General features: G+C 45.1%; 151 protein-coding genes and 10 pseudogenes (2 of these 161 running past the window's edge). 77 read left to right on the top strand and 84 right to left on the bottom strand.

All coding sequences use genetic code 11. The features are described from left to right. The 11 genes from RS881_RS54050 to RS881_RS54000 form a co-directional block, all read left to right on the top strand. Positions 1–368, top strand: the 3' portion of a protein-coding gene (locus tag RS881_RS54050; RefSeq protein ID WP_315818376.1) for a sensor histidine kinase. It extends 100 nt beyond the left edge of the window; only the last 368 of its 468 coding nucleotides appear in the window; its start codon lies off the left edge, out of view; the stop codon is at positions 366–368. Positions 369–486: 118 nt separating this feature from the next. Beyond that, positions 487–1,134: a response regulator transcription factor gene (locus RS881_RS54045; protein ID WP_315818375.1), complete on the top strand. Its 648-nt coding sequence runs from the start codon at positions 487–489 to the stop codon at positions 1,132–1,134. 66 nt (positions 1,135–1,200) lie between these two features. Next, a complete protein-coding gene (locus RS881_RS54040; RefSeq protein WP_315818374.1) occupies positions 1,201–1,653 on the top strand; it encodes a hypothetical protein in 453 nt (150 codons plus the stop codon). Positions 1,654–1,794: 141 nt separating this feature from the next. After that, positions 1,795–2,208, top strand: a complete 414-nt coding sequence (locus RS881_RS54035) for a tetratricopeptide repeat protein (protein WP_315818373.1) — start codon at positions 1,795–1,797, stop codon at positions 2,206–2,208. A 63-nt stretch (positions 2,209–2,271) separates the two neighbouring features. Continuing rightward, the gene (locus tag RS881_RS54030; RefSeq protein ID WP_315818372.1) at positions 2,272–2,466 is read left to right on the top strand and encodes a hypothetical protein; all 195 of its coding nucleotides are present in this window, start codon (positions 2,272–2,274) and stop codon (positions 2,464–2,466) included. A 32-nt stretch (positions 2,467–2,498) separates the two neighbouring features. Beyond that, positions 2,499–2,729, top strand: a complete 231-nt coding sequence (locus tag RS881_RS54025; RefSeq protein ID WP_315818371.1) for a hypothetical protein — start codon at positions 2,499–2,501, stop codon at positions 2,727–2,729. A 448-nt stretch (positions 2,730–3,177) separates the two neighbouring features. Then, a complete protein-coding gene (locus RS881_RS54020; protein WP_315818370.1) occupies positions 3,178–3,405 on the top strand; it encodes a hypothetical protein in 228 nt (75 codons plus the stop codon). A gap of 96 nt (positions 3,406–3,501) precedes the next feature. Then, positions 3,502–3,894 (top strand): OB-fold protein, encoded by a 393-nt coding sequence (locus tag RS881_RS54015; protein ID WP_315818369.1) that lies wholly within the window; start codon positions 3,502–3,504, stop codon positions 3,892–3,894. A 122-nt stretch (positions 3,895–4,016) separates the two neighbouring features. Then, positions 4,017–4,424 carry a hypothetical protein gene (locus tag RS881_RS54010; RefSeq protein WP_315818368.1) on the top strand — a complete coding sequence of 136 codons (408 nt, stop codon included), beginning with the start codon at positions 4,017–4,019 and terminating at the stop codon, positions 4,422–4,424. A gap of 14 nt (positions 4,425–4,438) precedes the next feature. Further along, a complete protein-coding gene (locus tag RS881_RS54005) occupies positions 4,439–4,603 on the top strand; it encodes a hypothetical protein (protein ID WP_315818367.1) in 165 nt (54 codons plus the stop codon). A gap of 25 nt (positions 4,604–4,628) precedes the next feature. Then, positions 4,629–5,414 (top strand): DUF5777 family beta-barrel protein, encoded by a 786-nt coding sequence (locus tag RS881_RS54000; RefSeq protein ID WP_315818366.1) that lies wholly within the window; start codon positions 4,629–4,631, stop codon positions 5,412–5,414. A gap of 537 nt (positions 5,415–5,951) precedes the next feature. Here RS881_RS54000 and RS881_RS53995 read toward each other — a convergent pair. From RS881_RS53995 to RS881_RS53985, 3 genes are all read right to left on the bottom strand, one after another. Continuing rightward, positions 5,952–6,152, bottom strand: coding sequence for a hypothetical protein (locus tag RS881_RS53995; protein ID WP_315818365.1), 201 nt, complete (start codon positions 6,150–6,152; stop codon positions 5,952–5,954). A 150-nt stretch (positions 6,153–6,302) separates the two neighbouring features. Beyond that, complete coding sequence (locus tag RS881_RS53990) at positions 6,303–6,605, bottom strand: hypothetical protein (protein WP_315818364.1); 303 nt, start codon at positions 6,603–6,605, stop codon at positions 6,303–6,305. Positions 6,606–6,699: 94 nt separating this feature from the next. Beyond that, entirely contained in the window at positions 6,700–7,134 is a 435-nt protein-coding gene (locus RS881_RS53985) for a biotin--[acetyl-CoA-carboxylase] ligase (RefSeq protein WP_315818363.1), read from the bottom strand. Between the two features lie 293 nt (positions 7,135–7,427). Here RS881_RS53985 and rsfS point away from each other — a divergent pair, with 293 nt between their 5' ends. From rsfS to RS881_RS53925, 12 genes are all read left to right on the top strand, one after another. Beyond that, positions 7,428–7,712 carry a ribosome silencing factor gene (rsfS, locus tag RS881_RS53980; protein WP_315824926.1) on the top strand — a complete coding sequence of 95 codons (285 nt, stop codon included), beginning with the start codon at positions 7,428–7,430 and terminating at the stop codon, positions 7,710–7,712. A 225-nt stretch (positions 7,713–7,937) separates the two neighbouring features. Further along, positions 7,938–8,231: an ATP-dependent metallopeptidase FtsH/Yme1/Tma family protein gene (locus RS881_RS53975; protein ID WP_315824925.1), complete on the top strand. Its 294-nt coding sequence runs from the start codon at positions 7,938–7,940 to the stop codon at positions 8,229–8,231. Between the two features lie 98 nt (positions 8,232–8,329). Further along, positions 8,330–8,536, top strand: a complete 207-nt coding sequence (locus tag RS881_RS53970; RefSeq protein WP_315818362.1) for a hypothetical protein — start codon at positions 8,330–8,332, stop codon at positions 8,534–8,536. 49 nt (positions 8,537–8,585) lie between these two features. Beyond that, on the top strand, positions 8,586–9,908 hold the full coding sequence (gene ftsH, locus RS881_RS53965) for an ATP-dependent zinc metalloprotease FtsH (RefSeq protein ID WP_315818361.1): 1,323 nt from the start codon (positions 8,586–8,588) through the stop codon (positions 9,906–9,908). Positions 9,909–10,124: 216 nt separating this feature from the next. Next, a complete protein-coding gene (locus tag RS881_RS53960) occupies positions 10,125–10,499 on the top strand; it encodes a LutC/YkgG family protein (RefSeq protein ID WP_315818360.1) in 375 nt (124 codons plus the stop codon). Positions 10,500–10,654: 155 nt separating this feature from the next. Next, on the top strand, positions 10,655–10,816 hold the full coding sequence (locus RS881_RS53955; protein ID WP_315818359.1) for a hypothetical protein: 162 nt from the start codon (positions 10,655–10,657) through the stop codon (positions 10,814–10,816). Next, entirely contained in the window at positions 10,813–11,097 is a 285-nt protein-coding gene (locus RS881_RS53950) for a gamma-glutamylcyclotransferase family protein (protein WP_315818358.1), read from the top strand. Before RS881_RS53955 ends, RS881_RS53950 begins: the two co-directional genes overlap by 4 nt. 8 nt (positions 11,098–11,105) lie before the next feature. Further along, a complete protein-coding gene (locus RS881_RS53945) occupies positions 11,106–11,810 on the top strand; it encodes a UDP-2,3-diacylglucosamine diphosphatase (RefSeq protein WP_315824924.1) in 705 nt (234 codons plus the stop codon). Next, the gene (locus tag RS881_RS53940; RefSeq protein ID WP_315818357.1) at positions 11,807–11,950 is read left to right on the top strand and encodes a hypothetical protein; all 144 of its coding nucleotides are present in this window, start codon (positions 11,807–11,809) and stop codon (positions 11,948–11,950) included. Before RS881_RS53945 ends, RS881_RS53940 begins: the two co-directional genes overlap by 4 nt. A 5-nt stretch (positions 11,951–11,955) precedes the next feature. Then, positions 11,956–12,171: a hypothetical protein gene (locus tag RS881_RS53935; protein ID WP_315818356.1), complete on the top strand. Its 216-nt coding sequence runs from the start codon at positions 11,956–11,958 to the stop codon at positions 12,169–12,171. Beyond that, positions 12,155–12,793, top strand: a complete 639-nt coding sequence (locus RS881_RS53930; protein ID WP_315818355.1) for a hypothetical protein — start codon at positions 12,155–12,157, stop codon at positions 12,791–12,793. The genes RS881_RS53935 and RS881_RS53930 overlap by 17 nt, the downstream gene beginning before the upstream one ends. Before the next feature lie 113 nt (positions 12,794–12,906). Beyond that, positions 12,907–14,001, top strand: coding sequence for a mechanosensitive ion channel family protein (locus RS881_RS53925; RefSeq protein ID WP_315818354.1), 1,095 nt, complete (start codon positions 12,907–12,909; stop codon positions 13,999–14,001). 129 nt (positions 14,002–14,130) lie between these two features. Here the strand turns inward: RS881_RS53925 and RS881_RS53920 are convergent, their stop codons facing one another. After that, positions 14,131–14,664, bottom strand: coding sequence for a MerR family transcriptional regulator (locus RS881_RS53920; RefSeq protein ID WP_315818353.1), 534 nt, complete (start codon positions 14,662–14,664; stop codon positions 14,131–14,133). Positions 14,665–14,911: 247 nt separating this feature from the next. Here RS881_RS53920 and RS881_RS53915 point away from each other — a divergent pair, with 247 nt between their 5' ends. The 3 genes from RS881_RS53915 to RS881_RS53905 are packed head-to-tail and all read left to right on the top strand — an operon-like array spanning position 14,912 to position 16,891. After that, positions 14,912–15,670 (top strand): ATP-binding protein, encoded by a 759-nt coding sequence (locus RS881_RS53915; RefSeq protein WP_315818352.1) that lies wholly within the window; start codon positions 14,912–14,914, stop codon positions 15,668–15,670. 29 nt (positions 15,671–15,699) lie between these two features. After that, positions 15,700–15,879, top strand: coding sequence for a hypothetical protein (locus RS881_RS53910; RefSeq protein WP_315818351.1), 180 nt, complete (start codon positions 15,700–15,702; stop codon positions 15,877–15,879). Beyond that, the gene (locus RS881_RS53905) at positions 15,854–16,891 is read left to right on the top strand and encodes a toprim domain-containing protein (RefSeq protein WP_315818350.1); all 1,038 of its coding nucleotides are present in this window, start codon (positions 15,854–15,856) and stop codon (positions 16,889–16,891) included. The genes RS881_RS53910 and RS881_RS53905 overlap by 26 nt, the downstream gene beginning before the upstream one ends. Before the next feature lie 219 nt (positions 16,892–17,110). Here RS881_RS53905 and RS881_RS53900 read toward each other — a convergent pair whose 3' ends face one another. The 20 genes and pseudogenes from RS881_RS53900 to RS881_RS53805 form a co-directional block, all read right to left on the bottom strand. Then, positions 17,111–17,389: a hypothetical protein gene (locus RS881_RS53900; protein ID WP_315818349.1), complete on the bottom strand. Its 279-nt coding sequence runs from the start codon at positions 17,387–17,389 to the stop codon at positions 17,111–17,113. A gap of 50 nt (positions 17,390–17,439) precedes the next feature. Continuing rightward, positions 17,440–18,411, bottom strand: a complete 972-nt coding sequence (locus tag RS881_RS53895) for an argininosuccinate lyase (protein WP_315818348.1) — start codon at positions 18,409–18,411, stop codon at positions 17,440–17,442. Further along, the gene (locus RS881_RS53890) at positions 18,408–19,508 is read right to left on the bottom strand and encodes a M20 family metallo-hydrolase (protein WP_315818347.1); all 1,101 of its coding nucleotides are present in this window, start codon (positions 19,506–19,508) and stop codon (positions 18,408–18,410) included. The genes RS881_RS53895 and RS881_RS53890 overlap by 4 nt, the downstream gene beginning before the upstream one ends. After that, entirely contained in the window at positions 19,498–19,719 is a 222-nt protein-coding gene (locus RS881_RS53885; RefSeq protein ID WP_315818346.1) for an amino acid kinase family protein, read from the bottom strand. The genes RS881_RS53890 and RS881_RS53885 overlap by 11 nt, the downstream gene beginning before the upstream one ends. Continuing rightward, a complete protein-coding gene (locus tag RS881_RS53880) occupies positions 19,692–19,868 on the bottom strand; it encodes a hypothetical protein (RefSeq protein ID WP_315818345.1) in 177 nt (58 codons plus the stop codon). Before RS881_RS53880 ends, RS881_RS53885 begins: the two co-directional genes overlap by 28 nt. A 20-nt stretch (positions 19,869–19,888) precedes the next feature. Next, the gene (locus RS881_RS53875; protein WP_315818344.1) at positions 19,889–20,284 is read right to left on the bottom strand and encodes an amino acid kinase family protein; all 396 of its coding nucleotides are present in this window, start codon (positions 20,282–20,284) and stop codon (positions 19,889–19,891) included. Between the two features lie 9 nt (positions 20,285–20,293). Further along, positions 20,294–21,160: a Rossmann-fold NAD(P)-binding domain-containing protein gene (locus RS881_RS53870; protein WP_315824923.1), complete on the bottom strand. Its 867-nt coding sequence runs from the start codon at positions 21,158–21,160 to the stop codon at positions 20,294–20,296. A gap of 293 nt (positions 21,161–21,453) precedes the next feature. Further along, positions 21,454–22,566 (bottom strand): annotated as a pseudogene (locus RS881_RS53865) (aspartate aminotransferase family protein). Between the two features lie 20 nt (positions 22,567–22,586). Further along, a complete protein-coding gene (locus RS881_RS53855; protein WP_425476410.1) occupies positions 22,587–23,081 on the bottom strand; it encodes a hypothetical protein in 495 nt (164 codons plus the stop codon). A 20-nt stretch (positions 23,082–23,101) separates the two neighbouring features. Beyond that, complete coding sequence (locus RS881_RS53850) at positions 23,102–23,569, bottom strand: hypothetical protein (protein ID WP_315818341.1); 468 nt, start codon at positions 23,567–23,569, stop codon at positions 23,102–23,104. 86 nt (positions 23,570–23,655) lie between these two features. Beyond that, positions 23,656–24,357, bottom strand: a complete 702-nt coding sequence (locus RS881_RS61200; protein ID WP_350340047.1) for a hypothetical protein — start codon at positions 24,355–24,357, stop codon at positions 23,656–23,658. A gap of 50 nt (positions 24,358–24,407) precedes the next feature. Then, a complete protein-coding gene (locus RS881_RS61195; RefSeq protein WP_350340354.1) occupies positions 24,408–24,791 on the bottom strand; it encodes an argininosuccinate synthase domain-containing protein in 384 nt (127 codons plus the stop codon). Between the two features lie 47 nt (positions 24,792–24,838). Next, positions 24,839–25,300: a hypothetical protein gene (locus tag RS881_RS53840; RefSeq protein ID WP_315818340.1), complete on the bottom strand. Its 462-nt coding sequence runs from the start codon at positions 25,298–25,300 to the stop codon at positions 24,839–24,841. Between the two features lie 8 nt (positions 25,301–25,308). After that, positions 25,309–25,638 (bottom strand): hypothetical protein, encoded by a 330-nt coding sequence (locus RS881_RS53835; protein ID WP_315818339.1) that lies wholly within the window; start codon positions 25,636–25,638, stop codon positions 25,309–25,311. A gap of 448 nt (positions 25,639–26,086) precedes the next feature. After that, positions 26,087–26,764, bottom strand: coding sequence for an alpha/beta fold hydrolase (locus RS881_RS53830; RefSeq protein ID WP_315818338.1), 678 nt, complete (start codon positions 26,762–26,764; stop codon positions 26,087–26,089). Positions 26,765–27,043: 279 nt separating this feature from the next. After that, entirely contained in the window at positions 27,044–27,178 is a 135-nt protein-coding gene (locus RS881_RS53825; protein WP_315818337.1) for a hypothetical protein, read from the bottom strand. Between the two features lie 17 nt (positions 27,179–27,195). Continuing rightward, positions 27,196–27,489 carry a hypothetical protein gene (locus RS881_RS53820; RefSeq protein ID WP_315818336.1) on the bottom strand — a complete coding sequence of 98 codons (294 nt, stop codon included), beginning with the start codon at positions 27,487–27,489 and terminating at the stop codon, positions 27,196–27,198. Positions 27,490–27,512: 23 nt separating this feature from the next. Next, positions 27,513–28,355, bottom strand: a complete 843-nt coding sequence (locus RS881_RS53815) for an SDR family NAD(P)-dependent oxidoreductase (protein ID WP_315818335.1) — start codon at positions 28,353–28,355, stop codon at positions 27,513–27,515. Between the two features lie 243 nt (positions 28,356–28,598). After that, entirely contained in the window at positions 28,599–29,141 is a 543-nt protein-coding gene (locus RS881_RS53810) for a helix-turn-helix domain-containing protein (protein WP_315818334.1), read from the bottom strand. Beyond that, positions 29,060–29,506, bottom strand: a complete 447-nt coding sequence (locus RS881_RS53805) for a hypothetical protein (RefSeq protein ID WP_315818333.1) — start codon at positions 29,504–29,506, stop codon at positions 29,060–29,062. Before RS881_RS53805 ends, RS881_RS53810 begins: the two co-directional genes overlap by 82 nt. 676 nt (positions 29,507–30,182) lie before the next feature. On the opposite strand from RS881_RS53805, the gene RS881_RS53800 reads away from it, so the two are divergent. Next, positions 30,183–30,887, top strand: coding sequence for a sensor histidine kinase (locus tag RS881_RS53800; protein ID WP_315818332.1), 705 nt, complete (start codon positions 30,183–30,185; stop codon positions 30,885–30,887). 315 nt (positions 30,888–31,202) lie between these two features. Here RS881_RS53800 and RS881_RS53795 read toward each other — a convergent pair whose 3' ends face one another. From RS881_RS53795 to RS881_RS53780, 4 genes are all read right to left on the bottom strand, one after another. Continuing rightward, positions 31,203–31,736 (bottom strand): geranylgeranylglyceryl/heptaprenylglyceryl phosphate synthase, encoded by a 534-nt coding sequence (locus RS881_RS53795; protein WP_315818331.1) that lies wholly within the window; start codon positions 31,734–31,736, stop codon positions 31,203–31,205. A 41-nt stretch (positions 31,737–31,777) separates the two neighbouring features. Then, complete coding sequence (locus RS881_RS53790; protein WP_315818330.1) at positions 31,778–31,960, bottom strand: hypothetical protein; 183 nt, start codon at positions 31,958–31,960, stop codon at positions 31,778–31,780. Positions 31,961–32,039: 79 nt separating this feature from the next. Further along, on the bottom strand, positions 32,040–32,309 hold the full coding sequence (locus RS881_RS53785) for a DUF2490 domain-containing protein (RefSeq protein ID WP_315824922.1): 270 nt from the start codon (positions 32,307–32,309) through the stop codon (positions 32,040–32,042). Further along, positions 32,297–32,743, bottom strand: a complete 447-nt coding sequence (locus tag RS881_RS53780) for a DUF2490 domain-containing protein (RefSeq protein ID WP_315824921.1) — start codon at positions 32,741–32,743, stop codon at positions 32,297–32,299. The genes RS881_RS53785 and RS881_RS53780 overlap by 13 nt, the downstream gene beginning before the upstream one ends. Before the next feature lie 599 nt (positions 32,744–33,342). Between RS881_RS53780 and RS881_RS62125 the strand changes: the two are divergent. Next, positions 33,343–36,723, top strand: a pseudogene (locus RS881_RS62125) (vitamin B12-dependent ribonucleotide reductase). Between the two features lie 216 nt (positions 36,724–36,939). Here RS881_RS62125 and RS881_RS53760 read toward each other — a convergent pair. From RS881_RS53760 to RS881_RS53735, 6 genes are all read right to left on the bottom strand, one after another. Next, positions 36,940–37,641, bottom strand: a complete 702-nt coding sequence (locus RS881_RS53760) for an ATP-binding protein (RefSeq protein ID WP_527250449.1) — start codon at positions 37,639–37,641, stop codon at positions 36,940–36,942. Beyond that, positions 37,560–38,354: an ATP-binding protein gene (locus RS881_RS53755; protein ID WP_315818327.1), complete on the bottom strand. Its 795-nt coding sequence runs from the start codon at positions 38,352–38,354 to the stop codon at positions 37,560–37,562. The genes RS881_RS53760 and RS881_RS53755 overlap by 82 nt, the downstream gene beginning before the upstream one ends. 960 nt (positions 38,355–39,314) lie before the next feature. Then, a complete protein-coding gene (locus tag RS881_RS53750) occupies positions 39,315–40,412 on the bottom strand; it encodes a hypothetical protein (protein WP_315818326.1) in 1,098 nt (365 codons plus the stop codon). A 31-nt stretch (positions 40,413–40,443) separates the two neighbouring features. Continuing rightward, the gene (locus tag RS881_RS53745) at positions 40,444–40,584 is read right to left on the bottom strand and encodes a hypothetical protein (protein ID WP_315818325.1); all 141 of its coding nucleotides are present in this window, start codon (positions 40,582–40,584) and stop codon (positions 40,444–40,446) included. A 130-nt stretch (positions 40,585–40,714) separates the two neighbouring features. Beyond that, positions 40,715–41,368: a hypothetical protein gene (locus RS881_RS53740; RefSeq protein ID WP_315818324.1), complete on the bottom strand. Its 654-nt coding sequence runs from the start codon at positions 41,366–41,368 to the stop codon at positions 40,715–40,717. Between the two features lie 465 nt (positions 41,369–41,833). Beyond that, complete coding sequence (locus RS881_RS53735) at positions 41,834–42,742, bottom strand: hypothetical protein (RefSeq protein ID WP_315818323.1); 909 nt, start codon at positions 42,740–42,742, stop codon at positions 41,834–41,836. Between the two features lie 68 nt (positions 42,743–42,810). Here RS881_RS53735 and RS881_RS53730 point away from each other — a divergent pair, with 68 nt between their 5' ends. Further along, positions 42,811–43,158, top strand: a complete 348-nt coding sequence (locus tag RS881_RS53730; protein ID WP_315818322.1) for a YcxB family protein — start codon at positions 42,811–42,813, stop codon at positions 43,156–43,158. Positions 43,159–43,383: 225 nt separating this feature from the next. Here RS881_RS53730 and gldB read toward each other — a convergent pair whose 3' ends face one another. Continuing rightward, positions 43,384–44,277, bottom strand: a complete 894-nt coding sequence (gene gldB, locus RS881_RS53725) for a gliding motility lipoprotein GldB (protein ID WP_315818321.1) — start codon at positions 44,275–44,277, stop codon at positions 43,384–43,386. Further along, positions 44,277–44,423, bottom strand: coding sequence for a hypothetical protein (locus RS881_RS53720; protein WP_315818320.1), 147 nt, complete (start codon positions 44,421–44,423; stop codon positions 44,277–44,279). The genes gldB and RS881_RS53720 overlap by 1 nt, the downstream gene beginning before the upstream one ends. A gap of 143 nt (positions 44,424–44,566) precedes the next feature. Here RS881_RS53720 and RS881_RS53715 point away from each other — a divergent pair. Further along, positions 44,567–46,320, top strand: a pseudogene (locus RS881_RS53715) (NAD+ synthase). A 348-nt stretch (positions 46,321–46,668) separates the two neighbouring features. Here RS881_RS53715 and RS881_RS53705 read toward each other — a convergent pair. Continuing rightward, on the bottom strand, positions 46,669–46,950 hold the full coding sequence (locus RS881_RS53705; RefSeq protein WP_315818317.1) for a lipocalin-like domain-containing protein: 282 nt from the start codon (positions 46,948–46,950) through the stop codon (positions 46,669–46,671). A 321-nt stretch (positions 46,951–47,271) separates the two neighbouring features. Between RS881_RS53705 and RS881_RS53700 the strand changes: the two genes are divergently transcribed. Both RS881_RS53700 and RS881_RS62465 read left to right on the top strand, forming a co-directional pair. After that, positions 47,272–48,273: an AAA family ATPase gene (locus RS881_RS53700; protein ID WP_315818316.1), complete on the top strand. Its 1,002-nt coding sequence runs from the start codon at positions 47,272–47,274 to the stop codon at positions 48,271–48,273. 112 nt (positions 48,274–48,385) lie between these two features. Beyond that, positions 48,386–48,756 (top strand): annotated as a pseudogene (locus RS881_RS62465) (DUF58 domain-containing protein). On the opposite strand, the gene RS881_RS53690 reads toward RS881_RS62465, so the two are convergent. Next, positions 48,692–48,871: a hypothetical protein gene (locus RS881_RS53690; RefSeq protein WP_315818314.1), complete on the bottom strand. Its 180-nt coding sequence runs from the start codon at positions 48,869–48,871 to the stop codon at positions 48,692–48,694. The pseudogene RS881_RS62465 and the gene RS881_RS53690 sit on opposite strands and share 65 nt — an antisense overlap. On the opposite strand from RS881_RS53690, the gene RS881_RS53685 reads away from it, so the two are divergent. The 6 genes from RS881_RS53685 to rsgA all read left to right on the top strand — a co-directional run bounded on the left by RS881_RS53685 (position 48,800) and on the right by rsgA (position 52,050). Next, positions 48,800–49,141 (top strand): DUF58 domain-containing protein, encoded by a 342-nt coding sequence (locus tag RS881_RS53685; protein WP_484557649.1) that lies wholly within the window; start codon positions 48,800–48,802, stop codon positions 49,139–49,141. The genes RS881_RS53690 and RS881_RS53685 overlap by 72 nt on opposite strands. A gap of 91 nt (positions 49,142–49,232) precedes the next feature. Further along, positions 49,233–49,754, top strand: a complete 522-nt coding sequence (locus RS881_RS53680; RefSeq protein WP_315818312.1) for an LPXTG cell wall anchor domain-containing protein — start codon at positions 49,233–49,235, stop codon at positions 49,752–49,754. Further along, the gene (locus RS881_RS53675; RefSeq protein WP_315818311.1) at positions 49,733–50,053 is read left to right on the top strand and encodes a hypothetical protein; all 321 of its coding nucleotides are present in this window, start codon (positions 49,733–49,735) and stop codon (positions 50,051–50,053) included. The genes RS881_RS53680 and RS881_RS53675 overlap by 22 nt, the downstream gene beginning before the upstream one ends. A gap of 186 nt (positions 50,054–50,239) precedes the next feature. Then, complete coding sequence (locus RS881_RS53665; RefSeq protein WP_315818310.1) at positions 50,240–50,470, top strand: hypothetical protein; 231 nt, start codon at positions 50,240–50,242, stop codon at positions 50,468–50,470. Next, on the top strand, positions 50,440–50,898 hold the full coding sequence (locus RS881_RS53660; protein WP_315818309.1) for a VWA domain-containing protein: 459 nt from the start codon (positions 50,440–50,442) through the stop codon (positions 50,896–50,898). The genes RS881_RS53665 and RS881_RS53660 overlap by 31 nt, the downstream gene beginning before the upstream one ends. Positions 50,899–51,120: 222 nt before the next feature. Continuing rightward, positions 51,121–52,050, top strand: coding sequence for a ribosome small subunit-dependent GTPase A (rsgA, locus tag RS881_RS53655; RefSeq protein WP_315818308.1), 930 nt, complete (start codon positions 51,121–51,123; stop codon positions 52,048–52,050). A gap of 345 nt (positions 52,051–52,395) precedes the next feature. Here rsgA and RS881_RS53650 read toward each other — a convergent pair whose 3' ends face one another. From RS881_RS53650 to RS881_RS53640, 3 genes are all read right to left on the bottom strand, one after another. Continuing rightward, the gene (locus tag RS881_RS53650) at positions 52,396–52,728 is read right to left on the bottom strand and encodes a DUF3630 family protein (protein ID WP_315818307.1); all 333 of its coding nucleotides are present in this window, start codon (positions 52,726–52,728) and stop codon (positions 52,396–52,398) included. 403 nt (positions 52,729–53,131) lie between these two features. Beyond that, complete coding sequence (locus RS881_RS53645) at positions 53,132–53,299, bottom strand: hypothetical protein (RefSeq protein ID WP_315824917.1); 168 nt, start codon at positions 53,297–53,299, stop codon at positions 53,132–53,134. Continuing rightward, positions 53,263–53,559, bottom strand: a complete 297-nt coding sequence (locus RS881_RS53640) for a gamma carbonic anhydrase family protein (RefSeq protein ID WP_315818306.1) — start codon at positions 53,557–53,559, stop codon at positions 53,263–53,265. Before RS881_RS53640 ends, RS881_RS53645 begins: the two co-directional genes overlap by 37 nt. A gap of 172 nt (positions 53,560–53,731) precedes the next feature. On the opposite strand from RS881_RS53640, the pseudogene RS881_RS53635 reads away from it, so the two are divergent. After that, positions 53,732–54,906 (top strand): annotated as a pseudogene (locus tag RS881_RS53635) (aspartate aminotransferase family protein). A gap of 61 nt (positions 54,907–54,967) precedes the next feature. On the opposite strand, the gene RS881_RS53625 reads toward RS881_RS53635, so the two are convergent. The 5 genes and pseudogenes from RS881_RS53625 to glpK all read right to left on the bottom strand — a co-directional run bounded on the left by RS881_RS53625 (position 54,968) and on the right by glpK (position 59,502). Continuing rightward, a complete protein-coding gene (locus RS881_RS53625; protein ID WP_315818303.1) occupies positions 54,968–55,486 on the bottom strand; it encodes a RidA family protein in 519 nt (172 codons plus the stop codon). A 169-nt stretch (positions 55,487–55,655) separates the two neighbouring features. Beyond that, positions 55,656–56,279 (bottom strand): MIP/aquaporin family protein, encoded by a 624-nt coding sequence (locus RS881_RS53620; protein ID WP_315818302.1) that lies wholly within the window; start codon positions 56,277–56,279, stop codon positions 55,656–55,658. Positions 56,280–56,397: 118 nt separating this feature from the next. Then, positions 56,398–56,868 (bottom strand): glycerol-3-phosphate dehydrogenase C-terminal domain-containing protein, encoded by a 471-nt coding sequence (locus tag RS881_RS53615; RefSeq protein WP_315818301.1) that lies wholly within the window; start codon positions 56,866–56,868, stop codon positions 56,398–56,400. Positions 56,869–56,873: 5 nt separating this feature from the next. Continuing rightward, a complete protein-coding gene (locus RS881_RS53610; protein ID WP_315818300.1) occupies positions 56,874–57,959 on the bottom strand; it encodes a glycerol-3-phosphate dehydrogenase/oxidase in 1,086 nt (361 codons plus the stop codon). 45 nt (positions 57,960–58,004) lie between these two features. Then, positions 58,005–59,502, bottom strand: a pseudogene (glpK, locus tag RS881_RS53605) (glycerol kinase GlpK). A gap of 176 nt (positions 59,503–59,678) precedes the next feature. Here glpK and RS881_RS53600 point away from each other — a divergent pair. Genes RS881_RS53600 through RS881_RS53580 form a run of 5 tightly spaced genes read left to right on the top strand, consistent with a single transcriptional unit; the run spans position 59,679 to position 63,198 of the window. Then, complete coding sequence (locus tag RS881_RS53600) at positions 59,679–60,152, top strand: hypothetical protein (RefSeq protein ID WP_315818299.1); 474 nt, start codon at positions 59,679–59,681, stop codon at positions 60,150–60,152. Continuing rightward, entirely contained in the window at positions 60,100–60,858 is a 759-nt protein-coding gene (locus tag RS881_RS53595; RefSeq protein ID WP_315818298.1) for a TolB family protein, read from the top strand. Before RS881_RS53600 ends, RS881_RS53595 begins: the two co-directional genes overlap by 53 nt. A gap of 11 nt (positions 60,859–60,869) precedes the next feature. Next, positions 60,870–62,210, top strand: a complete 1,341-nt coding sequence (locus RS881_RS53590) for a hypothetical protein (protein WP_315818297.1) — start codon at positions 60,870–60,872, stop codon at positions 62,208–62,210. Further along, positions 62,153–62,500 (top strand): hypothetical protein, encoded by a 348-nt coding sequence (locus RS881_RS53585; RefSeq protein WP_315818296.1) that lies wholly within the window; start codon positions 62,153–62,155, stop codon positions 62,498–62,500. Before RS881_RS53590 ends, RS881_RS53585 begins: the two co-directional genes overlap by 58 nt. Then, complete coding sequence (locus RS881_RS53580; RefSeq protein ID WP_315818295.1) at positions 62,497–63,198, top strand: amidohydrolase family protein; 702 nt, start codon at positions 62,497–62,499, stop codon at positions 63,196–63,198. Before RS881_RS53585 ends, RS881_RS53580 begins: the two co-directional genes overlap by 4 nt. 186 nt (positions 63,199–63,384) lie before the next feature. Here RS881_RS53580 and RS881_RS53575 read toward each other — a convergent pair whose 3' ends face one another. From RS881_RS53575 to RS881_RS53560, 4 genes are read right to left on the bottom strand one after another with little or no spacing between them, the layout of a single operon-like run. Next, positions 63,385–63,984, bottom strand: a complete 600-nt coding sequence (locus RS881_RS53575) for a DUF5686 family C-terminal domain-containing protein (RefSeq protein WP_315824916.1) — start codon at positions 63,982–63,984, stop codon at positions 63,385–63,387. Further along, positions 63,897–64,553, bottom strand: coding sequence for a hypothetical protein (locus RS881_RS53570; protein ID WP_315818294.1), 657 nt, complete (start codon positions 64,551–64,553; stop codon positions 63,897–63,899). The genes RS881_RS53575 and RS881_RS53570 overlap by 88 nt, the downstream gene beginning before the upstream one ends. Beyond that, complete coding sequence (locus RS881_RS53565; RefSeq protein ID WP_315818293.1) at positions 64,496–65,470, bottom strand: DUF5686 family protein; 975 nt, start codon at positions 65,468–65,470, stop codon at positions 64,496–64,498. The genes RS881_RS53570 and RS881_RS53565 overlap by 58 nt, the downstream gene beginning before the upstream one ends. A gap of 13 nt (positions 65,471–65,483) precedes the next feature. Beyond that, the gene (locus RS881_RS53560) at positions 65,484–65,855 is read right to left on the bottom strand and encodes a carboxypeptidase-like regulatory domain-containing protein (protein ID WP_315818292.1); all 372 of its coding nucleotides are present in this window, start codon (positions 65,853–65,855) and stop codon (positions 65,484–65,486) included. A 140-nt stretch (positions 65,856–65,995) separates the two neighbouring features. On the opposite strand from RS881_RS53560, the gene RS881_RS53555 reads away from it, so the two are divergent. The 12 genes from RS881_RS53555 to RS881_RS53500 all read left to right on the top strand — a co-directional run bounded on the left by RS881_RS53555 (position 65,996) and on the right by RS881_RS53500 (position 72,166). Continuing rightward, complete coding sequence (locus RS881_RS53555) at positions 65,996–66,157, top strand: hypothetical protein (protein ID WP_315818291.1); 162 nt, start codon at positions 65,996–65,998, stop codon at positions 66,155–66,157. A 146-nt stretch (positions 66,158–66,303) separates the two neighbouring features. Next, positions 66,304–66,621: a hypothetical protein gene (locus RS881_RS53550; RefSeq protein ID WP_315818290.1), complete on the top strand. Its 318-nt coding sequence runs from the start codon at positions 66,304–66,306 to the stop codon at positions 66,619–66,621. A gap of 104 nt (positions 66,622–66,725) precedes the next feature. Next, positions 66,726–67,025, top strand: a complete 300-nt coding sequence (locus RS881_RS53545; protein WP_315818289.1) for a winged helix-turn-helix domain-containing protein — start codon at positions 66,726–66,728, stop codon at positions 67,023–67,025. 105 nt (positions 67,026–67,130) lie between these two features. Beyond that, positions 67,131–67,577, top strand: a complete 447-nt coding sequence (locus tag RS881_RS53540) for a hypothetical protein (RefSeq protein WP_315818288.1) — start codon at positions 67,131–67,133, stop codon at positions 67,575–67,577. Beyond that, positions 67,567–68,115 (top strand): B12-binding domain-containing radical SAM protein, encoded by a 549-nt coding sequence (locus tag RS881_RS53535; protein ID WP_315818287.1) that lies wholly within the window; start codon positions 67,567–67,569, stop codon positions 68,113–68,115. The genes RS881_RS53540 and RS881_RS53535 overlap by 11 nt, the downstream gene beginning before the upstream one ends. Positions 68,116–68,173: 58 nt before the next feature. Next, entirely contained in the window at positions 68,174–68,317 is a 144-nt protein-coding gene (locus RS881_RS53530; RefSeq protein WP_315818286.1) for a hypothetical protein, read from the top strand. Between the two features lie 192 nt (positions 68,318–68,509). Beyond that, positions 68,510–68,854, top strand: coding sequence for a hypothetical protein (locus RS881_RS53525; RefSeq protein WP_315818285.1), 345 nt, complete (start codon positions 68,510–68,512; stop codon positions 68,852–68,854). Next, positions 68,841–68,987, top strand: coding sequence for a hypothetical protein (locus tag RS881_RS53520; protein ID WP_315818284.1), 147 nt, complete (start codon positions 68,841–68,843; stop codon positions 68,985–68,987). Before RS881_RS53525 ends, RS881_RS53520 begins: the two co-directional genes overlap by 14 nt. Positions 68,988–69,097: 110 nt before the next feature. Beyond that, the gene (locus RS881_RS53515; RefSeq protein WP_315818283.1) at positions 69,098–70,519 is read left to right on the top strand and encodes a DUF4153 domain-containing protein; all 1,422 of its coding nucleotides are present in this window, start codon (positions 69,098–69,100) and stop codon (positions 70,517–70,519) included. A 340-nt stretch (positions 70,520–70,859) separates the two neighbouring features. Next, on the top strand, positions 70,860–71,099 hold the full coding sequence (locus RS881_RS53510) for a hypothetical protein (protein WP_315818282.1): 240 nt from the start codon (positions 70,860–70,862) through the stop codon (positions 71,097–71,099). Between the two features lie 9 nt (positions 71,100–71,108). Next, positions 71,109–71,477 carry a diacylglycerol kinase family protein gene (locus tag RS881_RS53505; protein ID WP_315818281.1) on the top strand — a complete coding sequence of 123 codons (369 nt, stop codon included), beginning with the start codon at positions 71,109–71,111 and terminating at the stop codon, positions 71,475–71,477. 2 nt (positions 71,478–71,479) lie between these two features. Next, positions 71,480–72,166 carry a DUF1361 domain-containing protein gene (locus RS881_RS53500; protein ID WP_315818280.1) on the top strand — a complete coding sequence of 229 codons (687 nt, stop codon included), beginning with the start codon at positions 71,480–71,482 and terminating at the stop codon, positions 72,164–72,166. 298 nt (positions 72,167–72,464) lie between these two features. On the opposite strand, the gene RS881_RS53495 is transcribed toward RS881_RS53500, so the two are convergent. The 5 genes from RS881_RS53495 to RS881_RS53475 all read right to left on the bottom strand — a co-directional run bounded on the left by RS881_RS53495 (position 72,465) and on the right by RS881_RS53475 (position 75,977). After that, the gene (locus RS881_RS53495; protein WP_315818279.1) at positions 72,465–73,463 is read right to left on the bottom strand and encodes a BamA/TamA family outer membrane protein; all 999 of its coding nucleotides are present in this window, start codon (positions 73,461–73,463) and stop codon (positions 72,465–72,467) included. Further along, complete coding sequence (locus RS881_RS53490; protein ID WP_315818278.1) at positions 73,409–73,807, bottom strand: hypothetical protein; 399 nt, start codon at positions 73,805–73,807, stop codon at positions 73,409–73,411. Before RS881_RS53490 ends, RS881_RS53495 begins: the two co-directional genes overlap by 55 nt. Positions 73,808–73,867: 60 nt before the next feature. After that, positions 73,868–75,016: a hypothetical protein gene (locus tag RS881_RS53485; protein ID WP_315818277.1), complete on the bottom strand. Its 1,149-nt coding sequence runs from the start codon at positions 75,014–75,016 to the stop codon at positions 73,868–73,870. Next, entirely contained in the window at positions 75,001–75,180 is a 180-nt protein-coding gene (locus tag RS881_RS53480; RefSeq protein ID WP_315818276.1) for a hypothetical protein, read from the bottom strand. The genes RS881_RS53485 and RS881_RS53480 overlap by 16 nt, the downstream gene beginning before the upstream one ends. Positions 75,181–75,287: 107 nt before the next feature. Beyond that, positions 75,288–75,977, bottom strand: a complete 690-nt coding sequence (locus RS881_RS53475) for a hypothetical protein (protein ID WP_315818275.1) — start codon at positions 75,975–75,977, stop codon at positions 75,288–75,290. A gap of 83 nt (positions 75,978–76,060) precedes the next feature. On the opposite strand from RS881_RS53475, the gene RS881_RS53470 reads away from it, so the two are divergent. Together RS881_RS53470 and RS881_RS53465 are read left to right on the top strand one after the other, a co-directional pair. Then, complete coding sequence (locus RS881_RS53470; RefSeq protein ID WP_315818274.1) at positions 76,061–76,294, top strand: MBL fold metallo-hydrolase; 234 nt, start codon at positions 76,061–76,063, stop codon at positions 76,292–76,294. Between the two features lie 26 nt (positions 76,295–76,320). Further along, complete coding sequence (locus tag RS881_RS53465) at positions 76,321–76,701, top strand: MBL fold metallo-hydrolase (protein WP_315818273.1); 381 nt, start codon at positions 76,321–76,323, stop codon at positions 76,699–76,701. Between the two features lie 633 nt (positions 76,702–77,334). Here the strand turns inward: RS881_RS53465 and RS881_RS53460 are convergent. From RS881_RS53460 to relB, 3 genes are all read right to left on the bottom strand, one after another. Next, on the bottom strand, positions 77,335–77,541 hold the full coding sequence (locus tag RS881_RS53460) for a hypothetical protein (RefSeq protein WP_315818272.1): 207 nt from the start codon (positions 77,539–77,541) through the stop codon (positions 77,335–77,337). Continuing rightward, entirely contained in the window at positions 77,538–78,869 is a 1,332-nt protein-coding gene (locus tag RS881_RS53455; protein ID WP_315818271.1) for a lipopolysaccharide biosynthesis protein, read from the bottom strand. Before RS881_RS53455 ends, RS881_RS53460 begins: the two co-directional genes overlap by 4 nt. Positions 78,870–80,103: 1,234 nt before the next feature. Then, positions 80,104–80,307, bottom strand: a complete 204-nt coding sequence (relB, locus tag RS881_RS53450) for a type II toxin-antitoxin system RelB family anti-toxin (protein ID WP_315818270.1) — start codon at positions 80,305–80,307, stop codon at positions 80,104–80,106. Between the two features lie 307 nt (positions 80,308–80,614). Between relB and RS881_RS53445 the strand changes: the two genes are divergently transcribed. Then, positions 80,615–81,466, top strand: a complete 852-nt coding sequence (locus RS881_RS53445; RefSeq protein WP_315818269.1) for a PKD domain-containing protein — start codon at positions 80,615–80,617, stop codon at positions 81,464–81,466. Between the two features lie 466 nt (positions 81,467–81,932). Here RS881_RS53445 and RS881_RS53440 read toward each other — a convergent pair whose 3' ends face one another. Further along, on the bottom strand, positions 81,933–82,889 hold the full coding sequence (locus RS881_RS53440) for an IS1595 family transposase (protein ID WP_315818268.1): 957 nt from the start codon (positions 82,887–82,889) through the stop codon (positions 81,933–81,935). A 116-nt stretch (positions 82,890–83,005) separates the two neighbouring features. Here RS881_RS53440 and RS881_RS53435 point away from each other — a divergent pair, with 116 nt between their 5' ends. After that, on the top strand, positions 83,006–83,641 hold the full coding sequence (locus RS881_RS53435; RefSeq protein ID WP_315818267.1) for a hypothetical protein: 636 nt from the start codon (positions 83,006–83,008) through the stop codon (positions 83,639–83,641). Positions 83,642–83,755: 114 nt separating this feature from the next. Here RS881_RS53435 and RS881_RS53430 read toward each other — a convergent pair whose 3' ends face one another. The 3 genes from RS881_RS53430 to RS881_RS53425 are packed head-to-tail and all read right to left on the bottom strand — an operon-like array spanning position 83,756 to position 84,991. Then, on the bottom strand, positions 83,756–84,364 hold the full coding sequence (locus tag RS881_RS53430) for a MarR family winged helix-turn-helix transcriptional regulator (protein ID WP_315818266.1): 609 nt from the start codon (positions 84,362–84,364) through the stop codon (positions 83,756–83,758). Positions 84,365–84,401: 37 nt separating this feature from the next. Further along, the gene (locus RS881_RS61190) at positions 84,402–84,521 is read right to left on the bottom strand and encodes a hypothetical protein (RefSeq protein ID WP_350340046.1); all 120 of its coding nucleotides are present in this window, start codon (positions 84,519–84,521) and stop codon (positions 84,402–84,404) included. Further along, positions 84,488–84,991 (bottom strand): protoglobin domain-containing protein, encoded by a 504-nt coding sequence (locus RS881_RS53425; RefSeq protein ID WP_315818265.1) that lies wholly within the window; start codon positions 84,989–84,991, stop codon positions 84,488–84,490. The genes RS881_RS61190 and RS881_RS53425 overlap by 34 nt, the downstream gene beginning before the upstream one ends. A gap of 581 nt (positions 84,992–85,572) precedes the next feature. Here RS881_RS53425 and RS881_RS53420 point away from each other — a divergent pair. Then, positions 85,573–86,571: a PQQ-dependent sugar dehydrogenase gene (locus RS881_RS53420; protein WP_315818264.1), complete on the top strand. Its 999-nt coding sequence runs from the start codon at positions 85,573–85,575 to the stop codon at positions 86,569–86,571. A gap of 121 nt (positions 86,572–86,692) precedes the next feature. Here RS881_RS53420 and RS881_RS53415 read toward each other — a convergent pair whose 3' ends face one another. The 4 genes and pseudogenes from RS881_RS53415 to RS881_RS53400 all read right to left on the bottom strand — a co-directional run bounded on the left by RS881_RS53415 (position 86,693) and on the right by RS881_RS53400 (position 89,127). Beyond that, complete coding sequence (locus RS881_RS53415; RefSeq protein WP_315818263.1) at positions 86,693–86,953, bottom strand: double-stranded RNA binding motif domain-containing protein; 261 nt, start codon at positions 86,951–86,953, stop codon at positions 86,693–86,695. Between the two features lie 98 nt (positions 86,954–87,051). Further along, positions 87,052–87,357 (bottom strand): annotated as a pseudogene (locus RS881_RS53410) (ribonuclease III domain-containing protein); the annotation flags it as partial. Positions 87,358–87,542: 185 nt separating this feature from the next. Continuing rightward, positions 87,543–88,787: pseudogene (gene fabF, locus RS881_RS53405) on the bottom strand (beta-ketoacyl-ACP synthase II). A gap of 103 nt (positions 88,788–88,890) precedes the next feature. Then, positions 88,891–89,127, bottom strand: a complete 237-nt coding sequence (locus RS881_RS53400) for an acyl carrier protein (protein ID WP_038103191.1) — start codon at positions 89,125–89,127, stop codon at positions 88,891–88,893. Positions 89,128–89,466: 339 nt separating this feature from the next. On the opposite strand from RS881_RS53400, the gene RS881_RS53395 reads away from it, so the two are divergent. After that, complete coding sequence (locus tag RS881_RS53395) at positions 89,467–89,895, top strand: GNAT family N-acetyltransferase (RefSeq protein ID WP_315818262.1); 429 nt, start codon at positions 89,467–89,469, stop codon at positions 89,893–89,895. A 242-nt stretch (positions 89,896–90,137) separates the two neighbouring features. Here RS881_RS53395 and rsmA read toward each other — a convergent pair. Then, positions 90,138–90,910 (bottom strand): annotated as a pseudogene (gene rsmA, locus RS881_RS53390) (16S rRNA (adenine(1518)-N(6)/adenine(1519)-N(6))-dimethyltransferase RsmA). 537 nt (positions 90,911–91,447) lie between these two features. On the opposite strand from rsmA, the gene pdxA reads away from it, so the two are divergent. Then, the gene (gene pdxA, locus RS881_RS53385) at positions 91,448–92,548 is read left to right on the top strand and encodes a 4-hydroxythreonine-4-phosphate dehydrogenase PdxA (protein WP_315818261.1); all 1,101 of its coding nucleotides are present in this window, start codon (positions 91,448–91,450) and stop codon (positions 92,546–92,548) included. Between the two features lie 123 nt (positions 92,549–92,671). Here pdxA and RS881_RS53380 read toward each other — a convergent pair whose 3' ends face one another. The 3 genes from RS881_RS53380 to RS881_RS53370 form a co-directional block, all read right to left on the bottom strand. Beyond that, positions 92,672–93,043, bottom strand: coding sequence for a hypothetical protein (locus RS881_RS53380; RefSeq protein ID WP_315818260.1), 372 nt, complete (start codon positions 93,041–93,043; stop codon positions 92,672–92,674). Positions 93,044–93,101: 58 nt separating this feature from the next. Then, the gene (locus RS881_RS53375) at positions 93,102–93,329 is read right to left on the bottom strand and encodes a LolA family protein (RefSeq protein WP_315818259.1); all 228 of its coding nucleotides are present in this window, start codon (positions 93,327–93,329) and stop codon (positions 93,102–93,104) included. 225 nt (positions 93,330–93,554) lie between these two features. Then, positions 93,555–94,400: a hydroxypyruvate isomerase family protein gene (locus RS881_RS53370; RefSeq protein WP_315818258.1), complete on the bottom strand. Its 846-nt coding sequence runs from the start codon at positions 94,398–94,400 to the stop codon at positions 93,555–93,557. Positions 94,401–94,627: 227 nt separating this feature from the next. Here RS881_RS53370 and RS881_RS53365 point away from each other — a divergent pair, with 227 nt between their 5' ends. The 6 genes from RS881_RS53365 to RS881_RS53340 all read left to right on the top strand — a co-directional run bounded on the left by RS881_RS53365 (position 94,628) and on the right by RS881_RS53340 (position 96,940). After that, entirely contained in the window at positions 94,628–95,254 is a 627-nt protein-coding gene (locus RS881_RS53365; protein WP_315818257.1) for an SUMF1/EgtB/PvdO family nonheme iron enzyme, read from the top strand. Positions 95,255–95,339: 85 nt separating this feature from the next. Then, entirely contained in the window at positions 95,340–95,603 is a 264-nt protein-coding gene (locus RS881_RS53360; protein WP_315818256.1) for a hypothetical protein, read from the top strand. A 5-nt stretch (positions 95,604–95,608) separates the two neighbouring features. Next, complete coding sequence (locus tag RS881_RS53355; RefSeq protein ID WP_315818255.1) at positions 95,609–95,746, top strand: twin-arginine translocation signal domain-containing protein; 138 nt, start codon at positions 95,609–95,611, stop codon at positions 95,744–95,746. Positions 95,747–95,751: 5 nt separating this feature from the next. Further along, positions 95,752–96,213, top strand: a complete 462-nt coding sequence (locus tag RS881_RS53350) for a Gfo/Idh/MocA family protein (protein ID WP_315818254.1) — start codon at positions 95,752–95,754, stop codon at positions 96,211–96,213. 80 nt (positions 96,214–96,293) lie between these two features. After that, positions 96,294–96,614: a Gfo/Idh/MocA family oxidoreductase gene (locus tag RS881_RS53345; RefSeq protein ID WP_315818253.1), complete on the top strand. Its 321-nt coding sequence runs from the start codon at positions 96,294–96,296 to the stop codon at positions 96,612–96,614. Between the two features lie 17 nt (positions 96,615–96,631). Then, a complete protein-coding gene (locus tag RS881_RS53340) occupies positions 96,632–96,940 on the top strand; it encodes a hypothetical protein (RefSeq protein ID WP_315818252.1) in 309 nt (102 codons plus the stop codon). Between the two features lie 240 nt (positions 96,941–97,180). On the opposite strand, the gene RS881_RS53335 is transcribed toward RS881_RS53340, so the two are convergent. Beyond that, positions 97,181–97,339 carry a hypothetical protein gene (locus RS881_RS53335; RefSeq protein ID WP_315818251.1) on the bottom strand — a complete coding sequence of 53 codons (159 nt, stop codon included), beginning with the start codon at positions 97,337–97,339 and terminating at the stop codon, positions 97,181–97,183. Here RS881_RS53335 and RS881_RS53330 point away from each other — a divergent pair. The 4 genes from RS881_RS53330 to RS881_RS53315 are packed head-to-tail and all read left to right on the top strand — an operon-like array spanning position 97,293 to position 98,903. Continuing rightward, positions 97,293–97,850 (top strand): lysophospholipid acyltransferase family protein, encoded by a 558-nt coding sequence (locus RS881_RS53330; protein WP_315824915.1) that lies wholly within the window; start codon positions 97,293–97,295, stop codon positions 97,848–97,850. The genes RS881_RS53335 and RS881_RS53330 overlap by 47 nt on opposite strands. A gap of 32 nt (positions 97,851–97,882) precedes the next feature. Next, a complete protein-coding gene (locus RS881_RS53325; RefSeq protein ID WP_315818250.1) occupies positions 97,883–98,029 on the top strand; it encodes an LpxL/LpxP family acyltransferase in 147 nt (48 codons plus the stop codon). Positions 98,030–98,058: 29 nt separating this feature from the next. Next, a complete protein-coding gene (locus RS881_RS53320) occupies positions 98,059–98,430 on the top strand; it encodes a hypothetical protein (RefSeq protein WP_315818249.1) in 372 nt (123 codons plus the stop codon). Next, positions 98,334–98,903, top strand: a complete 570-nt coding sequence (locus RS881_RS53315) for a fatty acid desaturase family protein (protein WP_315818248.1) — start codon at positions 98,334–98,336, stop codon at positions 98,901–98,903. Before RS881_RS53320 ends, RS881_RS53315 begins: the two co-directional genes overlap by 97 nt. 167 nt (positions 98,904–99,070) lie before the next feature. Here RS881_RS53315 and RS881_RS53310 read toward each other — a convergent pair whose 3' ends face one another. The 4 genes and pseudogenes from RS881_RS53310 to RS881_RS53295 form a co-directional block, all read right to left on the bottom strand. Continuing rightward, positions 99,071–99,535, bottom strand: coding sequence for a hypothetical protein (locus tag RS881_RS53310; RefSeq protein WP_315818247.1), 465 nt, complete (start codon positions 99,533–99,535; stop codon positions 99,071–99,073). 17 nt (positions 99,536–99,552) lie between these two features. Beyond that, on the bottom strand, positions 99,553–99,891 hold the full coding sequence (locus RS881_RS53305; RefSeq protein ID WP_315818246.1) for an ABC transporter permease subunit: 339 nt from the start codon (positions 99,889–99,891) through the stop codon (positions 99,553–99,555). After that, positions 99,878–100,411, bottom strand: coding sequence for an AAA family ATPase (locus RS881_RS53300; protein ID WP_315824914.1), 534 nt, complete (start codon positions 100,409–100,411; stop codon positions 99,878–99,880). Before RS881_RS53300 ends, RS881_RS53305 begins: the two co-directional genes overlap by 14 nt. Then, positions 100,397–100,821, bottom strand: a pseudogene (locus RS881_RS53295) (ATP-binding cassette domain-containing protein); the annotation flags it as partial. The gene RS881_RS53300 and the pseudogene RS881_RS53295, both read right to left, overlap by 15 nt. Positions 100,822–101,235: 414 nt before the next feature. Between RS881_RS53295 and RS881_RS53290 the strand changes: the two are divergent. Next, the gene (locus RS881_RS53290; protein WP_315818245.1) at positions 101,236–102,684 is read left to right on the top strand and encodes an Ig-like domain-containing protein; all 1,449 of its coding nucleotides are present in this window, start codon (positions 101,236–101,238) and stop codon (positions 102,682–102,684) included. Between the two features lie 405 nt (positions 102,685–103,089). On the opposite strand, the gene RS881_RS53285 is transcribed toward RS881_RS53290, so the two are convergent. The 9 genes from RS881_RS53285 to RS881_RS53245 all read right to left on the bottom strand — a co-directional run bounded on the left by RS881_RS53285 (position 103,090) and on the right by RS881_RS53245 (position 107,978). Further along, the gene (locus tag RS881_RS53285; protein WP_315818244.1) at positions 103,090–103,386 is read right to left on the bottom strand and encodes a winged helix-turn-helix domain-containing protein; all 297 of its coding nucleotides are present in this window, start codon (positions 103,384–103,386) and stop codon (positions 103,090–103,092) included. After that, entirely contained in the window at positions 103,386–103,673 is a 288-nt protein-coding gene (locus tag RS881_RS53280) for a hypothetical protein (RefSeq protein ID WP_315818243.1), read from the bottom strand. The genes RS881_RS53285 and RS881_RS53280 overlap by 1 nt, the downstream gene beginning before the upstream one ends. Next, positions 103,667–103,945 carry a hypothetical protein gene (locus RS881_RS53275; RefSeq protein ID WP_315818242.1) on the bottom strand — a complete coding sequence of 93 codons (279 nt, stop codon included), beginning with the start codon at positions 103,943–103,945 and terminating at the stop codon, positions 103,667–103,669. The genes RS881_RS53280 and RS881_RS53275 overlap by 7 nt, the downstream gene beginning before the upstream one ends. 303 nt (positions 103,946–104,248) lie before the next feature. After that, positions 104,249–104,596: a hypothetical protein gene (locus RS881_RS53270; RefSeq protein WP_315818241.1), complete on the bottom strand. Its 348-nt coding sequence runs from the start codon at positions 104,594–104,596 to the stop codon at positions 104,249–104,251. A gap of 173 nt (positions 104,597–104,769) precedes the next feature. Next, positions 104,770–104,985, bottom strand: a complete 216-nt coding sequence (locus RS881_RS53265; RefSeq protein ID WP_315818240.1) for a hypothetical protein — start codon at positions 104,983–104,985, stop codon at positions 104,770–104,772. Next, entirely contained in the window at positions 104,982–105,179 is a 198-nt protein-coding gene (locus tag RS881_RS53260) for a hypothetical protein (RefSeq protein WP_315818239.1), read from the bottom strand. The genes RS881_RS53265 and RS881_RS53260 overlap by 4 nt, the downstream gene beginning before the upstream one ends. Before the next feature lie 196 nt (positions 105,180–105,375). Beyond that, entirely contained in the window at positions 105,376–105,669 is a 294-nt protein-coding gene (locus RS881_RS53255; protein ID WP_315818238.1) for a 2TM domain-containing protein, read from the bottom strand. Between the two features lie 39 nt (positions 105,670–105,708). Further along, positions 105,709–107,373, bottom strand: a complete 1,665-nt coding sequence (locus tag RS881_RS53250) for a TonB-dependent receptor plug domain-containing protein (RefSeq protein ID WP_315818237.1) — start codon at positions 107,371–107,373, stop codon at positions 105,709–105,711. Next, positions 107,256–107,978, bottom strand: a complete 723-nt coding sequence (locus RS881_RS53245) for a carboxypeptidase-like regulatory domain-containing protein (protein WP_315818236.1) — start codon at positions 107,976–107,978, stop codon at positions 107,256–107,258. Before RS881_RS53245 ends, RS881_RS53250 begins: the two co-directional genes overlap by 118 nt. A gap of 655 nt (positions 107,979–108,633) precedes the next feature. Here RS881_RS53245 and RS881_RS53240 point away from each other — a divergent pair. The 3 genes in view from RS881_RS53240 to RS881_RS53230 are tightly spaced (at most 2 nt apart) and all read left to right on the top strand, a layout consistent with a single transcriptional unit that may run on beyond the window. Beyond that, positions 108,634–108,831, top strand: a complete 198-nt coding sequence (locus RS881_RS53240; protein WP_315818235.1) for a hypothetical protein — start codon at positions 108,634–108,636, stop codon at positions 108,829–108,831. A 2-nt stretch (positions 108,832–108,833) separates the two neighbouring features. Beyond that, positions 108,834–109,490 (top strand): M14 family zinc carboxypeptidase, encoded by a 657-nt coding sequence (locus tag RS881_RS53235; protein WP_315818234.1) that lies wholly within the window; start codon positions 108,834–108,836, stop codon positions 109,488–109,490. Beyond that, positions 109,481–110,343, top strand: partial view of a M14 family zinc carboxypeptidase gene (locus RS881_RS53230; protein WP_315818233.1) — the 5' portion only. Its footprint extends 157 nt past the window's final position; 863 of the gene's 1,020 nt are visible here — the first part of the coding sequence; it begins with the start codon at positions 109,481–109,483; its stop codon lies off the right edge, out of view. The genes RS881_RS53235 and RS881_RS53230 overlap by 10 nt, the downstream gene beginning before the upstream one ends.

The following is a 110,343-nucleotide window of genomic DNA, read 5'->3' as shown; positions in this document are numbered from 1 at the left end:
TGGCATCGAAGGATATTGTTTTCCATTTTGAGGTAGAGCCGGGCATCAGGCAGGTGAACCTGGAAATGACGAGGCGAAAGAATTTTTACCTGATCTTTAAAGAGGCGGTCAATAATGCGCTGAAATACGCTGGCTGCAGAAACCTAAGGGTAAGGATTGGACTACGGCATCATCAACTTGAGTTGGAAGTGAAGGACGATGGAAGGGGCTTCGACCTGAAAACAGCCCCTATTTATGCCTCTCAATCGTTGTCGGGCAATGGGTTACGCAATATGGAGATGAGGGCTGGGGAAATGAAAGGAGTATGGAAAATAGATAGTCAACCTGGGGGTGGTACGGCTGTTCGATTGCGGTTTCCGATAGGATAGGAATCGTGAATCGGCAATCCTTTGCCTGGAGGAGGGAGGTTAATTGGATCGGGGACTAACCCATTATGGGGATTGCGGGTCAGAGGGGAGAAGGTGATATTTGGCGAATAGCATTTATATGAGTCTACGCATTGCCATATTTGATGATAATAAAAATATCCGGGAGAGTATTACGCTGTTGCTGGATACCGTACCCAGCTTTGAGGTAGTGGGTTCCTTTTCGCATGTACTGGATTGTATAGAAGACATGCGGGATAGCAAGCCGGATATTGTGTTGATGGATATTGAAATGCCCGGCATGACGGGTATTGAGGCAGCGGGGGCTATCAAGAAGGCGTTTCCGCATATCCAGGTTTTAATGCAAACGGTATTTGAAGACGATGACCGGGTATTTGATTCTATATGTGCCGGCGCTTCGGGCTATATCCTCAAAAATCACCTGAATACGAAACTTGTAGAGGCCATTACGGAACTGCAGTATGGGGGCTCTCCCATGTCGCCTTCTATTGCCCGTAAAGTATTGGGCAAGCTGCAGCAGATACCACAACATGTAAAGCCGGAAAAAGCGCCGGATTATCATCTTACCTCCCGTGAAAAAGAAGTATTGGCCTGTATTGTAGAAGGGCTGAGTTATAAAATGGTTGCGGACCGGTTAACGATCAGTTATGAAACGGTGCGTAGTCATGTAAAAAAGATCTACGAAAAACTGCATGTAGCCTCTCTCACGGAAGTGGTGGCCAAGGCGATCAATCAGCGGATCGTTTGACGGGGGAGACGGCAATCGGCAATCTTTGCTTCGACCTATCCCTAATACTAACCTGAAATAGTTTTTATGAAAAGTAAACTTGTAATGGGCTTTATTCTTAGTGCTTTGTGCATTATGGTGTTGTTGGCGGCATTTGATAAAGCCCCCGCACCAGCAATAGGTCTAGACAATCGGATACCCATTATTTGTACGCCTGCTTTTAATGCATATAAACTGAAGGGAGCTAAAGCGCCCTTGTTAAAAGGATTGGGTAACCTGCATTATAGCATTACTACACGTTCCAGGCTGGCACAGCAATATTTTAACCAGGGTCTTACGCTTGTGTATGCATTTAATCATGGAGAGGCGGCGCGTTCTTTTCAGGAGGTGATCAAGCTGGATTCTACGGCGGCCATGGGCTGGTGGGGTATAGCGCTGGTACTGGGGCCTAATTACAATGCAGCGCTCAACCCGACAAGTTTGGATGATATTAATAAGGCATTGGCGAATGCCCGGCGGTATTCGGTAAAGGGGGAGTAAAAAGGAGCAAGTCCTGATCGATGCTTTATCAAAACGGTTTCCTGCTGCAGGGGTGAGTGATATGACGCCTTTTAATGAAGGGTATGCGGCGGCTATGAAAAAGCGTATGAACAATATCCGGGTGATGCAGAGATTGCGGTATTGTATGCGGATGCGCTTATGAATGAGCATCCCTGGAACTTGTGGCTGAAGGATGGCCATGCACAACCATGGACGGCAGGTATTGAGGGATTGCTGGAAAAGGTAATGGCTCAATTTCCCAAGCACCCTGGTGCATTGCACCTATACCTGCATGCGGTAGAAGCATCGCGTACGGCGCATCGGGGTATACCTGCCGCTGACCGGTTATTGGATATGCTGCCTGCTGCGGGGCACCTGGTGCATATGCCGGCGCATATTTACATCCGTACGGGGCATTATCAGAAAGGGGTGGCAGCTACAGAAAAGGCCCGGGTAGCTGATAGTACTTATATTATACAATGTCAGTCGGAAGGCACGTATCCCTTGTTGTATTATCCTCACAATACTCATTTTTGGCTGCCTGTGCCTTTTTAGCAGGTAATGGGGGAAAGCAGCGGAAGCTGCCTGGGGGTATCACGCCAGGCAGATAGGAAATACTTGGCGGTATCGGGCACGGTACAACATTATTATATCATTCCATATTATGTGTTGGTGCACTTGGGTAAATGGGATGATATCCTGGCTATTCCTGTTCCCGGGGAGTCATTGAAATATCCGCGGGCTATCTGGCATTATGCGCGGGGCATGGCATTGGCGGGGAAGGGAAGCTACGGGAAGCGCAACAGGAATTAAAAACGCTGCAGGCATATCTTACAGATGAGACGTTGCGCACTTTATTGATATGGGAAACCAATAGTTCGCTTGATCTGGTGTCTATTGCAGCACTCACGCTGGAAGGGGAACTTTTGAGTTATGAAGGGCGCTATGATGAGGCAGTAACCTTGCTAAGTGCAGCTGCCAGGGAGGATAAGCTTAATTACCAGGAGCCGCCGGATTGGTTTTTCGGTACGGCATTCATTGGGTCATGTATTGGTGTTAGCAAAGCGTTTTGCTGAGGCGGAGCAAGTGTACCAGGAGGACCTGGTAGCCTTTCCGGAAAATGGCTGGGCTTTGATGGGCTTACACAATAGCTTGGTAGGGCAACATAAATTATCAGCAGCAGCGGTTGTTAAAAAACGGTTTGATAAAGCCTGGCAGGGGGCTGATATCACCATAACTTCTTCCCGGAAATTTTAATAATTGGTGCGTTGTTGGTTTTCCTCTTTCGGGTGTGGAAGGAAACCCCAATGTATAATTCACGTATGGAAAACATAAACCTGAAAGAAGCAAAGGTCTTTGCAGAAAGGCGCTTCTTACACGGGTTATCTTAAGTTCTAAGGGTTTGGTTCCCTGTCCTTTCCAGGACAGGGATTTTTTTGAGGCAACCTTTCTTGCTAAATGGCCGTAAGGATAGTCACAGGAAATGAATCTAAATATGATGAAAAAGTTCTTATCACCTTATCTGTGTGCCTGGCCATATTTATAAGTTGTACGAATGATAAAGACGAATTGTTAAACCCGTTTGGTAGTGATTGTACTGGTGTGAATGCCAGTTTTGTGAATGATGTATTGCCCATTATACAGGCCAATTGCCAGGGCTGTCATGGCGCTGGTTCTACTAATGGTCCCGGACAACTGACGAACTATACGGAGATTAAAAATGCCGCCGCCCGGATAAAAATGCCGTGGTAACAGGCTTTATGCCCAGGAATGCAGCTCCACTCCCTGCTGCACAGATCAGGCTTATCAGGTGCTGGGTAGATTCCGGAACTCCCAATAATTAATAGTATGCGAAAAAAACAGCTCATCATTATCGGTGTGATAGTGGTACTTGTTGGTGTAGCGATCTATGCCTATCGGGAATACCACCGTACCAATGAAAGTCTGGCCACTGTAGCGGCCGACTATACGGTGCAGGCCAACACGCTGGTCAACGAATTTTTGGCGAATGATAGCACGGCTTACAATAAATACCGCAATAAAATACTAGCTGTACAGGGATTGGTAAAAGGAGTAGATAAGGTAGATGGGGACTGTACGATCGTGTTGGGTGATACGGTTGATATGGCTTCGTCGGTGAGGTGTTTGTTGGACAGTGCTCAGGTACAGGAAGGCATGAAGCTTAGGCGAGGTGATCATGTTACGGTTAAAGGAGCGATTACAGGGTTTAAAAAAAGATGATACGGGTTTGTTGGGATCGGACGTGGAGCTTACGCGGTGTGTGGTGGGGAGCGGTGAATCGGCAGTCGGTAGTCGTTTGCTTTGGAAAGGAGGCAAATAGTGAAGGGGCAATAGTGAATTATTTGAGACGTGTATTCAATAAAATAGAAATACAAATGCAGGTTCTCGGATTAATCAAGGTACTGTTATTGGTATCGGTACTGTCCAGCGGGCAGGATAAGTTTTTTACTAAAAACGGTAAGATATCCTTTGTGTCGAAAGGCAATATTGAAACGATTGCGGCCAAGCATAAGGGGATTACCTGTGTGCTGGATGCTAAAAGCGGGGGTATGCAGTTTGCGGTGCTTATGAAAGGATTTGAATTTGCCAAAGCGCTGATGCAGGAGCATTTTAATGAGAATTATGTAGAGAGTGATAAATATCCCAAGGCGGATTTCAAAGGGTTGGTGGTGAATAATGGTGAAGTGAACTATACTAAGGATGGCAGTTATGGTACGAAAGTAAAGGCAAGCTCACGCTGCATGGAGTAACCAAAGAAATAGAGGTGCCTGGAAAAATCACGGTACAGCAAGGTAAGCCGCAACTGAGTGCGGATTTCACGATCCTGTTGTCGGACTATGGTATCAAAATACCATCGGTAGTAAAAGAAAATATCTCTAATACGGTTACTATCACGGTGGATTGTGCTCTGGAACCTCTCAATAAATAATTACACTGATTAATAATACTGGCTTATGAAACGTATAATCAGCGTTTGTTTAATAGTACTTACAGGATTGCTGTTTGTAAAAACAACGCATGCACAGGATCAGGACTTGTTGAAAGAGTTGGGAACTGATACTGTGAAGAAGGAGTATATCAGGAATGCATTCAAGTCATCGCGTTTGGTGCATTCGCATTCAATGGAGTTTATTGGGAAAGGGGTATTGGATGTGCGCATCCTGCACCGATTTGGATCTGTCAAGAATGGCGTGAAGGATTTGTTTGGTCTTGATGAAGCCAATATGCGTTTTGGCTTTGATTATGGATTGGGCAAGCGTTTAACGGTTGGCATTGGCAGGAGTAATGTAAATAAGGAATTGGATGGATTTATCAAATACCGACCTGTATGGCAGTCGACGGGTCCGGGTGGGGTGCCGTTTTCGGTGGTGTTGGTAACGGGGATGTCGGTAAGAACGCAGGATTTTCCGGAGCCGCAAGATGTGTACAAATTCAAGCACCGGCTGGCATTTTACCAGGAGGTGATTGTTGGTCGTAAGTTCAGTGAGGCTTTTAGTTTGCAATTAAATCCGATCTTCTTACACCGGAACCTGGTGCCAGGTACCAATGATGACAACAATACCTGGGCATTGGGTGTAGGTGGCCGGGTGAAGCTTACTAAACGAACCTCTTTTGTAATAGATTATACGCCTGTTCTGGCGGGCCGTCAACCAGGTACCAAAGATCCGCTGGCCCTGGGGTTTGATATAGAAACAGGGGGCATGTATTCCAGTTGCATTTCACGAATGCTACTGGTATGAATGAGAGGGCTTTTGACGACCACGGCTGATGATTTCTGGAAAGGGGAGATCAGGTTTGGATTTAACCTGTCGAGGGTATTTACGATAAAAAAAAAAAGATTAATGAGGTAATAAGGGTTGAAAGGAGGCTGTTATCTTAGTTTAAGCAAGAGTCTAATACCGGCGGGTAAAGCGAAGTAGTGTGTTGTTTTTCATCGAAACGGTTCCCGAACCATCCCCGTTGAACGGTAAAGGATGCATTATCGGGCAGGTCAAGGTCTTGCCATTTTCGTCTTACTCCAATGCCAATATATGGTTCTATCCAGAGCCAGTTTTTCCTGAACACCGATTTTAAAGTGGATACCTGCCGCATGTTTGATAAGGTTGAAACTCCTGTATTCTTCCCAGGTTGCAACATTGTTTACCACGCCATAGCCTACCCAGCCCTGGAGGTTATAGGAAGTATATTTATAATGTAGTTCGGCTTTGAGGAGGTATTGAGGCCTTTGCCCAGGTATCTTCTTACGCTGGGCCTGATGATGTATCCATTTGCACGCTTCATATTGGGCATGCTGGAATAAAAAATTTTTCCTGCTTTTTGGTGGGGCGTTCAGCCTCTACTGCAATATCATTGATTTCAGTGGGTTTAGCGTATACGGGTACATAAGCTTGCTGCTCGTCGGTTGGTGAGGAAAAGATATTTCTATCGCAAGCGGCCAGGAAAAGGGTCAGAAGTAGTAAGGCAGCATTTATTTTCATACGGATTTAATACGGTAGGGCAAATAAACGTTGCAGGAACATCAATTAATTGTCGATTGTCAAAAGAGGCGGGTTGGTTACGGCATCAAGGTTTAAAGACCCATTCTACTTCACCTACCTCAAAATGTCTTTCCAGGGTATCGTGGGTAATCAATTGTCCGGAAGGGGTAACTCCCTGAATGGTGGTTTCAAAAACGCTATTGCCTTTTTGAGTTTTACGGGCTGTCCTAATTTATAAAGGGCTTGTTGGTAATCGGCCAATAGCTGTTGGGGGTTATGGATGGCCTGGTAACGGTTTTCGAGGGAGGTGCAGAGTTCTTTGGCCAAGGTATGGATATTGTAGGTTTTGCCGGTGATCTGCTTCAGGGAAACGGGGCGGAGGGCTTCGGAAGCAAACTGGGTTTGGTTGATATTGATGCCCATGCCTGCGATGGCGAAGAGCCAGGAGGGCAATTCGTGCCGGGGAGGAAGAAGCTGTGAATGGTGAATGGTGACTGGGTTATTTGCGGGTAGTTTCGGCTCAATTGGGGGTTGTTTTTCCCTTGATTCAGGGGCTGGGGGATTGTGGATTGTTTGGGCCCAATAGCGGGATCGATTGTCGATTTCCCACCCTTGATTCGATCAGGATTCCCGCTGCCTTTCTGTCACGCCAGTAGATATCATTGGGCCATTTAATACTGGTTTCTTCGCCCGCATAAGTTTTAAAGAAATCATAACAACCGAGTGCAATGGCTGCAGAAAGGAGGAATTGCTGATTGGTTATCAATGCCTGGGGCTGGATAACCACGCTCATCATGATATTTTCGCCGGGTGTGGTATGCCATGTTTTTCCTCTTTGTCCCTTGCCGGCGGTCTGTTGCAGGGCAAAATATACGGTTCCGTGAGAAGCCAGGCCGGCAGTGGCCTGGGCCATGGCATAGTTGTTGGTGCTGTCTATTACCGGCAATATAATAAGCCGTTGGCCGATAGTGGGATGTGGCAAAAGATTACTATTTTTGAATTGTACGAAAATAGATATTACTGTTGAACGTTTAAGCTATTATGCTGTTATAATGAAGGAAAGGCGTAGTGGGCTGGTAAAACGGGAAGCAGGATCCTAACAAAGCACTTTCTGCTATTCAGGATATCAATTTGACCATTTAAAACGTTTAGATTATTGGAACAATTGTCAATGTTAGCTACCCGTCGTAAGCGTAATAGTGTAGCCAGGTTAACTAAAAACTCTAAGATCTTCAAAGCTATTATCCACGCTATCCAGGAGAAAAAGGTAGCCATATCATATCGCTCGATCTCCGGAAAATTCCCGAAGCTATTGCTGATTTTTTTATCATTTGTGAAGCAGGCAGTACTACTCAGGTAAAAGCCATTGCTGATTTTGTGGAAGACCATGTGCGGTCGGCAGCTAAAGAAGCGCCCTATCACCATGAAGGTCATCAGGGAGCGCAATGGGTGCTTGTAGACTACGTTAATATCGTGGTGCATGTGATGTTGCCCGAAACGCGTAAATTCTACAAATTGGAAGAAATGTGGAGTGACGCAGACATGGAGGAACATAAATAATTTGATTCTTAAGGCCGGATGTTTGATATTGTGTACCGGGAGATGTTCCAAATCTGCCATTTCAACAGGTTTTTTGAACAATTTCATCGCTATATTCCTTAATTAGAAAACAAGCTGAAGTAAGTATAATATGTCACAGGACGAGTCAAGACAGAATGAACGCGGTTTCCCCGCCTACGCCCACGCGGAGAGGATAATGGCCAACGTAAAGGCCCGAAATTCAATATCTACTGGGTTTGGGCAATCATATTTGCTGTACTGGTAGCCTTTCAGTTATTTGGTTCTTTTGCCCCTGATGCCAAAGAAATTGATGAACTGGAGTTTTACCAGATGCTAGAAAAAGGAGATATTGATAAGTTAACCACGGTTACGAATAAAAACCTGATCCGGATCACCCTCACTCAGGCAGGTTACCAGAAATACAAGGACCAGTTATCCAAGAAATGGCCTGGTGTATCTGAAAAAGGCCCTCATTTTGAATTCCGGGTTATTAAAGCCGAGGAGTTCAAAAGGAGCTGAATACCTGGTATAAGGATCATCCGAGCATTAAAGAAGTACCTAATAAACCTGCCCAGGAAGGAGAATGGTTTACGTCTATTATCCAATTCCTGCTTCCGTTGGTGGTTATTATCCTCATATGGGTAATGCTGATGCGTAAAATGGGTGGAAGTGCAGGTGGTGGCAGTGGCCCCGGCGGCATCTTCAATATTGGTAAATCGAGGGCTACTTTATTCGATAAAGGCACTAAAGTAAACATTAACTTCTCTGATGTAGCCGGATTGGATGAGGCGAAAGTGGAAGTAATGGAGATCGTTGACTTTTGAAGAACCCTAAAAATATACGGCCCTGGGTGGTAAAATACCCAAGGGAGCTTTGCTGGTAGGTCCTCCCGGTACGGGTAAAACCTTGCTGGCTAAAGCGATGGCCGGTGAAGCACAGGTACCGTTCTTCTCGATGAGTGGTTCGGACTTCGTGGAGCTGTTTGTTGGGGTGGGCGCGAGCCGTGTAAGGGATTTGTTTAAACAGGCCCGCGAAAAAGCGCCTTGTATCATATTCATTGATGAAATTGACGCTATTGGTCGCGCCCGTGGTAAGAATGCGATGATGAGTAATGATGAGCGTGAAAGTACCTTGAACCAATTACTGGTTGAAATGGATGGCTTTAGTGGTGAGAGCGGTATTATTGTACTGGCTGCGACGAACCGTCCGGATGTATTGGATACGGCCTTGCTGCGTCCAGGGCGTTTTGACCGTCAGATATCTATTGATAAGCCCGATTTGAAAGGCCGTGAGCATATCTTTAAGGTGCATTTGAAACCTATCAAGATCTCTGAAAAAGTAGATATCTATAAGCTGGCTGAACAGACACCGGGATTTGCGGGTGCAGATATTGCGAATATTTGTAATGAAGCAGCCCTGATTGCTGCCCGTAAAGGCAAGCAGTCGGTAGAAATGGAAGATTTCCAAGATGCGGTAGACCGTGTAATTGGTGGTTTGGAAAAGAAGAATAAGATCATTTCTCCTGACGAAAAGAAGATCATCGCTTACCACGAAGCGGGTCACGCTATTTGCGGATGGTTCCTGGAGCATGCTTACCCGCTGCTGAAAGTGACGATCGTACCGAGAGGGGTGGCAGCATTGGGTTATGCGCAGTATACTCCTAAAGAACAATACCTGTACAATACGGATCAGCTGACTGATCAGATTTGCATGACATTGGGAGGTCGCGCCAGTGAGGAGATCTTCTTTGGCAAGATATCTACGGGTGCGCAGAATGACCTGCAGCAGATCACGCGTATTGCCTATTCGATGATCACTGTTTATGGCATGAATGAAAAAGTGGGTAATGTAAGCTTTTACGATCCTGCTGCAGAGAACTCTTTCACCAAGCCTTATTCGGAAGAAACTTCGCGCCTGATCGATGATGAGGTGAGAAAGCTGATAGAAGATGCTTATACCAAAACAAAGGAATTATTGGTTCAAAAGAAAGCACAGGTAGAAAAACTGGCAGAGGCTTTGTTAAGTAAAGAAGTATTGTTCCAAAGTGATGTGGAAGCACTGATCGGCAAACGTCCTTATGGTGAAAAGAAAATACTGGATGTGGATGGTAATCCTTCACATGGTGCAGAAGAAAGTAGTATCAGTGAAGGCGTTCCACCATATGACAGCAATGTGACGAATCATCCTTCTACTTAATTGAAATTATGAACATTTCTCCTGCAAGGGAAAGTATTCTCAAGAAGATACGGAAGGCGTTGACACAGTCAACGCCTCTTCCTTTCCGCAAAGTGAAGGTAACAGTTCGGTATTCCAACCTTCGCAAAAAGAGCTGGAAGTGCAGTTTGCCGAACAGTTTTCCAGGCTCCAGGGTAAGTTTGTTTTTGTCTCAACCAGCAGGAACTGGCCGAGCAATTGAAATATGTTACGACGCATAACAAATGGGAAAAGATCTACTGCCGGGAAGGGGTATTGAAGCGCGACCTGGCATTGAATGGTTTTGATCATTACACGCATCCGGATGTGGCCAGTTGCGATGCAGCCATTACCAGCTGTGAGTGGCTGGTGGCCAGAACAGGATCTATTGTACTGAGTGCTGGCCAGGAAAGCGGCAGGACGGTAAGTGTTTATGCTCCGATACATATCTGCATTGCCTATACCAGTCAACTGGTATATGACATTAAGGATGGCTTGCAGCAGGCGAAGGAAAAATATGGCGCCCAACTCCCTTCATTAATCACTTTTGCCACAGGACCCAGCCGCACAGCAGATATCGAAAAACGCTGGTAGTAGGTGTACATGGTCCTAAGGAAGTGTATGTATTCCTGGTAGATCAATAAGGCGATGCCTTAATTATATAATTGCTGTTTATCTTTAGGTGAGAAGGGAACGTGAAAACGGTCTTAGCTTTTACGTCTCACATTTCATCGCTTACATTTCACATTATGGCTTCTGAAATATATCAACTCTTTGTGTATGGCTCGTTGTTGAGTGGGTTCCACCATCCGGCATATGCTTATATAAGTCGCTATTTTACGCTGGTGGGTCCCGCTAAAGTAAAGGGTAAATTGTTTGATATGGGGAATATCCGGCGGCAGTTCCGGTGAATGAAGGGGCCTGGATCACCGGGGAATTGTATCAATTGAACAATAAGGATGAGTTTGCCTGGGCCATCTGCCAACTAGATGATTATGAAGGTATTTTCCCTGAAGCTGGAGAACTACCGTTGTATCGTAGAGAGCCGGTCAATGTTGTGATCAATGATCAAGAGGTGCTGGCCTGGATCTATTGGTATAACCAGGAGATCACGGATAAGCCGGTAATCAGTTCGGGCAGTGTATTGCAATACCGGGATCAGCAGGAGAAGAGAAACCAAGGGTTCTTTTAGTGTATGGAATGCTGACAACGAAAAGCCTGATAAGGCATTCACTTTTGATTATTCGCTATGAACATACCCGCTGGAAAAAAATATATTTCCTTTCTGACTTTCATCTTGGTGCGCCGGATGCGGCCGCGAGTTTAATACGGGAAAAACGGATTGTTGAGTTTTTGGATGAAGTAAAGGAGGATGCTGCTGTAATTTTCATAGTAGGGGATATGTTCGACTTCTGGTACGAGTACCGGATAGTAGTGCCCAAAGGGTATGTGCGTTTATTGGGCAAGCTGGCGGAGATCACAGATGGGGGTATACCTGTGCATTTCTTTGTGGGCAACCATGATATGTGGATGACGGATTATTTCCAAAAGGAATTGAATATCCCGGTCTATTTTGAGCCGCAGGAATTTGAATTTAATGGGCAATCTTTCCTGATAGGCCATGGGGATGGATTAGGACCGGGAGACCATGGTTATAAGTTCATCAAAAAGGTATTCAGGAACCCAGTTTGTCGCTGGTTATTTGGCATCCTACCACCTTATATTGGCATGGGGCTGGCCAATTATATGAGCCGCCGCAGCAGGGCTATGACAGGACAAACGGACGAAAAATTCTTTGGGGAAGTAGGGGAATGGCTGATCATATATTGCAAGGGGGTACTGAAAAAAAGCATTTTAATTATCTTATTTTCGGACACCGTCACTTACCCATTGACTATATTATGAAGGATGATAGCCGGTATATCAATCTAGGTGATTGGATACGTTATTATACGTATGCGGTATTTGATGGAAATGCACTCACGCTGCAATCAAGGTACCCGGAACTAGAGCAAAAGATCATCAGGGGACAAACGACCCGCTAATGCTGATGAGGGTAACGATATTATTTCTTCTTATTCATGTTTGTCTTACTGGCAAGGCACGGCAAACTTCTACTTCTGTTTCTATTGCCTCAGCCGATTCGTTTTTCATTTTGCAACAAAAGATCGCCGGAACGTTCACGGACTTTACAGTAGACAACCTGGGCAATATTTATGTGCTTAGTCAATCGGGGCAATTAAAAAAAGATGGGTCCGGGTGGTGATTCTATTGCTGTATTCAATAATGTAAGGCAGTATGGAAAGATCCATTTTATAGATGTGACGAATCCGCTTAAGGTATTGTTGTATTTTAAGGATTTTGGGACGGTAGTAACGCTGGACCGGTTTCTGAATACGCGGTCTACGCTGGATTTGCGCCGGCGGCAGTTGTTCCAGGTAAGATCTATTGGTCAGGCGTATGACAATAATATTTGGGTATTTGATGAGCTGGAAAGTAAGCTGAAACGGATTGGAGAAGATGGGCGGCTGATTGACCAATCGACGGATTTCCGGCTGATCTTTGACTCGACGCCTTCTCCTTCGTTTATAGTAGATCAGAATAAACAGTTGTACCTGTATGACGCTGATAAAGGGGTCTATGTGTTTGATTATTACGGTGCGTTTAAGAATCGCATTCGTTTAACGGGTTGGACGGATTTTTCGGTTATCAATAATATACTTTTTGGCAGGGATGCCGGTATTTTATACCGGTATGAGCCCGGTACTTTAAACCTGCAACAATACCCCATACCGGCTGCGATGCGCGATGCCCGGAAAATAAAGATCATGCCTGGTAATTTGTACCTGCTACGTGATCACCAGCTGGAGATCTATACTTACCGTTGAAATTCGTGAACCAGCAAGGCTTTTGCTTCGATGGCTTTTTATTGACCTTTGCCTGAATTGGAGATTTCGCTATTTGGCTGAGATGGCAAAGTTGATTTGTTTAAATTTGCAGCATGGACAAATTCCTGGATGGCGTTTTTCTTGATAATATGATCCGAAACTATTTATTGGTAGGCGGGTCGATATTGTTGGCACTATTATTCAAGCGATATCTTTCACGTTATATTGCGGGACTTCTTTACCGTATCATTCAAAGGTTGGCCAGTGGGGTGGATAAGAAATCGTTTGTGAACCTGGTGGTTTCTCCCCTGGAAACGTTCCTGTTGTTGCTGGTTTGTGTGGTATCGCTGGACAAGCTCAATTTTCCGAAAATATTTGATATTAAACTGTATAAAATACAGTTACATGGGCTGGTTGATGGGGTTGCGATCATTGTGATGATCGTTACGTTTAACTGGCTGTTGCTTCGTATTATTGATTTTGTAGCGATGATACTGCAGCATAAGGCTGATCTGACGCCAGACCAGACAGACAATCAGTTGGTGGTTTTCTTTAAGGATTTCTTTAAGGCGATTGTGGTGATCATGGGTGTGTTGATGGTGTTGAAGCTGGCTTTTCATTACCCGATCACGAATCTCATTACGGCATTAAGTATTGGTGGTGCTGCTCTTGCGCTGGCTACGCGGGAGAGTCTGGAAAACCTGATAGCTTCGTTCATCATCTTTTTTGATAAACCATTCATGGTGGGTGACCTGGTGAAGGTGCAGTCGATTACGGGTACGGTGGAAAAGATAGGTTTGCGTAGTACGCGTATCCGTACGGACCAGAAGACGTACGTGACCATGCCCAATAAGCAAATGGTGGACAGTATTATGGATAATCTTTCGTTGCGTACGCAGCGTCGGGCATTTGTTCAATTGGAGTTGAATAACGATACTTCTCATGAGGTGGTGAATCAGTTGATCCTGCGCATTCAACAGTTGTTTCAGCAGCGTAATGGGGTGGTAGAAAACTATACGGTATTTCTGTCGGATATTGTGAAGGATACTTATCTGGTGAATGTGGAGTTTTTCACGGCAACGATCCCTGTAGCTGATTTCAATAGTCTTAGGCAGGAGGTAAATCTAGTGATCATTGGTATGATGAAGGAAATGGGTATTAGGCTGGCTGGTAGAGAGCCGAATATAGTAATCATGAAGGAGGGATAAAGTAGGTGTGAGCTGCTGGCTTCGAGGCTTATTTGGTGGAAATAAATCATGCTACTTTGAGCTTGCAGCTCAAAGCTCATGGATTGTAGCTTACTTACAGTGAAGCTTTTATTTCGAGGAGAAATTCTTTTATTTTTGGAGGGATTGGATGAGTTCAAAGCTCTCGCGCCCTTGTTTGTTCTTCTTCAGGAAGTCTTTTGCGCCTTCGATGGTCAATTTGCGTCTACGGAGGAGGTCATAGATCAGTTCCAGATTTTTAATATCTACAGGCCTGAAATGGCGGTCGCCCTTGCGGTTCTTGCGGGGTTGGATGATATCAAACTCATTTTCCCAAAAACGAAGCAAAGATTGGTTTACGCCAAACATTTCGGCTACTTCGCCAATGGCATAGTACTGTCTTTGGAAAAGGACCTCATCGGCTGGAATGTTGACCAGATCGGCTTCGGCATCGAGTGCTTTGAGGGATTTGCGGCCCCTGGTAGACTTTTTTATGGGCTGTTTAGCTACCGGGGCGGGTGCTGGAGTAACAGGAGGGGGTGGTTCTTCTTCCTTTGGCGGCTCTACGGGTTTGAGTGATTTTACCCTTACGCCCACAGAGGCATTTTCCTGCGGTTGCGCATCGGAAAAGTCGAAAGTAATTTGGTTGAGGTTTTTTGAATCCATAGTTATTGAATGGGTAGCGGTTATTTCATAACAAATATCGTGCAGTAAAATTATGAAGAATGTTGAGGGGGTTAAAACCTTGTTTAAAACAGGTGTTAAAACGGGTGTTTTTTTGGCTCAAAAACAAGGGGTTAAACGGTGAAAAAGGTGCATAAAATGGCCCCTTAAAAGCGTCCGAAAGCCTTAATTTTCGTACATTTGCGGGAATCAACATTCTTAACTTTCACAAGCATTTTCACAAGCATTTATGGATACAGAAACCAAGGAAATTCTTACCCCCGCCACCAATGGATATGGAGCAGATAGTATACAGGTACTGGAAGGGTTGGAGGCGGTACGTAAGCGTCCTGCCATGTATATCGGCGATGTTGGCGAAAAAGGCCTTCATCACCTGGTATATGAGGTAGTAGACAACTCGATAGATGAAGCGCTGGCGGGTTATTGTAAAAATATTGTGGTTACGATCCACGAGGATAACTCGATCTCGGTAATAGATGATGGTCGTGGTATCCCTACGGGGATCAATACGAAGGAGCAAAAGAGTGCGCTGGAGATCGTAATGACGGTGTTGCATGCCGGGGGTAAGTTTGATAAGGATACTTATAAGGTTTCCGGTGGTTTGCATGGTGTGGGTGTAAGTTGTGTGAACGCGCTAAGTACTGTTTTACAGGTAACGGTACAGCGTGAAGGAAAGATCTTTGAGCAAGAGTATCGCATTGGTGTACCTCAATACCCTGTTCGGGAGATTGGTGTATCTGATGAAACAGGTACGAAGGTTCATTTCTGGCCTGATACGAGCATATTTACAGTAAGTGTTTATAAGAAGGATATCCTGGAAGGCCGTTTGCGTGAGCTGGCCTATCTGAATAAAGGCATCCGGATCGTGCTGAATGATCTGCGTGAAAAGGATGAATCGGATGTTACTTATAGCAAGACCTTCTATAGTGAAGGGGGTATTGTAGAGTTTGTAGAAATGCTTGATAAGAACGCTGGCCGCAGCCCCTGATCCCCGGATCATATTTGTGGAAGGCCGCGATGAAAAAGAGCAATGTAGCAGTAGAAGTAGCGCTTACGTACAATGATAGCTACAATGAGCACATCTATTCTTATGTCAATAATATCAATACGATTGAAGGCGGTACGCACGTATCGGGGTTCCGCCGGGCGCTTACGCGTATGTTCAAATCGTATGGCGACCGGGAAAATCTTTTTTGAGAAAGCCAAAGTAGAGATTGAAGGGGATGATTTCCGCGAGGGCCTTAGCGCGATCATTTCGGTAAAAGTGCCTGAGCCTCAGTTTGAGGGTCAAACGAAGACGAAACTGGGTAACAGTGATGTAATGGGGGTAGTGGATAGCACTGTGTCGAAAGTGCTGGAAAAATACCTGGAAGAGAATCCCAAGGAGGCAAAGAATATTATTTCCAAAGTGATATTGGCAGCCCAGGCGAGAGCGGCAGCCCGCAAGGCCCGTGAGCTGGTACAAAGGAAAAGTGTGTTAAGTGGAGGCGGTTTACCAGGTAAACTTGCTGATTGTTCGGATCGGGATCCTGAACGTTGCGAGCTATTCCTGGTTGAGGGTGACTCGGCAGGTGGAACAGCCAAGCAAGGGCGCGATCGTTCTTTCCAGGCCATTTTGCCGTTGCGTGGTAAGATCCTGAACGTAGAGAAGGCAATGGAGCATAAGATCTATGAGAACGAGGAAATCAGGAATATGTATACGGCCCTGGGGGTTACAGTAGGTACGCCTGAAGATCCCAAGGCATTGAACCTGGTTAAGTTGCGCTACCATAAGCTGATCATCATGACGGATGCCGATGTGGATGGTAGTCACATTGCAACATTGATCCTGACGTTCATATACCGTTATATGGCCGCTTTGGTAGAGCAAGGTTATGTTTATATTGCGCAACCACCTTTATACCTGGTGAAGAAAGGTAAAGACCAGGCTTACGCCTGGAATGAAGAGCAGCGCAAAGGCTGGGTAACGAAATTTGGCGCGGGTAAAGAAGACAGTGTTAACATTCAGCGCTATAAAGGTTTGGGAGAAATGAACGCTACGCAGTTGTGGGATACGACGATGAATCCCGATAGCCGTACGTTGAAGCAGGTAACGATCGAGAGCGCGGCAGAAGCCGACCGTATCTTTAGCATGCTGATGGGTGATGAAGTAGCGCCCCGTCGGGAATTCATTGAAAGCCACGCTAAGTATGCGAAGCTGGATATCTAATTGATGAATCGTCAATTCCCGCCAGTGCGGGACAAGCTGTGTATGCGTTTGCTTCGATAAGCTACAGTTTATTTGAAGCTTTCAATAAAAAAGCAGCCATCTAATCACTTCGATTGGATGGCTGCTTTTTCTTTAGGGATGATTCTTATTATCCTGATTTTCACTCATTCCCGAAAGCTTTCGGAGCAACAGGCAGTTCACAAAATCTTTTTTGAAATACTACTTGAACCTGGTTAGCACCTTGTCCATTGCCGCCGAAATATAGTCATTGTACAGGTTGCCGATACTTCCTTCGTGGGTATGATGTAATTGTTTTTTGTAATCGAAGTTAAAAGTGCCCTGCTCAATGTCGTTGCCCACCTGCTTATAAGCATCGCGGAAAGGGATGCCTTTATTAACGAGTTCATTCACCGCTTCTACACTGAACAGGTATTTGTATTTGGCATCATCGAGGATATTTTCTGTCACAGACATATTAGACAACATGAGGCATGTCATCTGCAGGCAGTCTTTCAGGGTTTCAATGGCCGGGAACAGGATCTCTTTGGTCAGTTGCAGGTCACGGTGATAACCAGAGGGCAGGTTATTGACCAGGAGGGTGAGCTCATTGGGAGTAGCTTGTATGCGATTGCATTTGGCACGGATGAGCTCAAATACGTCTGGGTTCTTTTATGGGGCATAATGCTGCTGCCGGTTGTGAGCTCTGACGGGAAGGCAATAAATCCGAAATTCTGGTTAATATACAGGCAGCAATCCATGGCCAGACGACTTAAGGTGGCAGCCACGGCACTGATTCCGGTAGCTACTACGCGTTCTGTTTTGCCGCGGCTCATTTGGGCATAGACGGAATTGGCATTCAGGGCGCCAAAATGCAGCAGTTCGGTGGTGCGGGTGCGATTGAGGGGGAATGAAGAACCATAGCCGGCGCCACTGCCAAGGGGGTTCTTATTAGCCACCGCATAGGCTGCGGCCAGTAGTTCCAGGTCATCGACCAAACCTTCAGCGTAGGCGCCTAACCACAGGCCAAACGATGAGGGCATGGCGATCTGGAGATGGGTGTATCCAGGTAATAAGTGTTGTTTGAATTTTTCGCTTTGGGCGATCAGCAGGTCGAATAGTTGTTTTACTTCTTCTTTCACGGCCAGTACTTCGGCCCGCAGGTACAATTTAATATCTACAGCAACCTGATCGTTGCGGCTACGACCGCTGTGGATCATCTTACCGGCATCGCCAATGCGCTGGGTCAATAATAGTTCTACCTGTGAGTGTACGTCTTCAACACCGTCGGCAATCGTAAATCGTGACTCGTCGATTTCCCTGGCTATGGCTTTAAGTCCGTTCACTGCTGCATCGGCATCTGCTTTGCTCATTAATCCTACTTCGCCCAGCATGGTAACGTGGGCAATGGAGCCTTCCACATCATATTTTGCCAGGAGGATATCAAATTCTTTGTCGCGGCCAACGGTGAATTTTTCTATCTGGGCAGATATAGCGGTGTTTTCTTTTTGCCAAAGTTTCATAATACCTGGTTTAAAAGTTGGATGTACAATTCAATGCCTTCTTTAATCTCCTGTATATAAATGAATTCATCGGCGGTATGGCTGCGGGCGGAATCGCCGGGGCCCATCTTGAGGGTTTGGAAAGGCATTAAGGCTTTATCGGAAGTAGTAGGGGAGCCGTAATAGGTTCTGTTGAGTGCAATGCCAGCCCTGGTAAGGGGATGGTCCAAAGCGATGGAAGTAGACCGAAGCCTGGTGCTTCTGGGTTGTACTTCACATTGTACATGGGCACGGATCACTTCCAATACTTCTTCAAAGGTATACAGCTCATTCACGCGTACATCAACCACAAATTTGCATTGGGCTGGCACTACATTATGGGCCTTATTATCGGTTTCAATAACGGTAACGCTCATTTTTACGGGTCCCAGCAGGTCAGACACCTTGGGGAAACGGTAATTCCGGAACCACTCTATATCGGCCAGGGCTTTATAGATAGCATTCTCGCCTTCTTCGCGGGCGGCATGTCCGGCTTTGCCATGAGAAAGGCAATCGAGTACCATTAATCCACGTTCGGCCACTGCCATTTGCATTTGAGTGGGTTCACCTACAATGCCGCATTCGATTATCCCTTTATCTCTGAAGGGATAATTAAACTGCTCATCTTGCAATAACGCTTCAATACCATTACGTCCGGAAATTTCTTCTTCAGCTGTTGCTGCCAATACAAGGTTGTATTTTAGATTTTCATGATCCTTAAAATACAGAAAAGCTGCTATCAGGCTAACCAATGGACCTCCGGCATCGTTACTCCCTAACCCATATAACTTCCCATCTTCAACAATTGGAGAAAACGGGTCTTTGGTGTATTTAGGATTAGGTTTTACTGTATCGTGATGGGAGTTTAATAGCAAGGTAGGCTTGGCCGTATCAAAATGGCGATTGTAACCAAAAATATTGTTGAGCCTTCGGTATCTAATAACACCGTTCTGTTTTAGAAAGAGGTCTAAAATGGCAGCTGTCTGGTCTTCTTCTTTACTGAATGAAGGGGTGGCAATCAGTTGTTTCAGCAAGGCAATGGCCTGCTCCTGTAATATGTTGATACGATCACTGCTCATTGATAATGGTTGTGCCAGAGGTTCCGGCAATTAATTGTTGTAGCTGTTCGGCTTTTCCAATGATCACTTTCTTTACACCGCTGTTGAGGGCGGCAAATGCATTGTCGAGCTTGGGGATCATGCCGGCAAAGATCTTTTGTTCGTTTTTCAATTGTTGGTAGTAAGCCGGTGTAATTGCTTTAATCACGGTATTGTCGTCATTGGCATCCAATAGTACGCCGCTTTTTCAAAGGAGTAGATGAGTTGCACATCAAAGTGCTGGCTCAATCCTTTGGCGGTTTCCTGTGCAATGGTGTCGGCATTGGTATTGAGGAGTAATCCCTGTTTGTCGTGTGTAATGGGCGCCAGTACAATGGCCATGTCCTGATCCAGTAAAGTTTTCAGGAGGGGGCATTGATGCTTTCTACATCGCCTACAAAGCCATAATCGAGTGTTGGATGCACTCTTTTGTGAGCCTGGATAGCATTGCCATCAGCACCACTTAGGCCAATAGCATTAGTGCCACGGGCTTGTAATTGGGCTACTATATTTTTGTTGATGTAACCGGCATACACCATGGTTACAATCTTGAGGGTTTCGGCATCGGTGATCCTTCGACCATCGATCATTTGCTGGGGCACCTTCATATCTTCGGCCAAGCGGGTAGCTAATTTACCACCGCCATGCACCAGGATCTTTTTGCCCTGGATAGCAACAAAGTTGGTAAGGAATGCAGCTAGTTTAGCATCATCATCTATGATATTACCGCCAATCTTGACTACGAATAGCTTTTCCAAATTCCCTGTTTAATGTTTTGCTTTTAAAATCCCGGCCAATACGGCTTGTGCAGCCCATACGCGGTTGGAGGCTTCCTGGGTTACGATGCTGTTGGGTCCATCCAGAATTTCATCGCTCAGTTCTACATTCCTTCTTACGGGCAGGCAGTGCATAACGCTGGCATTGTTGGTAAGGGCCAATTTTTCATTGGTCATCATCCAAGCCGGATCATTGGTATAAATGCGACCATATTCGTGATTGAATGTACTCCAGTTTTTCACGTATACAAAGTCGGCATTTTTCAGTGCGGCGTCCTGGTCGTGGGTAATGGTAGCGCCATTGGTAAACTGGGTATCCAGCTCATAATCTTCGGGGTGGGTGATCACAAAATCGGCCTGCCCCCAGGCATTGACCCATTGTGAAAAACTATTGGCCACGCACTGGGGCAATGGTTTTACGTGGGGCGCCCAGGTCAATACGATCTTGGGTCGCTTGCCCTTCACTACTCCGGATGCGGGGAGGCTAAGGCTTTCCTGAATGGTAATAATATCTGTTAAGCTTTGCAGGGGATGTAAGGTGGCGCTTTCCAGGCTTACCACGGGAATTCCTGCATATTTTATGAATTGCTTGATGAATAATTCGCTGTAATCGTCATCCCGGTTCTTCAGGGAAGGGAAGGTACGTATGGCCAGTACATCGAAGTATTTGCCCATAATGGGGGCAGCATCTTTTACGTGCTCTACGGTACTACCGCTCATGATGGCCTCTTCTTCAAATTCGAGGGCCCAGCCTTCCTGGCCAACATTGAAAACGATGGCTTCCATGCCCAGGTTTTGCGCCGCTATCTGTGTACTAAGACGGGTACGCATACTGGGATTAAGAAACAGGAGGCCTATGCGTTTATGAGCGCCCAGGGTTTTATCTTTTAACGGATCTGCTTTGTAAGCCAGTGCTTTTTTACCAATGCATCAATATTGGTAACGTCGTGAACAGAGATAAAGTTATTCATGATTCTTTGTTTGGCCTTTCTTCCATTTTCTGAATAAAGCGATGATCGTACATGCTATGAGCAGGTAAACAATAAACATGGGAATGTGCTGAAGGTATCCCATGAAAAGTTGTTTACTCAGGTCCTGGTTATGGAATTATACGTTGGTTGGTTGATTGGCCAGCGCTGCAATTTCCTCTTTCACGGCTTCGAGTAGCTCATCGGCATCTTTTTACGCAAAGCCAGGGAAGGCAGTAAACGGATTACGTTAGGTTTGGCCTCTCCGGTAAATATCTTATGCTTCCAGAGGAGATTTTTCTTCAGGTCTTTCAGTTCTTCAGGTACATCAAATCCGATCATCAGTCCACGGCCTCTTACATTTCTGAGTTCGGGGATGGCTTTTAGTTGTTGCATGAGGTAGGTACCTACTTCGGCTGCATTGGCTACCAGGTTTTCCTGTTCTATTACTTCCAGTACAGCGAGGGCGGCAGCGCAGGCCAGGTGGTTACCGCCAAAGGTGGTGCCCAGCATGGAATGTTTGGCCTGGATATGGGGAGCAATGATAATACCTGCTACAGGAAATCCATTACCCATGCCTTTGGCCATGGAATAGATATCTGCATTGACACCGGCAAAATCATGGGAGAAGAATTTACCACTTCTGCCATAGCCACACTGCACACTGTCGGCAATGAAAACAGCCCCATATTCGTCACACAGGTGACGGATCTTTTGCAAGAAGGTAACCGATGCTACATTGATACCTCCTACACCTTGTATACCTTCTATGATAACGGAAGAAATGTCGGCTCCCTGAGCCTTGAAGCAAGCCTCCAATGCATCTTCATCGTTGAAGGGGAGGAAGATCACATTGTTGGTTTGGTTTACCGGCGCTACAATGGCTGGATTGTCGGTAGCGGCTACGGCCAGGGAAGTTCTGCCATGGAATCCTTTCTTAAAAGCAATGATCTTTTTTGCGACCATTGAAGAAAGAGGCCAGTTTCAAGGCATTTTCATTGGCTTCAGCTCCTGAATTACACAAGAACAGATGATAGTCTTCCTTGCCGGATACTTTGCCCAACTTAGCCGCCAGCTCTTCCTGGAGGGAATGCGGATGGAGTTGGAGTAAAAACCTACTTTATTGAGTTGATCGGTTAATCGTTGTACGTAGTGAGGATGGGTATGGCCAATAGATATTACAGCATGACCGCCATACAGGTCAAGGTACTGTTCGCCAGTTGCATCCCAAACGTAAGAGCCTTTTGCTTTTACAATGGTGATGTCGTTGATGGGATAAACGTCAAATAACTTCATGGAATACTTTTAAATGGTATTTAAAAATAATTAGCCTTCAACTTCAACCCTGCGCATTCATCCAGGCCAAACAACAGGTTCATGTTCTGCACAGCCTGGCCGGAAGCGCCTTTCAATAAATTATCAATGATGGAGTGTACTACCAGTTTGGTACCCACTTTTTCCACTTGTATGATGCATTTATTGGTATTAACAGCCTGTTTTAAGAATACGGGTTGTTTGCTTACTGTGGTAAAGGGGTGGCCATCATAAAAATCAGTGTACAGCTTGTTGAGTTCTTGTTCGCTGAGGTCGCAATCCAGTTGTGAGCTGATGAAAATGCCACGGGTAAAATCGCCTCTCCAGGGAACAAAGTTCACATCGATTTCTCCCTTGGGTTGTAGTTGTAATAACGACTCGCCAATTTCATTCAGGTGCTGGTGATTCAGTGTTTTATAAGCCTGGATATTGTTGGCCCTCCAACTGAAATGGGAGGTGGCGCTGAGGCTTTGGCCAGCCCCGGTAGACCCGGTAATGCCGGTAGTGTATACATGGTTCAGTAACCCAGCTTTGGCCAGGGGAGTAAACCAAGTTGAATGGCAGTAGCAAAACAGCCAGGGTTGGCGATGTTGGAAGCTGACCGGATAGCATCTCTGTTCAGCTCGGGCAACCCATAAACAAAGCTGCGAGCCGCGAGCTGCGAGCTGCGAGACAACCTGAAGTCCTGGGAAAGGTCAATGATCTTAATACGCTCATCAAACGGGTTTTCGGCCAGGAACTTCTTGGCTTCACCATGACCTACGCAGAGGAATACTACGTCTACATCCTGGTTCAGATCGCCGGTGAATTGCCAATCGGTTTCTCCGATCAGGTCTTCATGAACGGCATATACTGGTTTGCCGGCATTGCTGCGGCTATGAATAAAGGAAACAGCTACATACGGATGGTGTACCAACAAACGGATCAGTTCACCACCGGTATAACCTGCTCCTCCTACGATTCCAACTTTGATGTTCTTACTCATACCATTTTCAATTTTGAGCCAGCGGCTCTTTAATAACCTCATCCCGCCATTCGGCGGGAAGGCGAGCGAGTGTTCAGGCCCGAAGCTTATTTCTTATTCTCTTCCTGTACAGCAGTCCAGATTGAGGTCTGGTTGCCAAATATTTTGCTGAATCCGCGTACATCCTCACCAGTAAAGCCGGTATTCATTTCACCATATTTTCCAAACTTGCTGCTCATCAGGTCGAACGGTGATTCGATGCCCATTACCTGGAAACGGTAAGGCAGTAATTGTACAAATACATCACCTGTTACGGTTTGCTGGGAGTTTTCGAGATAGGCTTCAATATCGCGCATTACTGGATCCATGATCTGACCTTCATGCAACCAGTTGCCATAGAATTGGGCCAGTTGATCTTTCCAATTGAGTTGCCATTTGGTGAGTACATGTTTTTCGAGGGCATGGTGTGCTTTCAGGATCACCATGGGAGCAGCGGCTTCAAAACCTACACGACCTTTAATACCGATGATGGTATCGCCTACATGGATGTCACGGCCAACGCCATAAGGGCCGGCAATGGTTTGCAGGTATTGAATGGCTTCTGAAGGATGGGCAAATGATTGACCATCTACTGCTTTCAGCTCACCCTTTACAAAGCTTAGCTTTACCTCCTGGCTGCCAGTTTGGGTAACTTGTGTAGGCCAGGCTTCTTCGGGCAACATGCCTTTGGATGAAAGGGTTTCTTTACCGCCTACGCTGGTACCCCAAAGGCCTTTATTGATAGAGTACATGGCTTTGGCAAAATTCATATCCACGCCTTTGGCCTTCAGGTATTCGATCTCGGCTTCACGGCTCAGCTTCAGGTCGCGGATGGGGTAATGATCTCTACGCCGGGGATCATGATGTGAAAGATCATATCAAAACGCACCTGGTCATTGCCGGCGCCGGTACTACCATGGGCTACTGCATCTGCTTTCAGCTTTTGCACATGCTCGGCAATATGAACGGCCTGGCTTAACCTTTCGGCACTTACGCTCAAAGGGTAAGTATTGTTCTTTAACACATTACCATAGATCAGGTATTTAATGATCCGGTCGTAATAAGTTTTTACAGCATTAACAGTAGTATGGGTTTTAACGCCAAGCTTATAGGCATGGGCTTCAATCTGCTTTAACTCTTCTTCACTAAAACCACCGGTATTAACGATGATGCTGTGTACTTCATAACCTTTGTCTTCACCCAGGTATTTTACACAATAGGAAGTGTCAAGTCCGCCGCTGAATCCTAATACTATTTTTTCATTGCTGATGTATGCTGGTTATAATATCGAATGTTATTAAAAGGTAATTCCCGATTACAAGCTAAAGAAGTACTGCAACAGGGATCGCTTCCTGGTGGCCTGCACCATTTTGGCACTGTTGTCATCTTTATCTTTTTCAGGAAAGGTTGCAGGAATTTCCATTGTTTGATACGCAGTAAGCGTTCCAGGATGCCCTTCTTCTCTTCAAAGAATTGTTTGGTTTCTTCCGGCTCATAATGGTCCTTGGGGTCATAGAGCATGGCAGTACACATACAGTTCTTCCTTTCCTTGCTCATTAGGATCTCGTAATTGACGCAGCTTTTACAGCCTGCCCAGAAGGCATCATCCTGGGTGAGTTCGGAATAGGTCACGGGTTCATAACCCAGTTCGCTATTGATCTTCATGACGGCCAGGCCGGTGGTAAGTCCAAATATTTTGGATTCGGGATACAACTTACGGCTTAGCTCGAATATCTTTTTCTTAATGGCCTTGGCCAGTCCCCCTTTCTGAAAGAAGGGGCTACGATGAGGCCCGAGTTGGCTACGTATTCGCCATGGCTCCAGGTTTCGATATAACAAAAACCGGCCCATATACCATCCTGGTTAAAGGCGATCACAGATTTCCCTTCCCGCATTTTTTGCTGGATGTATTCCGGTGATCGTTTGGCGATACCGGTACCACGGGCTTTGGCAGAGGAAGCCATCTCGTCGCAAATGATCTGAGCGAAGTCAAGATGAGTTTCATTGGCTATAAGTATCTGGAACTGTTGTTGCGTTTCCATGTTAGACAAGACTATAAATGTGAACAAATGCAGTAGAAGTGAACACTGCGGGAGACACGAATCCCGGGTTAGGGGAGCATAGTTCCATTACTAAAGGGATACTATGGTAAATGAGTATCAACGTCGCACCCTAACGGGGACCGGGCGACTAACAAAATCTGTACGGAGTTGTACAGCAAAAACCCCACGCACTATAGTAATAACGCTTTGCGCTACTACATCAGCGAGTATTATGGTGAGATTTTTTTGCATTTCTTTTTCCTAATGAAATTTTGAGTCTATACTTTTGACACCGCAAAGAAAACATTTTTTAGGATGCGGGGGATTTTTAATGTAAAATTTTAGCTAATTCCATAAAAACCAGCAAACAAGCGTTTGTGTGAACGGCTGTGGCTAGCCTGCAGCCTGGTGTAGCTGTCTGAAATCAATAATAATTGGTGATAAAAGCCGGGTGTTTTTAGTTTCCTGCACTGGTTGCACCGGATGCCCCAGGCAAAGGATTGAGTAAGATAGATCGCACAATATCAGGTCTTTGCAGGCGAATGAGGTGGCCGGCATTGGGCAAGAAGATGAAATTGGCCAGTTTGCCTTGTAGTATTTGTTTGGCAAAATCGAAGTTGGTAGGTTCTATGATATTGTCTTCCCCTCCTTGAACAACCGTCACGGGCACTTTCAGGTTTTTCCACTCGGGCAGTAGCTTGCGTAGCTCTTCTACATGGGTAAATTTTTCGTCGGTAGCGCTTTTCATAAAACGGGGAAAGAGCCAGTAAGGCGGTCCGCCATTAATAAAAGGGTGGAACCACCAGAACTTTTCCTTGTCGGGGTCGATGGCTGCCGCCAGCATGACGAGGTGATTGAATTCGGTAGGGTATACCAAAGCGATTTTCCCTGCAATGGGTGCCCCATAGGAACTGCCCATTACCACACCGGGTTTATGGGACCGGTTTAGGCGCATGGCTTCATGGATGGCAATGGCCTGGGTGGTGATGGAGGTAACAGATTTCCGTTTGCCTTTGAAGCGTGACTTGTTGTAGCCCAGGCGGTCAACTGCAATGATGTGAAAGTGCTGCTGTAATACGGAATCATCCAGGAGGTTACGACTGCCATACCAGGCGCCAGGTGCTCCGTGTATCATGAGTAAAGGGGGCAAGGTATCGGCACCGGTGGTGGCGCAAAAAGGGAGACAGAATCATTGCGGATGGTAAAATAGGTAGGTTTTACAGGCTTGTTCTGGTAGTATTGCCTGATCTCCCGGTTGGTCATGGTAAACCGGCTAAAGCAGCCGCAAAAGAAAAAGCAGGCCGCCAAGAGGATCAAGGTATATCGTACAGGTATCATATCCTCAAATCTAACAAATGGCTGCCGCTTCTGTTGGGCAGGAAAGTTAAGTATTCATAAAAAGGCCTGTATTGCATCATCTGCAAGGCGAAGAAAGGATCTTCAAGGCCTGGTGAATGATCTCGGCCAGGTAGTTGCCCAGGAGTTCATATTTGAAAGTGTAGTTATTATTGGCTTCTACCAACATTTTTTCAAATACATCCCGCATCAACAGATCCTGGGTGGCATTTAAAAATACACCGGGTTGGCTCCTTTGCTGAACATGGGCAAGGACTGAAGAAGACCATGCATTTTGTCCGAAAGAAAGGCAGCATTGAACAAGCAGGAGTAGCCGGCCGGCTTCCTGGATAAGGATACTGCTGCTTGTTTTGCCTGCGGGTTATGAAAATACAAAAGGGCGCCTGTTCCCGGTGTATGGTTGCTGATTAAGCAGATGGCATAATAGTGTGCCCCTGGTTGCCGGAAGGATGCTTTATCATTTTCTTCCAGTCTGAATACCTGTATTGGCTTTGCATGCTTCATGATCCTCTATTCTAAAGCAGCAGTTAGGCTTCTGCTGGCTGAGGTTCAAAAGCTGTTGAAGTGGTCACCAATTTCCAGTCTTCCAATTCCTGGCGAACGGAATCGATCTTTGTTTGTGCCAGGTCGAAGGCATCGCTGCCCAGGAAAAGGTGCAAAGGAGGATTTTTTGATTCGGCTACCTGGATCATGGCCAGTGCTGCTTTTTCCGGATCGCCCAATTGATTGCCATTCATGATATTTTGGTGAAAGGCTTGTGATTCTCTAACCTCTTTATAGGACTCAATGGGGTTTTCGGCAACATTCAATGACCCTTCGTTCAGGAATTGTGTTCTGAAGTAGCCGGGAGAAACGATGGTGGCGTTGATACCAAAAGATTTGATCTCGGTAGACAATGATTCAGTCAGGCCTTCTACGGCAAACTTGGTAGCGCAATAGATGCCAAAGCCGGGGAAGGTGCCAATAAATCCTGCAATGGAGGATACGTTGATAATATGTCCGGATTGTTGAGCTCTTAGATAAGGCATTACCTTGCGGATCACATTGAGGGTACCAAATACATTGATGTCGAAGTTTTTCCTTGCTTCAGCATCTGAAAGTTCTTCCAGGCTTCCGGCTAATCCGTAACCGGCATTGTTTACTACCACATCAATTTGACCAAACAGGTTAACAGTTTCATCAATGGCTTTCTGAACGCTGACCTCACTGTTGATGTCAACTGCCAGGGGAAGGAAATGATGATCGGTATTGCCTACAGCTTTGATCAGCTCTGCTTTGTTTCTTGAAGTGGCGGCTACGCAATAGCCTTTGGACAACAGTTGTTGTACCAGGGATAGACCCAGGCCTTTGAGGTGCCGGTTACGAACCATACTTTGGTGTGTGTTTGTGTCATAGTTGATTTGTTTTGATAACACAAAGCTACTATGCAGAAGAGGTGTGGCTGTTGTAGCATTCAAAGCAATAGTTACGAAATTCAAACTCGTTATTGTAGTATTCATCTAAGGCCACTGGGAACAAGAATGGACAGTATATACAATAAGAAAGCCGCATCGTGAGAGGCGGCTTTCTTATTGTATAGGTCATGATCGTTTATGCAGACACAAATGGATCGCTTAGTGGTTGCGGTAGGCAGTTGGTGTAAGGGCTACCTGTTTTTTGAAGAAGTTATTGAAATGGGCCGGCTCTTCAAAGCCCAGGCAATAACTGATCTCCGATATATTCCAGTTGGTATGTTTCAATAAGGCTTTGGCTTCGGCAACCAGGCGTTCAAAGATATGTTCGGAGGTTGTTTTACCGGTGGTTTCTTTAATGGCCCTATTGAGGTGATTTACGTGTACGGCCAGTTGTTTGGCAAAGTCATTGGCTGAACGTAAGGTAAACCGCTGGGAAGGCGATTCGATGGGAAACTGTCTTTCGAGCAATTCGGTGAATACGGCTGTGATCCTTGCTTTGGCATTGGGATGCTGGTACAGGGCTTCGGCAGGTTGGATCTTCAGTGCAAAATGGATCAGTTCTGTAACGTAATTGCGCAGGAGGTCGTATTTATATACATATTCCGAATTGATCTCTTCTTTCATTTTGCGGTAAATGGCTGATACCTGTAGGTCTTGCTCGGGCGTAAGGGGATAGGCTGGTTTACCACCGGGTGCAAACATGGGAAAGTCCAGTATGCTGCCACGAATCTTGCCGCTAAAAAGCCATCGGTAAAAATGGTGAAGAAGCCGGTAACTCCGTCCACACTGCAATCCCAGGCATAGGGTACATTGGGATTAAAGAACATGAGGGTGGTGCCGGATACTTCGATGCTTTTATCGGCATAATGGCATACGTTGTCGCCGCGCATGAGTGTTATCTTGTAGAACTCCCGGCGGCTGTATTTGGCTGGGGTGCCATGTGGCCCCACGGTATCTTCGATGGAGAATACATTAAAATGCCCGATATCCTGCTTTAGGTTTTGGGGCAGGTAATTCAATTTCTTCTTGTAAAACTCCTCTAAGGATTCTGCTTTTTCAATAATCATAATTCGATAATTAGCAGTTGAAAATAAATGGTGGAGTGGAATGGCTATCTGAATACAAAGCTACAATGGCCAAGGGTGCCTAAAATTACGGTTTTCAAACAGTCTATTGCAAAATTCAAACAATTGGGGAGATTGGCGCATAAGTGTGGAAGACTATCCGGAGTTGGAAGGATATGCTGTAGATTATCATTAAATTCGTAGCAATCAGTACTTTATTACATTTATTTGACCACTTTACCCCCTTTTGTGAACACTCAACTAACCAAAACCCTGGGCCCAGGGCTTCTTTTAATAGTTGTATCCGCTTGATGGTGTTATTGCCGGGAGTGAAGTTGACAGGCTTTATGTGGATCTGTACTATTTTACGGGCAATACAAGATCGCTGAACAATATTTAGTTAAAAAGCTGGAGCATTTTCGAAAGTTGATTTTGACCTGGGTTGGCGGGCGCAGATGTACATGCGGGCTGGCCAGGTATATCTAAAATTGAGGCAAATTGAAAGAGCCAGGTGGTATAGTGACAGCGCTCATGCTATGGCACTACGCCTGAACTCCTGGCCTTCACTTATGGAAAGCAGTCAGACATTGTATAAGCTGGATTCGCTGAAGGGTGACTATTTATTGGCGATGCGGCATTACCAGGAGTATAAAAGATTGCTGATTCGATACAAAGGGATGTGGCGGATAAACAAGCGATTGAAAAAATGGTGTGGGAAGAAAAGAAGATAACGGATGAAAAAGATAAGCTGCTTAAGGAAAAAGAATGGTTGATGAGAGAAATTAATCACCGTGTTAAGAACAACTTACAGGTGGTGATGAGCCTGCTCAATACGCAAGGTGCTTATCTTAAGGACGAAACAGCGTTGAACGCTATTCATGCCAGCCAGCATCGGGTTCATGCTATTTCCTTAATACACCGTAAACTATACCAAACTGACCATTTGTTGACGGTGATTGATATGGCGGTCTATATAAAAGAGATTGCTGAATACCTGGCTGATAGCCTGGATGCGGATCGGCAGATCAATTTTTCACTGGATATTGACCCGATTGAATTGGATGTTGCTCAGGCTGTGCCCACGGGCTTGATCATCAATGAAGCCGTTACCAATGCTGTTAAATATGCCTTTCCCGGAAAGAGTGCCGGGCAAATAAGGATTCGCCTGGGCAAGATGCCAGCTGGCAATATGGAGTTAATGATTTGTGATAATGGTATTGGATTACCTGCGCATTTTAACTGGCAGGATACGGAATCCCTTGGTATGAGCCTGATGCAGGGATTGTGCAAACAACTGGATGGGCATTTTGAGGTGTTGGATACAAATGGGCTTACTATAAAAATAAGTTTTGTGCCGGCCCAATCTCCTTTTACCAGATCGTGATCAAGGTACCTGGTTAATGGGCGGTCAATTGAGCCGCCGGGCGAAGGGTAAGTGAGGTAGGAAGTAACCCGCCAAAGACTGCAGGCTGGATACTAGTGTACCCCTAGTAGGATACACTGAAACAAGCCTAATAATTGCACCCGGATAGCCTTGGAATTGCACTGGGCTATAGGTGCCAGTGCTAGTTTATGAGTACTCCAGTGCAATTACCAGGCAATACCCAGGCGTGTTGACATGGTATAGACCAGTGAATGTGAGGCCTTTACTGTGGAATACAAGTTGAGTTAGGAAGCAAAAATGGAAATAATAAGGTGATTAGGATGCTTTTACGGGAATGGAATGGATAGCTGCGCTCATTTCTTTGATGAGGGAGGCGTCTTTTTCAATGGCGTTGCCAATGACAATTACGTCGGCGCCGGCTTTACAATTGAGGTAGGCTTTTTCGGGATTGGTGATGCCGCCACCTATAACGAGCGGAGTTTCAATGACCTGGGATACTTTCTCGATCATACTTTCGGTGATGGGGCGGCGGGCGCCGCTGCCTGCATCCATATAGATGAGTTTCATACCCAACATTTCACCTGCCATAGCAGTGCACATGGCTATTTCATTCTTATCGGCCGGGATGGGAGCGGTATTGCTGATATAAGACACGGTGGTGGGGGCTCCGCCATCGATGACCATATAGCCGGTAGAAATGATCTCGAGGCCGCTTTGCTTTACAAAAGGGGCTGAAATGACGTGCTGGCCGATCAGTAGTTCGGGATTGCGGCCTGAAATGACGGAGAGGTATAATAGTGCATCGGCAAAACGGGATATCTGGGAAGGACTGCCGGGGAAGAGGATCACTGGAATATCACAATTCCGTTTTATTTGTTGTACGACTTCGTCTAACTGATTGAAATGACTAAGCTACCTCCTACAAAGAGGTAGTCGACCCTTGCTTCCACTGCCAAAGTGGTGAGCTCATCAATTTTATCAGCCGTTACCTTATCGGGATCAATGAGTACGGCAAACGACTTATGTCCTTTCGCTTTCTGTAGTAGTAGAGACTGATAGATACGATTCGTCATGCCTTAGCTATTGGATCTTATACAAAAATGCGAAAAGTTTTTGGCTTTCACGCAGTTAATTAGGGATGTGGATAACCACTTATAAACGTACGTAAGTGGCTATCTGAACGATGTGTATGTTCCTAAAAGCTTTTCCACGGTCGTTGATATATTGGTTCATATAACCCATTTCGGCATCAAATTGCTTGCCGAACCGATAGCCCAGGGCTATATAAGCACGGTTTTGGTCAAAGAACTCCCCATTGACTGCCGATTTATCGCCAATATTTACAAACACCTCATTTTGCAAGGCCAGGAAGGGGGCTTTGCCATTGGCCGACCAGGGGGTAAGGGGTGTTAGATCCCGGATGAAATAGCGTAACCGGTTTGCATACAGGTTACCTCCTTTCTCCAGTTGCTGGTTGCGGGGGTGGCTTTAATGAGGAATCTTTGTTCTACTCTAAAACGATGTGCCAGGGTACCCTTTCTGGCATGGGGGCCTGAGCCGATGGAGAGAGGATGGGTAAACAGTAGCTGTTCCCAAATGCGGTGCTCGGGCAGATAGCCGCTTACACCACTGATCACTCTACGGTTATGGATGTACGCATAGCCGCCGGTAAGGACCCATTTTTTGTTGACATGATAATTTAGTCCCGCACGTAATAATAAAGTTGATATATGATCCAGCTGATGGCCACTTCTTAACTGAAAATCAGAATGTAGGCTTAATCTGGTCTTGATTTTGACAGTATTAAAATCCGCCAGCCACCCAGTGAATTGGGTTTGGGCTGTAAGACGATGCATATTGAGTAATAGCAATGCGAGGAAGAGAAGATACCTGTAGTTCATGCTTGCAAAAAAACAATAAAACGATCAAAGCGCGGCGAGAAAATAATGGTGTAAATTAAAATGAGGTTAAGAAAAGTGAGAAAGACTGAAAGTCCGAAAGTCGGAAAGAACAATTCAATCTAAATATTGTCTTATTCACGAACTTATGGAGGTTGAAAATACTTGATTGATAAGATAGGAAGTTGGTAAGAAGACAAGGGCATTTGACATGTATAGATCGCATGACTGCCGGACTTCGGGACTCACTGGCATCGGACTTTTTTATTGCGAACTTGTACGTTGAATGAACAGGAAATTTACGGTGTTACCCGCTTATTGAACATAGAATTTTTATCGTTCAAAACCAAATAAAAGTTATCCTGAAAATTGGTTTTGTGTGCAAAAGAATGAAGGAAAGCAATGCCAGTGTGTACTATGTGTTTTTTCCACATGGATGTGCAAAAAAGCAAGATTGGAATATGGGTGGAGGAAGATATTTTCGTTTCCTCCTACCCTGGCCCTAATACTGATAGCAATCATTTTTATTAATTGTAAACTCATTAATTACTAACCTTATGACTAGTAAAAAGCAATCTCCAAAAGGCTTGCAGTTCGGTCGTCGTTTTACACGAGACGATATCAGTGTGTTTGATCAGTTTGAGTATGATTATCGATCGTCGGTAATCCGGAACCCGAGTGGGGAGATTGTTTTTGAAATGACGAATGTGGAGGTGCCGAAACAATGGAGCCAGATTGCTACTGATATCCTTGCGCAGAAATATTTCCGAAAAGCAGGTGTTCCGCAAGCCGATGGTTCATTGGGCCGGGAAACTTCAATCAAGCAGGTTGCTCATCGCATGGCCAATTGCTGGCGTGTATGGGGCGAACGCTATGGTTATTTTTCCAGTGCCAAAGATGCGCAGGTATTTTATGAGGAGCTGGTATATTGTATTATTAATCAAGCATGTACTCCCAATAGTCCCCAATGGTTCAATACGGGCCTGCATGAAAGCTATGGTATTACGGGTAAACCTCAGGGACATTATTTTGTAGACCCTGCCGATGGGCAATTAAAGAAATCTACTTCGGCTTATGAGCGGCCCCAACCACATGCCTGTTTTATTTTAAGTGTTAGTGATGACCTGGTGAATGAAGGCGGACTGATGGACCTTTGGGTGCGTGAAGCGCGGATCTTTAAATATGGGAGTGGTGTGGGTACCAATTTTTCGCAGGTGCGTGGAGAAGGCGAGAAACTCAGCGGCGGCGGTACTTCCAGCGGCCTGATGAGTTTTCTGAAGATTGGCGACCGTGCTGCCGGCGCCATCAAGAGTGGTGGTACTACGCGCCGTGCTGCCAAGATGGTATGTCTTGACCTGGACCACCCCGAAATACTTGACTTTATTAATTGGAAAGTAGAAGAGGAAAAGAAGGTGGGTGCCCTGATCAATGCAGGTTATGCCAGTGATTATGAAGGGAAGCTTATCGCACGGTGAGTGGGCAGAATAGCAATAACTCGGTACGTATACCCAATGAATTTTTGAGAAGCTGGAAGCTGGTCAGGATTGGGAACTGAAGGCCAGAACGGATGGCCGGGTGATGAAGCGTATTCCTTCCAAAGAAGTATGGAACCAGATCTCTTATGCGGCCTGGCGTTGTGCTGACCCTGGTACGCAATATGATACTACTATTAATGAATGGCATACTTGCCCGCAGGGTGGACGCATCAATGCTTCTAACCCATGCAGTGAGTACATGTTCTTAGATAATACGGCCTGTAACCTTGCCTCTGCCAATCTCCGTAAGTTTTATGATGAAGCTACCAACACCTTTGATGTAGCCGGCTTTGAGTATACCTGCCGCCTGTGGACGGTGGTGTTGGAAGTATCCGTATTGATGGCACAATTCCCTTCCAAAGAAGTAGCTCAGCTTAGCTACGATTACAGAACGCTGGGCCTTGGTTATGCGAACCTGGGTTCTATGCTGATGGTAATGGGAATTGCCTATGACAGCGAAGAAGCCCGTGGCATTGCCGGCGCTATCACGGCAATCATGACGGGTATATCCTACAAAACATCTGCCGAGCTGGCTTCTATTTTAGGGCCATTTGCGCAGTATGAAGAGAACAAGCAGGATATGCTGCGGGTAATGCGCAATCACCGCCTGGCGGCTTATGATGCGGATGAATATGAAGGGTTGAGTATTAAGCCGGTGGGTATTAAAGCGCGTTATTGCCCCGATTACCTGCTGAAGGCTGCCACCAAGGCCTGGGATGATGCGGTTCAACTGGGTGAGCAATATGGCTACCGCAATGCACAAACCACGGTGATTGCCCCTACTGGTACCATTGGGCTGGTAATGGATTGTGATACTACGGGTGTAGAGCCTGATTTTGCGCTGGTAAAATTCAAGAAGCTGAGTGGCGGTGGTTATTTCAAGATCATTAACCAATCGGTTCCCACTGCTTTGATAAACCTGGGTTATAAAGCCAAAGAAATAGATACCATTGTTAAGTATGCGGTGGGCGCGGGCACTTTTGCAGGAGCGCCGGGCATCAACCACCAAACGCTGAGTGAAAAAGGGTTTATTGCCGAAGAGATCAAGAAGCTGGATGCTGCAGTAGGTTCTGCCTTTGAAATCGGTTTTGTATTTAACGTATATACTCTGGGTGAAGAGTGTTTACAGCGCCTAGGTTTCAAGCCTGAACAATATTTCAATTTCGAGTGGAGCCTGTTGGAAGCACTGGGCTTCTCGGATGCGCAGATAGAAGCAGCTAATGATTATGTGTGCGGTACGATGACAATAGAGGGGCGCCTCACCTGAAAAATGAGCATCTGCCGGTATTTGACTGTGCTAACAAATGCGGTCAGAAAGGTCAGCGTTATATCCATGCGCATGGGCATATTCGCATGATGGCGGGAACCCAGCCCTTCCTGAGTGGCGCCATTTCCAAAACGATCAACTTGCCCAATGAGGCGAGTGTAGAGGAAATTTCCGACTCTTACATGATGAGCTGGCAATTGGGCCTGAAAGCCTGTGCACTCTACCGCGATGGTTCTAAACTGAGCCAGCCGTTGAGCAATAAAAGTGATAAAAAGAAAAAGTCCGAAAGTCCGGAAGACGGCAAGACCGAAGAAATAAGTTCACCGGCGGCCGTGGCCCAATCTCATATTGTGGACATGGGTAAGCTCACGATCGATGAGCTGTTGGAAGAAGTACAAAAAAGGGTGCAGGCTTCTCCGGATACCAAATTGAAGCGTGACCTGGCCTCTATTGTAGAGCGCCGCACCTTACCCGCCAAGCGGAGAGGGTTTACGCAAAAGGCCAAGATCAATGGTCAGGCGATGTTCCTGCGCACGGGTGAATATTCGGATGGAACGGTGGGAGAGATCTTCATTGATATGGCTAAGGAAGGCGCTACGATGCGTAGTATGCTGAACTGCTTTGCTATTTCTATTTCCATCGGTTTACAATATGGGGTACCGCTGGAAGAGTTTGTAGAGAAGTTTGTCTTTACCCGGTTTGAGCCTGCCGGTATGGTAGACCACCCCAATATCAAGAGCACAACTTCTATTGTAGACTTTATATTCAGGGCGTTGGCTTATGAATACCTGGGCCGTACGGACCTGGTGCATGTGCTGGACAAGCCGGAAGTATTGAATACAGGTAGGGACAACTGGGATGAAATCCCCACTTCGCTGGAGTATGATAAGCAAACGCCTGAGTTGAGTGATGTGCGCATTGTGGCCGGGCCTAAAAGCAATAAGCCCGCAGATGCAGAGCCGGCCAAGTCATCGTATCGCCCCATCAAAGCAGAAGCTGGTATGGATGCGGTGAATGCGGCTGCTAAAAGCATGCAGAGTGATGCACCTGCCTGTAATACCTGTGGCCATATCACCATCCGCAGCGGTACCTGCTATAAATGCCTGAACTGTGGCAATAGCATGGGCTGCAGCTAAATTGATTAAATGATCTGACCTGGCAGGCTTTGGAAGGAGTATATACAAGGTAACTGCTTACCAAGACCTGTCAGGTTAACTAAAAATATTGGACGGTTTATAAACATAAACTTCATCCGCTCATTTCCATGGGCGGATTCTTTTTAAGTCCTTTTGAGATGAGTGTATTGTAAACCTATAGATGGATCGCTTGATAAATTTATATCACCTATTTGCCTATTTGATGTTAAAGAATTGGCCGTTGTTATCCTCACGACTAAAAAGGAAACTATATTTCCCAACCGAAAAGCAATAAGAGGCAGCTGGTAAATAGCATAAATGTATTTCATCATAAACCTGATGATCAACCTTGTCGATGGTGGTAACCCAAGCTGATTTCTTCTTATTTTCCTTCGCATATTTTAATAATGACTTCAGTTTATGAGGAAGCCGGACGTATTGGTTGCTCCATTTTATTTCAATCATGAATTGTGGCTTTTGAGTTTTGGCAACCATTACCAAATCAACTTCTCCGCCAGGCCATGCGGCAAAGTGTAAGGGTACATCTCCACGATGGAGCCATTGAGCGATTATTGCTGTTTCAACCATTTGACCGAAATGTTCATCGGTAAAGGTTATTGGAGCAAACAATGCACAACGCATGCTTGGGTTTGTCAGGTAAATTTTAAACCTGCTGTCTCTTATAAAACGTTTAGTATTGATTCCAACCGGATAGAGAGTTTTGATTAGAAAGGCAGCTTCCAGGTATTCCAGGTATTTTCTTATAGTGACTTTGTCAACACCTGATTCTTTTGACAAACCCTCAAGATTGAATTCGTTTCCTGAGTTATATGCTATTACGTTGAATAAAGAATTAAGCTCCTGAACATCTCTGATTCCGTATAGACTTGGAAGATCCCGAAGTAGTACTTTGTCAATAATGTCACTTCGGATAAAACGACCAGGATCTTTTGTATAGCCTCATTAAATATTACTTCAGGATATCCACCAAAGTTGATATAATTTAAAAAATGTTCGTTTAAAGAATCCCAATCATCGGTAACATCGAGTTGGAAATCCGGGTTATTTTCGAACCAAGAGAAGGATTCAGTACGAAGCAAGTAGGTTAGGTCTTTTAGATGTAAGTATTCTTGAAAAGTTAAGGGCGGGAGCATAAAATCAGAGAAGCGGCCTGCACCCGATTCGTTGCTTTTAAGTTTCAGTGCAGCGGCAGCAGACCCAGAAACAACAAACCTTACACCACGATGAAAATCTACCATGGATTTAAGATGTTCTTCCCACTTTCGTAAGTATTGAATTTCATCAAAAATGACGAAGAGCCCTTCCAAAGAGTCATCATTAAGGGCTTTTTTACAGAGGCTTAATAGTTCTTCTAAACTTATATTATTATAGATTGGTGCGTCGATAGAAAGGAAACAAATTTTTCTTGGATGGACGCCATCTTTAATTAGCTGGTCGATGACTTGGTACAGCATTACTGTTTTTCCAACTCTCCTTGGTCCCATTAGAACCGTTGCCCTGCGTACAGACAGTAAAGTTATCTGTTGATATAGCTGTTCAAAATATAATCTTCTTTTAAGCACTGTAAAATGGGAAGGAATGCTTCCGTGTTCCCACCATGGATTTTCCAATCGGATACGTTTAATAATCAGGTCCTCGGATATCGGTCGTAGCTTGGCCAAAATGAAAATGTTTGTGTTATTATTGTTCAAATATACTAAATAAGTATATAAATATATTCTTAAAATTGAGTTTGTGCCGAATATTAGAGAATGTTAATTAGTTTATTTTAGTATTCACGTATTGAATTTCAAGCATTTAAATGCAATGCAGTCGTTAATGGGTATGCCAGTGGGCATAAAGGTTTCAGAGATCAAATCTGGAAAAATCTTAGTGTTTATGCCCAATTTCAAGCCCCTATTTTCCCAGCCATTTCCCTCTGCGGGAAAAGAATCTAATCTACTGGCAATTGACGTATATCAAATGGAGGGATTGAACTAAAAGTACTTCAGGCATTTATACGTTCTGGCACGAAAGAGTTAAAAGTTGGCATTGTTTTATGACATCCCTTGTACGATTTTGATAAATAAGTTCGTTTAACCCTTGTACAAAACAATTCTGGACGTTATGAAACTGAAAACTATTCTGGCCATTGCCATCGTTACTATGCTTTTTGCTACATCCTGTACTCGTTTTATTTCTCCTTTCCAGGCTGCTAATGGTAAAGCCAAGTGCGGTCGTGGATTGCGTTAATAGCCGTTGCTTACCACAGTCACAAGAAATGAATGATTTGCAATTTTTCGTTGGGGGATAAAACAGCGAAACTTTGTTTAACAAGAAAGCCCTCTGTTACAACGGGGGCTTTTGAATTGCGTTAAGTCGGTTTCGACAGGTTCCTTTAGAGTCCGAAAGACCGTCCCGATAGCTATCGGGAGGAAAGTCCGGAAGAAAGGCGTTAAACCGCCTTCAACAGGCTGACAGCCGATAAGTACAACCTGCAATAAGTGACTTAGACAAGGTGACTGCTTTTTAAATATATTCTTCCCTGCTGCGCTGTCTTGCCGGGCTGCAGGGAAACCCACCCTAAGAGGTTACTTCTTCTTCACAAAGTCTTTTAAGTAGCTGCAGGTATTTATGGCTTCTTTAAAGAAAGGGGTAGCTGCATATTCTTTGGCCAGTATGGGGAAGTACTGTTTGTTGATCATGATGTTTTTGCTGTAGGTTTTCTGGGCCTTTTCATAATCGGTATATTCTTTAAAGTCGCTCCAGGAAGGTACGGGTATTTGTTTCTGATCGCATTTGGCCATCATGAACATACAGCGGGCTTTGAAGTTTTTATCAGTCGAAAGGTCGAATGCTTTCTTGTAATATGCTTCTGCATTTAATACGCCATAATATTCCTTGTCGCCGGGCTGTTGGCCATTGGGACCTTTCAGTCCATCATTGCCGCTCCAATCGTAATGCACCAACATCCAGCTATTGCCCCAATAGCTCAATTGGTACAAGCCTTTTGCCAATTCGTAGTAGGTCTTGGCTTGCCGGTCGGCTTCTTTTAGGGTCTTCACTTCCTGTTCGAGCCGCAACATTTTGCGTACGAAGGTGAGCTTGGTATATTTCACGGTATCCTGTTTGGTAGGAGCATGGGTATCTTCAATCAGATCGGCAAAAGGATTAGCTGCCAGATAGGTGGTGTAAGGCTCTTTTTGATAATAGGCAGTGCTTACTTTGGCAAACCATTTTTCAGCAGCAGCATAATTGAACTGGCGTAGCCAGGTAGTACCTGCAACATCATTCACATCATCTTTGGTAAATGAATTATGAGCTACCAGGTATTGTTCAAAATCGTTCAGCTTTTTCGATTCCATCAACTGGATCAATTGCTCTACTTGTTCGGCAGTCATTTCATAACGCAGCATGGATAAGGCATAAGGGCCGTTATAGCCCCAACCACCCTTTGCATATTTCTCGCTGATCCAGTTGGCCACTCCAATGCAGAGCAATTGTTTGGCATTGCTGGTTTGTTTGTATTTAGTGCTGATAATATCATTAAACAAGCGGCGATAGAACCGGGCATATTCCTCATCGGTAGCGGCTTTCTTTTCGAGCCATTGCAGGGAGGGCAACAATTGTTTTTCAAATGCTGCATCCATGGTTTCTTTGGTGTTGATGGCCAGTAACAGGTTGTTCATGGCCCACTGATCTTGTTGACGGGGGATAATTTCAGCTTTTAGCTTCGTCGAGCAATTTGCGGGAGGAAGTATAGTCGGCACTCATGAGGCAGGCGTGGGCGGCGGCCAGGGTATACAAGCCTTTATCTGTTACCGCTTTATTGGCGGCAATTTGTTGACAGAAGGTGGCCATTTCTTTGGTTTCATTGCGATAGGCAATGTAGGAAGAATCGTTGGGGTTGATGGATGAATAGTTGATAGTAGCTTCCTTTTGCCTTTTCCAAATTGCAGGGAGGGGGTATAATAAAATTCTTCCAGTTTGTTTATTTCCCGGATAGCAAGTACCTCCAGTAAAGCGGCATTAGGAGCCAGCTGGTACACCTTTTAAGGGTATTGAGCTCATCGCGGTTACTGCCCAGTGCAAAGAGCCCTAGCAGGTTGGCCTTGTCCTCATTGGTTTTGCAGAGGGCGAGGCATGCCTGGCGGCTCTTATCATCAAACCGCTTCACACACCAGTCGAAGCTCATGTAATTGGATACCCGTTTCAGCTCGCTCTTACTGAACAACTGGCTAAAAATAACAGCGGCTTCGTTTTTCCTGTCCAGTCGGGCCATAGCACCTGCTTTTAATCCCAATGAAAGGTCTTGTAAAATACCGGGGGTGGTATTGGGCTTTATCAGTTCATCATACAAGCGCAGGCATTCTGCATACCGCTTGCTGTAGTGGGCCAGACGGAGCACCTGGTAAGCGAATCTTAATTTGATGGCATTGTTCTTTGCTACTGTGTATAGCTGCTGGCCATTTTTAATGAGCTTACCCATTTTAGCGGTATCTCGTTCGATGGGGTCCCAGGATGTCCAGGAACCTGTAACATTGGGCTCTACCTGTTTGGCATACATGATATAACCCAGGGCTTCGAGGTCCCTGGCATTCATGAAGAACCTGGTCATGCCATTGTTCTTTACTGAATCGGGCACTTGCAAAGGCTGGCTCTTTTTCCAAATGATAATAGAGGTTGGACAGGTCTTTACGCGCATACTCTGCTACAAATGCCTGGGCATCTTTAGGGGTGAAGCTATTCTTGCCATAGGTTACCCATTCGGCCGAAGTGGCATCGGAGGTAACAACGGGTTCCTTTTCCTGGTACAGGAACTGTACATTGGTAAAATAAAAAGGTTCATATCCTTTGACGGCGGTATTGCCCTTATCGAAGAACGAGATGTAATAATCATAGGGATCAGCATCACCGCCGGCACAACCGATAATGTTATAGGGCATTGCGAGGCAGGCGAGATTAATGCATACTATTGAAAATTTCTTCCAGTTCATACGTTGAATACTTATGAAGTGTTAATGAATCGAGGTGAAAAAGCGCTACGGTAATTTTAGGAGTAACCAGTTTTGATCTGAGTAACCGGGTGGCTTGCATAACCTCTGCAAAATTAGCATCTTCCTGTCTTATTAGGTCTCCTTTTTTTTAATGGGTAACCATTTAATAGTGTATCCCGGTAAATAGTAAACGTATTACTGGTTTTCCGGGAGATGCCATTTTGTTGCAACAAAGAATCAGGCAGGCCCTGTATCAGCCCTTTATAAATACCATCACGGTACAACACTTTCCAGTCGAACAGGGGCAGGGCCAGGTCCAAGGGTAAAGGGTATTCCTGCAGGTTGCCAATGTATTTTTCCAGCTCGGCTGCTTCGAGGATGGAATTATGGGTATGGGGGTTTTTGAGGTTGCCCATATTGTAACACATCAGTAAGCCCCGGTGAACAGGGGGCACCCCAGTCTTTTGTTTGTACTTGCATTGGTACAGGCGGATGGTGGCCGACAGTTGTTTTTGTTGAAAGAAGGGGAGGGTTTGCAGTTGGGTTAATAAAGAGAAGTAATTGTTTTTGCTGGTAGCGGTCCAATCGCAATCGATTTGAATTTCGGGGATGGCAGTTGATGGTGGCAGGAGGTTGGCGGTGCCGCGCATTAGTTCATGTAGGCTAGCGGCCAGGCCTGGTACCTGGTTACTGTCGATCTGCAGCATACATTCGTTGGTAATAAATACGGTGGGAACAATTTCTACCCGGCGATTGGTTAACCAGGTGGTTATACTATCGTTGAGTTGAATTTTGGCAACAGGTAAGGGGCGTTGTCCGATGGGGTCCCATACGATATCGAAGAACTTGATGTAGAGCTTTTGCACCTGTAAGGTATCCAAAGCCTTTTTCTCGCTGGCCGTTAAGCCCATGGCGGATTTCCAGTAATAAAACCCGCGGGTAATGGACCGTGGCCCGGCTGGTTGCCGGCAGGCCACCAGAAATAACGGTATGATGACCCACCATTTCATGCTTCTTTTCATGGAGTTTCAAAATTATGGGAATGGCGGTTTCTTTCTATTCCTTATTTTTACCTCCTTAACATTGTTTGATGACGATTCAATTTGGCTATGATAAAAAGGAAGTGATTCAGGCTTTACGGTATCATTTTCTGACGCGCCCTGAGATCAAAATATTGCTGATTTTTGTGAATGTGTTTGCCATCCTGTCGGCAGTGATGTTCTACATGAAATATATCCAGGCTTTGTCTTTCCTGGCCTTTTCCATACTTTGGTTCATACTCATGCTGGTGATCTGGCGTATACTACCCGGGAGTATTTACCGGCGGTCGGCCACCTTCAAAGATCATTTTATCATGCATTTTCAGGATGATATGGTGGTATTGAAACCGAGCGTGGTTCCAAAGGCTGGCCCTGGAACGCTTTTAGCCATTTTATAGAAAGTCATTACTTTTTCACTTGTATTTCGACCCCCGTTCGTTTTTCCTGGTTCCCAAAGATGCTTTCAAGGACATTACGGAGGTGCAGGAAGTGCGGGAAATGCTGCGGAGTAAGCTGGGGAAGAAGTGAGGAAGAAAGGCAACCAGGCACAAAGGTATCCAGGCATTAAGAAATACAGCTACCGGTAATTGGTCAGCCTGGCGCATTTAAAGACCCTGGTTACATTATCCAGGTTTGTATTTGCTTTGCTGATAAATATCCATGGGAGGAATATTCAATAGGGCCGATAGCTTGATGACGGGATGTTTGTCCATATATTTCTTCACCATTTGCCAGCCGGTAAACAAGCCAATATAGCCGGGAGAACCTTCTCCTAATTCCTGGGTAAAAGGGGCATCACTCATATAATTTTTAAGGATAGCAGGCTCATTGTTCATGAGCAAACTATTGACCAGGAAAAAGTTCCAGATCTTCCCTTCATTGGCAAAACATCCTTTCAATTGACGGTCGGTATAGCCAATCTTCAATGTATCGGGTGTGCCGGGCATCAATTTGTCCAATACATACATGCGTTTGCCTTTTTCTACCATTTGCTCCACCAGTGTTTTACCCATTGTCTTTTCGGGGTAGATATCATCAATCACATTTTTGATGCAATTGACGGGGATATATTCAGGTGTAAAGCGACGGGAAATATAGGCAGGGTAAAGGGCGCGCCCCATTTCGCTGGTATACAATTCAAAATCTTTACCGAGGTGCAGTTGCAAGCCTACGGCCAGCCCATTGTTGGTAATGGCATCTCCATAACTTCCCAAAGAAGCCTGGTACAGGGCATCCATGGGGCCGATGTAGAAGATGAGGCGGGTAGGAGCCTTGTATTCGGGGAAATAATACTTCACAAACTGCAATCCTTTCTTTACCTCCTTTTCTATAGACCGGGTATCGGGAAAGGTTTTGCTCACCGCAGCTTGAATGGGCTTGTAATCCCGTAAGAACTGTTTTACCAGCTGGGTAGCCTGGTCGCCATCACTGGAAAAAGGCGGCAAGCCCAGGATATTTTGAAAATAATCAGTCATGAAGTGGGGATATTGCTGCCCCAGTTTTTGGAGTGAGGGCATCAGGCTATTGGTATCCACCGTAAAAAGTCCTGGTCGAACCTTTCGGCCTTCAACTCAACTTTGATATCGGATACATCGGGAGTATTTTTATCGCCGCAGGCAAACAAAGTACATAGGAGCAAGGCAATAAATCCTGATTTTTTCATGTGTGACAAACGTTTGGGAGGAAATTATGTTGTAAACATAATCCTAAAATTTGTCATGCATGGTTAATGGGCAGTCTTTTACGTTTATGGTTTGGGGCTTTCCAAAATGTTGTGTCTACCGTTACATTGTGTAAATTTGTAGTATGAAGATTGCATTAGCACAGCAGAATTATCATATTGGCAATTTTGAGGACAATACATGGAAAATAATCGGGGCTATTCAACATGCAAAATCCCGTGGGGCGGACCTGGTGGTGTTTTCGGAGTTAAGTGTATGCGGTTATGCACCGCGTGATTTCCTGGAATTCAATGATTTTATAAATGAATGTTACAAGGCTCTTGACATTATCAAGGAGCATACGGCAGATATTGGTGTTATTGTAGGCAGCCCTATGCGCAACCCGGAATTAGCGGGCAAAGACCTGTTTAATGCGGCCTGGCTACTGTATGAGAAAAAGGTACATGGCGTAGCACACAAGACGCTGCTTCCTAATTATGACATCTTTGATGAATACCGCTATTTTGAACCAGCCTACCAACATGGGGTTATCCCCTTCAAAGGGAAAAAGATAGCCCTTACCATTTGTGAGGATATGTGGAACCTGGGTGATAACCCTTTGTACCGGGTGGCGCCCATGGACATACTGATCCAAGAGCAGCCCGATCTCATGATCAATATATCGGCGTCACCATTCGATTATGACCATGATGTAGACCGCATTGAGATCATCCGGGCCAATGTATTGAAGTACAAGTTGCCTATGTATTGTTGCAATGCTGTTGGGTCGCAAACCGAAATTGTATTTGATGGCGGCAGCCTGGTGATGAATGCGGAAGGCAAGGTGGTAAAGCAGATGAAATATTTTGAGGAAGATTTTGCCATAGTGGATGAGGCAGATGTCAGAAGTACGAAGCTGGAAGGCGGCAATAAGAAGTTGGAAGCCGTTGGACTGCTGGCCAATGACCACAGACTTCAGTCTTCCGACCTCAACAAAGAAATGCGGGTGTCGAAAGTGAAAGACCCGGAGTTGATCATAGAATACCTTACTGACGAAAAGAATATCCAGGAAATACACCAGGCATTGGTATTGGGCATACGTGATTATTTCCGCAAGATGGGCTTTAGTAAGGCCATCCTGGGATCATCGGGTGGTATAGACAGCGCTGTTACTCTGGCGTTGGCCTGTGAGGCATTGGGAAAAGACAATGTGCGGGCTATTTTGATGCCTTCGCAATATTCTACTGGTCATTCGGTGAGTGATGCTGAAGAGCTGAGCAAAACGCTGGGCAATCCGTATGATATCATCCCCATTAAAGAAGTATATGATGCTTTTTTAAGCAGTCTGAGGCCGGTATTCAACAACCTGCCTTTCGGCCTTGCTGAGGAAAATATCCAGAGCCGGAGCCGGGGTAACCTGCTGATGGCCATTGCGAATAAGTTTGGCTATATCCTGCTTAATACGTCTAATAAGAGTGAGTTGGCTACGGGTTATGGTACGTTGTATGGTGATATGGCGGGCGGCTTAAGTGTGTTGGGGATGTGTATAAAATGCAGGTATATGCGCTGGCCAGGTACATCAACCGCAATGGTATTATTATACCAGAGAACATTATCTATAAAGCGCCTTCGGCCGAATTAAGGCCTGATCAGAAAGACAGTGACAGCCTGCCGGAATACCCGGTGCTTGACAAAGTACTGTACCAATACATTGAGAGAAGGCAGGGGCCGAAGGAGATCGTGGCCAAGGGGATTGATGAAGCGTTGGTGGCCAGGATATTAAAAATGGTAAATACGAATGAGTATAAGCGCAACCAGTTTTGCCCCATTATACGGGTAAGCTGCAAGGCATTTGGTGTAGGCAGGCGGATGCCGATCGTAGGGAAGTATTTGAGCTAGATAACTATTCGAGCAAATATGGACGTTAAGATGGTATTAAAAATGTATTTCAGAGATTAGAACTGAAATGATCTAATAGTGTTTTCGACTATAACTCTGAGTTGTTTATAATCTTTGTTTTTGTAATATTATTAAAGCCGTATTTATTGCAATTTACTATCGTAGATAGATATCCTAACTGTTGAGCCAAGGCATATCTAAAATTGTAAAACCTACCAGTAGCAGTATCTTAAGCCTTTATGATGAAATTAAAATAGAAAAGTGCATATCCTTGTTTATAGGACATGCACTTTTCAGGAAATTCTTAAAATTTAGAATAGAACTTTTATTGCTTTGCCAAAGTTGCTCTTAAAGTGGTAGTGATGCCCATGAAGTCATAAGCGCCATCAATAACCAGGGTCTTGCCATCGTACGATTTAACCATACCAATGAACTTTTGACTTCCCCATCTATTTCGATATTCTTTCCATCCAGCTTCCAGGTGGTAGTTCGTACGGTAGTTTGGCTGCAGGTTGCTCCAAGGTCTTCAAATTTTGCACTGAGGTCTGCATTCAATGTATAGGCATCATCTTTTTCACATTCATCCAGTGTGCTCATGAAATTTTGAGGACCGCCGGCCGGTGGGATCATCTCAAGCTTTGAAAGCTTGTATTTTCCAGCCAGGTTTGCTTTGGTGATCTCTGGCCCAGCTTCATCTTTGTCTTTTTACAAGCGGTGAATAACATAGCGGAAAAAGCTAAAGCGAATACGAGGCGGATAGAGGTCTTTTTCATTCGTTGGATTTTGGTGAGTAATATCATCTCCCCAAGAACGCGGGAAGGGCTATTTTATTGTTTTTCAGGGTAGTTATTTGGGTTTTTAAAGGCTTTTCATAAGTTGGCAAGTAACTTGCATCGGCTTTGTTCGTATTTTCATATCCTGATTATCAATCGTTCATTATAAATGCTTTATATGGTGGCTACTGCCGACGATATTCGTCAACTCAACGAAAAGATCCAATACCACAGCAGGTTTATCGACCGCCTGCGGGATGAAACGGCGCGTGTGATCATTGGTCAACATACCATGCTGGACAGGCTGCTGATAGGCTTACTGAGCAATGGGCACGTACTGCTGGAAGGGGTGCCGGGACTGGCCAAAACGCTGGCTATTAAGTCGCTGGCACAGGCCATCCATGCTAAATTCAGCCGTATCCAGTTTACGCCGGATTTGTTGCCAGCCGACCTGATCGGTACCATGATCTACAACCAGCCCAAGAATGAATTTATGGTACGCAAAGGCCCCATTTTTGCCAATTTTATCCTGGCGGATGAGATCAACCGGGCCCCTGCCAAAGTGCAAAGCGCCCTACTGGAAGCGATGCAGGAACGGCAGGTTACTATTGGAGATACTACCTACAAACTGGATGAACCGTTCCTGGTACTGGCTACTCAGAACCCGCTGGAGCAGGAAGGAACCTATCCCTTGCCGGAAGCACAGCAAGACCGCTTCATTATGAAGGTGATCGTTGACTATCCTACGAAGGATGAAGAACAGATCATCATCCGTCAGAATGTGCAGGGGTTAAGGCCGCCAGAAGTAGGGCAGGTAGTATCGATGCAGGAAATATTGCAAGCGCGCGACCTGGTACGGCAGGTATACCTGGATGAGAAAGTAGAGAACTATATCCTGGATATTGTTTTTGCTACCCGTTTCCCGGAGCGTTATAAACTGGAAAAGCTGAAGCCGCTCATTGCTTATGGTGGTTCACCCCGCGCCAGTATCAACCTGGCCCTGGCTGCCAAAGCACAAGCCTTCCTGAGTAAACGTGGTTTTGTAATACCAGAGGATGTGCGCAGTATTTCCAAAGATGTATTACGCCATCGCCTGGGATTAACCTATGAGGCGGAAGCGGAAAATGTAAACGTAGAAGCGATCATTGATGATGTATTGCGTGTAATACCTGTGCCATGAGTCTTACCACAGCCGAAATATTAAAGAAGGTCCGTGAGTTGGAGATCAAAAGCAAAAACTCACCCGGCATATTTTTACGGGTGAGTACCACAGTGCTTTTAAAGGAAGGGGTATGTTGTTCAAGGAAGTAAGGGATTATCATGCGGGTGATGATATCCGGTTTATTGACTGGAATGTATCGGCCCGTTTTAATCATCCTTACAGTAAGGTTTTTGAAGAAGAGCGGGAATTGACGGTGATGCTAATGGTAGATGTAAGCGCCAGTTCGCTAGTGGGCACTACTCATGCACGGAAAAAGAATTGATTACCGAAATGGCGGCGGTACTGGCTTTTTCGGCCATCAGCAATAATGATAAAGTAGGGCTTATCTTTTTCAGTGACAGTGTGGAGAAATTCATTCCGCCTAAAAAGGCCGGGATCATGTACTGTACATGGTGCGCACGTTGCTCACAATGGAGCCATCTAAAAAAGGTACTAAGATAGGGAGGCCCTGCGGCGGTTCAATAATACGACCCGGCAAAAATGTATTGCCTTCCTGCTGAGTGATTTCCTGGACGGTGAGTTTGGTGATGATCTTAAAGTAGCTGGTAAAAAGCATGACCTGATAGGTATTAAGGTATATGATAAGATGGATATGCAGTTGCCGGATGCGGGATTGATGGAAGTGCAGGATGCGGAGACAGGGGAGCAGCAATTGATCGATACCAGTGATTTTACTGTACGTCAACAATACCAGGAAGCTTTTTTTCAGCATACGAATTATTGCAAGTACATTTTTACACATGCCGGCAGTGATCTGTTGCATATCCGCACAGATGAAGATTATGTGAAGGTGTTACAGAAATTCTTTATTGGCCGTAATAAGTAATTGGATTAAATCATACATGAGCCGGTTTGTACGATATATAATAGCTGGGATCTGTTTACTCATTTGTTCGCTGGGAACAAATGCACAGGTATTGGTAAAAGTTTTTATTGACCGCGATAAAATAGTGGTGGGTGATAGTATTGTGCTTACGCTCGATGTAAGAGCACCGCTGGGAGAAACCGTCACCTGGTTTAACCTCGATACCATTCCCCATTTTGAGTTCCTGGACAAAGGAATGATTGATACGGTGGAAGGGGTTGATGGAAAAAAATGGGTACAGCAGCTCACGATTACGAGTTATGACTCCGGCTACTGGCAAATACCCAACCTGGCCATGAAGGTGGCAGGTAAAACCTATTATTCCGACTCTCTGGGTGTACAGGTAGGCTATGCCAATACAGACCTCGCTGGGGATTATAAAGACATTAAGGAGATTGAAGACGTTCCCAACACGGATACCAATTATATTCCCTGGGTAATAGGGGGCATTACCCTGCTAGCCCTGGTGATGCTGTTGCTGTTATTGAGGAAGAAGAAACTCAAAACCACGCCGGCACTTGTGGTGACAGCGCTTACTCCTTTGAAGAAGCGATGCAGGCATTGGCTACCTTAAAGGAGAAAGACCTGCCCAATAAAGGAGAAGTAAAAGCCTATTATACCAACCTGAATGATATTCTGCGCATCTATGTTCAGCGCAAATTAAATATTGCTTCCAGGGAAAAGACGAATGAGGAATTGATCATTGCCTTACAGAAGCAACAAATGCAGGAAGAATATTTCCGTGAGTTATCGGATGCATTACGCATGGCGGACTTTGTGAAGTTTGCCCGTTATGAACCGGGTGTGTCGGATAATGAAAAGAACTTTGCCATCATTGAATCGGCTATTAAAACACTTAATAATATCGCTTAAGTTTTGTTATACGATTGGTTTCAACATATTGATTTTGCCTATCCCTGGGTGTTCAGCCTTTTTCTTCTGCTGCCGCTGATGATCTATTGGTATTATACCCGCACTACTAAACAGCAAGGCGCGGTAGTGGTATCATCTGTAGCCTTTTAAAGAAAAGTGGTTCCTGGAAAAACATTCAGGCATAGTTTGCTGGTATTGCGATTGCTGGCAGTGAGCTGCCTTATCATAGCACTGGCCCGTCCGCAAACGCGTAATGATGAGGAACTGAAAATGGGCGAAGGGATCGATATTGTTTTATGCCTGGATGTGAGTGGTAGTATGTCGGCGCAAGACCTACTTCCCAATAGGTTGAGGCGAGTAAAGCGCTGGCGGCTGATTTTGTTGACTTGCGACCCACGGACCGTATTGGGGTGGTGATCTTTTCGGGAGAAAGCTTTACGCTGGTGCCCCTTACTACGGATAAAGAGATATTGAAATCGCAGATATTTAATATTCAACGTGGTTTGCTGGAAGATGGAACGGCCATTGGTGATGGGCTGGGCCTCAGTGTTGATCGCCTGAAGAGCTCACCTGCCAAAACAAAGATCATCATCCTGTTGACGGATGGTGAGAACCAGGGAGGGCTGATTGGGCCGCTGGTAGGCAAGGACATGGCCAAAGCGCATAATATCAGGGTATACAGTATTGGCGTAGGTACTGATGGCTATGCCCCAGTGCCGGTACCTGATGGGATGGGCGGTGCCATCATGCGCCAGCAGAAAGTGAATATTGATGAAAAGCTGATGCGGCTTATTGCGGAAGAAACAGGGGGCTGTATTTCAGGGCCCGGGACAATGAAAGCCTGAAAAATATCTACCGGGAAATTGATAAGCTGGAGAAGTCAAAAATTGAAGTAACCACGCTAAAACGCTATACAGAACGATTCTTTCCTTTTGCATTGGCCGCCGCTGCCGTACTTTTGCTGGAAATGATGCTAAGGTATACCTTGTTTAAAAAGTTTCCTTAATGAGCAATCATCCATTGTATATATCGAGTAAATCCATCAAATCCTGCAAATCGAGGTCCAGATGATGAAAGCATTAGTATACAAGTCAACAGGTAGTTGGTATGTGGTGAAAACCGAAGCGGGGCAGGTATTGAATGCCCGCATGAAGGGTATTTTTAAAATAGATGGCATTACCTCTACCAATCCCATAGCGGTAGGCGATGAAGTGATGATTGCAATAGAGAATGAAGGGGAAGGTACGGTGATGATCACAGAGATCTTGCCTCGTAGGAATTATGTTACGCGTCAATCTCCCTCGCATAAAAAGCAACATCATATTGTAGCTTCTAACCTTGATCAGTCGTTGTTGTTTGCTACGCTGCGGGATCCTAAAACCTCGCAGGGATTTATTGACCGTTTCCTGGTTACCTGCGAAGCCTATCATATACCAGCCCTGGTGGTTTTCAATAAGGCGGATCTGTACAAGAAAAAAGAGCAGGAGCAATATGAAGCCATGCAGGAAATGTACAATTCGATTGGGTATACCACGGTATTGATGTCATTGCCCAGGGGCGAAGGGGTGGAAGAAGTAAAGAACATACTGAAAGATAAGACCACGTTGATGAGTGGGCACTCTGGCGTTGGCAAATCTACTTTTATCAATGCGATCTTTCCTGAATTGAATCTGAAAACGCAGGATGTGAGTGGTTGGAGTGGTAAAGGCATGCATACGACCACCTTTGCCGAAATGTTTGACCTGCCTTTTGGTGGCCGGATCATTGATACACCTGGCATGCGTGAGTTTGGGCTGGTAGATATTTCTAAACAGGAGCTGTCGCACTATTTTCCAGAGATGGCCAAACGGATCAATGATTGCCATTTCAACAATTGCCTGCACATTGATGAGCCGGGCTGTGCGGTAAAGAAGGCTGTGGAGGATGGCTTGATCAATGAAGACCGTTTTTTCAGTTATTATAAGATATTGGAGTCGATTGAAGAGAAAGGTTATTGATTGAGATGTCAGCCTGGGTCTCGTCGAGGGAACGGGAAAGGCGGTTAACCGGTTTCGATAAGCTCTTTTCGACAAAGGGGAGTCTCCCTACCGCGCTGCCAGGCAGGGCTGCAGGGTGGCCTACCTTTAACAGTCCTTAAACTACGAAGAGGTTGTTATATACATAACAACCTCTTTTTGTTTCAGAAGTAAAACTGTATGGTAAGCCAACGCTGGTAAAATTCTGTGCTATGACGCTTTTCCCGTTAGCGGTCAATCGTCCGGAGCAATTATTTTAGTTACGGCCAGCAGGGTTAAGGGTAATAAAAAAAGAATAGGGTACGGTCCAACAATGCCTATCAGGCTTTATGATACAAATCGTCTTGCTTTATGAATGAGTAATTTATTTTCCAGAAAGTTAGCTACCTCTACAACTGCATCATTGTCTTTACGGGGTGCTTCGCGAAATTTGTAGGGATAGATGGAGATACCAGTATAAATATTGTAATGCAGGGTTAAGATGTGGCCTTTGTAATGGAAGTTCCAGGTTAATGTGTCGAAGTCGTCCAGTTTCTGTGTGAAGCGGATTTCGAGGTCATCGGAGAGGATGTTTGCCACTTCATAAAAGCGTTTCAGGCCGCAATCGTCGTCTATAATGGCTTCGGTGCAGCCGAAGTCGGTACGTAGCGTCAGGCTCATACAGTATGGATTTAATTGTTATCTAAAGGGTACGAAAAGTATTCTTCGTAACGGGAATTAAGACTTGAACTTTCTTGCCTTCGGTACCTTTTCTCCACTCAGTATTCGTTCAGCGCCGACATTTTTCCATTGGAAGGGCAACCGGTTTTGGGGCCAAAAAGACTACAGGAGCTGCCGCAAAGAATTACGAATGCACAGGCTAAAACGATTACAATTCGATGGATTTTCATAACTGGGTGCAGTGGATTTTAAACGCTTTTTAAAGCTATATATATTATTCGGAAGTTGCAATACCCCTGCTATTTTTCCTGCTCAACCTGGTCGCGAAACCAGTCGGCATATCTTACGTAATTGTTTGCTATTCTGTCTATTTCGCCTTCAATTTGAGATTGGTCAATAATTTTTACACGCTTGGCGGGCACCCCGGCATAGATACTTCCGGCGGGGATTTTGGTACCTTCAATACTACGGCGCCGGCGGCAATAATACTAAGGCTGCCTACTTCTACATTGTCCATAATAATGGCGCCCATACCTACCAGCACATTGTCCTCAATGGTACAACCATGTATAATGGCATTGTGGCCAACAGAAACATTATTACCGATAATGGTCTTTGTTTTTTATAGGTACAATGAATAACGGCACCGTCCTGGATATTCACCTTATTGCCCATACGAATACTGTTTACATCACCCCGAATGACGGCATTGAACCAAATACTGCAATCGTTGCCCATCACTACATCACCTACTATGGTAGCATTGGGGGCTATAAATGTGTTGTCTCCGAAAGTGGGGTAGGTTCCATCTACATGTAATATGACAGGCATAGTTTTAAAGTTTATGGCTTATAGAATCGGTTGATTTCTTTCTAAACAAATATACTAAACTTAAGTTCGGCTTTCATTGTCAATCCACCGTCCAAAGCCACAATGGTTAAGGCATTTTATGGCATGAAGCCTTCTGCCCTCGAACTCTCACTTCAACCAGTATCTTTGAGGCATGAATCAACGGGAATTATTCTTCCGTCATGTGGCGCAAACCTCTACGGCGCCGCTGGCCCTCGAAGTCGTAAAAGCTGAAGGCAGTCGTTTGTGGGATGCAAACGGGCAGGAATATATTGACCTGATTGCGGGCATCAGTGTGTGTAATGTTGGCCATCGTCATCCCAGGGTGGTGAAGGCTATTAAGAAGCAACTGGATGATTACCTGCACTTGCTGGTATATGGTGAACTGATCCAATCGCCGCAGGTTCAGTATGCCAAGCTGATTACCGACCATTTGCCGGGCTCGTTAAATGCGGTTTATTTTACGAACTCGGGGGCCGAGGCAGTGGAAGGTGCTATGAAGCTGGCCAAACGGGTTACTGGTCGCACAGAGGTCATTGCTTTTAACCAAAGTTACCATGGCTCAACCCAGGGGGCGCTCAGCATCATTGGGGATGAATACTGGCGGCAGGCTTACCGGCCTCTATTGCCCGGTATAAGGCACCTGGAACACAATTCCCTGGAGGCTATAGAGGGCATTACAGCACAAACAGCCTGTGTGATTGCTGAGCCTGTACAGGCCGAACGGGGAGTATATACACCTTCCGCGGTGTGGATGAAGGCGCTGCGAAAGAAATGTACTGAAACCGGCGCCTTGCTTGTGCTGGATGAAATACAAACGGGTTTTGGGCGTACGGGCACCTTATGGGCCTTTGAACAGTTCAACATTACGCCGGATGTGCTGTTGCTGGGCAAGGCGCTGGGTGGAGGGATGCCGCTGGGAGCCTTTATTGCCGGGCAACCGCTCATGGCCCACCTGGCGGATAATCCTGTATTGGGACATATTACCACTTTTGGCGGACACCCGGTATGCTGTGCCGCCGGACTGGCCGCCCTGAAAGTATTGTTGAAAGAAACTCTTGTGCAGGAAGTAAAAAGAAGGAAGCGCTGTTTCTCAAATATTTGCAGCATCCTGCTATTAAAGCCATACGTTCCAATGGCCTGATGATGGCCATTGAGTTCGACAGCTTTGAGACCAATAAACGGGTAATTGATGTTTGTATTAAGAATGGGGTATTGACTGACTGGTTCCTTTTTGCTCCTCAATGTCTGCGCCTGGTGCCACCACTTACGATATCACCCAAAGAAATTAAACAAGCCTGTAAGGTGATTGTGAAGAGTTGTGAATAGCCAGCTGTGGGTGGGTTCAATGAAAGCCCAATAGCTGGTTAATGGTGGGGAGTGAACCTGTCTAGGGTTCTATTTCCACAACGACCTCTACTTCTACGCTCATATTGCCTGGCAGGGCATTGGAGCCGATGGCCGAGCGGGCATGTTTGCCTTTGTCGCCAAATACTTCTACCATCAGGTCGGAATAACCATTGATCACCTTGGGCTGATCGCCAAAGGTGCTCTTACAATTGACGAGCCCCAACACTTTTACAATACGTTTTACTTTATTGAGGTTGCCCAATTCGGCTTTCAATACGGATAGATGATTGATACAGGTTAACCGGGCTGCCTGGTAGCCTTCTTCGATGCTAATATCTTCACCCACTTTTCCAGTAACTGTAGTGCCATCGGCTCTGGTAGGTCCCTTACCCGATAGGAACAGCAAATTACCTACCCGTACGGCATTGACATAATTGGCAATGGGGGCAGAAGGGATAGTGAGTACAATACCCTTTTCCTTTAGTTTTTGTTCTATATCCTGTGCCTGCATACTGTTTGCTATAATAGAGATCGTAAAAAAGAAAAGGATCTTTTTCATAAATGTGTTTGTACGGGTTTAAGAATAAGAGTAGGTTGGAAAGGCTGATCTGAAGCATCTGCCACCTTGCCAATGCCTGGATCAAGATAGAAAATATTTGAATACCATGGCTGCCAGCAGGGCGCCCACAATGGGACCGACCACTGGTATCCAGGAATAATTCCAGTCGCTATTGCGTTTTGAGGAATAGGCAATATAAAATGGGCAATACGTGGACCAAGGTCGCGGGCGGGGTTGATGGCATAGCCGGTGGGGCCGCCCAAGGACACTCAATGCCCAATACCAGCAAGGCTACGGGTAAGGCTTCTAATGTACCCAGGTTGCTGGCCGGCTTAGTGAACAATAAGGCGCCCAACATCAGCACAAAAGTTCCAATCACCTCGGTGATGATATTATTCGGGGTGCTGCGAATAGCTGGTCCTGTACAAAATACAGCCAGCTTGGCATCACCATCCTGGGTTTGTTGAAAATGCTGGCGATAGGCCAGCCAATTAAGGATGGCGCCGGCAATAGCGCCACTCAGTTGTGCCAGGATATAAGTAAGAATATTGGCTTTGTCAAATTCCTCCAGGTAGGCCAGGGCCAGGGTTACGGCAGGGTTGAGGTGGCCGCCGCCGCCCAATTTCGTTGAAGCATATACGCCTACAAATACGGCAATGGCCCATCCAAAAGCGATGACAATAAGGCCGCTGTTCTGTCCCTTGGTTTTATTCAACAATACATTGGCTACTACGCCATTTCCGAGGAGGATAAGGAGCATGGTGCCAATAAATTCACCAATAAATACATTCATGTGGAAGGCTTTAAAAGGTTGAAGGTTTATTTATACTTTGCCAGGCTTCTTTAGACCAGGGTGAGCCGCGCATGGAGGGCGACCCACCCTTAAACCGCAGGCTGACAATCTACAGTCACTAGCCCTTTTCGGGTAAGTAATGCCTGGCTATAGCATAAAATGTTTCCAGTTCTTTTTGTATCCAGTCGGGTCCCTGTTTCATGGTGGCAGCCATTAATTGCGCTACTGCCGGTGCGGCTTCAATGGCAGCTTTGGCGTCGAGGAGTAGGGCCCTTGTACGACGGCTCAACGCATCTTCAATGGTCATACACATTTCCTGCTCTACGGCCCAAATGATGGTGGCTTTATTATAGGGCAGGTGGGGATGCAGCAGGGCGCCCAACTCGGGGTTGGCGCTTACCAACTTGTCGATGTCTGCTTTATCTGTACCATAATAATAATCGGACGTGGAATAATCAGATGTAGGCATAGCGCCATGGATGGCCAGTTCCTTTGTTACAGGTTCTTTGTAAGGTAGTGACCCTTGTACAGCGGCGATATTGATCACATCGGCAGCCATTTTACGGTAGGTGGTCCATTTGCCGCCCAATATACTTACCAGGCCACTGTCTGAAACCAGAATGGAATGGTCGCGGGATATCTCTGCCGTTTTTTGGCTGTGCTTTTAACCAATGGTCGCAGGCCAGCAAAAATACTTTTCACATCAGCACGTGTTGGGTCTTTGGTGAGGTAGCGTGCTGCATGTTCCAGGATGAACTGTATTTCATCTTCCTGGGCAATGGGTTCATCCAAAATATGATCAACCGATGTATCGGTAGTACCTACAATTATTTTCTGGTGCCAGGGCACTGCAAAGAGCACACGGCCATCGTCGGTATGGGGGATCATAATGGCTGCTTCGCCCGGTAAAAATTCTTTATCCAGCACCACGTGTATCCCCTGGCTGGGGGCAATGCTGGTTGGTTTTTGTGGATCATCCATCTGTTGTATGCCATCCGAAAAAACGCCTGTGGCATTGATCACGACCTTACCCTGTACCTCATACGTTTTTCCACTGATCTCATCTTTCACCTGTACGCCAGCCATTTTATCCTGTGCTTTCAGGAGGCCAGTTACTTTGAAATAGTTCAGAACAACACCTTTTTGTTCTACGGCCGTTTGTGCCAGGTTGATGGCCAGCCGGGCATCATCAAACTGTCCATCATGGTACAGTACGCCGCCCCGCAGTCCTTCTGTATCGAGGGTTGGGGCCAGTTCCAATACTTCTTCGGTCGATAACCAGGCGGAAGTTCCCAAACCCAGGCTGCCACTCATCCAGTCATATACCTTTAGGCCCAGTCCATAATAGGGGCCTTCCCACCACTTATAATTGGGTACAATGAAACTTTGGTTTTTGACCAGGTGCGGGGCATTTTGTTTCAGGATACCTCTTTCTTTGAGAGCATCCATCACCAGTTTAATATTTCCCTGCTGCAGGTAGCGTACACCACCATGCACCAGTTTGGTAGAGCGGGAAGAAGTTCCCTTGGCAAAGTCTGCTTGTTCAAAAAGAATGGTTCGGTATCCACGTGCGGCTGCATCTACAGCGGCGCCCAGGCCGGTGGCCCCTCCACCAATAATGATAATATCCCAGGGTGCGGAGCTGGCTTCAAGTTGTTCTATCTGTTGTTTACGATTCATGCAATACTGTTTATAGGCTGGTTACTAACGGCTAACAGCAACTAGCTATTTATCATCTGCCCAGGCAATACTTGCTTTTACTGCCCGGCGCCAGCCTTTTAATAATTGATTCACCTCTTCCTGCGGCAAATTGGGTGTAAACCGGGCATCCACCTGCCATTGTTTTTGCAATTCTTCTACACTGTTCCAATAACCTACTGCCAATCCGGCGAGGTAGGCAGCGCCGAGTGCGGTGGTTTCATATACTTTAGGACGTAATACAGGTACCTGGAGCATATTGCTTTGGAATTGCATGAGGCCATTGTTGATAGTGGCTCCACCATCCACCCGCAATTCGGCAATGGGTATGCCAGCATCGGATTCCATGGCTTTCAATACATCATTGGTTTGATAGGCGATACTTTCCAGTGCTGCCCGGGCAATATGCGCATCTGTAGTACCGCGTGTAAGGCCGTATAAAGCACCCCGCGCATGTTGATTCCAATGGGGAGCGCCCAGTCCGGCAAAGGCCGGAACCATATAAACACCATTGGTATCTGGTACGCTGCCTGCCAGGGCTTCCACATCGGCCGAAGAACGGATGATGTGCAAGCCATCGCGCAGCCATTGTACTACAGCGCCTGCAATGAAAATGCTTCCTTCCAGGGCGTATTCTGTTTTGTTGTGTATTTTCCAGGCGATGGTGGTTAACAGATTGTTGGTCGATACAACGGCTTTACTGCCTGTATTCATCAACATAAAGCAACCGGTACCATAGGTATTTTTGACCATGCCGGGTTGAGTACACATTTGCCCAAAGAGGGCGGCCTGCTGATCGCCTGCAATACCGGCAATGGGGATATTGGCATGTTTGACCACTGTTTCGGTTACTCCATAGATCTTACTGGAAGGTTTTACTTCGGGTAGTACACTGGCAGGGATATCAAACAGTTTGAGTAATTCTGCATCCCACTGGCAGGTATGGATGTTGAGCAACATGGTGCGCGAAGCATTGGTGACATCGGTTATATGCAACTTACCACCTGTAAGCTTCCAGATCAACCAGCTGTCAACGGTACCAAAGGCAAGCTGACCACGAGCTGCTTTTTCACGGGCGCCTGGTACCTGATCCAGTATCCATTTTAGCTTGGTAGCCGAGAAATAGGCATCTATGATCAACCCCGTTTTTGCTGTATCATGGATCCATGACCTGTGGCTTTCAGGTGATCGCAGTATTCGGCTGTCCGGCGGTCTTGCCACACAATGGCATGGTGAATGGGTTTACCTGTTTCTTTGTCCCATACAATGGTTGTTTCGCGCTGATTGGTAATGCCAATACCTGCTACCTGGTCGGTGGTAATGCTTTTTTAGCCAATACTTCCGCCATTACGCTAAACTGGGATGACCAAATTTCTTCGGGGTCATGTTCCACCCAACCGGGTTTGGGATACCATTGTTTAAATTCTTTCTGGGCTACGGTAATAATGCTGCCGGCATGATCGAATAGAATTGCCCGGGAACTGGTAGTGCCCTGATCAAGGGCAAGGATATACTTAGAGGACATGCAATCGATTTAAAGCAAAAGGTAAGAAAATAAATGTTTGTTATGATGGATTTGGGAATGGGGAATTTTAAAATTCCGGACATACTATAACCATTCATAATAATTATGGCTTATTGAAAAGCTTATTGGGCTTACTGTTGTAATTTTCTGCACCTAACATCAAAAAACTACTAAGTATGAGTTTCTCCCTATCAAAAAACCGCAACCGTGGTATCCTGGCAGTGCCTGCGGTATTGCTTGCTGGCGTCGTATGGGCAGCCACGGGCAATAACGCTGCTAATACAACGTGGAAACGGGAAACGCTTTCGGATACAACCCGCAAAGACACTGTAAAATATACTGAATATAAGAGTCTTCCCCTAAAACCGGAGCGAAAGATCGCCTTTGCTACCAATGAAGGTACCTGGATGAGCGTGGATGTTAGTCCCGATGGACAATCGATTGCGTTCGACCTCATGGGCGATATTTACACTGTTCCCATTGCAGGTGGTAAGGCTACACCGGTTACAAAGGGCCTGGCTTTTGATACGCACCCCCGCTATAGCCCTGATGGTAAAAGCTACTCTTTACATCGGACAGAAGTGGGTCGGAAAATTTATGGTACATCGATTCCGAAAAAAGGATACGGTACAGCTCACGAAAGACCGTGACCAGAATTTCCCCAACGCTACCTGGACGCCCGATGGCAATTATGTGATCGCTGCCCGCGGCCGGCTGGATATTAAACTCTGGATGTTGCACAAAGATGCTGGTAGCGGGGTACAGCTGATAGAAGCGCCCGGATTTAAAACAATTGATCCTGCGGTAAGCGCTGATGGAAGGTATGTTTATTTCTCCTCGCGCAATGGGGCCTGGAACTACAATGCGGCCCTGCCTCAATACCAGGTGAGTGTATATGACCGCGACAATGCACGCACATCTACCATCACTTCCAGGTATGGATCGTCTTTTACCCCGGTATTGTCTAAAGATGGCAAATGGCTCGTATATGGATCGAGGTTTGAAGACAAGACGGGGCTGGTGATCCGTGATATAGCTACTGGTGATGAAAGGTGGTTGGCCTACCCGATACAACGTGATGAGCAAGAGTCGATGGCTACGATGGGTGTATTACCCGGCATGTCATTTACCCCCGATAGTAAAGCGGTGGTGGCTTCCTATGGTGGAAAGATCTACCGCATACCGGTGGATGGGGGTAAACCTACTGAAATACCTTTTACGGCTGATATGGAACTGGAACTGGGGCCCCGCCTGAATTCAAATACCCGGTATCAGATACTTCTCATGCACTGGCTACCCAGATACGTGATGCCGTACCTTCTCCCGACGGGAAGAAACTGGCTTTCACGGTACTGAACCGCTTATACGTGATGGACTATCCCAACGGTACGCCTAAAAGGCTCACCACTCATGAGTTTACTGAAGCGGAACCTTCCTGGTCGCCCGATGGTAACACGCTTGTGTTCACTACCTGGACACCCGAGGGTGGTAATCTTTATAAAGTAAATGTGGCTGGTAAAACAACTGTACAAAAGCTGACCAAAGAGCCAGGGTTTTATTCCTCCGCTGTTTTCAATAGGAAGAATGACCGCATCGTTTTCACCCGCGGTAAGTTGCAACGGTTTAAGGAAGCTATTGGGCCCGGTGCCGATGGAACGGAAAATGACCTGTGCTGGATGAGTGTGAACGGTGGTGATATCACCCTGATCAGCCGGGCGAATTTCCGCGGCAACCCTCACTTTGTAAAGAGCGACAGCAGTCGTATTTACCTGAACCGGGGCGGTAGTCTGATCTCCATCCGTTGGGATGGCAGTGATGAGAAAGTGCATGCCACTGTAACGGGTGTTACTACCTATGGTATCAGCAATTTCAAAGATGCTGAACACCTGCATGAATTGAATTCTTCCGACTTTTGCCTGCTTACGGAAAAAGTAGCCCAGGCGATGGAAGTACAGGTACCTTCTTCGGCAGCCCAGATCAATATGTCGCCTACTGGCGATAGAGCTCTTGCCCAGGTGAACAACGATATTTTTGTGATCACCATTCCTAAAACAGGTCGTGCTGCCAGCATCAATGTAGCAGATGCCGGTTCTGCTTCTTTTCCTGCCCGTAAGTTGACAGAATTGGGAGGCGAGTTTGCCTCCTGGGAAGCCGATGGCAAAAAAGTGCATTGGTCATTGGGTAATGCCCACTTTGTATATGATGTGGATAAAGCAATAGCACAGGAAGACAGTGTAAAGCTGGCTAAGAAAGCTGAAGCCAAAAGAAAAGAAGACTCACTAGCCAAGGCCATTACTGTTGTAGTGAAGCCGCAAACTGATTCTACCAAGAAGCTGATCGATACGCTGGCTAAGAAAGCAACAGTAGAGAAAAAAGAAGAGTTTAAATACAAGCCAGAGGAATTTGCTATTAAGATCTACTTTGAAAAAGACATGCCCAAAACGGCTGTTTTATTGAAAGGCGCCCGTATTGTTACAATGAACGGGAATGAAGTGATTGAAAATGGTGATATCCTGGTGGTGAATAACCGCATTAAAGCGGTAGGCGCCAGTGGTACTTTACAAGTGCCTGCCAATACGAAAGTGATTGATGTAGCGGGCAAAACGATTGTGCCTGGTTTTATTGATACGCATTCTCACATGTGGCCCATGTGGGGATCCAGAAAAACCAGGTTTGGATCTATGCAGCCAACCTGGCCTATGGCGTGACGGCTACCCGCGATCCACAAACGGCTACCACGGATGTACTTACCTACAGTGATATGGTGGATGCCGGTAAAATGGTTGGCCCCCGTGTATATTCTACAGGTCCTGGTGTAGGCTTCTGGATGTACAATGTGCGCGACTCGGCACATGCGAGTAATATTCTCCAGCAATACAGTAAGTATTACAATACCAAGTATATTAAAATGTATTTGACGGGACCCCGCCAGGTAAGGCAGTGGATCATTAAGGCTGCCAAAACGCAGGGATTGATGCCTACGACAGAGGGGGATTGAACTATAAGCTTAATATGACGAACCTGCTGGATGGCTATCCCGGTCATGAGCACAGCATTCCTGTATATCCTTTGTTCAAGGATGTATACAAATCCATTGCCGAGTCAAAGATGGCAGTAACGCCCACTTTGCTGGTGGCTTATGGCGGACCCTGGGCAGAGAATTACTACTATGAAACGGAGATGCCATACAACGATAAAAAGCTGCAGGCCTTTACGCCCTATGATGAGCTGGCGCCCAAAACCCGCCGCCGTGCAGGTTGGTTCATGCCGGAAGAGCATGTATTTGTAAAACATGCCAAATCGATGAAGTCGATGGTTGAAAGTGGTGCGCTGGCTGGTATTGGCAGTCATGGTCAGTTACAGGGGTTGGGATACCATTGGGAATTGTGGTCCATGCAAAGTGGTGGCATGAGCACGCACGATGCTTTGAAAACGGCTACCATTCTAGGAGCACAGGCGCTGGGCCTGGACGGTGATATTGGTAGTATACAAGCCGGCAAACTGGCCGACCTGATCATTATGGATAAAAATCCGCTGGATAATATCCGTAACACCAATACCATCAATATGGTCATGAAAAATGGCCGATTATACAATGGCAGTACCATGGATGAGGTGTATCCCACGCCACGCAAGTTGGAACGCAGTGAATGGACATTTGAAAAACCGGTCAATACAACAGGAATTAAAGAGTAGACGAACCTCACGTAGAAGCAAAGCATTTATCCTGCCAGGTCCGTGAAATACGGCCCCAAACAAAAAGGCCTCCCGATATACGGGAGGCCTTTTCGTGTTTTCCTATCTCTATAATACGCAAAGCAAAAAGATTGCTGATTCTTGCTTAGAACGCCAACCTGAAGCTAAAGAACACGCCAAATTTCTTCACTTGTTCAACAGGTAATGGGCGGGGGCGAGGCGCCAGATAAAATCTACCCTGAATAATTTGAATATATTGTCTACGCCAGTTCCAACTTCAACATAGGTCTTACCATTGAGTGATTCAAATTTATAATCCGAACCTGCGGGCATATTGTAATCCCTGTTCTCATCACTTAGGCTACCAACTAATGCTTTGACGGTCCAGAATTGGCGGAACTTTAATTTCCTGGTAAGGGGAATAAAGCGGAACAGGCCATTACCAAAGTTATGTTCTATGTTGAGGCCTGCATAACGATCGTGCAGGTACTCAAACCGGTTCATGAGGTTGAAGGCGTATTTATTGTAGTAGTAGATCTCATTACCGGGTGCTACATCCAGTAACATATAAGGTATTTTGCCCCAGGTGCGGCCAGCAAATACATTATAATACAGTGTGCCAAAGGGCGGTATTTTGGAATAATCGGATATACTGGCGTTTAGTTTGTGGTAATCGTATTTGCCATTGATTACACCATTTAAGCCCCTGGTATAGCGTATTTCGGCAATGGGATAATCACTACCCAGGCTGTACCGGTTGAATGTGCTTTCGAGGAATTTCTCCAGGTAGGCATACCGGATGCGGATAGAAGCTTCTGTGGTGCGGATGGATGAATCACCTTTATTATCAACAAAGATCTTTTGTAGGGTATGTTCCGTACGGGATCATAGTTTTTATGAGCGCCGCTGAGGGTAACTGAGAATCCTGATTTGATAGAGCCAAACAGGTCGATCTTGGTTTCATCGGCCATCAGGAATTTTATGGGCACGCCATTTTTGCGAATGGCCAGGGCGAAGATATTATCCTGGCTGATCTCATCGTAGTATTGCTGACCACGGTCAAAATCATGTTTATGGGAGATGGTGATATAGGTGCGTGGATTTTTGTTGAGCAGGTACATGGCATCGAACTGGTATTTGAATTCCTGGTCTTTAAAACCATAGGCGAGGTAACCATGGAACAGGAATTTCTTACTGAAATACTTGTTGGTTGCCAGGTCAAAACGTGTTCTAAATCCTTCCTGCTGGTTGGCTGTGGCCCAGTTGAACCAGGGACCAATTTCATAGTTGCCAATGTTCAAATATCCTGTAGCCAGGAAATTAATGGTGCGGGTAGCCCTTTTAAAGGCAGGCATTTTGAGCAGGGTATCGATGGTTTGGTAGATCGCTTTTCGGATTTGGTAAGTTCCTCATGGCGTGATTCGACCCAAAATGAATCTGAAGCCTGCTGGGCTTCGGGTGATAGGATGGTTTCCTCGATCAGCTTGTTCTTGCTTAACTCTGTTATAACGGAAGGGTCGTTAACCACAATATTTTTGTAGGTGGTCGTTTTCCGGCCAATAGCCGACAATGTTTTTTCGCCTGTGAGTGACATATCGACGACAAACTTATCACGGGTAAGGAACCAGGTACTATCATTGAGTAAGCTAAATTCCTGTATCAGGCTTAGGCGGTCTACAAAGTTGATATTGGCATCCTTCGACAAGCGCAAGTTCATTTTCTGGATAGCCCAGGTGGTATCATGGGCCCAGCAGTCGCCTTCAAATGTATTTTCTCCCTGTCTTTTAGGGGTAAATGACATGTGGATGAGCCGGCGGCCGTTGACCATTTGTGTGTCGAGCACCTTATAGCGGTAATAATTATCGCCATTATCGCTGATGGGGCTAACGAACAATTTATCAAATACGGGAATGAAATTGCTGTAGAAGTTAATGTTTTGATCCATACCTCCCAGGAAGCGGGATACGCTTTCATTATTGACGCCCATGGTTTTGGTGCCCTGGAATACTTCGCGGCGTTTGCGGGGCGATTTCTGGTAATAATAATCGGAAATGGCTTCTGTAAGGTACACGGGCAAAAAGGTATTCCCTTCTTCGGTGGTGTCGATATTATTGAGTACGAAATTGAATTTCTTGATAAAAGGAAGGTTTTGCCATTTTTCCTTTTTGATATTTTTGATATCCAGTTCGAGTTTGTTGTACAATTCGTAGGAGAAGTTATCGAACCGGTAACGGTCATTCTTGGGTTTACGCTTTACAATGCGTTTCCACATCAGGAGGCCACGGTCAATTTTTTTGGCGTACTACTACCTCTGAGGTGAATTTTCCTCTTTCCAGGAGGATACTGATATCAACAATATTGTTTTTGGCTCTTTTGATCAGGTTGGAGTCGATGGCCAGGAAGAAATCCTGGTACCCTACATAGGTTATCTTGATGGTATCTGTAGGCCATTGATCAAAATGGAAGCGGAAAGATCCGGCCGAATCACTCAGTTTGCCGGTACCGGCCAGCTGGAATTGCATGGAGGCAAAGGGGATACGTTCATCACTGTGGACATCTTTGATGATGCCTCGCAGGATCTTGGTTTGTCCTTGGGTGGCTTGAAACAGGAATAAACAGCAACAAAGCCAGGCTATACTCTGTAAAAATTTCTTCACGCGCGATTTGAACTAATGACCAAAAATACGATTAAGACCCCTATTGACTAATGTTAAAAAGATCAAAAATCAGGTATATAACGACAAAAGTTTGCAAATATGAAAAATTTTCACCTACTTTGTATTACAAAGTGCTTTATATGGATAGCCAACACCAACCATTAGAAACGCTGCAGGACATTAAACGCATGATGGAGCGTTCCTCCCGCTTTATCTCTTTAAGCGGGTGGAGTGGGATCAGTGCGGGTATTTGCGCCCTGCTGGGGCGTGGGCAGCGCATAGGAGGATTGACAGCTTTGTAACCTATTCCGGTGATGAGTACAGCAGGAGGGGCAGCACCTCAAACTTATTCGATGACCTCGTCCTGATTGCTATCATCACCTTCGTTGCTGCCTTTATATCTGCTTTTTTCTTTACGTATATACGAAGCCGGCGGAATGGGGTGCCTATGTGGGACCGCACGGTGCAGCGATTAGCCTGGAATACGATACTACCCATGGTTGTTGGCGGTATTATGCTCTGGCGTGCAGTAGAATTAGGCTATTATGAATTGGTGGCGCCCGGTTGTCTGATATTCTATGGGCTGGCCCTCGTCATTGCGTCCAAATATACCCTGGGAGAAGTGCGTTACCTGGGTTATGGACAGATCATATTGGGTATCCTTAATCTCTGGATAATTAATGAAGGGTTGTATTTTTGGGCGGCGGGCTTTGGCATATTGCACATTGTATACGGCGCAGTCATGTGGTGGAAGTACGAAAGATAAGCGGCGAGTGGCAAGTAGGGAGTGATTGGATTGCCAACTATACCCGGGCCTACCAGCTATAAACCACTACCACCGGTTATTTACCACTAGCTTAATTGTGATGTATGAAGAACCCAATTGAAAATCTTAATAAAATATTTGACAGCCGCATACGCCTGGGGGTCATGAGTATCCTGATGGTGAATGAGGAGGTGAGTTTTAATGACCTGAAGCAAATGATGGATGTAACTGATGGCAACCTGGCTTCGCACCTGGTAAACCTGGAGGAAAATGGATTTATCAAGGTACACAAGGGGTTTATAGGTCGTAAAACCAACACAACCTATTCAATTACAAAGGCTGGTGAGAAGGCCTTCAAGGAACATATTGAAGCGCTGGAGAATATGATCAAGGGGGTGAGGTAGGGGCTATTTTTTTGCCCTTACACTTTGTATTGCAAAGTACTTTTTAATATAGAACAATGATAGGAAGCATAAATGACATTCATAGCTTAATAAATATCTATCAATATGAGAAATAATCGTTATCAACCCTTCTTCATCGCCTGCAGGATCTGGATATTAGCCGTATTGTTTAACACCTTATTGGGCACCCTGTTTTTGGGCTACGGTTTAGGTTTGGGAATGATTCCAATGCTTTTATTTTATGGAATGTTATTCGGGATGATCGTTTCCTCTCCTGCCATTGTATTATTATTCGTTCTAATTAACCGTTGTATTGTAAAGCGGCTCAAGGGAATTGTTCTTTTTCGACTTGTTTTAACAAGTGCTATAGTTCTTGCGGTCATAGCCTGGCTTTTGTACATGCAGTTTTTCAAGAGTTTTGAGGAGGAGAATATTTATTTCCTGTTGTTTGGCATCATTTCAGGTCTTGCCGCCACTTCTACGCAACAACAGTCTATTATTCGAGTGACTGACTATTCAGAACCATTTGAAGTATTAAGCCATGAAAATTAAAATGATCTTACCGGCGCTTACTGAAGCCAAGAGCCCTTATTGGAGGCCCATCAAATATTCTTTGTTTCCTCCGCTGGGATTGGCTACCCTGGCAGCTTACTGTGAACCCGATGATGAAATAACCTTACAGGATGAGCATGTGGAAACGCTTGACCTGGACGATGAACCCAACCTGGTGGTGATACAAGTATACATTACGAATGCTTTCAGGGCCTATAAAATAGCTGATCATTATCGCAACAAAGGCATCTATGTGTGCCTGGGTGGTTTACATGTAAGTTCGTTGCCGGAAGAAGCCAAACCTCATGGGGATAGTATTTTCATAGGACCCGGTGAAGATACTTTTCCGCAGTTCCTGAAAGACTTCAAAGCGGGCAATGCCGGTAAAGTGTATACCAATGGCATACGCAATATTGAAACGATACCCGCTATCCGGCGCGATCTTATCAAACGTAACCTATACCTGGTGCCCAACTCCATCGTTGTATCAAGGGGTGTCCCCATCATTGTGACTTCTGTTATAAGGATGCTTTTTTGAAGGCGGTAAATCTTTCTATACTCAGCGTGTCGATGCGGCCCTGGCCGAAATTGAACGCTTGCCTGGCCGTCACCTGTATTTCCTGGATGATCATTTATTGGGTAATCAGAAATTTGCCGGCGCCTTGTTTGCCGGTATGCGGGGTATGAACCGGGTATTTCAAGGGGCTTCTACTATTGATGCGATCCTGCGGGGGACCTGATCGAGCAAGCAGCCAAAGCAGGTCTGCGCAGTGTATTTGTAGGTTTTGAAACGCTGAGTGAAGCGAACCTTGCGCAAAGTAACAAAAGCAGAACCTGGGCAAGGATTACGAAAAAGCTATCCGCCGCCTGCATAGTCTGGGTATTATGATCAATGGCAGTTTTGTATTTGGGCTGGATGATGATAAAAGGATGTGTTTAAACATACTGTCGATTGGGCGGTAACTAATGGGCTTACCACGGCCACCTTTCATGTGCTGACACCTTATCCCGGCACGCGGCTATTTAAGGATATGGAAGCAGCCGGCCGGATACTGCATTACAATTGGGACCTCTATGATACCAGGCAGGTAGTGTACAAAACAACCGGCTTATCGGCCAATGAGTTGAAAGCGGGCTATGATTGGGCCTACCGCTCTTTTTATTCCTGGAGCAATATCACTAAGGCCAGTTGGCAACATGACAATTTGCACCATATGATCAAACATTTTGCTTATGCGGGTGGCTGGAAAAATTTGAACCGCTATGGAATTTTATGATCAAAACAAAGGACTGAACCAAATGCTTCCTTTACTGGAAAGCATTTTGTCAAAGGTGAATAAAAAGAAGCAGGACCCCTGGCGCCCTTTCCTGCTATTGCCTGATAGGAACAGGCAGCTGTTCGTGAAGTAATTCGTACAACAAGTATTCAACCTACTGCCGACTGGTCAATTTTCCAGCGGACAGGCCAACTTATGTCTAAAAAAATCAACTGTTATGCAAAAAGAATCTCTGAGGGTCTATTGGTTATTGCCGGAGGCATCTTATTCAGCCTCGTATTCTGGCAGGAAAAACTGGGCATCAACACCTTGTTGTTTGATGCATTTATACTGGCAGCCATTTTCTACTTATACGCCAATGCCAGGCAAAACGCTGTGGTGAGGTGGCTGCTTATCGGCCATCTCATCTGCCTGGCCATGATCATATGGCACAATACGCTGCTTAGTAAGCTGGCATTTACAACGACGCTACTGCTGATCGTTGGCTTTGCGGAGTATGTACACCGGTCGGCATGGTTTGCCGGGGGCTCGGTAGTGCTTAACATCGTTTTCTGCATTGCTACTTTTGGCGAACAATTAAAACGTAGCAAAACGCCTAAAAGAAAGCGCAGGTGGCTTGCAAAGATCATCCGTTTTGCTATTTTCCCTTTGCTGCTGGTAGGGCTGTTTTTCCTTATCTATCTGGGGGCCAACAGTGTTTTCCAGGAACTGGCCTTCCGCTTTGAAGTCTATGTCAATCGATTCCTGGATGCGGTGTTTGGTGTATTCTCTCCCCAACGTTTATTATTCCTCCTGTTTGGGGTGTATGTTACTGGTTGCCTGCTGATGCGCAGCAGCCTGAACTATTTCTCTCAAAAAGAAAGTACGCGGCAAGATGACCTGCAGCGTACCCGTATATCGTGGAAACAACGGAAATACAAATTCTCGTTCCAACTCATTGATACGGTGATGGGCCGTTTTGCCAGGGGCATGATGGCATTGAAGAATGAAAATACTACGGGTATCATCAGCCTGCTTTTATTGAATGTATTGCTACTGGTGATCAATTGCATCGACGTTAGTTATCTCTGGTTCGATTTTGATTATATGGGGGATGTATTTCTCTATAAAATGGTGCATGATGGAACGGAATTGTTAATTGTGTCTATCGTACTGGCTATGCTGGTATTGCTGTTCTTCTTCAAGGGCAACCTCAACTTCTACCGTCGTAATAAATGGCTCAAATTGGGTGCTTATGGCTGGATCATACAAAACTGTATACTGGTGATCTCGGTATTGCTGCGCGACTATTACTATATTGTCAGGTATGGCCTTGCCTACAAACGCATTGGTGTATTGTTCTTTCTGCTGATGGTGCTGATTGGTCTACTTACTGTATTTATTAAAATATGGCAACGCAGAACCTCTTATTTCCTATTTCGGGTCAACGCCTGGGCTGCTATTGTGCTACTGGTATTGGCTTCTACGATCCATTGGGATGAATTCATTGCCAGCTATAACCTGCAACGGAAAGACGGTGTACCGCTGGATGCTGAGTTCCTGCTCTCGCTGTCGGATAAAACCCTGCCTTTACTCGAAGCCAACATCGATGCCTTTAAAAAAGGCAGGCTGACATACAAAAGGATAGGTCTGATTCCTGGCCGGGCGGCAGGAGGGGTACTGTGATACCTGTTTTGTAGCACAACTGCAAGCCCGCAAAACCCGGTTCATGCAGGAACAAGCGCAGCTAAGCTGGCTTTCCTGGAATTATGCGGATGCTTCTACTGCCAGCTATTTCAGGAGAACGGCTATTCATCACCCATAAATACGCATTCCTATGTCACCTGCTGCGACCAGTTTTAAAGTATGGGCCATCACGGTTTTTCTGAATGCTTTCTTTTTTTTGGGGTAGTTGAATTGTTGACGGGGATATCTTGATGGCGATGGGAGGATTGGTGGTACTTTTTATAGGTTATATTATTGGCTTGCCCTTTTGGGGGTGTTATGGGTATTGACCGGGCTGATTATGAAGCTGCCTTATTCGGCAGCAGGCAGGATATGCTGGTTGGTTTGCATTATGGGCGGGCTGGTGGCTTTATTTTATGCAAGTGCGGTCTATATAGTAACTGGTCAATTCACTCTCAATGAACCGTCTATGGCGCTGCTTACTGGAACAACAATTGCTGCATTGATCCTGACGCTCTATTTCAACCGAAGGGCATTTGATCAGGAACAAGACAGTATTTCGATTTCAAAACCTACATAATTGGGTATTATGAAACCAGCACGATTTTCCCTACGCGCCAGGGCGAGAAGCTTCCAATATGCCTGGCAAGGCATCATCACCTTCCTGCAACGTGAACACAATGCCTGGCTGCATTTGATAGCCACGATAGGAGTGATGGTATTGGCATGGATAACAGGCATTACCAAAACTGAATTGCTGGCCCTGGTTTTGGTCATTGGTTTTGTGTGGGTAGCTGAAATGTTCAATACCTGTATTGAACGTATGATGGATTTTATAAGTAGGGGCAAACACCCGGACATTAAATTTATTAAAGACCTCGCCGCGGGCGCTGTATTGGTAGCGGCGCTTACAGCCCTGATAACGGGTGCAATCATTTTCATTCCTAAATTTTTATGACGATGAGAAATATAGTAAGACCCTTTTGGGAGTACAGGTGCATCTTCCTGCGCAGTGAAGTAGATCGTATTATGACCTTATCTATGTTGTTTAGCATCGGGATGGTAATGGCCCGGATGGTGTATTCAGGCGAACGTGATTACCTGTTCCTGGTTTGGAACCTCTTCCTGGCCTATATACCTTATTTTATTTCGAGCTGGTTGACGCGCAAGCCTTCCTGGGCAGCTTATGCCCGGAAGTTTGTTCTGGTGCTTGGGGTATGGATTCCCTTTATTCCCAATAGTTTTTATATCCTGACGGATCTGTTTCATTTGGGATTTCATGCAGGCGCTCCTTTATGGTTCGACCTGGCGCTTATCATTTCTTTTGCCTGGAATGGGTTATTACTGGGCATCCTGTCTGTGCGGCAAATGGAAAAGTTTGTGGAATTGTACCTGCCTGGCAAAACGACCTGGCTCTTCTTGTATCCGGTGATGGTACTCAATGCCCTGGGTGTATACATTGGCCGCTACCTGCGTTTCAACAGCTGGGATGTGATCACCAATCCATTTGCGCTGGTAAGTGATATTGGCCGTATGATATGGCATCCACTGGAGTACCGTGAGGTGTGGGCGATGGTTACCTGTTTTTCTGTACTGATGATATTGGTTTATACAACGCTTAAGAAGATCAGTAAAATGATCTGGTAAGTGGGTGCTTCCAAGGCCTGTGCTACCTTTCAAAGTTCATTCACCCGGGTGGTGATCGCAAACATGCCCGTTATACCCTTCTATCATAACGGTTGGTTTAAGTTGGACACGGCGTCGTATTCTTACGACGCCTCTTTTAATCGCTGATTTATGGATTGGGTTGATTTCGCAGATGCTAAAAGGCAAGAGGCTGACCAACTGGCCAGCCTCTTGCTTTATATAATCTGTGAAATCAATTTGTAATCTGCGATCCTAATCTACGAAACAGGCTTCAAAATAGTGAAACCTGGGATTGCTATTAGAAGTCTACACCCATGGCAAAATGCAATACGGGTTTGCCTTTAAAGAAGCCATTCATTTCCCAGCCTGTATCGAAGCGGAGGAAATAACCCAGTAACATACTGCGTACACCAAAACCATAACCACCAGCAAATGGACCAATACCACCGGCTTTGATCCGTACGGTAACGGTAGGATCGTTGGGGTCATCGGGATAGGTTTGTTGCGGACGCTTGAAGTTTTTCAAGCCATCTATCAGGTCGCCATTCCAGGCATTGCCCAGGTCGAAGAACTGCACCACCTGGAAATTACGCAGGAAGGCATTGTTGATGGGGCGATTGATCAATGTACTGAATATGGGGAATCGGAATTCACTGTTGATGATCACATTGTTGTTACCATTGGTGAGGTTTTGTTTAAAACCACGCATGTTAACTGCCAGAGACTGATAAGCATAGTCGTTGCTGGGGTCGGGTCGGGGCTCGCTATTGTATTTGGGGAACATCCAGCCATCTGCACCACCCAGGTAATAGATCACTTTCTCATTGCCCCAGGAGAAGTCACCGGCTACGCGGCCAGCCCAAATGAAATTGCGGTAGATGGGTTTGTAAATACGGCCATCAAAACCGATGTTAAACATCATACGGCCAGGTTTTACAAGTCCTTCTTTAGGCTCATTCACCTGGGCATTGATATCCATATAGATCTTGTAGCGTGAGCCATTGAGGATATTCATGGCCTTCTGGATGGCATTGTCATGTATCCATTCTATGCGCGATACAAAATAAGTTTGCTTATTGAGGTCGGGGGCTTTAAGTGTGACGGTATCAAACTGCGTTCCGCGCACCGTAACACGGTCCATGCGGATACCTGCAGAGAAGCGCAGGCTGCGTACCTTATCCAATGGCAGTTTGAGGATACCCTGGTACAGGTTGCTGTAGGATTTGCCCTCATACACGTTGATCACGTTGCCGGATTGGTATTGTACTCCACCGATCTCGGTTTTACGGTAATACACGAGTGAATAGTCGATCTTCTTTTGAGGTAATCTATCCGGGCAAACCATTCGCCACCGCCATCGAACAAAGATTGGTTAACAGGGGTGAAAATAGTAGTACCGCCGGAGCCTATGCTGGCTCCTCCGCCACCACCACCAATCAGGGGCAGGCGGATAGCGCCGGTAAAACGAATGTCCTCAAACAGATCGAATACGGAGGCCTTCAGCATACCATTGAAAGCGCCGCCACTTTGCAACTGGATGGGCAATGAACCGGTATAGGGTTGGTAACGGGTGATCAATACATCGTTATTGAAGCCCCCAGAGAAATTATCCATGGAGAATTTCAACCGGTAAGGGAACAATTTGGCCTTTTTTGAGCACCGATTCTTTTACCTCTACGGTAGTAGGTTCGGCAAAAGGATCTATGATAGCCGCTGCGGGCTTTTTGGTTGTATCCGGTTTTCCGGTTCAAAGCCTGTTTCAAAAGCATCATTTTTGCGCTTCGTGGTTGTATCACCCGGGATGATGGTCTGCATATCGCGCCCGCCGGAGAGCTTGGCGCTGGCAATTGTTTTGCGGCGATAATCCGTTGGTTTGGGATTCACATTGCGGCGTTGCAAGGCATTTTGGTCCACCTTCAACCGGTATACCAGTTTCAGGTCGCCTTCCTGCCTTACTTCACTCACCTGGCCATTATCACCAGCTGCCTTGGTTTCTACCAGGCCGCTTTGATAATTGGTAATGGGGAATACAAAAGACGAGTCATTGGTAACGGAATAAGCAAATACGGAATCGGGAGCTGCTTTACCCCAGGTTTTAAGGGTAGAATCCAGTTCCTGGTCGCTGGGATTGCGCAACACCTCATCACCTACAATATACACGCTGTCCAACCCGGCCCGCTTCGTAGTAAAGAAACCGGCAAAACGGTTGTTGATGCCGGTCTCATCGCTGATAAAAGTAAAGTGGGATGTATTGTATTGAACAGGATAGCGGGCGTTACCATACTTCATGTGGCTGAGCTGGGTAATTTGCCTAAACTCGCTTTTGTTATAAGTATCTGTCAGGAAGATATTGTACTTATTGGTCGCTACGCCTGTATCGCGACCCAGTGCGGTGGCATTGGGGCGATTGGAGGAGAAGATGATACCGGTTTTATTGGGGAAAGCCACAAAAGAAGCGTCCAGGTCGGCATAAGAATCATTGGTTACCTGCTCATAGGTATCTTCCTGGATCTTATAGATGAAGATATCGGGCTGTCCTTTGCGTACAGCGCTCATTAGGATGGTATTGGAATTGAGCATGAAGCTGGCGCTCGTGATCTGCTCAAAGTGGGTGATCTCCTGTTTTACGGGTTTGTAATGTTTCACCATGTCATATACAAACAACTGGACCTTGCCCTTTTCCCAATAGATGCAAGCCAGGCGGGTACCCTTGCCATCCCAGAATAATAGGGGATAACTGGGATTTACTTCGTTCTCATAAGAGCGCACGCCATTTCTCAGCAGCACCCTTCTGTCTACAAAGTTTTCATATAATACCACCTGGTTTTGCCCTTTTACATATTCCACCACCGCATAGGTTTGGCTACGTGGGGCCGGATTGGGGTAAACCGGATATAATCACGATTACGGGTCACATCTTCTGTAAGGATCACATTGCCCTTGGGGGCATTGCGGCGGCCGGTAATGTCTTTGTAATATTTTTCGGACATCTGCTCCATGAAATCACGCAGCACATCCTTGAATTTCTTCTTACAGATCCGCTGGGAAGCGCTGTTGAGGTTGCGGTATACGCGGGCGAGGTAAAGGAAATAGGTAACGTTCTCCTTTTTGTATTTCTCCGCTATATAATACCAAAAGCATGACCAGCCAATAGGGGCTTTTCAAAGGCAAACTGGTAAAAATTCTTGTATTCGGCTGACAGGAGGGCTGATTTCAGTTGATCATCCAGTGTAGTATTCCAGTCTTCGGCCACATAATCCACATACCCATCTACGAGCCATTTTGGAAGGTCGAGCAGGGCCTGGTTGGCTGCAATTTCACCCAGGTCGTCGCCAAACAGGATATTGTCTACCAATATCCGGGCAATACCCTGGCGTACCTGCCTGCGCAGGTCGGCATGATCACCGTTAAAATAAACGATCATTTTATTGTTCACCAGTTTGGTGATGCCGCCTGTGGTTTGCCAATCCAGGTTGAGCCCAATATTGGATTGCTCCAGCTCATTAAAGTTGTTGTAAATAACGATATTGGCCCTGCGTTGCAGGCCATATTCTACAAATTGCTCAATAGCGGGTAATTCTTCCTCGGCAATCTGCAATACGTAGTTGGCGATGGTTTTGCCATTTTCGTAGAAGTAGGTGTTGAAATTGGTCGATTGATAGTATTCCCATTTGAATTTCCGATACTGAACCCGGTTTTTACCAAACTCTACTGTATTCACCTGGGCACTCACATCCATGTGCAAAAGCAGTACGGAAACTAGAAAACCAAAAAGTACTTTTGTGGATGGCTTAATCTGTTGAAATTGCATAGCCTGTCATTAATGTTTTAAAGTTAAAACAAACCCTGTTACCGGGTGAAAAAAAATCAATTGACCTAAATACGATACCCTATATGCTGACAGTAAATCACTTTGTTTTTAGTCCTCTCCAGGAAAATACCTACGTTATTTCTAATGAACAGGACGAATGTTGCATTATTGACCCTGGCTGTTACTTCGGCAATGAGCGTACTGAATTAAAAGAATTCATCCAGGATACTGGCCTCACGCCTAAATATTTGTTAAATACGCATTGTCACCTTGACCATGTATTCGGCAACAAGTTTGTTCATGATACCTGGGGTTAACCCCACACCTGCACGAAAAAGAAAAAGTGATACTGGATCATGGTCCTGCGTTCGGTCTCAACTGGGGTCTTCCTTTTGAAAATTATAAAGGTGACCTGATCTATTTACGTGAAGGCGATACTGTTCGGTTGGGTGAAGATAGGTTCATTATCCTGTTTACCCCTGGGCATTCTCCTGGTCATATCAGTTTTTATTGTCCGGATCAGGATTTTGTGGTCAGTGGTGATGTACTGTTCAAACGGAGTATTGGCCGTACTGACCTGCCCATGGGGGATTTTGATACCCTTGCCCGCAGCATTCGTACGCAGTTGTATACTCTGCCTGATGAAACGATGGTGTACAATGGGCATGGTGAGCCTACGACTATTGGCGAAGAGAAAAAGGAAAATCCATTTGTGAAGGGGTGAAGTGGGGAAGGGTATTGGATAGATAGGTGACTGGTGTGAAATTTGCCAAATTGGCATATTTTCAGTATCTTACTTGTATATGGTAAATTATAATAAATGGATACAGGCAGGGCATTTTCTTCCGACTGCTTTGGTTTGCCAAAAGGGCCATCAACAAGGCCATTTACCCCAAAATGACCATTTCACTTTACTTTAGGTTTACTTCAAGTTTACTTCAGGTTTACTTCCGGCTTACGTCAAACTAAGCTAGTCTCCGGCTAATCTAAGGTAGATCTACAGCCGATCTGCGGGGATGCTACTTCCTAATATACTGTGTAGGGTTGTGACAAAAAGTCATATTTTGATGGGTGTTTAGCCTAGATTCAGGGATTGGATATCTATGTCGTATAGCTGTCGCCCTCTGCCTGGTCAAGGGTTTTGGGAGAAGAATAAACGCCATGATGGGAGGGCTTCGACAGACTCCTTTGGATTAGTTTTCAGGTCTGTAGCCGGAGGCTACGAAACAGGCTCACTCGCCAGAGGCGAGCGAGTGTGGGGTAGCTTCATCCTGCCATTCGGCGGGAAGGCTGAGCGAGTGCGAGGTTATATCTGGGTAGCTATTTTGCCTGGATTATGGGGCTGGAGATATGACGGTCAATTAAAATATTTACCAATAAAGGGCAATTTCTGCATCTCCCTTTTCTCGACTTTCACGATCAGCCACGCAAATAGACTGAAAAATAATAGAGAAGTACCGTAGTAGATCAGGTAAGAAGTAGAGGTCCAGTCTTTTGTTTTGGCTGGCAGGGCAAACCGGACGATCAAATATTCATGAATAATATATAAAAGTGTCACTATCACCAGGTAGGTGATGAGTTTTTCCTGGCGTAAGGGATGGGATAATATTTTTGGCCCTGGATATAGCTTACTACCATCATGAAGGCATAGCAGATGAAGGTAGACCAGGCTGCGCCGGAATAACGGCCCTTGGGGATGAGCAGAATATTGAGTACAATGGTGATAACGGCTCCGCCAATGGTGACCCATGCGCCCATCATATTGCGGTTGGTGAGCTTGTACCAGATGGACAGGTTGTAATAAATACCCAGGAAAATACTGGCCATGGAAACAATGGGAACAATGTGAATAGCCAGCTCATATTCCGGGTGGCTGTGGGCTATAAGCCCCTTCCAGAACTTCAGGTTCAGGGATATGATCAGGAACATGAAACAGCAGGCGATCACAAACAGCTTCATTACGCGGGCATACATTTTCTGTGCGCCTTCATTTTTAGACTGGTTGAAGAAAAAGGGCTCTGCCGCCATGCGGAAGATCTGGATAAATATGGTGATCAGCACTGCCAGCTTATAGTTCGCCCCAAATACGCCCAGTTCAAACTCCGATTGGCCGGGATAGGTTTCCGTCAATACCTTCCGGTAGATCACCCGGCTAAGCATTTCATTGATCATGCCTCCAAAACCAACTATAATGAGGGGATAGGAGTAATACATGACATCCTTCCACAGTTTCTTATCGAACTCAAATTTGAAGGAAGTGAACTCCTTGTACAATAGCAATAAGGTAACGCCGCTGGCAATAACGTTGGCAATGATGAAATAACCAATGCCTATGCGGGGATTGTACAATAAAGCGAGGAAGGAGTTTTCGCCTGCTTCATGCGCCGGTTTGGCTACATAGAAAAAGAACAGGACGATAAGGATATTCAGCACCACGGAAAACACATTGATAAAGGCGTATTTGCGGGGCCGGTCCTCCAGTCGCAGCTTGGCCAGTGGAATGGTATACAGGGTGTCGAAAAACACGATCCAGATCATCCAGGTCACAAATTCGGGGTACTTCTCCATTTCAATGAACCGTGTCAGCGGCCCCTTGAATACAAAGAGGACAAGTGTAAACAGGATGGTGGTGACCCAGATGGAAATGTTAAGGGTATTAAATAATTTTTGCCGGTCGGTGGTTTGCGCGAAACGAAAGAAGCTTGTTTCGAGTCCATATGTAAAGAGGACGGTCAAAAAGGGAATTACGGCATAGATCTGTGTATAGGGATAGCTGCCGTTGGGGTCAAACAATTGAAAACCCAGCAGGCTGACGCCAAAGTTGAGGAACCTGCTGACAATACGGGGAATGCCATACCAGACTGTTTGACCTGCTAATTTCTTAATGCTCAACTAAAGGTGGATTTAGATTTTGTGTTCCAAAATTAAGGGTTAGCGCCACAAACTCATCGTTAAACCTGTTATTGGCGGTCCTTTTATTGCCGGAACAGTAATTTTTAAAGGCTCTAAACGACGTATGAATAGTATAACGCCCGGTTTCGGCGTTTATGCTTTTACGAACATTACATTAAATGACTGTCCGGATGTAGGAAAGTATGGACAATTTATTGAAAATCAATAAACTGTGTATAATCTCCTGATTTTCATCTGGTTTTAGGTATATATTAAGTTTGAAACTCTACAATCTTCCATCTTTTAATTTTCTAAGAAGGGTCGAGTACTCATCTTTTAGTTTTGGAGGAAGGAACTTGACTACATGGTCAAGTTTTATTTGGGATGATTGATGGGGTGATGTAGGAAGGTCGACCCAAATAAAATTCCCATCCCACTTCTTCTGTATTTCTGGAGAACATTTTTGGACTAACTCATTGAACTTTTCTTCAAATTTTGTCTTCTGTTCAATTGAAGAACTCATAAAATAGGTTTAAGTAAAAATTTTCTTTCGATTGAGATACTCTTGATAAGAGAGTATCTTTTTCTTATGGTGGATGATTTCGTTATCGGTTTTGATGTTGTCGTGTCTTTTCTTCTTCCGTAATTTACTGATTTTGTCCTGATGTTGTTTGATTTTTTGTTTCATCGTCCTGTCTAAAGTTTAAATCCTTTTCTTTCGTAAAGTCTGCATAGTCTAAAACGTTAGTCAGTTTTGAAGTCTCTTGGCTTAGTTGGATTAAATCCTCAGTGATGAAGGTTTGATAAGTGAGTATCCTTTTCATAAGTATATATATAAACTCTGAAAAATCACTTTTCAACTTTTTTTAATGTATTTACTATAAGAAATAAAAACTATGAGTGATGAATTAAAGATAGAACTACTAAAAATAACAATGAATGTTATCTACTATGGGCATAAACTAAAGGATGGAAAAAGACCTGTATATAAACTGGAAGACATAAAGATAATATACGACCAACTAAAGGATATTGTTCGTTAATCTAACAAAAGTAAACTTTCGAGATATTCTTCTTTTTGTGGTACTCCAGTTTTATCAATCCAATGACATTCATAATAGATTTGAGGTATTCCATTATAAGTTTTGGGAATAATTTGTTGAATTACCATTGGAGGACTAAGAGATATTAACCTTACAATATTTCCGATTTGAAATTTCGGGTTCATTTGTTTCTATTTTAGGTTAACCAATAGGTCCGTTAATTCAATCTCTAATTCTTTACAAATCTTCTTTAGGGTGAGTATGGTTGGGTTTGTTCCTCCTTTCTCTATTCTGTTCATTGATGGTTTTTCCATATCACATTTCTCACCTAATTCTACTTGGGATATACCCTTCTCTTTACGAATCTGACTGATTCGTTCTCCTAACTGTTTCAAAAACAATCTATCGTCCTTTGTAATCCCCATCTGAATGGGAAAATCCACCATTTGTGGATAATAATGGTTAACATATATGTTAACTACTTCGTAAACTTGTATATCTTTTAATCACAAAATCAATCATCTATGAATTGGAGAAAAGAGCACACAAATTTCGGAGTACTTAAAATTGATGGCCGTAATGTCAAGGTGTACAAGAACACCTTCAGTTACGATACTATCAACGTTTATGAAGATATACAAGATGCCAGATGGTCTGGGGATGTAATTGTGGTAACTCTTAAAAATGACAAGGTTAGACGATATGACAGTACTACTAATTACAAAACAGTTTAATCCACTTCAAATCACAAAAATGAAACCGATTTTAATAAACTTATTGGTTGTTGTTTTACTAATATCCTGCCAGAAAGATAAAGATAACACGATTGAATCAGTGAGTTTTGAATACTATCCAGACAATTCATCTACCTACACACCTAACTTTAATTACAACTTCTTAAAAACTGACAGTAAAGGGAATATATCTACAACAGGGAATAATGTTCCTGGTGGTCGTCAAATGATTAACAATTTTGACCCGAAAACTATGTGGGATTTTGGTGATGGAACTAATTCTGTAGTTCAGAATCCATATCATATATGGAATAAACCAGGAACCTATACCGTCAAATTAACGGTGAGAAAATCTGTTAATTTCGTGACTACTTCCAATAGTGATAATGTTCTTTGGGATTTCGGTGATGGGTCCACCTCTACAGAAAAGAATCCTATTCATATATTTTCACCGGGTATCTATACAGTTAAGTTAACTGTTAATGATAAATCAGTTACTAAAACCATAACAATAAATGAGGTTGGTAGTAAGTCATTAACGGTAACACTGAATGAAAATGAAATAGTGGATAGTAGACCTGATTTCCTACCACTCACTTCTTCCCATGTGAATTTCATTGGAAACTTATCTACAGGTATTACCACAAGTGGATTTGGCCAAGGGTCCTATCTATGGAATTTCGGTGATGGTTCAACTTCAACCATGTCTAATCCAGGTCATACATATAATATACCCGGAACCTATACAGTCAAACTAACGGTTACTGGGTGGGGTGGATTCAATAAAAGTGAGAAATCAATACAGATTCTTATACGGTAAGGAGTTGATAAACAAAAATCCCGAACTATATCATTCGGGATTTTTTACCTAATTCAATGAAAACCTTATTTGGTAAGGGCTTGAGCGTAGTACAATACTGGGTTTCCTTCATCACTTATGTCTTCATTCTCATCAAATCTCGTATGTACCATTGAGATACCACCAGCTAAAGCCCATCCATCGTTTAGTAAAGACCGAACTGTGGATTGTAAATGTTCAATACTGAAGTCATAAATAACTTTGTAATCTCGCATAATCATTCTTTCTACAAAGGTAATACTTCGTAATTCCATTTATTATGGTATGATTTTGTTAAATTTGAAAAGGTTGGGTGGTTTGTTTCACCGATATAGTTTAATGGATAGAACTCTTGTGTAACGGACGAGGAGGTGTGTGTTCGAGCCACACTATCGGGAGATAGATGCCCAACCTTTTGGTTTATAGTTTTCAACCATATAAAAGTTTATCAGTTTAAAGTGTTTCCATCCAAAGTTGCTAAAATCATTCCATCAAAACTGTCCCTGTATTCAAAATTTCTCCTGTTCAACTTGTAACAAAATTCGTTTAAGTATAACTGCAAATACTTCCGACCAATCGAATGATGAACACCTAATAATTGTCTTTTACAATTACTGATTACAGTATGTACCCATGGCAATTTTTTAGAAGCTTCCTTTGGAATAACTACCATCTGTGTATGTTTCTTTACTACATCTTTCAAGTTGTTATAACCTCTCCAACCATCAGTTAATACGTGACAATTTTTATCTACTGACTTCTTGACTTCAGAGTTAATACTATCACTGGTTGAATTGTCAATGATTTCCATCTTTACATAACCAATAATTCTATCCTTAGTATATTTTGTCTTGTTATGGTTTAACACTTTTTCACTCTCTACAGTAACTAAAACAGTCTGTTGTCTTTCACTTCCTCTACCACGACTTAAACTCTGTTCCCTATCAATCAGATTTCCTAATTCATCACGTTGTGGGAGGTCTACAACTTCAAAGAAACCTTCATCCATTTCAACAGTACCTTTTAAAGTATAACGGTTGTCACGTTTACCCATCATTATTCTAATCTTTCTCATCATATCCCATACTGGTTCATATCTCTTGAGTCCTAATTGACGTTGCATTTCTAAACAGGAAAATGGTTTTTTACTGGTAGTCATTAAATGAATACACATGAACCAGGTTAGTAGGGGAATTTTACTTTTGAACATCATTGTTCCAGACTTTAAGTTGGTTCTGGAGTCACACTTTGAACACTGGAATTTCTGAATGTCATTTAACCACCAATGTTTAGTAACACATTGACATTCCTTACAAATAATACCTTGTTTTTCGCGTTTCTCTTTTAAATATATAATACAAGATTGTTCGTTTGGGAATCTTTTATTAAACTCTAAAATGTTCATAATCAGCCTGTTTTAATAACAAAGCTAATCTACGGAACATAGTCTAATAAACCATAATATGTTAGCAACTTTCCTACATCCGGAGAGTCATTTTACATTATATCAAATAAACATCTATGAAGAGAGTTTTACCCCTGCTGATCCTGATGGTATCAGCCTTTATCAGTACTCGGACGAAGGCTCAGGTAACTGCCTCGGAGTCGAAAGTAGAACATACGAAAGGCGATAAAATAGCGGCCGTTATAGAATTGCCCTATCCGGTAGAAGAAGTAGAAGCGGCCATTGAAGAGCATTTCTCAAAAAAAGGCGGCAAAAGTGATAAGATCAAGGGGTACCAGGTATTCCGGAACATGAAATTAAGTGATGACGAAGTAGAGTTGAATGACCTGCATTTCAGGGTGGAGCGCAAAAGCCGTAAAGAAAAGGACATTACGCTCGTATATCTTTTGGTAGGCAGGCCCAGTGAAAATGTGGGCGCCCGTTCGGGCGTTGACCGCCACAAGATCAATGAAGCCAAGGCATTTCTGAATCAGTTGACGCCTTCTGTTGAATCACGGCACCTCGATGTGCAGATCAAAGAACAGGAAACTGTTATGCAAAAAGCTACTAAAAAGAACCTGTCTTTGATGGAGGAGCAAAAAGAGCTGGAAGAAAAGATCAAAGCCTTGCAATTAAAGCTCGATCAAAATAAGATCGATCAGCAAAAGCAATCGGAAGAACTTACGCGCCAGCAAGGCGTATTGATGCGATGAAGGGACGGAAAAAGGCTTAGTTTTTAGCTGGTTTTATTAAACTCTTTAGGGCAATAATCAATAGTTATTCATTTGTAATTATTGATTATTGTCTTCCTACCGGTTATTCGATACTTACTCCTGTTTCCTCTTAAATTCTGTACATTCCAGCCTGAGGTCATTGATGAATAAGGATACATTCAGGAGGTTACAAAAATGTTCCTGCATCCGGTTGCCGCTGTAATACTGACAATTATAGCACATGCGCTGGGTAGCAATAATACCTGCTTTATTGAAATGATAGATCAGGTCAAATAAAGTAGCGGAGAAATGTTCCTTTTGTTCGGGCGATAGCTGGCTCACTGTTTGATCAACCGGACCGGTAAGCTGCTGGGTGATGCCGGCCAGCTCTTGTCCTTTGGCTGTAAGGGAGAGAATAAAACTGCGTGAATCTCTGGCATCTGCGGTGCGTTCTACCAGGCGTTTTTGTTCCAGGGCTTTTATGGAATCGGAAATGGTAGCCTTGGTAACATTGAACTCACGAGCCATGAAGGCGGCTTTGCGCTGTTGCGGATCGGGATGGAAGTTAATGAACAGTAATAATTGCAGCTGGGTAGCGCTTAGTCCGTGGCTTTGTGCGGCTGTTTGCAACAATACGCGGAATACTTCGGACATCCTGACCAGGGAGGCCGTGATCTTACTGTTAATGTTAACGAGCTGTTGCCCGGGATTGAATGATGACATAAAATGATAAGGTGTATCCGGTTTTTGGGGTAACCGGTTAGAACTCCCCTGCACGGATATAGGGATACGTCATTAAAATAGCCGATAGTACAACGGCTTTGAACCAAGCCTGGTGCATGGCTTCTACTTCATCAGGCGCATGCCCATGGTTGGACAACAGTGGTTTGATGGTAGCTGTAATAGGATATATGAATGCGGTGATATAGCGATAGTGGACAAAAGGTGCGGCCTCAATTTCATCGGTCTTGTTCTTTTGATCTTGTGGTGTCGCAGCGCTATTTCGTACTGATAGTTTAGCCAGGTTTGGTCGAATGGGCGCAGGCAAAGATCTTTTACCCATTGTATGAAGCGTTTCCGAACGGATGTAAGATATTCCAGATTTGCCATATTATTCTTACTAAAATAAAATAGCAGGTGTGGGTGGCTGCCTATCAGCTCATACCAACGCTCAATAATGGCATCTGCCTGATCTACCAGCACTTCTCCGGCTTTGCGTAAATGCTCTTCATCGGCAGGGGTAAATAACACGGTGGCTTTGAGTAATTCCAGGTCCTGCCGGGTTACAGGTGAATTAGCCATTGTTTTCCCATAATCGTACCCCTTAATATTCGTTTCAGTACTGTTCATAGTTACACGGTTTGAGCAATGATCAAATGAGGAATCCTTACCAACAATCGTTTGAAGCAAGGGATATCCATCCCGTCCTAAACGGTGGGAATCCTAACTACTTACGAAAACCACATAATCAGGAGATTAGGGAAAGGCCACTATTTTCATTAAATACGCATTAAAATGGAGCTGGCTTCGGATTTGCATTGGCTGGCTGAATATGATCACTTTCTAGCTGATACTTTATTAATGCCGCTTAAGGGTGATCCCCTTTAAGGAGAGACAGGCTGCTGCCCGGCGGATGCAGCGCTGCAACGTGGCTTTCCTTTATAACTGGTAACAGTTTTCTTAACTAAAGGACATTGGATCATTTATTGGATTGTATTCGTAACTTTTCATAAATCATTTGTCATGGGTTATTCGCAGTTTTCAAAAACCTGGATTTGGGCCCTGCCGGCCTTGTTCTTGTTTGCCTGTCAGACTGATCCCGGGCGAAATCCTGAAATGGCAATACGCCGGAAACTCCGGCAAAGGTAGATTCTTTATTTGCCAAATATCAGCTCGACAAGATCAAACTGCCGCCGGGCTTCCAAATTTCTGTGTATGCTGTGGTGCCCAATGCACGAAGCTTGTGCTGGGGCAGCAAGGGGGTATTGTTTGCTGGTAACCGGGAAGAAAATAAGGTATACGCAATTACGGATACGAACGGTGACGGCAAAGCCGACCAGGTATATACGATTGCTTCCGGCCTGGTTATGCCCAACGGGGTAGCCTTCCGCAATGGCAGTCTTTATGTGGCAGAGATGAGCCGGATCCTGCGCTTTGACAGTATTGAAAGCCGGCTGGGCAATCCGCCGGCCCCGGTAGTGGTATATGATAAATACCCTGACAAAGCACATCATGGGTGGAAGTTCATTGCTTTTGGTCCGGATGGTAAATTGTATATCCCCGTTGGTGCTCCCTGCAATGTGTGTGAAGAAAAAGACCCGGTATTTGCCACTATTACGCGTATGAATGCGGATGGTACAGGCCTGGAGATATTTGCCAAAGGCATCCGCAATACGGTAGGTTTTGCCTGGCATCCGGAAACGAAGGAACTATGGTTTACGGATAATGGCCGCGACAACCTGGGTGAAGAGGTACCTGAAGATGAATTGAATGTGGCGCCTAAAGCAGGCCTGCATTTTGGCTTCCCGTATTGTCATCAGGGTAATATCCTTGATCCGGAATTTGGGAAAGGGAAAAATTGTAGTGATTATAGGTCTCCCGTTCAATTGATGGGGCCTCATGTGGCTGCGCTGGGTATGCGCTTCTATACGGGCAATATGTTTCCCGGGGACTATAAGAACAGGATATTTATTGCGCAGCATGGAAGCTGGAACAGGAAGATCCCCAGTGGCTACCGGGTGATGATGGTTACGTTGGAAGGCAATAAAGCTGTGCAATTTGAGCCTTTTGCCACGGGCTGGCTGCCCGGAACGGATGAAAAAGCAGTAATAGGCCGCCCAGTAGATGTAGAGATAGCACCCGACGGGGCTTTATTGATCAGTGATGATAAGCAGGGAGTGGTGTATAGGGTTACTTACAAAGGAAGTTGATGGTTGTGTATTGCGGGTAGTTGCTCAAACCAGGGTTTGAGGGGGATAGCTGATTGGTATTAGCTGATGGTTGGATACAGGTTATTTGGGAGGAGAAGGGCTAAAAGCCAACGGCTAATGGTTATTCTTCGTCTCCTTCCACCTTATTCAAACCCAGTTTGTCGATGGCGATAGCTGCGGCAATCTGGCTGGCATCTTTTTTATTGTAGGCCTTGCCTTCTGCCAGGAGTGCGCCATCTACTACGGCGCCGATGGTAAAGAGTCTGCGGCCTCCTTCAATACGTTCATCGAGGGTTTCAAATTCGAGGTTTTTGCCATTCTTATTGGCCCAGCCGTATAATTTATTCTTGTGGTTGATCTCCAGGGCTTCGAGGTCTTCCATATACAGGTGGGGAATGATAATACATTCCAGTACCCATTTTTGGTTTTTACAAATCCTTTATCGAGGTAAATAGCGCCCACTACGGCTTCCAGGGTATTGCCGAAGATCTGGCTCATCTTAAGTGAGTTGTCGAACTTATTGTAGAAGGTGATCTTCTTGAGGCCCATTTTGATGGCTATCTCATTGAGTTTATTGCGGTTTACCATCTTACTCCTCATTTCTGTGAGGAAACCTTCTTCTTTGTAGGGATATTTTTTAAAGAGGAAATCGGCTACAATGCCGCTTAGGATGGCATCGCCGAGGTATTCGAGTCGCTCATTGTTCTCATCGGCACTGTCACGAACAGAGCGATGGGTGAGTGCGGCCTGGTACAAAGCGGTTTTGCCGGGTGTGAAACCCAGCACATTACGAAGATTTTTCTTGAAGGCAAGATTGCTTTCTTTGCCAATAAAGCGGTCCAGGATTCCCACGATAGTCAAGCTACAATTTTTTCATTAAGCCAAAAATCAATAATAGGTAAGGGCTTATGGTTTGGTACTAAGATACCAAACAACGAACAAGGATAGTGAAAAATTATGCAGCGTGCTTTTTAGTACTTCTTAACAATCACACAGGCATTGTGTCCGCCAAATCCGAAAGTATTACTTAGGGCAGCCCGCACAATTCTTTTTGGGGTTTTTCAAAGGTAAAATTAAGACGTGTATCCAGTTCGGGGTCGTCAGTGAAGTGGTTGATCGTAGGAGGGACTATATCATGTTGAATGGCCATAATACAGGCAATGGCTTCTACCACCCCGGCTGCACCGAGGCAGTGACCGGTCATGGATTTGGTAGAACTGATGTTTATTTTATAGGCATGGTCGCCAAAAACATCGGTAATGGCTTTTACCTCTGCAATATCGCCGAGTGGGGTAGAAGTGCCGTGGGTATTGATGTAATCAATGTCTTCGGGTTTCATACCGGCATCATCGAGGGCAGAAAGCATTACATTTTTAGCGCCCAGGCCTTCGGGGTGTGGGGCGGTTACGTGGTGTGCATCGGCAGTGGCGCCTGCGCCAGCAATTTCAGCATAGATCTTAGCGCCGCGTGCCAGGGCATGTTCGAGCTCTTCGAGGATGATGGCCCCGGCAGCTTCCCCCATGATAAAGCCATCGCGGTCTTTATCATAAGGACGGCTGGCAGTTTTGGGGTCATCATTTCTTTCGCTCATGGCTTTCATGGCATTGAATCCGCCTACGCCGGCTTCGCTGATAACGGCTTCGGACCCACCGGCCAAAATAATATCGGCTTTGTTGAGGCGAATGAGGTTAAAAGCTTCCATAATAGCATTGGTAGAGGAGGCGCAGGCGCTTACAACGGCAAAGTTGGGGCCCCTGAAGCCATGCCGCATAGAAATATGGCCGGCGGCAATGTCGAGGATCATTTTGGGAATGAAGAAGGGATTATAGCGAGGGGTGCCATCTCCCTTGGCAAAGTTCACTACCTCTTCCTGAAAGTGATGAGACCACCGATACCGCTGGCGAATACTACCCCGATACGGTCGGGATTCATTGTTTCCTTATTGATACCGGCATCCGCTACGGCCTGGTCGCTGGCAGCGAGGGCGATCTGTGTAAAGCGGTCCAACTTCCGGGCTTCCTTTTATCGAGGTATTGTAACGGATCAAACCCCTTTAACTCACAAGCAAAGCGGGTTTTGAATTTAGTCGCATCAAACAAGGTAATAAAGTCTGCACCGGAAACGCCATTAAGCAGGCCATCCCAATATTCTTGCAAACTATTTCCAATAGGAGTTAATGCGCCAATACCTGTTACAACAACGCGTTTTAATTGCATAGGATTCTTGTCCGGAAGTTTTTAAGTAACAAATCCGCCTTCGGGGCGTACACCAGCTATCGAAGGGCGGATTTAATTTATTACACCTGAACGAAAGTTCAGATTACTTAGCATGCTCTTCTAAGTAAGCAATAGCCTGGCCAACGGTAGTGATGGTTTCAGCTTGCTCATCAGGAATGGAAATATTGAATTCTTTTTCAAATTCCATGATCAATTCTACGGTGTCCAGTGAATCGGCACCTAAATCATTGGTGAAAGAAGCCTCATTGGTAACCTCTGCTTCTTCAACACCTAGCTTATCAACAATGATCTTTTTTACTCTGGTTGCAATGTCTGACATTTTTGTAAAGTTTAGTTACGGCTGCAAAAATATAGATTTTGGCATAATGACAATAAATCACTGGTTTTTAATTGTGGTGCAGGTATTTTTAGTTTCAATGATTTGTAGTACTATCCGCCATCAATTACGGCAAATCCAATGCCTGCGCCTTTTGCATAAGATACCGCCCCTGCCCCACTTTATACAATAAGGGGGCGAAAAGGGGGCGAAATTAAATGAATTCTGCCTGATGGACTTCATTTTCCTTTGTTATCATTTTATTTTTTAATATATGATGCCTGCTGTTAAAAGGTAAATCCTTATATTGCACCAACCGAAACACCACTCAAATACGCACGCATGGCCCTCAAAATCATTGATCACGGCACGAAAGAATACCAGCAAATGGTTCAGTTGCGGAATGACATCCTGCGCAAACCGCTGGGCCTTAGTTTTACGCCTGAAGAGCTGGAAAAGGAAAAAGCAGAAATACTGATCGGTGCATTTGAAGAGGAAAAAATGCTGGGCTGCTGTATGCTGATCACTCAAGATCCTGCTACCGTTCGGTTACGCCAGATGGCGGTATTGAACAATGTACAGGGAAAAGGCATTGGTAAGGCGCTAATGCAATTTGCCGAAAACATTGCGCGTGACATGGGATACCGAAAAATGACCATGCATGCCCGCCAGACGGCTATCGGGTTTTACGAAAAACTGGGGTACAACGTTAGTGGCGATCAATTTGAAGAAGTATCGATACCACATTATATAATGGAGAAAGCGTTGTAAGAAGTTGGGAAGACCGGAAGTCGGGAAGACCGGAAGTCGGGAAGACCGGAAGACCGGAAGAAAATGCCAAGACTACTACTGTATTACCTCCCGACTTCTGGACTTTACTGACTTTCGGACAATTGTATCGCTTACCGACTTCCGGACTTTGCCGACTTGCGGACAATTGTATCGCTTACCGACTTCCGGACTTTACTGACTTCCGGACAATTGTATCACTTACTGACTTCCGGACTGCTCCATCAACTTTTCAACTCCCCTCCTCCATTCATCCTGAAGGTCAGCGCTGCAAAATCCTGTATGGACAGCTGTTCGGCCCGCTTATTAAAGATATCATCCTGTAGTACATCCGCCGTGAAAAGGCTCTTTACGGCATTACGCAAGGTTTTGCGGCGTTGGTTGAAGGCTGTTTTTACGAGCACAAAAAGGGCGCGCTCACTTTTTATGACCACTGGTACAGCCAACGGCAGTAAACGGATGACGGCACTTTTCACCTTGGGAGGCGGGTTAAAGGCTTTCTCATCTACCTCAAACAAGTATTCCACCTTAAAAAGGCCTGTATGAGCACACTGGTCACTCCATATACTTTGGAACCCTCCGTGGCGGCTACCCGCTGGGCCACTTCTTTCTGGAACATGCCTGTCATGGACTCCAACTGGTCTTTCCATTCCAGCATTTTAAAAAGTATCTGGGAGGAGATATTATATGGGAAATTGCCCACCACGGTAAACTTTCCTTCAAAAGGCGGGGGAATGTCCAGGATGCTCTGGTGAATGATCCTGCCCTCCAGCACGGGATAGGTTTGTAGCAACCAGTTTACTTTTTCATCGTCCAATTCAACACACTTCAGGCTGATTTGCGGCAGGTCAATGAGGTATTTGGTGAGTGCACCACCGCCAGGCCCCACTTCTAACAATTGCTGAAAAGGGTGCTCCTGTAAAGCTGCCACAATCTTCCGGCTGATGTTCTCATCTTTTAAAAAGTGTTGTCCCAGCGATTTCTTGAGCGTGTACATGCGGCAAAGGTAAGAAGTAGGGAAAGTCCGAAAGACAGTAAAGTCGGTAAAGTCCGGAAGTGGGGAGGTAATACAGTAAAAGTCCGAAAGACAGTAAAGCCGGTAAAGTCCGGAAGTGGGGAGGTAATACAGTAAAAGTCCGAAAGACAGTAAAGCCGGTAAAGTCCGGAAGTGGGGAGGTAATACAGTAAAAGTCCTAAAGACAGTAAAGTCGGTAAAGTCCGGAAGTGGGGAGGTAATACAGTAAAAGTCCGAAAGACAGTAAAGCCGGTAAAGTCCGGAAGTGGGGAGGTAATACAGTAAAAGTCCGAAAGACAGCAAAGTCGGTAAAGTCCGGAAGTGGGGAGGTAATACAGTAAAAGTCCTAAAGACAGTAAAGCCGGTAAAGTCCGGAAGTCGGGAGGTAATACAGTAGTAGTGTTGGCATTTTCTTTCGGTCTTCCGGACTTTCGGACTTCCGGTCTTTTCTCCTGGCCTTTCCGACTTCCGGTCTTCCGGACTTTATTCGTACTTTAGCCTCCCAGAATTTAAAGAATTATGAATGCACCGCAACAAAAACCGGTAATTGGCATCACGATTGGCGACCTGAATGGCATCGGAACAGAGCTGATCATCAAAACCTTTTCGGACCACCGCATCCTTGAAATGTGCACGCCTGTTATTTTTGCTTCCAATAAAGTCATTAATTTTTATCGTAAAGGACTACCTGATCTTAACTTCAACTACCAAAGTATTAAGGAGTTAAATCGCATCACCCCCAAGCAGGTGAATATTTTCAACTGCTGGGAAGAAGAAGTGGGCATCACCCCCGGCCAATTGACTGATATGGCTGGTAAATATGCGGTAAAATCATTGGCTGTAGCGGTACAGGCATTGAAAGAAAACAAGATCCAGGGATTGGTAACCGCTCCCATCCACAAGAAAAATACCCAATCGGCGGAATTTAACTTTACCGGTCATACGCCTTACCTGAAACACGTATTTGGTGTACAGGATGTGGTGATGTTGATGGTGGCCGGTAACTTCCGGGTAGCGCTGGTTACTGAGCATGTACCTTTAAAAGAAGCTGCTCAGTTCATTACCCGTGAGCGCATTTTGTCTAAACTGAATATACTCAATCAGTCGCTGATCAAAGATTTTGGTATCGACAAACCCAAGATCGCTGTATTGGGCCTCAACCCGCATGCAGGCGACGAGGGATTGATAGGTAAGGAAGAAGAGGAGATCATTAAGCCTGCTATTAAAGAAGCCAAAAGGAATATGTTGGTGGTAGGCCCTTACAGTGCAGATGCTTTCTTTGCCCGCCAGCATTACAATAGGTTTGATGCTGTGCTGGCCATGTACCATGATCAGGGCTTAATTCCTTTCAAATCACTGGCGCTGGGCGAGGGGGTAAATTATACGGCCGGATTGCCGGGTATCCGTACTTCTCCCGACCATGGTACTGCTTTTGACATAGCGGGTAAAAATAAAGCGGATCAATCATCTTTCCTGACTGCTATTTACGAATGTATTGATATCATCAATCAGCGAAGCGGTTATGCGGAATACCGTAAGAACCCGCTTAAAAAGATGACCTCTGTTATATTGGCCAATGCAGTGGATGAGGCATTAGAGATACCGGAAACAGACGAATAGGGGAAGAAAGGCAACGAGGCAGCAATGTATTGAGGCAACGAGGGCGTGGGTTTGAAAGTTGATATGTTGAAAAGGTAACAGGGGCGAAGTAAAGATGACCGATCCACGACTGTGGATGGCGGTTCACTTAAACTGTGCATCAGCAATGCCCTTGTTGACAGTATAATTTGAGTAGGTGATCTCGAGTCTTCCTTTTTGCTCTTTATCCGTAGAGGCGGCTGGTGTGGGTTTCTCGCCGGTGTCATAATCAAATGCCAATCCTTTGGGCAGTTTATAATCTTTGGTATTGAAACTGAATACAACTTTATCGGGCAATCCCCAATTGGCATATTTACTATAACTCATTTCCATTTCATAGGTGCCATTACTCCGCGTGGTCATGATTGCTTTTCGTACTAACGATTGTTTTTCGTCGATGTACAAAGTGGCCACTACGATATCGCTCTTTTCATCCAGTGGCAATAGTTTTACAATACTTACGGGCGTACCGCCCACGGTACCTTGCCGGCTGCTACAGCGGTATAATTGTCATTGGCAAATAAACCGCCCAGGTTTACATTGGCGCCCCCTTTGGGTACAATTGCAATACCATCTTCCTTTTGATCCGGAACTTATCGGGGTTCTTGTAATAGATCACCACTTTGGATTCGGGTATTTTCATGAAAGCCACATCGGTTTTCATCACCCCATCGGCCTGGTAATCCTTCACCGTGGCCAGTTTGTCTTTGACTTTTTTGATGAGAGCATCCGCTTCCTGTGCCTGGGCAGGCAGTAAGATCATAGTGTATAGGCTTGCCAATACGATTATTCTCAGGAGTGCTTTCATTGCTTCTTTTGGTCGGCTGGTGGGTAGCGTTCCGGAGGCAAAATTAAGGTGTGCTTCGTTGTAATCATAGCCCTGTTCAGACTTTAACGATTTGGCTCAACATCTACAATAAAGGTGACACCTTTCCTTACGACGCAAACGAAAGGTGTCACCTTTATACCAGGCTCACAGCTGTATTCCCTATAGGAAGTTATCTGAATCCCGATATGCCTTGATCAGGGCTACTTCGCCTTCTTTACCGGGTTTGGCATTGCCGTGTTCCATACCGAGAATGCCTTTATAGCCTTTGGTATGAATATGCCTGAAGATGTTTTTATAATTCATTTCACCGGTGGTGGGCTCTTTGCGGCCGGGGTTGTCACCGATCTGCAGGTAACCGATCTCATCCCAGGACCTATTGAGGTTATTGATAATATCGCCCTCATTGCGCTGCATATGGTACATATCGAACAGGAACTTGCAACTGGGGCTGCCTACGGCCTGGCAGATCATATAGGTTTGATCGGAGTGGCGCAGGAACAGGTCGGGATTATCACTCAAGGCTTCCAGCACCATTACCAGTCCATGTGGTTCGAGGATGGCGCTTCCTTTGCGCAAGGCATTGATAACATTGGCTGTTTGGTATTCAAAGGAAAGGCTTCTTTCGTAATTGCCGGGTACTACGGTCATCCATTTGGCGCCGCAGCGTTTGGCTACTTCTACTGCTTCTTTACAATCCTTGATCATTTTATCAATCCACTCCTGTTTGCCGGTAGCAAGGGAGGTTTTCCAATGCCAGCTATCGGAAGTGATCACAAATACTCCCATACGCATGCCCAGGGAAGCAAGGGTATCGCCAATCTTCTTTTGCATTTCAACGGGGCGGCTCATCATGCCATTGTCTTCAATTGACCGGAACCCCATGCTATGGGCAAATTTTATCTGTTCAATAAAATCGGTACCGCCGTGGTTTTTAAACATGCCATCGTGAAAGGCATAGTCGAGGTTAAATGTTTTTTCAGCATTCGTTAGGTATCCCCTTTTCATCCGACTTACCAAAAGCTGCTGCAGCTGTTGCGAGCGAGGCGCCGGTGAACAGGGAATTACGCATAAATTGTCTACGTTTCATGTTCTGAGTGTTTGGATAAATTTAAGATCAATATACTGTAGCGCGCTAATTTATTTTTGTGCAATCGTTTTCTCTACCTGGATGCCATAGTTTAGAGGGACGTACAAATTATTTTCTTATCTTTCCAGCACCTAAACTTATAAGTGTGAAACGACTGGTGTTATTCTTTATGGGAGCTACAGCAATAAGTGTTAGCTCCGCACAACAGACGGCTAATTTTGAACCTTATGAAACAACGATCCCCGGATCGGCCATCTCCTTTAAGATGCTGCCTATTCCTGAAGGGCAGTTCCTGATGGGTAGTCCGGCCAAGGAACCTGGAAGGAAAGGTGATGAAGGGCCACAGAAGAATGTTAAGCTGAGTGCTTTCTGGATGGGGCGTTATGAGGTTACTTATGATGAATTCCTGCTGTTCTTTAATGATGAAAGTACCAGCCGCAATTCGGAGGTAGATGTGGTAACAAGGCCTACGCCTCAATATATTGATCTTAGCTGGGGTATGGGTAAGCAAGGTGGCTTTCCGGTCAATAGTATGTCGCAACGTACTGCCCTGATGTATTGCCGCTGGTTGTATAAGAAAACAGGTGTATTTTATCGGCTACCCACGGAGGCGGAGTGGGAATATGCCTGCCGCGCCGGCAATAGCGCAGCTTATTATTTTGGCAATGATGGCAAACTATTAAAGGATTATGGCTGGTTTAGCGTCAATAGTAAGGCCAAGTACCAGAAGGTGGGGCAAAAAAGCCCAATAGCTGGGGGCTGTATGATATGATAGGTAATGTAGCTGAGTGGACCCTGGACCATTATGAAGAGAAGTATTTTACAACGGTTGCGGATGGTGCAACAGATCCTTCTTTGTGGTGGAAGATATTTATCCTAAAACGGTGCGTGGCGGTGGGTACCTGGATAAGCCAGAAGCCTTGCGCAGCGCCAGTCGCGGTAAATCGGACCCCACCTGGAATAAACGTGATCCTCAGATACCAAAAAGCAAATGGTGGCTTACTGATGGTATGGCGGTAGGCTTTCGTATTGTACGGCCATTGAAAGCGCCCACTGGGGAAGAGGCAGATGCTTTTTATAAAAATACCTTGGTAATTAGATTGCTCTATTATATAAATTAACAAACATGCGTAAAGATGCACCCAATCAATCATCCCGGCGCGATTTTGTAAAACATACTTCGCTCATTGCCGGCGGACTGATCGCTGCCCCTCTTTTTCCAAAGCCAATTATTTTTCTGGTGCTGATGATGTCATTAAGGTAGCCCTGGTGGGTTGCGGCGGCCGGGGTACCGGTGCGGCCATGCAAGCTTTATTGACGAAACAAAATGTGAAGCTGGTAGCCATGGCTGATGCTTTTAGTGATCGGCTGGAAAAATGCTATAAATCATTAACGGCGGATTCTAAGTCGGGCGATAAAACAGTTAAAGACCGGGTAGATGTTCCTGCTGACCGGAAATTTGCAGGTTTTGATGCGTATCTCAAGGCCATTCCCCTGGCGGATGTGGTGATCCTGGCTACCCCTCCGGGTTTCAGGCCCATTCATTTTGAAGAAGCGATAAAGCAGGGCAAGCATGTTTTTATGGAGAAGCCGGTAGCTACGGACCCGGCAGGTGTGCAGAAAGTATTGGCTGCTGCGGAACAAGCCAAGGCTAAAAAGCTCAATGTAGTTGTAGGCCTGCAGCGTCATTACCAGAACAGTTATCGTGAACTGTTCAAAAGAAAAACCTGATTGGGGATATTACTTCGGCACAAGCCTGGTGGAATAATGATGGTGTATGGGTAAATAAGCGCCAGCCTGGTCAAACGGAAATGGAATACCAAATGCGTAACTGGTATTATTTTGTATGGCTTTGTGGCGATCATATTGCCGAGCAGCATATCCACAATATTGATGTGATCAACTGGTTTAAAGGCGCTTATCCTGTAAAAGCACAGGGTATGGGCGGCCGCCAGGTGCGCAAAGGCAAAGACAATGGGGAGATATTTGACCACCATTATGTAGAGTTCCAATATCCGGATGGCTCCATTCTTAACAGTCAGTGCCGCCATATTCCCGGCACGATGAGTAAAGTAGATGAACTGCTCATTGGTACGAAGGGTATTATTAAAACAGGGAAGCCAATATTGTAAGCAACAAAGGCAAGGTATTGTACCAGTTCGACAGGACGAAGGAAAACAATCCTTACCAAACAGAGCATGATGAGTTGTTTGAAGCGATTGCGGCAGGACAATACAAGTTTGCGGATGCTGAAAATGGCGCGAAGAGCTCGATGACTTCCATCCTGGGCCGGATGGCTACTTATACTGGTCAGGTGGTTGATTGGGATAAGGCGATCAATTCGGGCCTTAACCTGCAGCCCAAGCAATATGACTTTGCCGCTGCACCACCTGTATTACCTGATGCGGATGGCTGGTATCCTATTGCTACGCCAGGGGTAACCAAGTACGGCTTCTAATAGATTTCACTTATTGCAATTAATAGAGCCGGCGGCTCCGCTTTAAGCGGGGCCGCTTTTTTAATGGGGTAATATCCAGTACATTGAATTTTAGACCTATTATATATAATGTTAAAGTGACATTATTTTAATCCGTATTTGAAGGTTTTAAGTACATAATTCAGTTATCTTTAGCGCAAACCTTTAAAACAAACAAAACCACGACCTTGGCCGTATTGAGCTATTATATAGCCCTACCCTTTATTTATCTTCTATCTGTGCTGCCTTTTCGCGCACTGTATCTATTGTCGGATGCATTTTGCCTGTTCCTGTATCATGTAACAGGCTATAGAAAAAGGTAGTATTTGCCAACCTGCGCAACTCTTTTCCTGATAAGACGGATGCAGAAATTAAAGCCATCCAAAAGCGCGTTTACCGCTACTTCTGTGATCTGTTCCTGGAAACCTTCAAAACACTGACGATCAGCCGTGCTTCGATGTTGAAGCATTGCGGTATGGACCCTGCTACGGAGGCATTATTCAATGGTTTTGCCGAAGAGAATAAAAGTATTGTGATTGTCATGGGGCACTATGGCAACTGGGAATGGGCGGGTAATACCTTTAGTCTCAAGTGTAAGCACCAGTTGTACGTGATCTATCATCCCCTGGCCAATCCCTATTTTAACAGGTTGATCATAAAAATGCGCACGCGGTTTGGTACTAAGTTGATCGCCATGAAAGATACTTTCAGGGATATGGTGCAAAACAGACCGCACCTAACTGCAACGGCCTTTATTGCGGACCAAACGCCTGCTCCTGATAAAGCTTACTGGATGAATTTTTTGAACCAGGATACGCCTGTTTTTCCTGGTACGGAGAAGATCTCTCAGAAAATGAATTACCCGATCGTTTATGTATCGATAAAAAAATAAAACGCGGCTATTATACGTTAACGGCTGACACGTTGAAGCTGCCGCCTTACAATAATATCCAGGAAGGAGAGATCACGGAAGCGCATACAAAAAGGCTGGAAGCAGATATCATTGAAAACCCCGAAACCTGGCTGTGGACACACCGCCGGTGGAAACATAAGCGACCTAGTAAACAGTAATCATTCGTTCAAGTAAAAACAAATTGAGTATGCGGTGTGGGAAAGAGTTGATATTGGCCACTAAACCTTTTGCCAAAGAGATCAGGAGTAAAAGCTGGTTCTATACCTTAACAACACTTGGCTTGACGATCCTGGTGCTGGCCGGAACGGTGTTAATGCCCTGGCTGGGGGCGAGGATTGCCTGTAGTATCATTGGCGGATTGTTATTGGTACGCATGTTTGTGATCTATCATGATCACCAGCACCATACTATCTTACACAAATCTGCTGTTGCCGATGCGATCATGACGGTTTTGGTATTTATATGCTGGCGCCTACGAGCATCTGGAAACGGAGCCACGATCACCACCATAAACACAATTCCAAATTATTCAGCGCCAGTATTGGTTCTTTCCCAATAGCTACCCGCCAAAAATACCTGAATATGAGTGCAGGGGAAAGGGTAGGTTACCTGGCTATCCGTCACCCGCTTACTATTGGGATGGGTTATTTTACGATGTTCCTGTTGGGTATGTGTGTAGGTTCTTTTGTGAGCAGCCCACGTAAGCATTTTGATGCCCTGATCGCATTGGTATTACATTTTACGGCAGCTACGCTTATTTTTATTTTCCTGGGCTGGCAGGCCTGGCTGTTGTTGTTCTTTGTGCCTTTCCTGATCGCTTTTGCCCTGGGTTCTTATTTATTCTATGCCCAGCACAATTTTCCCGGGGTAACTTTTGCCTGCAATACGGAATGGGCCTATGATAAAGCGGCCCTGGAATCGAGCAGTTATATGACGATGAGTCCGGTGATGCATTGGTTCACGGCGAATATCGGGTACCATCATATTCACCACCTCAATTCTAAAATACCTTTTACCGCCTTCCTGAGGTAATGAGGCATTTTCCCGAATTGCAACAAGCTAAAACGACCTCGCTGCATCCCAGGGATATATTTGCCTGCCTGCGTTTGAAAGTATGGGACCAGGACAAAGGTGAAATGGTGTCTTTAAAGGGGTTACAGTAACCCGCAGGAAACGACGACTGGCTACTGCCTGATTGCTTAGGATAAAATATCCTTCTTTCTAAAGAGGTAAATGGCAATGCCTACAAAAGCTGTAATGTGGAGTAGCAGGATGCCTGCCGATTTAAAGATACTGCCATACTTGATGGGGTTATCGAAGAACCCTTTCCAACCCAGCATATGGGAGGTAAACAGGTAAGGCTTCAATAAATTGAACAAAGGGAGGTCCATAGTGGTGAGGATTGTAAATACGATCACTATACTCATAGTGGCCACAATGGGACCTATAGAATTTTCTGCAAATAAAGACAGGAAGAAAGAAAGGGCTGCTACGGTAATCATAGCAATGGCGGCAAACCCAAATGCTGCAAAATAACGCCACATGACATCGGCTTGCTTGAGCTGAATGATCTGTGCACTTTTAAAGACCATGAGATCGCCCACACCAAACACGAGGATGGACAGCAGGAGGGAAAGGAATGCCATCCACAATAACAACATCAATGTATAGATAGCGGTGGCTATGAATTTGAGAGCATCAGGGAGGTACGGCTAATGGGTTTGCTGGCCAGCAGGCGCAGGGTACCCATATTGGCTTCTCCGGCTATCATATCGCCACCAATGAGGGCAATCAATAAAGGAACATGGATCAAGAGGGTTTGTAAAATGAAATAGCAAACAAAATAGCCATTGGCGATCTTACCATCGATGGTAAAATCAGCGCGAATGGATTGCAGCAGCAGGTCAATATAGGTGTCTGCATCCACAAACAACGCCAATTGAATGAGGAGCACGATGGCTGCAATGGCTACAAACGCGATATAGGTACGCGGTCTTTTGAATATCTTAAAGAGCTCCATTTGTAAAAGTGTCCACATGTCGGTTGGTGGTTGTTAAGGCCAGGAAATAGGCTTCCAGGGAGTGCTGAGGTTGTATGGAGGTAATGGCGGCCCCCAGGTTGACCAGGTAGGCAGTGAGGGCGGGCACCTGTTGCTCATCCATCTGAAAGAGTATATTGTTTTGCTCTTGCGTTTGAATATATTTTCTCCAAGGACTGTTTTGCAATTGAGGGGCTACCTGCTCAATATTCCGCACGCTTATCTTGATCAGCAATTTGGAAGGGTCGAATAATTCCTTTACGCTTCCCTCGGTTACCTTTTTCCCTTTATCAATAATGATCATGCGGTTGGCAGTCATTTCTATTTCATAGAGGAGGTGGGAAGATACCAGTATGGTTTTGCCTTGTTCTTTGCTTAGGTGCAGGATAAAATGCCGGATATCGGCAATACCTTGTGGATCGAGACCGTTAGTAGGTTCATCGAGGATGATCAGCTGTGGGTTGTGTACCAGGGCTACTGCAATACCCAAACGCTGTTTCATGCCCTGGGAATAGGTCTTTACTTTACTTTGTGCTCTTTCCTCCAGGCCTACCTGTTCCAGTTGGTCCATCATTTTTTTCCGGCTCACCTGTACGCCGCTCATTTTGGCAAAGAGGGCCAGGTTTTCATAGGCGGTAAGGTATTTGTAGAGGTCGGGGCGTTCAATAACAGCGCCTATTTGCTTTAGAATATCCCGGCGGTGTTTTTGAGGTCCATGCCAAACAATTCAATGCTGCCGGTAGTAGGTTCTATTAAGGTGAGCAACATACGAATGGTGGTGGATTTACCGGCTCCATTCTGTCCGAGGAAGCCATATACATCACCCTGGTTCACGGAAAATGAAATATCATTGACCGCAATTAAATCGTTGTAATGTTTACTGAGGTGCTTTACCTGTATGATAACGGCCATAATATAATTGCCTTACAAATTACAACTGAAATTGTTATTAAACTTCAAAAATGTAAAAAGACGGCTGGGAGGGCCTCCGGGGCGGTTGGGCGATAAAAAAGCACAATAAATACTTGCATAATCCGCCGGGGCGCTTTACTTTTGCCTTCATCATCCCGCACATCCTCTGATAATTCCGTTACTTGCAAGACTACCCGAACAATCAGCTTGCACCAATTTCCAAAAAACAAGTCTGTCTGAAGTTTAACCTTTAATGGTTATCTGCTATATTATTTCCAATAGCTATGTAAGCTCGGAGTGGATACCTATTCCCTCATTCGTACACCCTTGATACCGTATTCTCCCTCCTTTGAATGCCCCGATGAATATTCTTCATCTGCGTATTACAATTTCTAAACTCTGAAACTTACATCAATGAAACGGAATTTTACACTCCTTGTATCCGCATGGGTACTCCTTCTCTCTTTTGGGGCACAAGCTCAGGTTAATGAAAAATTCAACTCGCGTCCGGGTATCACACTGAACCAGGTAAAGGGTCATCTGCTTCAAAATTGCTGGGTTATCAACGGTTTCAATACGAATGATGGCTGGACGCCCGGTATTGAAGGTGATGGCGCAATGGTTTCTTCTTCTACCAGCGCTCCTACTTTGAGCAATATAGGTATCTATACTCAGGTATTGGATATACCCGGTGAAGTAACGGTTTCTTTCCGTTATAAATTAGAAACGGCTTTGCCTGCTGGCGCAACACGTTGGATCAAGATCTATTTAACAACACCCGACCTGATCAATGCAGGTCCGGCTATGCATACTATTACGCTCAACAGCAGCACTGCTGCTGGTACGGAATTTACTTTTAGTCAAAAATTTTCTCCTGTTGGTTCAGGTCCATACCGGGTTTTCCTAAATTATGGCGGTTCTAACAGTAATACAAGACTTGGCATAGACAGCCTGGTAATTGATGCCCCGCTTTATTATCCTACTGGTTGTAATTCAGCACCCGTTGCAGTTGAAGATAACTACATGGGTGCTGATAACCGCACTTACAGTGGTGATGTAACTACGAATGACAGTGATCCTGAGCATGAGTCTTTTGATGCTTATTTAACTGAACAATCGCCGAATGGTACGGTGGCACTGAATACGGATGGTACTTTCACCTTTACTCCCCATGCAGGCTGGGCTGGTAATAAAACAACCTTTAAGTACAAGATCTGCGACTTTGGTTATTTCCCTCTGTGTTCAGAAGATGTAACGGTAACAATCAATTTTGCTCCCTCCAGCACTTTACCTGTGAGCCTGGTTGACTTTAAAGGTTTGTACAAAGATGAAGGTAATGTAGAACTGAGCTGGGTTACTAATTTTGAGCAAAACAGTGATCGTTTTGAAATTGAAAGGAGCCTGGATGGATTGAAATGGGAAGTAGCAGGTACGATTAAAACGGGCGCTAATTCAAATACGAAGAAAACGTACGATTTTATTGATAAGGTAGGCCGTAATACGGTGAATAAAAAGGATATCTACTACCGTCTGAAACAGGTTGACCTTGATGGACGCGCCAGCCGCAGTAAGATATTGATCGTACGGGTGTACAACACACGTTCGCTGAAGATGGTAAGTGTGAGCCCCAACCCTGCGAAGAATGATATTGCAGTGAATGTGCAATTGAATGAAGATTCTTATATCGTGATGAAGGTATTGAATTCAAATGGCGCTGAAGTACTGCGTAAATCGGCCAAAGCAGGTGCTGGTTCTAACAGTTACCTCATGGATGGCAGCAGCAACCTGAAACCCGGTATGTATGTTTTGGAAGTAACTATCAACAGCAAAGAACGTATGATCGTTAAGCTGATCAAAGAATAATTGGTTAGGTTTCAACAGAGGTAAGAAAGCATCCCCCTGTCCGGATACGGATTTGGGGGACTTTTTTAGCGCAGATTTAAGGATTTAAAGGATTTCGCAGATATATCAAAATATGATTGCCTTTGTCGTAGCTTATTCTTTTTTTTGGGTAGAGGGTTGGGAAGGGAGCAGGCTTCGAGCTGTGAGCTATGAGCTGCGAGCGAAAAGCAGGTTGGAGGGTTGGAAGGGGTGAAGAGTTGAATGGTGAGAGCAAGTTGCTAAGTTGAAGGGGTGATAGGTTGGAAAATTGATAGGGGGCTAGTTGAAAAGTTGACTTGTTAACAAGGGCAGAGTGAAAAGATTGACGAATGCGAAGCGAACGATTGCCGACTGCCGATTGCCGAAAGCGAAGCGAAAGATTGCCTATCACGCCTTATTTACGCCAAGGTAAGACTGGAGGTTCTTTACATATTCTTCAAAAGCCTTCACACCAAGGGGAGTTATTTTGCAGGTAGTTTGTGGATAGTTGTCTTTAAATTGTTTGATCACTTCAATATAACCGGCTTCTTTCAATTTATTGATCTGCACGCTCAGGTTGCCGGCTGTAGCATTGGTTTTTTCCTTGATAAAGGTAAACTCTGCTTCTTTCACGCTTATCAGGAGTGAAACAACAGCCAGCCGGAGCTGGGAGTGTAGTATAGGATCTAATTCTTTGAATTCCATTAGGCAATGATTCTTTCGGATGACTGCATCTTTTTCCTGAACTCAGCTCTCAACATATAACCTGGAATGAGGTATCCCACCAATACGGCCAGTGCAGAGATCATCATATCATATTTAAAATCTTTGACCCAAAAAATAGCTAAAGCTGCGGCCCAATTTACCCAGGCGCCAACGATCAATGGTTTAAAGCGGATAGCGCTTCCATGAATGAACATCCAGAAAGCATATAAGACATAGAAATAGCCAAATGAAAAAGAACTGTTGCTCATATAGATGGCCGCTACCATAGCAAACAGGCTGATAAAAAGCCGTTCTCAATTTTATTCAGCAGTTCCTGTACATAGGTTTGTACTTTCTCCTGTTTTTGCTTGCGGAGATGGCCCAGGGCATAAACGAGGAGGCCGATGGCCAGTATACTCAGCCATACCCAGCCAATATACTTTCCCAATTTGGCGTAGCTCAATGCAATAGAAGAAAGGGAGGCAGCAAACAATAGCCATCCCCAGATAAGCCAGCCATCGCCTTTTTCGCGGTGTTCATCTTTGGCTACCTGTATCATTTGGCGGATCAGCAGGAGGCTTTCTTCTCCGGACAGTTTTTTTCTTCCATAATTTATGCATTTTCTTTTTCGTACTTCTTCTTCAACCTATAACCTGGTATAACCCAGGCAACCATCACTCCCAATGATAACAAGAGTAATTGATAATCGTAAGGGATAAAGCTGGCAATAATGGAAAGTAACCAGCAGCAGATGCCTCCAATTACCAGGGGCCGCGCCTTTAGGATAATTCCTGATAAAAGGTGGGCATGCCATAGAGGGCCAGGAAACCAGGGTTCATGAAGGTATAATATCGTTCACCCATTATTTGTCCAAAAGAAAGGCAAAGAGGAACATGAGTACTACAAAAGCGATCCACACATAACCCAGGATATCATCTGTGTAGGTGCGTACTTTGGCATATTTCTTCCGGCGATTGAGGTAGTAGATCTGGTAAATAACGACCACCCAGGTAATCAACCAAACCATGTAATGGTGTGAGTAATGGGCAAAATGGAGCAAAATGAACTGAGCAATGCTGCAACCGAATATCGTCCACCCCCAGAGTAAATACAAGTGGCCATTCTCGCTAAAGCGGTTCCTGGCCTTGTTGATCATGGTTTGGATCAATTCAAGACCCTGCACCTGTGAAAATTCTGATTCATTTTCCATACAACTGATAATTGTGGTTATTAACCAAGGGCCAAATATAAAGTTGTCCACGGCAAATCTGCTGAAGACAGGCCGTGGACAATGCACATGATATTCACTATTTTAACTGGCCCAGGAAATACAGCACCTGCGATTTACCCCATTGAGGATCGATATCGGAGGCTGGCTTAGTTTCATATTTTTAATAGACTGTTCAAACAAAGCCTTGGCTTCTGTTTTACTGCCTCCATACTGCTCGGGGTATAAAATTTATCCTGTCCTTCCAGGAGGTACACCCTTGGATTTTCGGGATTGAGTGATTTGGCTTTTTGTAATGCTTCTGTGGCTTGTGGTCCGTAGGTCATGTAACGGTTCATGGGGTCGGCCATCATACGCAGGGTAGCGATCATTTTTTTACACAATAGATCTCTGAATTGTCTTTGCTCAAGGCTTCTGCTTTGTTGAGCATTTCTTCTGCCTTACTGGCCAGGGGATCTACTTTATCGGCGCCTGCGGTGCCACCTGTTGCAGCGCCTTCCATATAACCTGTCATTACAAAGCCAAGTGCTGCATAATAATAAGGCTGCCACTGGTTTTTCGGCATCAGCGATCCGTTGAAAAGTATTGGCCATATCTGTCCAGGCCTGTCCTGTATGCAGGGAGTCGATCGTAGCTACATTGGCTTGCATGGCCTTTGTATATTTTTCACTTTGTGCAGTGGCGGCTACCACTAAAAAGAAAAGAGATGTTGAAACCAGGAGTTTTTTCATATTGCTGTTTTTTTGTATAGTGATTGTTGATTACTGTTTTCTGTTTCGTAATAATTTTTCATACTCTCTTTCGGCGCTGTTCTCTTTATGGTATACATAAGCGCCCAGGAAATGAAATACCAAACCAATGCCCCATCCCATCATGGGCCATATAGGCCAGGGATAACCATAGTTGCCATAGTAACCCTGGTAGTCGGCCTGCCCGGTGAAGAACCATATTACCCAAAAAAAGGTATTGAACAGGAGGTAGGCTGCCAGGTGATATTTAAAGCTGGCGCGCCTTTTGGCAATTTCCCATAAGTGGGGATCTTTTTCATTTTGCATAGATGATAGGTTTATTAGTTGGAAATAGCATGACGGTGGTTATAAATTGCTATTGATCACATCATCTGTTCTGTCTATCCCAAAGCTCAGGAAGCAACCCAGGAAGAAAAAGCGTTTAGCGGTTGGTACAATAGGCTCCTTCCTCAGGCCGTTGGCCGAATAGTTATACCCAAATACCTGGTTGTTGCCAATCACATTGTTCACCGAAAATACCCATACGACAAACTGTTTGGCCCCCTGTTTGCCAATATTGGGCAGGTAGTTTACGCTGAAGCTCATGCTATGGTAGGGGATGGTTTTTCCTTGCTCGGCAATGGTGAATTTGGCAGTGCCATTGTCATACCGGATATTGTAATAAGGCCGGCCTGAAGCAAATGTATAAGAGCCATTGAACTGTGTTTTAAGTTTGGTGACAAACTTTTTGACGATCAGGCTGGCTGTATGGTTGGCCGCGAAATTGGGCTGAATAGCATAAGGGTAATTGAGGTAATCCCTCTTGGTATCCAGGTAGGAATAGGAGATCCAATAATCGACATTCTTAAATGTTTTACGGTCTCTCCAGAAAAGCTCAATCCCTTTGGCATGTCCAAAACCGCCATTACCGGCACTATCAATGACCTTGCTGGCACTGGAGGCAAAGGTTTTGGTAAGCTCATTGTATTTCTTGTAAAAGGCTTCAACACGCAGGGTATAATCCCTGCTTACTTTTTGTACGTTGGCAATATAATGGGTGGCCTTGGTATAGGCCAGGTCGTTGAACATATAATTGCGCATGTAATAATCCTTCTCGGGCTTTTGATAGAATACTCCATAGGCGAGTGATGCCTGTGTTTTAGCGCCTAGTTTGTAGGCAAGTGATACACGGGGCACAATATTGGCTTTGTCTAGCAGTGAGGAGTGTTCTACCCGGCCACCCACTTTGGCGGCCAGGTCGTTGGTGATATAAATATCTGTTTCAGCAAATGCTGCTTTAAAATGATCATCTGTACGGGCTATGTTTTTGGGAACAAACTGATTGGTGAAATCATTGCGGTCTTTAAAATAGAGGTATTCTCCACCAAAGCGAACAGCGCTAAGGCCTGGTAACTTTCTTTCCAATACAGCTTTTATTTGTGCCAAACTGCCAATTGACTTCACCTGGAAGCTTTTGGATCCATAGGGATCATCATCTATTTGCTGGGGTACATTGAATTGGTTCTGTAATTCATTATTGATCTTGTCCGTATTGTCACTGTAGGAAGCACCCAAATTCAGGCGCCAGTTTTTGCTTAGTTTTTCGCGCCAGGAGAGATTGCCATATACATTAAAGTTGGTAAGGCGGAAAGCATTTTTAAGGTCGAGGGAGTCTATGTCCGACCTACGTACACCCAACTGGCTGTAATTGAAATAGCCATAGAATTTGAGCATACCTGTTTTGGAAGTTTTAACCCGGAAGTTGAACTCTCCATTGTGAAATTCGGGTGTATGGAAATTGTCGACGCGTTGTTTGATCAAGGCAAAGTATGCCACCAGGTTGGTGTAGTTGTAACTAATGCCCCAACTGGCATTTTTCTTTTTCGATAATTGCTGGTATCCTGCACTAAGGCCTACAGTAGAAATGCCCAGGCTGGCGGAAGACTGGTCGGGCAGGTCAACGGACTCCAGGATGAGGGCAGAAGACAATGCCTGGCCATACAAGGCGGAATAGCCGCCAGAGCTGAACACGGTTCCTTTAAAAATAAAAGGAGAAAAACGGCCCCGCTGCGCAATATCTGGTACGCTGCTAAAAAGAAATTGTTTACCAGGGTACCATCAATAAATACCTTGGTTTCCTGGGCTGTACCGCCCCGTACAAACAAACCTTCGCTTTCTCCTACCTGCTGGGCGCCCGGCAAAGTTTTGATGGCACTGGTAATATCGGCATTGGCGCTGGCAGTTGTTACAATATCTATGGGATTTAGTACTGTGGTGCGTTTGGTATCGCTGGCTTCAAACGTGCCGGCTGTAATGACTACAGCGGTCAATTCATTGGGTTCTTCTTTTAACTGTATATCTATGGTAAGGCTGGCGCCGGACAGGGTGATCTTTTGTTCGTACAATTTGAAACCAATAGAGGTGACCAGTAAGGTCTGGTCACCCTTTTCGGTGGTCTTGAACCGGTATGTACCGGTAGAATCGGATGTGCCTCCATCGTAGGAGTCTTTAATGGCTATACTGGCGCCGTTTATCAGGCGACCTTTGGCATCCTTCACTTTCCCGGTAATGGTGGTTTGGGCCGAACCAGCGATCCAGGTAAGTGCCAGCAGGATGAGGGGAATCAATTTTAACATGGTTAGCGGTTGTTTGTATACCAAAGCTAAAGTAGTTTATAAAATAAACCAAATAATATTATAAAGTAACCAGACAAGCACCAGCCAGAATACCCATTTGCCCTAGTGATCAGAAATTCAACTGCTTGCAAAAGAAGGTAATAAGAAAAAGGTGGGTTGATTGCCTGGTTCCCCGTGCTTGTTTATCCCCGGAAATTTCCGCATAGTGTTTTTACGTTGCAAGAGAATTTTTTTATCTACTCTTGTATTAACCCTCTTTCGTAGAAAAACCTCTTACCGTGACCCCGGTATGAGAGGTGACCATCAGTTTTTATTTACCCTGAGCGCAGGCATGTATGTCTATGCCTGATAACCCCCGCTGACTAGCCAACAGGCTACCATTAATAATCAATTAATCCCAGTACAAAATCTGTACTATGAAACACGTTTACCCATTATTCAACAAGCGCGCGCATACTCTATTGTGCCGCAACGGTCATTCGGTACTCTTCTGTCATCCGCCTTTTTACCGGCGTTGCTGATGTTTTAATAACCAGGAATACTCTTGCGGCCTATTTTTCAGCCGGCCGAAGTGACTATATATAGTTGCCTGGAACCCCTATTGCCCACCCCGGGTAACAGTACAGCCTCACTGCTATCCGAAATTTCTAAGCCTATGAACCCGATCCGATATTTAATTGCTTTGCCCCTGATCAGTTTATCAACTGCCTTAACTGCACAGACCACGTATAGCCGGGTGCGACTTACCATTCCCGGTGAAGGATTGGCCTGGTTACAGGAGCAAGGGGTGGAGTTTGACCATGGAGAATTGAATAAAGAAGAAAAACATTTACTACTACGCTTGACCAAATAGGATTGGCGAACCTGCAAAAAACAGGTGTGCGCTACTCGGTATTGATAGCTGATGAAGTAGCGCATTTTGCCAGGTATGCCAGGAGGGAGAATTTTTATAAGCAGCGGGATGGGATCATGCTTAATGGAAAGCTGCAATTTGAAAACCCCTGTGGTTCGCACTATGCCAATATCGCAGTACCTGCGGGATTCATTCCTGGTTCTTATGCCGGGTATTATACTTTCCAGGAAATGCAAAGCCGGATCGACTCGCTGGTGAATCATTATCCTTCACTTGTTCAAAAGATCGTGTTGCCTACTACGACGCTGGAAGGCAGGCCTTTGATCGTTGTTAAGATATCGGATAATGTTTCAACAGATGAAGGCGAACCGGAAGCATTTTATTCGGGGCTGCACCATGCCCGGGAAGGGATGAGTATGATGAACCTGTTTTTCTTCATGCAATACCTGGTAGAGCACTATGCCACGGATAACCGCATTAAGGAATTGGTCGATAGCCGGGAACTATATTTTATGCCCTGTGTAAACCCGGATGGTTACCGTTATAATGAAACCAGCCAATCTTCTGGTGGGGGGATGTGGCGCAAGAACCGGCGGGTGAATGGAGGTGGTCAGTATGGGGTAGACCTTAACCGGAATTACAATGTGGATTGGGGGTAACGGGTGCGGGTATCAGTACGTCGCATAATCCAGGTAATGATGCTTATGTAGGGCCCAATGAATTTTCGGAAAGGGAAACGCAAGCCATCAGGGATTTTTCCGAAACGAGGCATTTTACGATTGCTATTGACCACCATGGTTATGGCAATTATTATGTAACGCCTTATGGAAGGCCTGCCAATCATGGTTTTACTCCGGCGGATGTTTCTTTTTATACGTATGCGTCGGCCTTGATGGCGCGTTACAACGGTTATTTTGCCGGTGATGGCATGGCCACGGTAGGTTATTATGCAGTAGGCAACTCGCGCGATTGGCATATTACGGGTGATATAGGCGCTGGCACGAAACAAAAAACGTATGGCTATACGGTTGAAGTAGGCTCAGGTGATGTAGGATTTGGCTTTTGGCCTGATCCTATAAACATTATCCCCATTGCCAAGAGTATGTTCTTTGCCAATATGCAAATGGCGTATATGGCTGGCTCGTATTTTGAGTTGCAGGATATGAATACGGTAGCTGTGAACAGCACCACGGGGAATTTTGGTTTTAGTTTGCGTCGCATAGGACTTACGAATGGGCCGGCAACTGTTTCCATCCTTCCATTGGAAAATATACAATCGGTTGGTGGGCCGGTTGTGGTAAATAGTTTGCCTGCTTATTTCGATTCGGTACAACGCAATATTACTTATACGCTGCCGGCGAGTCTGGCGGCGGGTTCCAGGATCCGTTTTGTATACCGCATCAGTTCGGGCGGGATAAACCTGCTCGATACTATTAGCAAGATCTACCAGCCTATACAGGTAGTGAATGATAATATGGAGTGGACTACAAGTGCGAACTGGACCTTCAGTGG

This window comes from Paraflavitalea speifideaquila, from assembly GCF_032395985.1.
Lineage (GTDB): Bacteria > Bacteroidota > Bacteroidia > Chitinophagales > Chitinophagaceae > Paraflavitalea > Paraflavitalea speifideaquila.
Note: the sequence above shows the minus strand (reverse complement) of the source record. Positions and strands in the feature narration are given on the sequence as shown.

Coding starts and splice junctions, on each gene's coding strand:
- RS881_RS53545 (WP_315818289.1), top strand. CDS start 66,726: ATGAAGAACCCAATTGAAAATCTTAATAAAATATTTGACAGCCGCATA.
- RS881_RS53850 (WP_315818341.1), bottom strand. CDS start 23,569: ATGAGTAAGAACATCAAAGTTGGAATCGTAGGAGGAGCAGGTTATACC.
- RS881_RS53915 (WP_315818352.1), top strand. CDS start 14,912: ATGGATACAGAAACCAAGGAAATTCTTACCCCCGCCACCAATGGATAT.
- RS881_RS53600 (WP_315818299.1), top strand. CDS start 59,679: ATGAGTTTCTCCCTATCAAAAAACCGCAACCGTGGTATCCTGGCAGTG.
- RS881_RS53705 (WP_315818317.1), bottom strand. CDS start 46,950: ATGATCCCACCGGCCGGCGGTCCTCAAAATTTCATGAGCACACTGGAT.
- RS881_RS53955 (WP_315818359.1), top strand. CDS start 10,655: ATGGCTTCTGAAATATATCAACTCTTTGTGTATGGCTCGTTGTTGAGT.
- RS881_RS54040 (WP_315818374.1), top strand. CDS start 1,201: ATGAAAAGTAAACTTGTAATGGGCTTTATTCTTAGTGCTTTGTGCATT.
- RS881_RS53945 (WP_315824924.1), top strand. CDS start 11,106: ATGCTGACAACGAAAAGCCTGATAAGGCATTCACTTTTGATTATTCGC.
- RS881_RS53255 (WP_315818238.1), bottom strand. CDS start 105,669: ATGCAAAATGAAAAAGATCCCCACTTATGGGAAATTGCCAAAAGGCGC.
- RS881_RS53285 (WP_315818244.1), bottom strand. CDS start 103,386: ATGGAATTCAAAGAATTAGATCCTATACTACACTCCCAGCTCCGGCTG.
- RS881_RS61200 (WP_350340047.1), bottom strand. CDS start 24,357: ATGAATTTTGCCAAAGCCATGTACTCTATCAATAAAGGCCTTTGGGGT.
- RS881_RS53270 (WP_315818241.1), bottom strand. CDS start 104,596: ATGGAAAATGAATCAGAATTTTCACAGGTGCAGGGTCTTGAATTGATC.
- RS881_RS53395 (WP_315818262.1), top strand. CDS start 89,467: ATGGCCCTCAAAATCATTGATCACGGCACGAAAGAATACCAGCAAATG.
- RS881_RS53640 (WP_315818306.1), bottom strand. CDS start 53,559: ATGCCTGTCATATTACATGTAGATGGAACCTACCCCACTTTCGGAGAC.
- RS881_RS53730 (WP_315818322.1), top strand. CDS start 42,811: ATGACGATTCAATTTGGCTATGATAAAAAGGAAGTGATTCAGGCTTTA.
- RS881_RS53500 (WP_315818280.1), top strand. CDS start 71,480: ATGAGAAATATAGTAAGACCCTTTTGGGAGTACAGGTGCATCTTCCTG.
- RS881_RS53320 (WP_315818249.1), top strand. CDS start 98,059: ATGCGGTGTGGGAAAGAGTTGATATTGGCCACTAAACCTTTTGCCAAA.
- RS881_RS53300 (WP_315824914.1), bottom strand. CDS start 100,411: ATGAAACAGCGTTTGGGTATTGCAGTAGCCCTGGTACACAACCCACAG.
- RS881_RS53470 (WP_315818274.1), top strand. CDS start 76,061: ATGCTGACAGTAAATCACTTTGTTTTTAGTCCTCTCCAGGAAAATACC.
- RS881_RS54015 (WP_315818369.1), top strand. CDS start 3,502: ATGCGAAAAAAACAGCTCATCATTATCGGTGTGATAGTGGTACTTGTT.
- pdxA (WP_315818261.1), top strand. CDS start 91,448: ATGAATGCACCGCAACAAAAACCGGTAATTGGCATCACGATTGGCGAC.
- RS881_RS53260 (WP_315818239.1), bottom strand. CDS start 105,179: ATGCCGAAAAACCAGTGGCAGCCTTATTATTATGCAGCACTTGGCTTT.
- RS881_RS53750 (WP_315818326.1), bottom strand. CDS start 40,412: ATGAACAACCTGTTACTGGCCATCAACACCAAAGAAACCATGGATGCA.
- RS881_RS53275 (WP_315818242.1), bottom strand. CDS start 103,945: ATGATACAGGTAGCCAAAGATGAACACCGCGAAAAAGGCGATGGCTGG.
- RS881_RS53510 (WP_315818282.1), top strand. CDS start 70,860: ATGAAGCTGCCTTATTCGGCAGCAGGCAGGATATGCTGGTTGGTTTGC.
- RS881_RS53505 (WP_315818281.1), top strand. CDS start 71,109: ATGAAACCAGCACGATTTTCCCTACGCGCCAGGGCGAGAAGCTTCCAA.
- RS881_RS53920 (WP_315818353.1), bottom strand. CDS start 14,664: ATGGATTCAAAAAACCTCAACCAAATTACTTTCGACTTTTCCGATGCG.
- RS881_RS53805 (WP_315818333.1), bottom strand. CDS start 29,506: ATGATTATTGAAAAAGCAGAATCCTTAGAGGAGTTTTACAAGAAGAAA.
- RS881_RS53400 (WP_038103191.1), bottom strand. CDS start 89,127: ATGTCAGACATTGCAACCAGAGTAAAAAAGATCATTGTTGATAAGCTA.
- RS881_RS53880 (WP_315818345.1), bottom strand. CDS start 19,868: ATGGCCATTGTACTGGCGCCCATTACACACGACAAACAGGGATTACTC.
- RS881_RS53355 (WP_315818255.1), top strand. CDS start 95,609: ATGCGTAAAGATGCACCCAATCAATCATCCCGGCGCGATTTTGTAAAA.
- RS881_RS53735 (WP_315818323.1), bottom strand. CDS start 42,742: ATGAAAAGAAGCATGAAATGGTGGGTCATCATACCGTTATTTCTGGTG.
- RS881_RS53520 (WP_315818284.1), top strand. CDS start 68,841: ATGGAATTTTATGATCAAAACAAAGGACTGAACCAAATGCTTCCTTTA.
- RS881_RS53555 (WP_315818291.1), top strand. CDS start 65,996: ATGGATAGCCAACACCAACCATTAGAAACGCTGCAGGACATTAAACGC.
- RS881_RS53305 (WP_315818246.1), bottom strand. CDS start 99,891: ATGGAGCTCTTTAAGATATTCAAAAGACCGCGTACCTATATCGCGTTT.
- RS881_RS53700 (WP_315818316.1), top strand. CDS start 47,272: ATGGTGGCTACTGCCGACGATATTCGTCAACTCAACGAAAAGATCCAA.
- RS881_RS53265 (WP_315818240.1), bottom strand. CDS start 104,985: ATGATCGCTACCCTGCGTATGATGGCCGACCCCATGAACCGTTACATG.
- RS881_RS53815 (WP_315818335.1), bottom strand. CDS start 28,355: ATGGTTCGTAACCGGCACCTCAAAGGCCTGGGTCTATCCCTGGTACAA.
- RS881_RS53435 (WP_315818267.1), top strand. CDS start 83,006: ATGAAGAGAGTTTTACCCCTGCTGATCCTGATGGTATCAGCCTTTATC.
- RS881_RS53810 (WP_315818334.1), bottom strand. CDS start 29,141: ATGTTTGCACCCGGTGGTAAACCAGCCTATCCCCTTACGCCCGAGCAA.
- gldB (WP_315818321.1), bottom strand. CDS start 44,277: ATGCCCTCACTCCAAAAACTGGGGCAGCAATATCCCCACTTCATGACT.
- RS881_RS53940 (WP_315818357.1), top strand. CDS start 11,807: ATGAAGGATGATAGCCGGTATATCAATCTAGGTGATTGGATACGTTAT.
- RS881_RS53570 (WP_315818294.1), bottom strand. CDS start 64,553: ATGCCTGCCTTTAAAAGGGCTACCCGCACCATTAATTTCCTGGCTACA.
- RS881_RS53475 (WP_315818275.1), bottom strand. CDS start 75,977: ATGCAATTTCAACAGATTAAGCCATCCACAAAAGTACTTTTTGGTTTT.
- rsgA (WP_315818308.1), top strand. CDS start 51,121: ATGATGAAAGCATTAGTATACAAGTCAACAGGTAGTTGGTATGTGGTG.
- RS881_RS53440 (WP_315818268.1), bottom strand. CDS start 82,889: ATGAACATTTTAGAGTTTAATAAAAGATTCCCAAACGAACAATCTTGT.
- RS881_RS53820 (WP_315818336.1), bottom strand. CDS start 27,489: ATGAAGCATGCAAAGCCAATACAGGTATTCAGACTGGAAGAAAATGAT.
- RS881_RS53675 (WP_315818311.1), top strand. CDS start 49,733: ATGCAGGCATTGGCTACCTTAAAGGAGAAAGACCTGCCCAATAAAGGA.
- RS881_RS53425 (WP_315818265.1), bottom strand. CDS start 84,991: ATGAACAGTACTGAAACGAATATTAAGGGGTACGATTATGGGAAAACA.
- RS881_RS53610 (WP_315818300.1), bottom strand. CDS start 57,959: ATGAATCGTAAACAACAGATAGAACAACTTGAAGCCAGCTCCGCACCC.
- RS881_RS54045 (WP_315818375.1), top strand. CDS start 487: ATGAGTCTACGCATTGCCATATTTGATGATAATAAAAATATCCGGGAG.
- RS881_RS53540 (WP_315818288.1), top strand. CDS start 67,131: ATGAGAAATAATCGTTATCAACCCTTCTTCATCGCCTGCAGGATCTGG.
- RS881_RS53930 (WP_315818355.1), top strand. CDS start 12,155: ATGGGTCCGGGTGGTGATTCTATTGCTGTATTCAATAATGTAAGGCAG.
- RS881_RS53550 (WP_315818290.1), top strand. CDS start 66,304: ATGTGGGACCGCACGGTGCAGCGATTAGCCTGGAATACGATACTACCC.
- RS881_RS53910 (WP_315818351.1), top strand. CDS start 15,700: ATGAAAAAGAGCAATGTAGCAGTAGAAGTAGCGCTTACGTACAATGAT.
- RS881_RS53780 (WP_315824921.1), bottom strand. CDS start 32,743: ATGCATCGTCTTACAGCCCAAACCCAATTCACTGGGTGGCTGGCGGAT.
- RS881_RS53430 (WP_315818266.1), bottom strand. CDS start 84,364: ATGTCATCATTCAATCCCGGGCAACAGCTCGTTAACATTAACAGTAAG.
- RS881_RS53745 (WP_315818325.1), bottom strand. CDS start 40,584: ATGGCCACCTTCTGTCAACAAATTGCCGCCAATAAAGCGGTAACAGAT.
- RS881_RS53535 (WP_315818287.1), top strand. CDS start 67,567: ATGAAAATTAAAATGATCTTACCGGCGCTTACTGAAGCCAAGAGCCCT.
- RS881_RS53690 (WP_315818314.1), bottom strand. CDS start 48,871: ATGCTTTTTACCAGCTACTTTAAGATCATCACCAAACTCACCGTCCAG.
- RS881_RS53415 (WP_315818263.1), bottom strand. CDS start 86,953: ATGGAAGACCTCGAAGCCCTGGAGATCAACCACAAGAATAAATTATAC.
- RS881_RS53890 (WP_315818347.1), bottom strand. CDS start 19,508: ATGAGCAGTGATCGTATCAACATATTACAGGAGCAGGCCATTGCCTTG.
- RS881_RS53830 (WP_315818338.1), bottom strand. CDS start 26,764: ATGATACACGGAGCACCTGGCGCCTGGTATGGCAGTCGTAACCTCCTG.
- RS881_RS53925 (WP_315818354.1), top strand. CDS start 12,907: ATGGACAAATTCCTGGATGGCGTTTTTCTTGATAATATGATCCGAAAC.
- RS881_RS53245 (WP_315818236.1), bottom strand. CDS start 107,978: ATGTTAAAATTGATTCCCCTCATCCTGCTGGCACTTACCTGGATCGCT.
- RS881_RS53290 (WP_315818245.1), top strand. CDS start 101,236: ATGAAACGGAATTTTACACTCCTTGTATCCGCATGGGTACTCCTTCTC.
- RS881_RS53345 (WP_315818253.1), top strand. CDS start 96,294: ATGGAATACCAAATGCGTAACTGGTATTATTTTGTATGGCTTTGTGGC.
- RS881_RS53790 (WP_315818330.1), bottom strand. CDS start 31,960: ATGACGAATCGTATCTATCAGTCTCTACTACTACAGAAAGCGAAAGGA.
- RS881_RS53445 (WP_315818269.1), top strand. CDS start 80,615: ATGACAGTACTACTAATTACAAAACAGTTTAATCCACTTCAAATCACA.
- RS881_RS53370 (WP_315818258.1), bottom strand. CDS start 94,400: ATGAAAAGGGGATACCTAACGAATGCTGAAAAAACATTTAACCTCGAC.
- RS881_RS53625 (WP_315818303.1), bottom strand. CDS start 55,486: ATGAAAAAGATCCTTTTCTTTTTTACGATCTCTATTATAGCAAACAGT.
- RS881_RS53895 (WP_315818348.1), bottom strand. CDS start 18,411: ATGAAACTTTGGCAAAAAGAAAACACCGCTATATCTGCCCAGATAGAA.
- RS881_RS53905 (WP_315818350.1), top strand. CDS start 15,854: ATGGCGACCGGGAAAATCTTTTTTGAGAAAGCCAAAGTAGAGATTGAA.
- RS881_RS53650 (WP_315818307.1), bottom strand. CDS start 52,728: ATGAGCCTGACGCTACGTACCGACTTCGGCTGCACCGAAGCCATTATA.
- RS881_RS53995 (WP_315818365.1), bottom strand. CDS start 6,152: ATGAAAATAAATGCTGCCTTACTACTTCTGACCCTTTTCCTGGCCGCT.
- RS881_RS53375 (WP_315818259.1), bottom strand. CDS start 93,329: ATGATCTTACTGCCTGCCCAGGCACAGGAAGCGGATGCTCTCATCAAA.
- RS881_RS53565 (WP_315818293.1), bottom strand. CDS start 65,470: ATGTGGAAACGCATTGTAAAGCGTAAACCCAAGAATGACCGTTACCGG.
- RS881_RS53335 (WP_315818251.1), bottom strand. CDS start 97,339: ATGGCTTTAATTTCTGCATCCGTCTTATCAGGAAAAGAGTTGCGCAGG.
- RS881_RS53240 (WP_315818235.1), top strand. CDS start 108,634: ATGAACCCGATCCGATATTTAATTGCTTTGCCCCTGATCAGTTTATCA.
- RS881_RS53280 (WP_315818243.1), bottom strand. CDS start 103,673: ATGGTAGCGGCCATCTATATGAGCAACAGTTCTTTTTCATTTGGCTAT.
- RS881_RS53620 (WP_315818302.1), bottom strand. CDS start 56,279: ATGAATGTATTTATTGGTGAATTTATTGGCACCATGCTCCTTATCCTC.
- RS881_RS53900 (WP_315818349.1), bottom strand. CDS start 17,389: ATGACATGCCTCATGTTGTCTAATATGTCTGTGACAGAAAATATCCTC.
- RS881_RS53935 (WP_315818356.1), top strand. CDS start 11,956: ATGAGGGTAACGATATTATTTCTTCTTATTCATGTTTGTCTTACTGGC.
- RS881_RS53720 (WP_315818320.1), bottom strand. CDS start 44,423: ATGAAAAAATCAGGATTTATTGCCTTGCTCCTATGTACTTTGTTTGCC.
- RS881_RS53315 (WP_315818248.1), top strand. CDS start 98,334: ATGCTGGCGCCTACGAGCATCTGGAAACGGAGCCACGATCACCACCAT.
- RS881_RS54000 (WP_315818366.1), top strand. CDS start 4,629: ATGAAACGTATAATCAGCGTTTGTTTAATAGTACTTACAGGATTGCTG.
- RS881_RS53595 (WP_315818298.1), top strand. CDS start 60,100: ATGGTACATCGATTCCGAAAAAAGGATACGGTACAGCTCACGAAAGAC.